This window comes from [Mycoplasma] gypis, from assembly GCF_016924775.1.
Classification (GTDB): Bacteria; Bacillota_I; Bacilli_A; order Mycoplasmatales; family Metamycoplasmataceae; genus Metamycoplasma; species Metamycoplasma gypis.
The window spans coordinates 1-113,703 of the sequence record NZ_JAFFTD010000004.1; the positions used below are offsets into that span (position 1 = coordinate 1).

The 113,703-nt window shown below is 28.2% G+C and carries 98 protein-coding genes and 1 pseudogene; 60 read left to right on the forward strand and 39 right to left on the reverse strand.

Annotated features, from left to right (window positions below; translation table 4 throughout):
- Window positions 1-229 precede the first annotated feature (229 nt).
- Genes yidC through rpmH form a run of 3 tightly spaced genes read right to left on the reverse strand, consistent with a single transcriptional unit; the run spans window position 230 to window position 2,648 of the window.
- On the reverse strand, window positions 230-2,173 hold the full coding sequence (yidC, locus tag JV175_RS04430; protein ID WP_205499472.1) for a membrane protein insertase YidC: 1,944 nt from the start codon (window positions 2,171-2,173) through the stop codon (window positions 230-232).
- Window positions 2,157-2,489 (reverse strand): ribonuclease P protein component, encoded by a 333-nt coding sequence (gene rnpA, locus JV175_RS02965; RefSeq protein WP_205499474.1) that lies wholly within the window; start codon window positions 2,487-2,489, stop codon window positions 2,157-2,159. Before rnpA ends, yidC begins: the two co-directional genes overlap by 17 nt.
- A 12-nt stretch (window positions 2,490-2,501) precedes the next feature.
- Window positions 2,502-2,648: a 50S ribosomal protein L34 gene (gene rpmH, locus JV175_RS02970; protein WP_205499482.1), complete on the reverse strand. Its 147-nt coding sequence runs from the start codon at window positions 2,646-2,648 to the stop codon at window positions 2,502-2,504.
- Between the two features lie 303 nt (window positions 2,649-2,951).
- Between rpmH and dnaA the strand changes: the two genes are divergently transcribed.
- From dnaA to JV175_RS03000, 6 genes are all read left to right on the forward strand, one after another.
- Window positions 2,952-4,340 carry a chromosomal replication initiator protein DnaA gene (gene dnaA, locus JV175_RS02975; protein WP_205499484.1) on the forward strand — a complete coding sequence of 463 codons (1,389 nt, stop codon included), beginning with the start codon at window positions 2,952-2,954 and terminating at the stop codon, window positions 4,338-4,340.
- A gap of 9 nt (window positions 4,341-4,349) precedes the next feature.
- Entirely contained in the window at window positions 4,350-5,483 is a 1,134-nt protein-coding gene (locus tag JV175_RS02980; protein WP_205499486.1) for a DNA polymerase III subunit beta family protein, read from the forward strand.
- Entirely contained in the window at window positions 5,483-5,704 is a 222-nt protein-coding gene (locus JV175_RS03950; RefSeq protein WP_205499488.1) for an RNA-binding S4 domain-containing protein, read from the forward strand. The genes JV175_RS02980 and JV175_RS03950 overlap by 1 nt, the downstream gene beginning before the upstream one ends.
- Before the next feature lie 54 nt (window positions 5,705-5,758).
- A complete protein-coding gene (locus JV175_RS02990; RefSeq protein ID WP_205499490.1) occupies window positions 5,759-6,046 on the forward strand; it encodes an Imm15 family immunity protein in 288 nt (95 codons plus the stop codon).
- Between the two features lie 99 nt (window positions 6,047-6,145).
- A complete protein-coding gene (locus tag JV175_RS02995; protein ID WP_205499492.1) occupies window positions 6,146-7,090 on the forward strand; it encodes an ABC transporter permease subunit in 945 nt (314 codons plus the stop codon).
- The gene (locus JV175_RS03000) at window positions 7,083-8,252 is read left to right on the forward strand and encodes an ABC transporter permease subunit (protein ID WP_205499494.1); all 1,170 of its coding nucleotides are present in this window, start codon (window positions 7,083-7,085) and stop codon (window positions 8,250-8,252) included. The genes JV175_RS02995 and JV175_RS03000 overlap by 8 nt, the downstream gene beginning before the upstream one ends.
- Window positions 8,253-8,316: 64 nt before the next feature.
- On the opposite strand, the gene tpx is transcribed toward JV175_RS03000, so the two are convergent.
- The 4 genes from tpx to JV175_RS03020 form a co-directional block, all read right to left on the reverse strand.
- Entirely contained in the window at window positions 8,317-8,799 is a 483-nt protein-coding gene (tpx, locus tag JV175_RS03005) for a thiol peroxidase (protein WP_205499496.1), read from the reverse strand.
- Window positions 8,800-8,894: 95 nt separating this feature from the next.
- A complete protein-coding gene (locus tag JV175_RS03010; protein ID WP_205499498.1) occupies window positions 8,895-10,799 on the reverse strand; it encodes a hypothetical protein in 1,905 nt (634 codons plus the stop codon).
- Complete coding sequence (locus JV175_RS04490) at window positions 10,777-11,277, reverse strand: GA module-containing protein (protein ID WP_205499589.1); 501 nt, start codon at window positions 11,275-11,277, stop codon at window positions 10,777-10,779. Before JV175_RS04490 ends, JV175_RS03010 begins: the two co-directional genes overlap by 23 nt.
- Window positions 11,273-11,470 (reverse strand): hypothetical protein, encoded by a 198-nt coding sequence (locus JV175_RS03020; RefSeq protein ID WP_205499500.1) that lies wholly within the window; start codon window positions 11,468-11,470, stop codon window positions 11,273-11,275. Before JV175_RS03020 ends, JV175_RS04490 begins: the two co-directional genes overlap by 5 nt.
- A 254-nt stretch (window positions 11,471-11,724) precedes the next feature.
- On the opposite strand from JV175_RS03020, the gene JV175_RS03025 reads away from it, so the two are divergent.
- From JV175_RS03025 to JV175_RS03090, 14 genes are all read left to right on the forward strand, one after another.
- On the forward strand, window positions 11,725-17,049 hold the full coding sequence (locus tag JV175_RS03025; RefSeq protein WP_205499502.1) for a PDxFFG protein: 5,325 nt from the start codon (window positions 11,725-11,727) through the stop codon (window positions 17,047-17,049).
- 7 nt (window positions 17,050-17,056) lie between these two features.
- Complete coding sequence (locus JV175_RS04435; protein WP_205499504.1) at window positions 17,057-20,470, forward strand: ABC transporter substrate-binding protein; 3,414 nt, start codon at window positions 17,057-17,059, stop codon at window positions 20,468-20,470.
- A 3-nt stretch (window positions 20,471-20,473) separates the two neighbouring features.
- Window positions 20,474-21,529 (forward strand): ABC transporter permease, encoded by a 1,056-nt coding sequence (locus JV175_RS04440; protein ID WP_205499507.1) that lies wholly within the window; start codon window positions 20,474-20,476, stop codon window positions 21,527-21,529.
- Window positions 21,529-22,557 carry an ABC transporter permease gene (locus JV175_RS04445; protein WP_205499509.1) on the forward strand — a complete coding sequence of 343 codons (1,029 nt, stop codon included), beginning with the start codon at window positions 21,529-21,531 and terminating at the stop codon, window positions 22,555-22,557. Before JV175_RS04440 ends, JV175_RS04445 begins: the two co-directional genes overlap by 1 nt.
- A 7-nt stretch (window positions 22,558-22,564) precedes the next feature.
- Window positions 22,565-23,749, forward strand: a complete 1,185-nt coding sequence (locus JV175_RS03045) for an ABC transporter ATP-binding protein (RefSeq protein WP_205499510.1) — start codon at window positions 22,565-22,567, stop codon at window positions 23,747-23,749.
- Window positions 23,750-23,752: 3 nt separating this feature from the next.
- A complete protein-coding gene (locus tag JV175_RS03050; protein WP_205499511.1) occupies window positions 23,753-25,066 on the forward strand; it encodes an ABC transporter ATP-binding protein in 1,314 nt (437 codons plus the stop codon).
- Entirely contained in the window at window positions 25,066-26,280 is a 1,215-nt protein-coding gene (locus tag JV175_RS03055) for a variable surface lipoprotein (protein ID WP_205499512.1), read from the forward strand. The genes JV175_RS03050 and JV175_RS03055 overlap by 1 nt, the downstream gene beginning before the upstream one ends.
- Window positions 26,281-26,366: 86 nt before the next feature.
- Window positions 26,367-26,798 (forward strand): LSm family protein, encoded by a 432-nt coding sequence (locus tag JV175_RS03060; RefSeq protein WP_205499513.1) that lies wholly within the window; start codon window positions 26,367-26,369, stop codon window positions 26,796-26,798.
- 8 nt (window positions 26,799-26,806) lie between these two features.
- The gene (gene nusA, locus JV175_RS03960; RefSeq protein ID WP_205499514.1) at window positions 26,807-28,447 is read left to right on the forward strand and encodes a transcription termination factor NusA; all 1,641 of its coding nucleotides are present in this window, start codon (window positions 26,807-26,809) and stop codon (window positions 28,445-28,447) included.
- Window positions 28,448-28,450: 3 nt separating this feature from the next.
- Window positions 28,451-28,741, forward strand: a complete 291-nt coding sequence (locus JV175_RS03070) for a YlxR family protein (RefSeq protein WP_205499515.1) — start codon at window positions 28,451-28,453, stop codon at window positions 28,739-28,741.
- Window positions 28,708-30,519: a translation initiation factor IF-2 gene (gene infB / locus JV175_RS03075; RefSeq protein ID WP_205499516.1), complete on the forward strand. Its 1,812-nt coding sequence runs from the start codon at window positions 28,708-28,710 to the stop codon at window positions 30,517-30,519. The genes JV175_RS03070 and infB overlap by 34 nt, the downstream gene beginning before the upstream one ends.
- Entirely contained in the window at window positions 30,512-30,850 is a 339-nt protein-coding gene (gene rbfA, locus JV175_RS03080; protein WP_205499517.1) for a 30S ribosome-binding factor RbfA, read from the forward strand. The genes infB and rbfA overlap by 8 nt, the downstream gene beginning before the upstream one ends.
- Window positions 30,843-32,666 (forward strand): tRNA uridine-5-carboxymethylaminomethyl(34) synthesis enzyme MnmG, encoded by a 1,824-nt coding sequence (gene mnmG, locus JV175_RS03085; RefSeq protein ID WP_205499518.1) that lies wholly within the window; start codon window positions 30,843-30,845, stop codon window positions 32,664-32,666. The genes rbfA and mnmG overlap by 8 nt, the downstream gene beginning before the upstream one ends.
- A gap of 1 nt (window position 32,667) precedes the next feature.
- Window positions 32,668-33,102 carry a 23S rRNA (pseudouridine(1915)-N(3))-methyltransferase RlmH gene (locus tag JV175_RS03090; protein ID WP_205499519.1) on the forward strand — a complete coding sequence of 145 codons (435 nt, stop codon included), beginning with the start codon at window positions 32,668-32,670 and terminating at the stop codon, window positions 33,100-33,102.
- Window positions 33,103-33,172: 70 nt separating this feature from the next.
- On the opposite strand, the gene gpmI is transcribed toward JV175_RS03090, so the two are convergent.
- Together gpmI and JV175_RS03100 are read right to left on the reverse strand one after the other, a co-directional pair.
- Entirely contained in the window at window positions 33,173-34,693 is a 1,521-nt protein-coding gene (gene gpmI / locus JV175_RS03095) for a 2,3-bisphosphoglycerate-independent phosphoglycerate mutase (RefSeq protein ID WP_205499520.1), read from the reverse strand.
- An 84-nt stretch (window positions 34,694-34,777) separates the two neighbouring features.
- The gene (locus JV175_RS03100; RefSeq protein ID WP_205499521.1) at window positions 34,778-37,153 is read right to left on the reverse strand and encodes an OppA family ABC transporter substrate-binding lipoprotein; all 2,376 of its coding nucleotides are present in this window, start codon (window positions 37,151-37,153) and stop codon (window positions 34,778-34,780) included.
- 35 nt (window positions 37,154-37,188) lie between these two features.
- Between JV175_RS03100 and JV175_RS03105 the strand changes: the two genes are divergently transcribed.
- From JV175_RS03105 to JV175_RS04450, 4 genes are all read left to right on the forward strand, one after another.
- Window positions 37,189-37,992, forward strand: a complete 804-nt coding sequence (locus tag JV175_RS03105) for an alpha/beta fold hydrolase (RefSeq protein WP_205499522.1) — start codon at window positions 37,189-37,191, stop codon at window positions 37,990-37,992.
- Window positions 37,993-38,223: 231 nt separating this feature from the next.
- Window positions 38,224-39,519, forward strand: coding sequence for an ABC transporter thiamine pyrophosphate-binding lipoprotein p37/Cypl (gene cypl / locus JV175_RS03110; protein ID WP_205499523.1), 1,296 nt, complete (start codon window positions 38,224-38,226; stop codon window positions 39,517-39,519).
- Window positions 39,520-39,528: 9 nt separating this feature from the next.
- On the forward strand, window positions 39,529-40,278 hold the full coding sequence (locus JV175_RS03115; protein WP_240337677.1) for a phosphonate ABC transporter ATP-binding protein: 750 nt from the start codon (window positions 39,529-39,531) through the stop codon (window positions 40,276-40,278).
- Complete coding sequence (locus JV175_RS04450; protein WP_205499524.1) at window positions 40,271-42,016, forward strand: PhnE/PtxC family ABC transporter permease; 1,746 nt, start codon at window positions 40,271-40,273, stop codon at window positions 42,014-42,016. Before JV175_RS03115 ends, JV175_RS04450 begins: the two co-directional genes overlap by 8 nt.
- A 511-nt stretch (window positions 42,017-42,527) precedes the next feature.
- On the opposite strand, the gene JV175_RS03125 is transcribed toward JV175_RS04450, so the two are convergent.
- Window positions 42,528-42,836: a virulence protein gene (locus JV175_RS03125; RefSeq protein ID WP_205499525.1), complete on the reverse strand. Its 309-nt coding sequence runs from the start codon at window positions 42,834-42,836 to the stop codon at window positions 42,528-42,530.
- A gap of 79 nt (window positions 42,837-42,915) precedes the next feature.
- Window positions 42,916-44,412, reverse strand: coding sequence for an MATE family efflux transporter (locus JV175_RS03130; protein ID WP_205499526.1), 1,497 nt, complete (start codon window positions 44,410-44,412; stop codon window positions 42,916-42,918).
- A 92-nt stretch (window positions 44,413-44,504) separates the two neighbouring features.
- Between JV175_RS03130 and JV175_RS03135 the strand changes: the two genes are divergently transcribed.
- Both JV175_RS03135 and JV175_RS03140 read left to right on the forward strand, forming a co-directional pair.
- Window positions 44,505-45,314 carry a leucine-rich repeat domain-containing protein gene (locus tag JV175_RS03135; RefSeq protein WP_205499527.1) on the forward strand — a complete coding sequence of 270 codons (810 nt, stop codon included), beginning with the start codon at window positions 44,505-44,507 and terminating at the stop codon, window positions 45,312-45,314.
- 61 nt (window positions 45,315-45,375) lie between these two features.
- Complete coding sequence (locus tag JV175_RS03140; RefSeq protein ID WP_205499528.1) at window positions 45,376-46,350, forward strand: S66 family peptidase; 975 nt, start codon at window positions 45,376-45,378, stop codon at window positions 46,348-46,350.
- Between the two features lie 58 nt (window positions 46,351-46,408).
- On the opposite strand, the gene JV175_RS03145 is transcribed toward JV175_RS03140, so the two are convergent.
- Window positions 46,409-48,349, reverse strand: coding sequence for a ribonuclease J (locus JV175_RS03145; protein WP_205499529.1), 1,941 nt, complete (start codon window positions 48,347-48,349; stop codon window positions 46,409-46,411).
- A gap of 479 nt (window positions 48,350-48,828) precedes the next feature.
- Between JV175_RS03145 and JV175_RS03150 the strand changes: the two genes are divergently transcribed.
- Window positions 48,829-50,127, forward strand: coding sequence for a hemolysin family protein (locus JV175_RS03150; protein WP_205499530.1), 1,299 nt, complete (start codon window positions 48,829-48,831; stop codon window positions 50,125-50,127).
- Between the two features lie 178 nt (window positions 50,128-50,305).
- Here the strand turns inward: JV175_RS03150 and tig are convergent, their stop codons facing one another.
- The 3 genes from tig to JV175_RS03165 all read right to left on the reverse strand — a co-directional run bounded on the left by tig (window position 50,306) and on the right by JV175_RS03165 (window position 53,037).
- Window positions 50,306-51,730, reverse strand: a complete 1,425-nt coding sequence (gene tig / locus JV175_RS03155) for a trigger factor (RefSeq protein WP_205499531.1) — start codon at window positions 51,728-51,730, stop codon at window positions 50,306-50,308.
- Window positions 51,731-51,838: 108 nt separating this feature from the next.
- Complete coding sequence (locus JV175_RS03160; RefSeq protein WP_205499532.1) at window positions 51,839-52,543, reverse strand: hypothetical protein; 705 nt, start codon at window positions 52,541-52,543, stop codon at window positions 51,839-51,841.
- Window positions 52,544-52,602: 59 nt separating this feature from the next.
- Window positions 52,603-53,037, reverse strand: a complete 435-nt coding sequence (locus tag JV175_RS03165) for a TM2 domain-containing protein (protein ID WP_205499533.1) — start codon at window positions 53,035-53,037, stop codon at window positions 52,603-52,605.
- A 55-nt stretch (window positions 53,038-53,092) separates the two neighbouring features.
- Here JV175_RS03165 and eno point away from each other — a divergent pair, with 55 nt between their 5' ends.
- Window positions 53,093-54,460 carry a phosphopyruvate hydratase gene (eno, locus tag JV175_RS03170; RefSeq protein ID WP_205499534.1) on the forward strand — a complete coding sequence of 456 codons (1,368 nt, stop codon included), beginning with the start codon at window positions 53,093-53,095 and terminating at the stop codon, window positions 54,458-54,460.
- Between the two features lie 60 nt (window positions 54,461-54,520).
- Here eno and JV175_RS03175 read toward each other — a convergent pair whose 3' ends face one another.
- The 4 genes from JV175_RS03175 to cypl (JV175_RS03190) form a co-directional block, all read right to left on the reverse strand.
- Entirely contained in the window at window positions 54,521-54,913 is a 393-nt protein-coding gene (locus JV175_RS03175) for a large conductance mechanosensitive channel protein MscL (protein ID WP_205499535.1), read from the reverse strand.
- A gap of 115 nt (window positions 54,914-55,028) precedes the next feature.
- Window positions 55,029-55,592 carry a hypothetical protein gene (locus tag JV175_RS03180; protein WP_205499536.1) on the reverse strand — a complete coding sequence of 188 codons (564 nt, stop codon included), beginning with the start codon at window positions 55,590-55,592 and terminating at the stop codon, window positions 55,029-55,031.
- 25 nt (window positions 55,593-55,617) lie between these two features.
- Window positions 55,618-57,300, reverse strand: coding sequence for an ABC transporter permease subunit (locus JV175_RS03185; RefSeq protein WP_205499537.1), 1,683 nt, complete (start codon window positions 57,298-57,300; stop codon window positions 55,618-55,620).
- A complete protein-coding gene (cypl, locus tag JV175_RS03190; RefSeq protein WP_205499538.1) occupies window positions 57,287-58,450 on the reverse strand; it encodes an ABC transporter thiamine pyrophosphate-binding lipoprotein p37/Cypl in 1,164 nt (387 codons plus the stop codon). Before cypl (JV175_RS03190) ends, JV175_RS03185 begins: the two co-directional genes overlap by 14 nt.
- Before the next feature lie 67 nt (window positions 58,451-58,517).
- On the opposite strand from cypl (JV175_RS03190), the gene JV175_RS03195 reads away from it, so the two are divergent.
- The 7 genes from JV175_RS03195 (at window position 58,518) to JV175_RS03225 (ending at window position 63,715) form a co-directional block, all read left to right on the forward strand.
- Window positions 58,518-58,889, forward strand: coding sequence for a hypothetical protein (locus tag JV175_RS03195; RefSeq protein WP_205499539.1), 372 nt, complete (start codon window positions 58,518-58,520; stop codon window positions 58,887-58,889).
- A complete protein-coding gene (locus JV175_RS03200) occupies window positions 58,873-60,171 on the forward strand; it encodes a phosphoglucose isomerase-related protein (RefSeq protein WP_205499540.1) in 1,299 nt (432 codons plus the stop codon). Before JV175_RS03195 ends, JV175_RS03200 begins: the two co-directional genes overlap by 17 nt.
- Window positions 60,171-60,830 (forward strand): 5'-methylthioadenosine/S-adenosylhomocysteine nucleosidase family protein, encoded by a 660-nt coding sequence (locus JV175_RS03205; protein ID WP_205499541.1) that lies wholly within the window; start codon window positions 60,171-60,173, stop codon window positions 60,828-60,830. Before JV175_RS03200 ends, JV175_RS03205 begins: the two co-directional genes overlap by 1 nt.
- A gap of 100 nt (window positions 60,831-60,930) precedes the next feature.
- Complete coding sequence (gene lpdA / locus JV175_RS03210; RefSeq protein WP_205499542.1) at window positions 60,931-62,355, forward strand: dihydrolipoyl dehydrogenase; 1,425 nt, start codon at window positions 60,931-60,933, stop codon at window positions 62,353-62,355.
- A 477-nt stretch (window positions 62,356-62,832) separates the two neighbouring features.
- Window positions 62,833-63,135, forward strand: a complete 303-nt coding sequence (locus tag JV175_RS03215) for a hypothetical protein (RefSeq protein WP_205499543.1) — start codon at window positions 62,833-62,835, stop codon at window positions 63,133-63,135.
- Between the two features lie 163 nt (window positions 63,136-63,298).
- Window positions 63,299-63,487, forward strand: coding sequence for a hypothetical protein (locus JV175_RS03220; RefSeq protein ID WP_205499544.1), 189 nt, complete (start codon window positions 63,299-63,301; stop codon window positions 63,485-63,487).
- Window positions 63,488-63,520: 33 nt separating this feature from the next.
- Entirely contained in the window at window positions 63,521-63,715 is a 195-nt protein-coding gene (locus tag JV175_RS03225; protein ID WP_205499545.1) for a hypothetical protein, read from the forward strand.
- Between the two features lie 27 nt (window positions 63,716-63,742).
- Here JV175_RS03225 and JV175_RS03230 read toward each other — a convergent pair whose 3' ends face one another.
- The 6 genes and pseudogenes from JV175_RS03230 to pdhA all read right to left on the reverse strand — a co-directional run bounded on the left by JV175_RS03230 (window position 63,743) and on the right by pdhA (window position 67,722).
- Entirely contained in the window at window positions 63,743-63,925 is a 183-nt protein-coding gene (locus JV175_RS03230; protein WP_205499546.1) for a hypothetical protein, read from the reverse strand.
- A 325-nt stretch (window positions 63,926-64,250) separates the two neighbouring features.
- A pseudogene (locus JV175_RS03235) lies at window positions 64,251-64,478 on the reverse strand (biotin/lipoyl-containing protein); the annotation flags it as partial.
- Between the two features lie 2 nt (window positions 64,479-64,480).
- On the reverse strand, window positions 64,481-65,212 hold the full coding sequence (locus tag JV175_RS03240) for a 2-oxo acid dehydrogenase subunit E2 (protein WP_205499548.1): 732 nt from the start codon (window positions 65,210-65,212) through the stop codon (window positions 64,481-64,483).
- Window positions 65,212-65,427, reverse strand: a complete 216-nt coding sequence (locus JV175_RS03245; protein WP_240337678.1) for a hypothetical protein — start codon at window positions 65,425-65,427, stop codon at window positions 65,212-65,214. Before JV175_RS03245 ends, JV175_RS03240 begins: the two co-directional genes overlap by 1 nt.
- 162 nt (window positions 65,428-65,589) lie before the next feature.
- Window positions 65,590-66,588, reverse strand: coding sequence for an alpha-ketoacid dehydrogenase subunit beta (locus JV175_RS04210; RefSeq protein WP_205499549.1), 999 nt, complete (start codon window positions 66,586-66,588; stop codon window positions 65,590-65,592).
- Window positions 66,589-66,627: 39 nt separating this feature from the next.
- Window positions 66,628-67,722 (reverse strand): pyruvate dehydrogenase (acetyl-transferring) E1 component subunit alpha, encoded by a 1,095-nt coding sequence (pdhA, locus tag JV175_RS03255; RefSeq protein ID WP_205499550.1) that lies wholly within the window; start codon window positions 67,720-67,722, stop codon window positions 66,628-66,630.
- Window positions 67,723-68,343: 621 nt separating this feature from the next.
- Here pdhA and JV175_RS03260 point away from each other — a divergent pair.
- The 3 genes from JV175_RS03260 (at window position 68,344) to JV175_RS03270 (ending at window position 72,150) form a co-directional block, all read left to right on the forward strand.
- Window positions 68,344-69,315: a phosphate acyltransferase gene (locus JV175_RS03260; protein WP_205499551.1), complete on the forward strand. Its 972-nt coding sequence runs from the start codon at window positions 68,344-68,346 to the stop codon at window positions 69,313-69,315.
- Window positions 69,316-69,328: 13 nt separating this feature from the next.
- Window positions 69,329-70,513 (forward strand): acetate/propionate family kinase, encoded by a 1,185-nt coding sequence (locus JV175_RS03265; RefSeq protein ID WP_205499552.1) that lies wholly within the window; start codon window positions 69,329-69,331, stop codon window positions 70,511-70,513.
- A gap of 215 nt (window positions 70,514-70,728) precedes the next feature.
- Window positions 70,729-72,150 carry a phosphotransferase gene (locus JV175_RS03270; RefSeq protein WP_205499553.1) on the forward strand — a complete coding sequence of 474 codons (1,422 nt, stop codon included), beginning with the start codon at window positions 70,729-70,731 and terminating at the stop codon, window positions 72,148-72,150.
- Between the two features lie 113 nt (window positions 72,151-72,263).
- Here JV175_RS03270 and JV175_RS03275 read toward each other — a convergent pair whose 3' ends face one another.
- Window positions 72,264-72,581, reverse strand: a complete 318-nt coding sequence (locus JV175_RS03275; protein WP_205499554.1) for a carboxymuconolactone decarboxylase family protein — start codon at window positions 72,579-72,581, stop codon at window positions 72,264-72,266.
- 99 nt (window positions 72,582-72,680) lie between these two features.
- Here JV175_RS03275 and proS point away from each other — a divergent pair, with 99 nt between their 5' ends.
- The 4 genes from proS (at window position 72,681) to JV175_RS03295 (ending at window position 76,121) form a co-directional block, all read left to right on the forward strand.
- The gene (proS, locus tag JV175_RS04455) at window positions 72,681-74,120 is read left to right on the forward strand and encodes a proline--tRNA ligase (protein ID WP_205499555.1); all 1,440 of its coding nucleotides are present in this window, start codon (window positions 72,681-72,683) and stop codon (window positions 74,118-74,120) included.
- Window positions 74,121-74,229: 109 nt separating this feature from the next.
- Window positions 74,230-74,529, forward strand: a complete 300-nt coding sequence (locus JV175_RS03285) for a thioredoxin family protein (protein WP_205499556.1) — start codon at window positions 74,230-74,232, stop codon at window positions 74,527-74,529.
- A gap of 1 nt (window position 74,530) precedes the next feature.
- The gene (locus JV175_RS03290; protein WP_205499557.1) at window positions 74,531-75,319 is read left to right on the forward strand and encodes a Cof-type HAD-IIB family hydrolase; all 789 of its coding nucleotides are present in this window, start codon (window positions 74,531-74,533) and stop codon (window positions 75,317-75,319) included.
- Between the two features lie 76 nt (window positions 75,320-75,395).
- Window positions 75,396-76,121, forward strand: coding sequence for a hypothetical protein (locus JV175_RS03295; protein ID WP_205499558.1), 726 nt, complete (start codon window positions 75,396-75,398; stop codon window positions 76,119-76,121).
- 93 nt (window positions 76,122-76,214) lie between these two features.
- Here JV175_RS03295 and rpsD read toward each other — a convergent pair whose 3' ends face one another.
- On the reverse strand, window positions 76,215-76,814 hold the full coding sequence (gene rpsD, locus JV175_RS03300) for a 30S ribosomal protein S4 (RefSeq protein WP_205499559.1): 600 nt from the start codon (window positions 76,812-76,814) through the stop codon (window positions 76,215-76,217).
- A gap of 246 nt (window positions 76,815-77,060) precedes the next feature.
- Between rpsD and JV175_RS03305 the strand changes: the two genes are divergently transcribed.
- From JV175_RS03305 to plsY, 13 genes are all read left to right on the forward strand, one after another.
- Entirely contained in the window at window positions 77,061-78,719 is a 1,659-nt protein-coding gene (locus JV175_RS03305) for a hypothetical protein (protein ID WP_205499560.1), read from the forward strand.
- Window positions 78,719-79,861 carry a tRNA uracil 4-sulfurtransferase ThiI gene (thiI, locus tag JV175_RS03310; protein ID WP_205499561.1) on the forward strand — a complete coding sequence of 381 codons (1,143 nt, stop codon included), beginning with the start codon at window positions 78,719-78,721 and terminating at the stop codon, window positions 79,859-79,861. Before JV175_RS03305 ends, thiI begins: the two co-directional genes overlap by 1 nt.
- Before the next feature lie 3 nt (window positions 79,862-79,864).
- Window positions 79,865-82,843: a DNA polymerase III subunit alpha gene (gene dnaE / locus JV175_RS03315; RefSeq protein WP_205499562.1), complete on the forward strand. Its 2,979-nt coding sequence runs from the start codon at window positions 79,865-79,867 to the stop codon at window positions 82,841-82,843.
- Window positions 82,836-83,717 (forward strand): 5'-3' exonuclease, encoded by an 882-nt coding sequence (locus tag JV175_RS03320; protein ID WP_205499563.1) that lies wholly within the window; start codon window positions 82,836-82,838, stop codon window positions 83,715-83,717. Before dnaE ends, JV175_RS03320 begins: the two co-directional genes overlap by 8 nt.
- On the forward strand, window positions 83,717-84,268 hold the full coding sequence (gene coaE, locus JV175_RS03325; RefSeq protein WP_205499564.1) for a dephospho-CoA kinase: 552 nt from the start codon (window positions 83,717-83,719) through the stop codon (window positions 84,266-84,268). Before JV175_RS03320 ends, coaE begins: the two co-directional genes overlap by 1 nt.
- A gap of 34 nt (window positions 84,269-84,302) precedes the next feature.
- A complete protein-coding gene (locus tag JV175_RS03330) occupies window positions 84,303-85,232 on the forward strand; it encodes a DnaD domain protein (protein WP_205499565.1) in 930 nt (309 codons plus the stop codon).
- Window positions 85,225-86,205, forward strand: coding sequence for a hypothetical protein (locus JV175_RS03335; RefSeq protein ID WP_205499566.1), 981 nt, complete (start codon window positions 85,225-85,227; stop codon window positions 86,203-86,205). The genes JV175_RS03330 and JV175_RS03335 overlap by 8 nt, the downstream gene beginning before the upstream one ends.
- Window positions 86,206-86,276: 71 nt before the next feature.
- A complete protein-coding gene (gene gap, locus JV175_RS03340) occupies window positions 86,277-87,281 on the forward strand; it encodes a type I glyceraldehyde-3-phosphate dehydrogenase (protein ID WP_205499567.1) in 1,005 nt (334 codons plus the stop codon).
- Window positions 87,282-87,440: 159 nt separating this feature from the next.
- Window positions 87,441-89,093, forward strand: coding sequence for a ribonuclease J (locus tag JV175_RS04460; RefSeq protein WP_205499568.1), 1,653 nt, complete (start codon window positions 87,441-87,443; stop codon window positions 89,091-89,093).
- A 321-nt stretch (window positions 89,094-89,414) separates the two neighbouring features.
- The gene (locus tag JV175_RS03350; RefSeq protein WP_205499569.1) at window positions 89,415-90,476 is read left to right on the forward strand and encodes a hypothetical protein; all 1,062 of its coding nucleotides are present in this window, start codon (window positions 89,415-89,417) and stop codon (window positions 90,474-90,476) included.
- Between the two features lie 18 nt (window positions 90,477-90,494).
- A complete protein-coding gene (locus tag JV175_RS03355) occupies window positions 90,495-92,348 on the forward strand; it encodes a hypothetical protein (RefSeq protein WP_205499570.1) in 1,854 nt (617 codons plus the stop codon).
- Window positions 92,349-92,378: 30 nt separating this feature from the next.
- A complete protein-coding gene (locus JV175_RS03360; protein WP_205499571.1) occupies window positions 92,379-93,038 on the forward strand; it encodes a LemA family protein in 660 nt (219 codons plus the stop codon).
- Between the two features lie 65 nt (window positions 93,039-93,103).
- Window positions 93,104-93,778 carry a glycerol-3-phosphate 1-O-acyltransferase PlsY gene (gene plsY / locus JV175_RS03365; RefSeq protein WP_205499572.1) on the forward strand — a complete coding sequence of 225 codons (675 nt, stop codon included), beginning with the start codon at window positions 93,104-93,106 and terminating at the stop codon, window positions 93,776-93,778.
- Window positions 93,779-93,844: 66 nt separating this feature from the next.
- On the opposite strand, the gene JV175_RS03370 is transcribed toward plsY, so the two are convergent.
- The 3 genes from JV175_RS03370 to leuS are packed head-to-tail and all read right to left on the reverse strand — an operon-like array spanning window position 93,845 to window position 98,313.
- Complete coding sequence (locus JV175_RS03370; protein WP_205499573.1) at window positions 93,845-94,525, reverse strand: hypothetical protein; 681 nt, start codon at window positions 94,523-94,525, stop codon at window positions 93,845-93,847.
- 5 nt (window positions 94,526-94,530) lie between these two features.
- Window positions 94,531-95,886, reverse strand: a complete 1,356-nt coding sequence (locus JV175_RS03375) for a M17 family metallopeptidase (RefSeq protein WP_205499574.1) — start codon at window positions 95,884-95,886, stop codon at window positions 94,531-94,533.
- A gap of 15 nt (window positions 95,887-95,901) precedes the next feature.
- A complete protein-coding gene (leuS, locus tag JV175_RS03380; protein ID WP_205499592.1) occupies window positions 95,902-98,313 on the reverse strand; it encodes a leucine--tRNA ligase in 2,412 nt (803 codons plus the stop codon).
- A gap of 182 nt (window positions 98,314-98,495) precedes the next feature.
- Between leuS and nrnA (JV175_RS04150) the strand changes: the two genes are divergently transcribed.
- Both nrnA (JV175_RS04150) and nrnA (JV175_RS04465) read left to right on the forward strand, forming a co-directional pair.
- Window positions 98,496-99,464, forward strand: coding sequence for a bifunctional oligoribonuclease/PAP phosphatase NrnA (nrnA, locus tag JV175_RS04150; RefSeq protein ID WP_205499575.1), 969 nt, complete (start codon window positions 98,496-98,498; stop codon window positions 99,462-99,464).
- Entirely contained in the window at window positions 99,457-100,452 is a 996-nt protein-coding gene (gene nrnA, locus JV175_RS04465; RefSeq protein WP_205499576.1) for a bifunctional oligoribonuclease/PAP phosphatase NrnA, read from the forward strand. The genes nrnA (JV175_RS04150) and nrnA (JV175_RS04465) overlap by 8 nt, the downstream gene beginning before the upstream one ends.
- 905 nt (window positions 100,453-101,357) lie before the next feature.
- Here nrnA (JV175_RS04465) and JV175_RS03395 read toward each other — a convergent pair.
- From JV175_RS03395 to JV175_RS04160, 4 genes are all read right to left on the reverse strand, one after another.
- A complete protein-coding gene (locus tag JV175_RS03395) occupies window positions 101,358-102,344 on the reverse strand; it encodes a 2-hydroxyacid dehydrogenase (RefSeq protein ID WP_205499577.1) in 987 nt (328 codons plus the stop codon).
- A gap of 10 nt (window positions 102,345-102,354) precedes the next feature.
- On the reverse strand, window positions 102,355-103,476 hold the full coding sequence (locus JV175_RS03400) for an AEC family transporter (protein WP_205499578.1): 1,122 nt from the start codon (window positions 103,474-103,476) through the stop codon (window positions 102,355-102,357).
- Between the two features lie 187 nt (window positions 103,477-103,663).
- On the reverse strand, window positions 103,664-104,518 hold the full coding sequence (locus tag JV175_RS03405; RefSeq protein WP_205499579.1) for an ABC transporter permease: 855 nt from the start codon (window positions 104,516-104,518) through the stop codon (window positions 103,664-103,666).
- Window positions 104,511-105,449 (reverse strand): ABC transporter ATP-binding protein, encoded by a 939-nt coding sequence (locus JV175_RS04160; RefSeq protein WP_205499580.1) that lies wholly within the window; start codon window positions 105,447-105,449, stop codon window positions 104,511-104,513. The genes JV175_RS03405 and JV175_RS04160 overlap by 8 nt, the downstream gene beginning before the upstream one ends.
- Before the next feature lie 287 nt (window positions 105,450-105,736).
- On the opposite strand from JV175_RS04160, the gene tuf reads away from it, so the two are divergent.
- Window positions 105,737-106,924, forward strand: coding sequence for an elongation factor Tu (gene tuf, locus JV175_RS03415; RefSeq protein ID WP_205499581.1), 1,188 nt, complete (start codon window positions 105,737-105,739; stop codon window positions 106,922-106,924).
- Window positions 106,925-107,016: 92 nt separating this feature from the next.
- Here tuf and JV175_RS03420 read toward each other — a convergent pair whose 3' ends face one another.
- Both JV175_RS03420 and JV175_RS03425 read right to left on the reverse strand, forming a co-directional pair.
- Window positions 107,017-107,343 (reverse strand): hypothetical protein, encoded by a 327-nt coding sequence (locus tag JV175_RS03420; protein WP_205499582.1) that lies wholly within the window; start codon window positions 107,341-107,343, stop codon window positions 107,017-107,019.
- A 9-nt stretch (window positions 107,344-107,352) separates the two neighbouring features.
- Entirely contained in the window at window positions 107,353-108,156 is an 804-nt protein-coding gene (locus JV175_RS03425) for a hypothetical protein (protein WP_205499583.1), read from the reverse strand.
- 58 nt (window positions 108,157-108,214) lie between these two features.
- Here JV175_RS03425 and JV175_RS03430 point away from each other — a divergent pair, with 58 nt between their 5' ends.
- Entirely contained in the window at window positions 108,215-108,694 is a 480-nt protein-coding gene (locus JV175_RS03430) for a hypothetical protein (RefSeq protein ID WP_205499584.1), read from the forward strand.
- A gap of 23 nt (window positions 108,695-108,717) precedes the next feature.
- On the opposite strand, the gene JV175_RS03435 is transcribed toward JV175_RS03430, so the two are convergent.
- From JV175_RS03435 to gyrB, 3 genes are read right to left on the reverse strand one after another with little or no spacing between them, the layout of a single operon-like run.
- A complete protein-coding gene (locus tag JV175_RS03435; RefSeq protein ID WP_205499585.1) occupies window positions 108,718-110,166 on the reverse strand; it encodes a hypothetical protein in 1,449 nt (482 codons plus the stop codon).
- Window positions 110,144-110,902, reverse strand: a complete 759-nt coding sequence (locus JV175_RS03440) for a phosphotransferase (protein WP_205499586.1) — start codon at window positions 110,900-110,902, stop codon at window positions 110,144-110,146. The genes JV175_RS03435 and JV175_RS03440 overlap by 23 nt, the downstream gene beginning before the upstream one ends.
- A 7-nt stretch (window positions 110,903-110,909) precedes the next feature.
- Entirely contained in the window at window positions 110,910-112,856 is a 1,947-nt protein-coding gene (gene gyrB / locus JV175_RS03445; RefSeq protein WP_205499587.1) for a DNA topoisomerase (ATP-hydrolyzing) subunit B, read from the reverse strand.
- A 226-nt stretch (window positions 112,857-113,082) separates the two neighbouring features.
- Here gyrB and JV175_RS03450 point away from each other — a divergent pair, with 226 nt between their 5' ends.
- On the forward strand, window positions 113,083-113,244 hold the full coding sequence (locus tag JV175_RS03450; RefSeq protein ID WP_205499588.1) for a hypothetical protein: 162 nt from the start codon (window positions 113,083-113,085) through the stop codon (window positions 113,242-113,244).
- Window positions 113,245-113,703 lie beyond the last annotated feature (459 nt).

A 113,703-nucleotide genomic window follows, 5' to 3' on the forward strand; every position in this document is an offset into this window, starting at 1 on the left:
GACTTAATAGAAAAATTTATGATAAGTTTTCCAAATATAACAGAGCAACGAAAAATTGGTTCATTATTCCAAAAACTAGACAGACTGATTCAACTCTATGAATTAAAACAACAAAAGCAAGAAGCAATCAAAAAAGCTTTACTTGAAAAAATGTTTATTTAGATGCGCACAAGTGCATTTTTTTTATTGCAAGGGATAATAAAAAACTCGCAATACAGCGAGTTGATTATTATAATTTTGGAAGAATTTTTTTCTTGTAGAAATCGGTTCTTTCAATTTTTCAAATAGCAAGGGTTTGACAAATTTGTCATATTCCTGTGAAAATTCAATAGATTTGAAGACCAGCTTGGAATATAACTCCGAATCCAACGAAAACAACCATCATAATATTTTGCATTCTATTTGATTTTTTGAATGCTTCACGTTCATACACGTTTGTTCTTAACTTATCTTTCTTTCTATTTAAAATTCTTGGAAGCAGTTGTGAGAATAATTGTACAACTAAAGAAATTAGAATAACCGGTAGATATCCTCATTCTTTTCCATAGACTAAGTTTCTTCATGAAGTTGCAGACATATCTAAACCTAAGAAGAATGTTGATTTAATGTCAGGAGAAGCTTGAATAACCCTAAACATAACAAGTAAGATAGGCAGAGTAATTAATGTACTTAACATCGCTGTATAAGGGTTAGCGTGATTTTTCTTGTACATTTCTTGAATTTCTGCTCTTTTTCTTTGTTCCATTTGTTTATCACCTTTATAAGGTGCGTATTTAGCTTCAATTTTCGCTTTCTTAGAGTTAAGTTCTTGTTGTTTTGCTGACGCAAATAAACTTTTATAAGAAAGAAGAATTGTTATTAGACGAGTAATGATAATTGTAATAATAATTGCGATAATGAAAGCTCAGCCACCTAGTGAATTCATTGCAATCATTAACCCAATTAAAATTTTGTAAATTGGTCATACGAATAAACCATAGAATGGTCCGAATTCTCAGAATTCAGCTCATGTTGAAATAGGACGGTGAGCTTCTTGATAGTAATTTGCCATTGCATTAGCAACGTTAACTGATTCATTATATGTTGATACATTTGAGAATTCAATAACGTTTGCATTATTGGCATCTTTTTGATTTGTTACTAAATAAAATCCAGTTAATATATTTCCGTAATATTGGCGTTCTTCTGCTTTAATTAAAGAAATTTTTTCAATAACAGAAATTAGGTTAGCATCAAGTTTTTGATTTTCAAGGTTTTTAAGATTTAGAATAAATCCATTAAGAATATCTAAATCACTTCCACTAGAAACTGTTGAGTTTTGAGTAATATAGTCTCAGTAAGTTTTGTTTTCAGAATTTTTATTAACAACTTCTTTTCCTGTTGTTAGTTTAAATTGTGTAGCTCCTTCTTCAGCTAAAGCTTGATAGAAGTCACGAGCGAATTTAAGACTTAAATTTCCAGCTTGAGAAACATAGTCGGGAAGAACGTTGTAAATAATATTTGAAATACCAACATTTTTATTTACTGTGATTTCTTTATTTTCCCCTGATGTATTTTCATCTTCAACAGTAACTTTTTCTGTTTTGTAAAGTATAGTTGGATAGTAAATGTTTGTTCATTTATTTACATTTTCGTAACTTTTGACAGCACCTTCTCCGTTTTTATCACCTTTTGCCATTAATAGGTAATTGTTGTCTTTGTGATATACAACACCATTAATAGTTTGTTTTTCGTTGTTTACTAATTGGAAACCAAGAGTTTGTGAACGGTATTGTTCATAATTTCCACCGTTTTTATCAACTTGATTTCTAATTTCATTCAGTTCTTCTGGTGATTCTTTTCAAACGTATGGGTTAATTTTTGCGAAATCAGAATTGTTTACTAATTCAAAAGTATTTTTTACATTGTTGTATTTTAAAACACTAACTTGTGGTGACACTTTGTCTTTTGAACCATACATTTCAAAACCAGTACCAATTGTAACTGGTGAACGTAAAGAAAATGACTGAACACAACCTACCAATCCTGTTCCGATAACAAAAACAATAATTGCAATTTTTAATCATTTTCAGAATTTTTTTAGTTTTTGTTTTCAAGATTTAGTTGGGGTTTGGTCATTTTTGTTTTGTGGGCTGAAAAAGTCGTAATGTTTTGATCTATTTTTGTAAGACATTACGAATCCTTTCATAAAGTTTTTTTATTTCCAATTCTTTCTTTGCAAAATCAATTAAAAAGAAATCCTTGCGAACAATAATGATTGTTCTTGCCTTAATATCTAAAAAATCATTTTTTCTGATAATGTGACGAATTTGGTTTTTAAATTTATTTCTTGTACAAGCATTTGCAAAGGCTTTTGGAATTGAGATTCCAACTTGAAAGCTATCGTGAGGTTCGTAATAGATGATTACATACTTAGAAACGAACTGTTTCCGATGGCTAATAATATTTTGGAATTCTCAGTTTTTCTTAACAACATTTTTTTTATTCATTGTTAAATTGGATTATTTTTCGTCTGATACAGTTAATTTGTGTCTTCCTTTTGCTCTTCTAGCTGCTAAAACTTTTCTACCGTTTTTTGTTTGCATACGAGCACGGAATCCGTGAACTTTAACGTGTTTACGTTTTTTAGGTTGATATGTTCTTTTCATTATTGCTCCTTTTTAAGATACATTTTTAAATAAATTGTTCAAGCTGATTTAATTAAAAATATGCAATAATATTTTACCAAAACAAACACCAAATTTATATAAAAATGTTTTATAGCATTATTATAAATAATGAGTTATAGACAAGTTATTTACATTCGATAATTGTCTATAACTTAAAAAAGTACTTATAATGAGTATTTTTTCTGTTTAAAAAATGTCAATAAAATGTAAATAATTCCAACATTTATTGTTCTTTTTTTCTTAATAATTCTTAATAAAAAAATATTTAAATATAATTTATTCATGAGTTCAGAAACATCCCAAAAAATTAATAAAAAAATTGATCTTGAAAATCAGACAAAGTTGATGCAAAAAGAATTTGCCAATTCAGGTTTTAGTGAAGAAAACGCATTTTTATACAATAGTTTTCTTCGTAATCTGCAAATTATTGAAATTGTCGAAGATACTTACTGTTTATTGACAACTGATAAAGAACTTGAAGAATTAGAAAAACCTGAAAATAAATCATATATTCGTAGGGTTTTGGCTGAAATTGCTCAAAAACCAGTTCAAGTAATTTTTCAAACTAGTCCTGATGTCAAACCTTTTATTGAAAAAATTCAACCCAAGAAGCAAACTAAAGAAATTGTTTCTAACATTAACTCTTCATTAACACTAGACAAATATACAACTGGTGAATTTAATAAAAACGCAATGTTAGGAGCGATGTCTGTTATTAATAACAATACTAGTCAAGCAATATTTTCACCATTATTTATTCATGCACCTTCTGGATTTGGAAAAACTCATTTACTTCATGCGATCGGAAATGAATTAATCAAAAAAGGACAAAGCTGCTTCTATATAAACCCTGATTTTTTTACAAGAGATTTAGTTGTTCATTTACAAAATAAAAATCAAGATGGAATCAATGAAATTATTGATAAATGTTCAAAATATGACTGTTTAATGTTTGATGATGTACAACAATTTAGAAGTCGTGAGTCAACATTAAATGTGTTATTTAACATTATTAATAATCATATTTCTAATAAAAAACAAATTATTATTTGTGCCGACAAAACACCTGAAGAATTGGGTGGATTTGAAGAAAGATTTATTACAAGATTTTCAGGCGGAATAACATTTGCCATTACTCAACCTCAGACTGAAGATATTATTAAAATTTTTAAATTTAAGATTTTAGCTGCAGGAATGGATCCGAATGTATTTGATGAAGAAAGTTATAAATTTTTAGCAAGAAACTTTTCTAATTCAATTCGTTCAATTGAAGGGGCAGTAAACAAGATTAATTTATTTAGAATAAACGACAAAGATTTTAGGTTTGATTTAAGCTATTTAAAATTTATTTTTAATGCCAGTGAACAGATTGCAGAAACAATTTCACCAGATAAGGTAATTGACTCCGTTTGCAAATATTACAAAGTAGATAGAAAAGATATTATTGGTAAAAACCGTTCTAAAGAAATTGTTGTCGCGCGAAGAATAGCAATTTGAATCATTAGAAATTCCTTTGATATGTCTTATGCAGCCATAGGAAAGAAATTTGGTGGTCAAAGTCACAGTAACATAATTAACAGCGTTGAAGAAATAGATAAAGAAATAAAAATTAATACATCAATTAAGATGGCTATTACAAAAATTAAAGAAAATATTAAGAAAATTAACTAAGGAGAAATAATGCATATTAAAGTTTCAAAATTCCAATTGGATAAAGTTATTGATCGTGTATCAAGAATTTATGAACCAAATCCTTATCAACCACAATACAAAGGATTGTACGTTGAAGCAACAGATTCAAAAATAATTTTTACTCTTTCCAACGAAAGATTAAGCATTCAACATACATTAATTTCAAGCGGAAAAGATTTAGAAAATTTTGATTCAGAAAGTTGCCAAATTTTGGTTGGGGGTTTTGCATTAATACCCTTGCCTTTATTCAGAAATATTATCAAAAGTATGAATGGACCAATTGAATTAATTAAAAAGGGAACTCTGTTAATTATTAAAAATGATCAAGATAAATTTGAAATGAATTTAATGGATGAAAGTTTTGGTACTTTAGACTTTAGATTATTAGGAGACAAAATTAATTTAAACATCAATAATTTAAAAACAATTTATAATAATGTTGCATTTGCTGCAGACGTCCACAACGAAACAAACGAACTTGCTTTTCGTTTAATTAATATAAAAGCGCAAAATGGAAAAATGACTGCTATCGCAACAAACTCATATCGTCTAGCTACTGAAACATTAGATATTGAATCAGATGCAGAATTTTCATTCTTAATCAGTCCTAAAAACCTCAAAGAACTTTTAAGTTTTGACATTAAAGGTGATGTTGATTTCGTTGTTAATGATTCAAGAATCAGTATCGTTTGAGACGATTCAGTAATCTATTCTTTAATTTATAAAATGGATTATAAAGACACTTCAAAAGTTATTCCAAAATCTTTTGACAGTGTACTAGTAATTGAAAAAAGAGTACTTGCTAATTTATTAAATAAAACTAAGGTCTTTCACGCTGATAGAAGTAACAGAATAAGATTGACAATTAAAGATGGTATTTTAACTTTAGCGACAAAAGAAACTGAAGTTGGTAGAGCTGAAGCAACAACAAATGAATTTACTTATAATGAAGAAAAATTAGATATGTTTATTGTTAACCGTTATTTAACTGATGCAATTAATGTTTTTGACGGCGAATTAAACATTTTATTCGCGGACAATAACCGTAGAATTGTCGTAATTTCTCCAAATTACAAAAATAACGTTCAAGTATTAACACCACAGAAAGGGCACGTTGATTAATGTTAGTAGAAATAATTGGTGAAAGTATTAAACTATCACAACTTTTAAAAAAAATGCACGTAATTGAAACAGGGGGAAGAGCTAAATATTTTATTGAAGTTCACGAAGTAACAATTAACGGTGAAAAAGCTTTTAGTCGTAACCAAAAGGTTAAACCAGGCGACATTCTTTGAATTGATGACAGAATCTATAAAATTGTTCAAAAGCAAGAACAAGAATAAAAATTTTTGTTAATGGTTTAAAATTTTATTATATTAATCTTTGAAAGGTGTATTATGTCAAAACAACACTCAAACTTAAAAACATTTAAATTAATATCGACAATTATTTTTATTATTTTATTAATTATAGGAATTGTTTTAATGGTATTGGGAACAGAGATAAGGGATGCAAATCAAGTTGAAACAAAACAATATTTAATTTGAGTTGGACTTGCTTTCATTTTAGGAGCGATTTTATATGGAGTTATTTCAATAGCCATTTTATTCAAAAAAAGCTACAAAGAAGTATTGGTTGAAACCCTAAACAATGAACACGTTTTTATTCAAAAAACAAAAAAATAATTTTTAAAAATTCCCTTTTGGGAATTTTATTTTTTGTTTTTTTAGTCTATAAAACACAAACCGGTTTATTTTTAATATAATTTTTAAATTAAGGAGAATATGAAATTGGCAAAAAATATCATTATTAATATATTTTTATTTTTTACAAGTTTTGTACTTGTTTACTTTTTGCTTAATTTTTTATTAAACAAACAGATTGAAAACAATGTTATTGTTAGCAGTAAAATTGACTCAAACCTTTTTTTGAGATTCGGACACTATATTAGGGATATTTTTAATGGTTCTTTTGGTCAAATATATAACGAAAACTTATTAAGCGTTCACAAATCTATTCCTTCACTTTTCTTCAATTATTTTGGTTTAACTTTCGGAATTAGTACGATCACATATTTATTTTCTTTAGTTTTTGGAAGTGTGCTTTCAGTAATTTATACTGAAAGTAATAGAAAACTTTTTCAAAGAATCATCTTTTTACTGGTTATTTTCATAAGTTCAGTACCTTTAATAATTTTATTAATTGTTTTATTAATATTTTCATCCTCTATAGGTTATCCAAGTCAATATTTAAATATTGCAAATAATCAAGCCCTTTCATTAATTGTTCCAGTATTTGTTTTCTTTTTTGCGACATTTGGATTTGTATTTTTTAAAACTACAAAAATAACCCAAGAAGTAAAAGCTAATGATTGATTTTTATTATCTAAAACACTTGGAATGTCAAAAAAAGAATTATTCCTAAAAAATGTTTTCAAAAACTTATTTTTAGAAAACATTAAGTGATTAGTACCATTTTTTGTTTTATTAATGACGATTTCGATTGTTGTTGAAAGAATCTTTTCAATACCTGGTCAGAGTGAATATATTTCTTTTGCATACAATAATGCAGAAAATGACATGTTAATGTTTTATGTAACATTTAGTTTATTAATTATTTTTGGATTAAATATTATTTTTAGCATCATTTGCAATTGAATCGAACCAAATAAGGAACAAAATAAAAACACACATCTAATCTTCAGAAAGAAGGTGATGTGACATGAATAGTTTTAAATTTTCAAAAAACAAAAAAATAAATAGCAACATCATTAGTAATAAAACATCTTCTTTAAAGAGATTTTGAAAAGACTTTTCAAGTAAAAAAGTTAATATTCTTGTAGCCATTTTACTTTTGCTTTTCATTGTTTTAGCTATTATTTTTAGTGTATTTTCAAGTTTTTCGCCAACAAAACCTGTTAATGAAAACACATTTTTATTAAATGATCTACCACCTTATAATTTCGGAATAATAACAAGAAACTTTTCACGCGGTTCGCAGCTAAACTTCATTTATGAAATCGCTAACAAAGAACTTTTAAGAGCTTCGGAACTTGGACAACAACCTGTGTTTGTAATTTTAAAAGATTCTTCAAAGCAGATTGATTCAGCTCTTAAAACTGTTAATACCGATATAGTAACATTAACCTATAATGCATATGATTTACTGAAAGCTATTCAACTGAATGCTAGCGAAGCTTTCAATATAAACACTCACTTTATTTTGGGTACAAATCAAAATGGAGTTGACATATGAACAAGAATCTGAAGTTCCACAATAAAGACAGTGATATTCGTTTTATTGGCGTTGATGATAAATATTTTTAGTGGATTTTTACTAGGTTCAATTACTCAAATGTATAAAACCAAAGGAGCAAGTTTTGTCATAAATTCGCTAGCTTCTTTAATTAATTCAATACCAGAAATTATCTGAATTTTTATAATTTGTGGATTTTGAAATACTTCATGAGTAGCGGTGTTTATTGCTTTTTGTTTAATAGGTTGAGTACCGTTCTTTAATTTAGTTCAAAGAATGACACAACAATTGAAAAATTCAGATTTATTTTTAGTCTTATTATCAATTGGTAAAAATAAATTTCAGATTATTTACAGTGACTTATTTAAAATATCATTGCCAAGAATTTTTATTGAAACAATTGAAAAATTCAGTAGCTACATTTTAATTATTTCATCACTTGCATTTCTAGATTTTGTTAAAAATTCTAATTCTGACTTGTTGAGTAATTTAATAAAAGAAAGTATCCAAATGATTTCAATAAATAATTTATATTTAGTGCTTTTAATTATTAACATTTCAATTATTAGCTTCGGTTTTAAATATTTAAGCAATGCTTTTGCTTCAACATATCAAAAACAAAACATTATTAATTAAAGCGGAACATGTCTGCTTTTTTTATTAAAGGAGTATAAAAAAGCAGGATAATTCCCTGCTTATATTAATTAAAGTGTTTTAAAACTTCTTCATAATTTGGTTCTGATGCAACTTCTTGACAATATTCAACATGTTCAATTTTATTATTTTCATCAAGAACAAAAACTGCTCTTGTTAATAAACCAAGTTCTTCAATTTTGGTTCCTGTTTTTAATCCAAAATCATTGTATTTAAATTCGCTCAATGTTACAACTTTTTGATTATTTTTTGCTTGGCATCAACGTCCAAAAGCGAATGGCAAGTCATAAGAAATAACAATTACAGGATAGTCTTTGTTTTTAAATTCGTTCATGAATCTTGTAGTTTCCATTTCACAAACACCAGTGTCGATTGAAGGAATTGAAAAGACAAGTTTTTTACCTTTCACGTTATCTAATTCAAAGTCACTTAAGTCTAAATTAACTGCTTTGAAGTTTGGAAAAAGATCACCTTTTTTTAGTTCATTACCTAAAAGAGTAACGGGATTTCCCTTAAAATTTACTTTCATTTTTCTCCTTTGTTTTTTATTATTAAATAATAAACAAAAATTATCTTTTTTATTAAAAAAACACTGATTTTTATTTTTTCAGTGTTTTTTAAATATTAATTTCAAGTGTTCTTTAGAACTTCAAATTGTCTTTCTCTTATAGCCATATAACTTACAACATATCTTGGTGTTTGGAATTTACTTTCAATAGGAATTCCAGCTTCAACAGTTTTGTTGTAAAACTCATCATATAGTTTAGCAAGTTTTGCTGAAGATTTTCTTTGTGCATGGCTGTTTCATCCTTTAGACAATTTTTTAAATTCGTTAAACTGTTCTTCTACTTTAACCTTTAATTGTTCTAATTCTTCATGTCCTGCAAGGCTAGGATATTTTGTAATACGTTTTTCCATTCAAATTGCATAAATTATTGAAGCATTTCTTGTAATTGATTGTTCAACTTTAATGGTTTTACCTCTGTCTTGTGCTTGTGCGTTGTCTGCATTGACAATTGATTCTTTAATTCTGTCAATTTGAGTTGTTATATTTTCAATTTTCTTAATCATTGAATCTTGATTATTTTTGCTTGAGTAAAGTACTGAATTAGGATCATTAATTAGAATTTGAGCTTGATTGATAAAGTTTTGAATTTTATAGTTTTGTTCATTAATATCGTTTCACTCTGGTTTAGCTCAAATTTTATCTTGAGCTAAAGCTGTGTATAAGTTTAAATCAAGGAATAAACTTTTAGCATTTTTAATTTTTTCAACAAGAAGATTTGAAATAATATTTCTTGCTTCAGCTAATTTTTTGGTTATTTCTGCATTTTTTGTTTTAGCTTCTTCGTAAGTCATTTCACCCGATTGTACTTTGTTTTGAATTTCTTCTTTTATTGCTTTGGCTTCAGCAATTAAATTCATTGACTTTTCAATTTCAGCTTTATCTTCACCAGAAACTTTAAGTTTTTGAATTTCTTCTTCTGGCATTTCTACATTCATTGTTGAATTAGGTTTTGAGTAGCCATCAAGAATTTCTTTTTTAGTTTTTTCAATGTTATATTGTTTTACTTGTTGTTCAAGCGAATTGTATCTTTCGATGAATTGTTGTTCTTGTGGTTTAATTGTTTTTCAATCATTTAATTTTTTAGTTTCTTTGCTTAAAGTTTCAAGTTGTGATTTTAGGTTATTTCATTCAGCAGAAGTATCGTTACCTTGTTTTTTAATTAAATTTTCTACTTTTTGTTGAATATCTTTCATGTGTGATAAGAAGAAAACATTTAAAGTTCTGTTTAGTCTTGAGTATCCACTTCTAAATGAAAGAAGTAAAGAATTCAATTGTTTAAATGGTTTGTTTTCTAAATCTACAGCCATATCTACAAGAGACTGTTGACTTGTCTTTAATTTATTTATTGATTCATTATTTACATCAGAAATTTGTTGAAGCATTTCTTCTGATTGTTGTTTTTGTTGTTTAATATTTTCAATAAACAATTTTTTCAATTCTGAATCTAAATCAAAAAGCGATTCTAATTGTTTTTCGTATTTTTGTTCTAATTCTTCAACGGTGTTTAAGGTGCTAGCATCTAAAACAATTGAATTTAAAATACTTTCATTGTAGTTATCTCTTTCGTATTTATTTTTTGATTCAACTTTTTTATAGTTTGATTTTAGTTCAATTAACAAGTTGTTAATTTGTTCAATTTTAGTTATTAAATCAATTTTTTTATCTTGTTCTAATGTAACGATGATATTTTGAAGCTCTAAATATTTAGATTGTAATTTTATTACAATGTTTTCAATGTAATCTTCTGCAAGAATGTTAATTGAGTCATTATTTAATTCTTTTAAAGCTTTGACACTTTCAGGTGCATCGTTTTCTAAAGCATTTAATTTTTTATTATTATTTTTTATTTGATTTACTATCAATGCTTTAACTTGTTCTTTTAAAACAATCATTTTTGAAGTTTCAACTAAAGCCTTATCAATTGTTGTATCAACAGCGTTAAATTTTGTGTCCGAATTCATCAATTTGATTTTGTGTTAAACTGGTTTTATTTGAATTTTCATAAGTGCTTATCAAAGTATTAGCTAATTGGTGACTTAGAAAAACACCTTGAGTGATTTCATTTTTGTTTTGTGTTTTAATTTTAGAAATTTTAGTTTTTAAAAGTGTAACAACTTTATCTAATTGACTGATTTTTTGTTGTTTTTCTTTTTGCTCAGCTTCTTTTTCTGATGCTGCTTTTTTATCAGCTAAAGCCTTTGAATCATCTTGTTTTGCTTTTTCAACAAGAGAATTAATTCCTTGTAAATCTTTTGTTGTGTTAAGTAATTGTTTGTATGTTTCTTTTTGTTCTGCTGTTAAATTTTCTAAAGCGTTAATTTTTTGTAATGCATTTTCTTTTTGTGCAATAACAGCATTAATGGCGTTGATAGCTTGATTTGCTGCATTTAAAATGCTATCGATAGATTCTTTTGATTTAGCGTTTCGAATTTGATTAATAAAGTCATTTTTTTTGTTCTTGACTTAATTTTGCAAAGCTTTGCGAATTTAATTGTGTAATTACTTCTTCTTTTTTATTTTCAAGTGTATTTTCTTCAGTTTTTGGTTGATTACATTGAGCTGCAAAAAATGGCACTATTGCCAATACAGAAATGAACGATAAAACTGATTTACGTATTTTATTTTTAGTCATTTTACTATATCCTTCCCTTAAAAAAACTTATCTACAATTGTACCACAATGCAAAAAAATAACTAATATTTACCTATTTTTTCTACTATTTTGTGCAAAAAAAATCAAAATAACCAATTTTTTAGACAAAAAATACAATCTTGATATTTTTTGGGTCATTTTTTAGCTGTTTTCACACGTTTACTCGCCACTGAAAATTGCGTTTTATGTTATAATTTTTATTATTTTATGAAACTTTAAAAATAAGGAGAAAAAATGGCATTAAAACTAAGAACAAAAGTTCTAATTACACTAGGAATTCTTGCTGCTGTAACCGGTGCAACAATCGGTTCGATGTTTGGTTACGCTGCTAACTCAGATGAAGTGAAAGGAAAAGTAGCTCCTACTGATTCGAAAGCTTTTTCAAATCGTTACCAAGACATTTACGATGAAGAAGGTAATTTAAAACCTGTTATTGCAATTACTGATCCTTTAAAATCAAGTGAAGTAGCTTCATATGACGAAAAAGACGGACAAGTATATTTCTGATGAAATAGTGACAAAAACCGCAAAATGGATTTTGATACATTTTTTAAAGAATATTATGCAAAGTATAAAGAATCTTTTATCTTCAAAGTAACTTACGGTTCATTTAACTTTTTTGATGAGTATGTTTTAGCTGTTAAACCAAAACAATTTGTGGAATTTACTAAGTGATTTATTACTAATGTCTCATGAGGTCCAGATTTATTAACTCTGGATAGTTTTAGACTTGTACCAGGTGTAGAACAAAATGGTAACTCGATTACTCTTGGATCTCACTCAACATTACACAAAGAAGAAAGTGAAATTAAATTCTTCCCTGATGCGTTCTTTGGTTCAATGCCTATTTATTCAACATTAGGGGGACCTGGAAACTCTTCTGATTCATTAACATATTCATTATTTAGAGATTTTGAAGACAAAAAAACAGTAGATTTATTCTTAAAAAATATTCCTACTGCTTCAGCAATTATGAATAGCAACATTTTAGGTAAAAATAATCAACCCCTAGAATCTTATTCAACAATTGCTTTACCTTCAAAACTTATTGGAAAAGACATTCTTTTACTTGATGAACAAAAATCAACCTATGGTGCTTTAAGCTCTACATCACAAAAAGTTATTGTTCTTCCTGCAAATACTACTGAAGAAGAATTTAATTCAAAATATTTAAATATATTCAGAACAAAAATAAAATGATTTGAAGGTAAAACTTTCAACGATTTCAAAAAAGCTAAAATTGAAGAAGTATCAATCGAAAATATTAATAATTCCGTGAAAGTTTTATGACTTGGTGGTCATACCGAAGATAAAAAAGAATTTTCGATTTCATTTAACCAAGAAATTTATGATGAAAACAATACTATTGCTTTAGATTTATTTACCAAAATATCAAATGAATTTAAGAGCTTTTTAGATTTTTATAATTTTGACCAATATATTTCAAAAGACATTTATGTAGTAACAAAAGAAAATAAAAACAGATTCTACGGTTCACTTTTAGAAGCTTTAAATTCTGATAAAAAATTAAAAACTTCTGATGTACGCAAATTTAATGTTAAAAACATGACAGTTGAGAAAAAAGAAGCTCCAATTTTTGTTGTAGAACTTCAAAATGAGAAAGAAACCAAAAAACTTGTATTTACAAGAAGTTTATTTGGAGAAGAAGAACAGGAATTTAATAGTTTAAAAAGAGCTCTGGGTTATAAAGGTTCAATTGATCCTGTAACAATTAACATTACCCCTGTAGATGTCAATGCTCGTGATGAAAACGGAAACAAATTACCTGATCTAGATGCGAGAAGATATCAAATTTACAACGAAGCTTACCCAGGGTTATTAAAACAAATTACCGACAAGTATCCACACCTTCTTAAAGAAAAAATTGGGCCACACATTGAAAAGACAATCAATGATGAAGGATTTTACGAATATAAACTAGTTGAAGGAAAATATAAAACTTTAACTGATACTGATAGAATTGGACTACCACTTTTACTAGGAGCATTGGTAGACGGGTTTAAAGGAATTTCTACTGATTTCTTAAATTATGTAGCTGCCCACGAATATGGACACCATCTAACACTTGAGAGAACCCAAGCGATTGACGATTCTAAAAATGCTGTTGTTGTCGGTGCTTTAAACCCACGTTCAGGAACTTCTGAAACATCATTTTACTCAGCTGTTGCGCTTCGTAACTATTTAGAAGCAAGAACAAATCTTGATTTTATTAGAGTAAATGCTTTTGGAGAACCTTCTGACACAGGTACATTCTTAAAATTTATCTTCTTGAACAAAGATGGTTCAACACCAAAAGATGAAAACGGAAATGTTATTTACGAATCAGAAGATGACGTTTGGGGTAAAGCTAATAAAAACTCTAGTGCAAAAGATGTTTTATCAAATGGAAAACGTCGTTTCTTACAAGACTGAGAAGGAATGCAAAAAGCAGCTAAACTTCGTGGTGTAGAAGTTAGAGATTTATTTTTAGCAAACTCTTTTGATCAGCATTCAGGAACACTTAACCCATTCATTCAAGGGAATTCAAAAGTATTTAGTGTTGAAAACGGAAACCTTTCAAACTTGGCTGAAGTTACTCCAAAAATGATTTTAGACAACGTTAGAGACGGTTTAGGGCAACGAATTAAATTCAATATTGAAGCAAATGGAAATGCTACAATTAAAGTTTTTGAGTCACATACAGATTCTGAAGGCAAACTAGTTATTGATCAAATCAACATTTTTGATAAAAACGGATTACCAGTAATTAACGCACCTTTAAATACTCCACTTTCTGACAAAGACGTTCAATATTTAAGAGCACAAGAAAAAATAATCCAAGATAGTATTATTGAACTTGTAGATAGAAATTATTATGATTCTGGATGAAATAATCGAAGTTCATTCATTGGTGGTCAAGCAAATGCAACAGTTACTTCTCTATTGCAACCAGGATTTTCTGACGATTTTATTGAAGCTTTAAAAACCAATAAAGATCCAATTAACTCTTTACCTTCTCTAAACGAACCAGGTTCAAGAGTTTTACAAAACCCTGATGACCCTAACTCTGCAATTTCAAGAAAATCTTGAAAAAAAATCGGTTTAGCTGGTGATATTCAAGCTGAATTAAGACTTTTACAAAGACAAATTCAATACACTATTCAAGAAGCTAATGATCGTGAAGAATACAGATTCCCATACTTTTCAAATCAAGGAAAAGTTTTAGCGTTTAATGACGAAAACGGAAGTAACGAATACTTCTTCCCATATGTTGAAAACTCAGCCTTCTTAAAAGAAATGTACAATGGTTCAAATCAACTATCTCAACAAATGCAAGAGGTCGCAAGAAACATTCATGCAGCAGTTCCTTATGGAAAGGTACAACAATCATTAGCGTTTGCATTATTACGTTATACAGGTATTTTTAATAATGCACAAAACAATGCTAGATATCCAATTTTAGGTTTTGTTTCAAAACCAAACCCAAATACTGGAGAAAGATTGATTTCACGTGGAACAAATGCAACACTAACAACTGCTTCAATTTTGAACAACATTGAAGGAATAGCAATTGACACAAGATCATCTGGGTATGCAACTCAAGATTCAAAATTTTATGATGCTTTTTCACAAAGTTTAACAATGTTAGAAGTTAGAGACAGTGTTGGAACAAGATATACAGTGCCAACATTTAACAACCTAAAAAGCTTATTTGAATTTAGTTCAATCGACTATTCACAAGCTCAATATGTTGTTAATGCTGACAAAACATGAACATGAAATTGAAACATATCTTATGTAGAAACTAAATTTGATTTAGATAAATTCAAAAAATCATTACTTGAAAATGAAACAAATCGTGATGATATTAATACAATAACTGCTTTAAAACAAAATTTAGCTAACGAAATTATGAAAAGATTTAGAAATTCAAATCTATTTATGGCGGCTAAAAACTTCAATCCAGCAACAGAATTACTTAAAAATGGTGCAATCCTTTCAAAAGATTATGGAATGGATATATTATCACCACAATTTAAAGATAGTTATATTGAAAATGATGATTTAAAAACAGAAATGATTGCAAAAGACCCATCTGCCTTATTATTTAGTTTACTTGACTTACAAAATATGTTTGCTAAAAAAATAACTGAAGAAGTTGGGACACAATATGTCGCAAACTTAGACGCACAAGATATGAATATTCTCTTAGGGCAAGTCCTTTACTTTAAAGACTGGGGAAACACAAATGGTTATTTATCAGATGTTTACTATGGATTATTTAGTTCAGGTAAACCAAGTGATGATGTAATTAACTATATTCTTTCAAGAATTGAACCACAAACAGCTGATAAATTTACTGACTATATCTATAGTATTGCTGAAACATTAACACGTGATTTCGTGCAAACAACATATGTTCCAAGCACTAAAGACTTTGGTGATTTACCAAATTACATGACAAATGTAAATGAAGCAACAACAGGATTAGATTATGTTGTTGACGCTACTTCTGTAGACTGAATTAAGTCAACATTATTAGATTTAAATAGTTTAAATAAAGCTGTTGTGGATTCAATAAACGTTGCCTTTAAGATTGCTTATGAAAAAGAAAAAGCAGTAATTTATCAAAAATATCAAGATGAAGTCGATGTTTTACAAGAAGCAATTAAGAAAACTAAAGAACAAAGTGATAGAGAACCAAATAACAGACAATATCAGTTAAATTACTTTAATGCCGTTTCAAACCTTCAAAATTTCCTTGCAAAAAGAAGTAAAGAATATGATGAAGCTAAAGCTAAAATCTTCCCTAATGGAAAAGAATTTAGAGTAAGACAATTCAATTCAAACCAAAATATTTCTAGTTCATATTTTGGAAAATTCATAACTAAAAATAATGGATATTTTAAAGATCGTTGACAAAAAGAAAAAATTGGAATGCAATTATACAACGATGATAGAAGCGCTGTTCAAGACGAAACAATAAGAATTAAAGACTTAAATGACAACAAAATTACTTCAAGACCAAAAGCGTTCTTTATGTCACAAATTAAAAACTTTGGAGTTGGACAAAGAACAGTTTCAGGAATTTTTAGAAATAAAACATTTGATGCCGTTGCTTTATACGGATATATTCCTACTGAATTAGCTACAAAAGCAAAATTCTTACAATTTACTGATGTAAAAACAGGTGAAAAAGAATTTGTTTCAATCAATATTGCAAAAACAAACAATATTTTCTACCTTGAAAGACAAGGAGATGCTTCTTCAAAAGTAACACTAGAAGATTTAGGTTACACATCATGATTAAGTGATTATGCTTTAATGGCTAAATATAGAAATACTTTATTGAAACCAAAACATTCATATTATGTTGAATTTGCCGACAATACCAAAAAAGCAATTCAAGATGTTTCAATGCAAGGTTTTGATTTCCTTGCTGAAAATGGAAAATCAAGAGACCAATCACCAATTGCATTGGTTGCAGAAAAGAAAGATAATAAATTAACAGGAAAAACAATTCTTGCTATTGATTATCAATTTAACATCACAGGATAGGAGAAAAATGAACAAAAAAAGATTTTGAAACCTACTTTTGCTTAGTCCAATCGTTTCATTGGTAGCAGCAGTGCCTTTTATTGCCGCTGCTTGTGGCCACGATGGTGACAAAGGTGAAATTAGTCGTTCTTATGATTTAGGTTTAACTAGCGAACCTATTAACAACCTAAACTATGTAAGATATAAATCATTAGATAAAATTCTTCCTTCATTAGTTGATGCATTTGTTAAAGAAGGTCCTTCAAAAGAATTAAAAGCCAGCGCTGTCCATACTAACAAATTCAGTATGTCAGTTATGAAACAAACAAATACTGAAGAACCAAGTTCTAATTTTGATGACACTTACAAATTAATTAAAGAAAAATTAAGAGCTGAAGAAGGATACGGTGAAGTAAGTAGTGGATTCTGACCACTAGATGAATATCAAACACTTGGTGCTTTAGGAAGACCATCAATTGGTTCTGACGTTACTAAATCAGCATCAATTTATGCATTTAGAAATCCAAAAAATACTAATAACTATATGGCGATAACAGGGTTTGTTAATGAAAAAACAAATCAATGAAGCAATGGTGATTACATCAGTGCGCAAGATCTTAGAGATTATTTAGAATATGTACTTGATTTAAATACAGGTTCACAAAAACTAAATAATGTTGAAAAATTTGGAATTCGTGGGATTCAAGAATTTTTAGATGCCCAAAGAGATTACGCGAAAAAATTCAATAAAAACTACAAAAATCCTTGAGGACGTAGAAGTTATGTCGACTCAGAATGAGTAACAGAAAACGGGAAACCACGTAAATTACAAAATTATGATGAATATTCTTGAGACTCACAAGTTTATGATGCAAATAATAAACCTTTAGATACTAAAGAAGTTGAAGCTATTAAAAACGCAGCATTAAAATTTGGATTCTACACAGGACAAGTATTTTTAGATTTTACAAACGCAGAAGTTTCAGAATTTAAAAAATTACCAGAAAACTTTGGGATTAATTGATTAGGTAATGAAGAAGGTGTTGTAGAATCAGTAAGCACTGGTATTGTTACTGAACAATGACAAAAATTTTCAAAAGAAATTGAAAAAAGTACTCAAAAAGTTAATTCTTTATTATCAGGTAATGTAACTGAAGATGTTAAAGAATTTTTAAATCGTGTAAAATCATTAATTTCATCATCAAGATCATACGATAAATTAAATTATCTAAATGAGCTTTTAAATAAATTTGAAACAAAGCAAAAAAGTTCTTCAAGCAAAGATCTAAAAAACTTTATTTCAGAAGAAGAAAATAAATTTAGATCAAAAGAATTCCTTAACTTAGAACAAACTGTTTATTCAAAACAAACAAAATATAAATTAGGAAGAAATAGACAAAGAATTCCTTACCACCCAATTGAAAAAAATAATATTATTGATAAATATTACAAAGTTAATTTAGTAAAAAATCCTTTTGTAAATCCTTATCAATTCTTTAAAGATCAAGTAGAAGGTGAAATTAAAACATTAGCATATGATGAAAATAGTTTCACAATGATATTTGATGAAAATAAAACACCAAACTTAATTTTCTTATTAAACCACGTCTTCCCTGGATTATTCCCAGTAAATAGACAATATATTGAAACAGTTGCCGGTGGAATTGATAAGTATGGATCAGATCCTAAAAAATTCTTAACAACAGGTCCTTTTGTTATTGCTGATAATGATATTGTTTTAGGTCCACAAGGACACATAACCTTAACAAAAAATAAAGATTACTATGATGCAGAAAATACAATTTCTAACACAATTAAGATTCTATTTTCTACTGATAAAACAATTAATGCAACATTATTTGAAGATGGTTTTGTATCACAAGCATACATACCAGCCAATAAAATTAATGGATATTGATCAAATAAAGAATATAAAGAATATTTAAATAAAAATAATGGGTATGGAACAATCGCGTTTGGATTTAACTTAGATAATGAAACAAATGCACAGAGCTGATTGCAAGATCAAGATCTAAGAAATGCAATTTATTATGCAATTGACCGTGAAAAAGTTCTTAAATCAGTTGGTTGAGACTTTTCATTCCCAGTTAATACATGAACAGCTTTTGGAAGTTACAAAACATACGACGGAAAAAACATTGAATTATTCTTTGATGGTAAAAAAACAAAAGCGAAAAACGGAAAAGAATTTGATATTCAAAACTATGACTATTTTGTTCACCTTTCAAAATCATATAAATTTGAAAAAACAAATCGTCGTGATATAACATTTGATCCAGAAACTGCACAATTTTACATTGAAAGATTTAAACAAAAACATCCAGATGTAAAACAAATTAATTTAACATTTTTAAATAACTCAACTGATGAGCAAAAGAAAGCTGGTCAATACTTAAGAGAAATTTTAAGACGTTATTCAGATGGATTTATTAATGTAGAAATTAAGAGTTTACCGGAAAACACATTTGCTTCATTTATTGAAGAGGGTAAATACGACATTATTTATCAAAACTATGATAGATTTGGTGGAAATTCGCCAAGTGACTATGTTCAAGTATTCTTTAAACCGGATGAAATTGACTCATTATCACAAAGAACAATTGCATTCAAAAACAATCCAACTGGGTCATTTACATACGCTGACTATATTTCTAATTATGTTTTAGAAGCATTGCAACAACAAAATCCACAAGCAACTAAAGAATACTTTATTGCTCCTTATCAAGATGTTATTAATAAACTAATTGAAAAGGTTGCAAAAGAAAATAATGAAGATTTACAAAAATTAATCGATTCAAATTCAAGTTCAGAAAAATCAGATTTTGTCAAAAAATACACAGACACAATTTTTAATGAAATTCCTGCACAGAATTTAGAAGGCAAAAATCCATATACAAAATTATTTGTTGAGCACCAAATTGAATATTACTTAACAAATAACGTTAATATTAAGGTTTCAAGAAGAAATAAACTATTCAACATATACGTAAGACAAATGTTTAGTAATGTTGAAATTGAACAAATGACTGCATCTGTTGTTGAAAGAATGTTTGCTGAAAAAGGAATTGAAACTGACAAAAAACATCTATATTGAGAAAAGTTTATTGATTTATCTTATCAAAAACCAGAAGAAGGAATATCTGAATATAGTTCAAGATTAGATGCTTTCTTCTCAGGAAACTTTACAAATGAAGACCTAAAAAATGGTTGACATAGCGAAGAACAAATTTTTGATTTTATTGCACTATTAGAAAAGGTCATTCGTGACGCTGCTCCAGTAATTTCTTTAATGGAAGTTGATACTAACTGAGAAATTACAAAAGTAGGTGGAGTAAGTTCACTATTTAGATTTAACCTACAATACGCATACGACATGACAAGACCACCAAAATCAGATTTACCAAGAAAAAGGGAGGGTTAGGCTTTGAAAAAAGAAAAATATTCTTACAACGGAAAAAATTATGTTGTAAACAAAAACATTGTTCAGTTTTCAAATAAAAGAACTACAAAGTTAACTTTTTGACAAAAGTTATTAGCCGTAGATTCACCAGCGTTAAAGATTCTTTGAAAAATTCTAAAAATAATGATTGAATTTTTAGTAATCTCATGAATCGTTATTACAATAACCTTCTTCCTAATTAATTTAGTGCCAGGTTCAAATCAATTAACAGCAGGGTTAGATGAAGCACAAAGAAAAGCTGTTGAAGCTAAATATGGTCTAGACTTACCATTAATTAAACGTTATTTAAATTATCTTGCCAACTTACTAAGGGGTGATTTTGGAATTTCATTATCGTTATTCCCGTCACAGGAAATTAACTCGTTTATTTGAATTCGTTTCTATAAATCATTCTTAGTTGGAATTTTCTCAGTTTTATTAACAATTGGAATCGGAATTCCTTTAGGAATCTGAGTTGGAAAAAACCCAGGAAAATTAATTGATAACGTTTCAACATTCTTTGTTTCAGTATTTTCTTCAGTACCTTCAATCATTTTTGCATTGATTTTGGTGTTTATCGGAAGAGAAATCGGTATCCCATATATTTTTGATCAAAAAGATTTTGCAACTTACATTTTACCTGGTCTTGCACTTTCACTAGGAAGCATTATTGTTTATATTAAATATATAAGAACTGAACTTAATCGTGAGCTAAACTCAGTGCATGCAAAATTTGCTTATTTAAAAGGTCTTTCTAAATCGCAATTTGTTTGAAAACATGCTTTAAAACCATCACTTTTCCCAATTGCAACATTTTTCCCAGCCGTTATTTTCGGTTCATTCATTGGAAGTATTTTCATTGAACAAATCTTCTTTATTTCTGGTTCTGGGGCAACACTATTACAAGCAATTCAAACAAAAGACTATAACGTTATCTTATTCTTAATTGTTATGTTCTCGCTATTAACAATTCTTTCTTATGCAACACGTGATATGCTTTATGAAGCTATTGATCCTCGTATTAGAAGAAGGGGAAAATAATGGGTAAATTTAAACAATATTTAAATAATAAGATTGCAAAAATGCGTTCAAACCAAGAATTAGGTGAATCAAACCAAGCAACTGTTCAAGATGCACCAATTTCCTTTTTACAACCAATTAATCATAAAAAATGAAAAATGATTGGTGAAGCCTTTGATTATCAAAGTGATATTCACATGGGTTCACAAGCAAAGATTTTTAAAGAGTTTGTTTATCGTTTTTCTAAAAACTTTGGTGGAGTAGTAGGATTCTTGATTCTATTTATACTTATTATTCTTGCCTTAGTTATTCCATTCTTTACTCTTGATCCTAATTTTCAAGACACAAACAACCGTTTCTTAACATTTAATACAACTGATTCAAACGGTGTTTATCACTTTTTTGGAACTGATGATTTAGGTCGTGATTTATGAGCAAGATTATGACACGGACTAAGATATTCATTAGCCCTTGCCTTCATGGTTACATTATTAGAAGTTATCATCGGTGTTTCAATTGGAATCATGATGGGTCAATTTGATGTTTTTGATAAATTTATGACATTCTTTATCAAGATTATTTCAGTAGTTCCAACAATTTTAATTCTTATTTTAATGACCGTTGTTGTAAGTCCAAGTTTTTGAGTAATTGTGTTCTCACTTTCTCTGACTGGATGAACAGGGATGGCTAACCAAATTCGTGCTCAAGTAAAAAGAGCGAAATATTTTGAATGAGTATCAGCTTCAAAAGTACTGGGTACACCAACATGAAAAATTCTTAAAAACTATGTTCCAGTTATTTTACCAATTTTAATTACTCAATTAGTATTCACAATTCCAGGAGTTATTCTTGCTGAAACATCACTTGCATTCATTGGGCTTTCAATTGATGACATTTCAACTCTTGGAAACTTAATTTCAGAAGGGCAAAAAAACTTCCCAAGTTACTTAAGATATGTTTTTGTTCCTTCATCAATCTTGATTTTAATTACAACCAGTGTTCAATTGATTGGTTCAAGTGTTCAAGAAGCTTTAAGAAGACAAAGATAGGAGATTTATGAAAAAGATTCAATTTAAAGAAAAAATGCAAAATTGAAAAATTAAATCACTATTTAAACACAACACTCAAAAATCTTTTGATTGAGATGAATTTTTCAAGAATACAGAATATATTGAATTAAAAGATGGTGAAAAATTAAAAGTTGCTGCTGAAATTAAGGATATAAATCTTTCATTTACAAACCCAGCGGTACCAGGACAAAAAAATAAAGTTCTACGGAACCCAAGTTTAAAAATTTATGAAGGAAAAGTTCACGCTATTATTGGTGAATCAGGATCTGGTAAAAGTGTTATCACATCACTTTTATATGGTTTAACTGGAGATAACGCCGTTATTGATAGCGGTGAAGTAAAGCTTTACAATAATAATGTTGAACATTTTAGCTTTAGAGATTGAGAAAGAAGTCACTACCGTGGTAGAGTTGTTTCAGCTGTTTTCCAAAACCCAATGTCAACACTAAATCCGACAATGAAAGTTGGAAAACAAATTATGGAAGGAATGCTCCTAAACAAGATCGTTAAAAATCGTAAAGAAGCTTGAGACAGAGCAATAGAATTCCTAAAATTAACAAAAATTAATGATCCAGAAGCAGTTATGAATCTATATCCACATGAAATGAGTGGGGGGATGATTCAAAGGGTTGTTATTGCTGCGATTGTTGCTTTAGAACCTAAAATTTTAGTCATGGATGAACCAACTACTGCCCTAGACCCAACTGTTCAAGCCTTAGTTTTAGATGTTATTAAAGAACTACAACAAAAACTAAAATTATCAATTGTTTTCATCACACACGACATTGGTGTTGTTGCTTTTTCGATTGCGGATTACATTTCAATTATGTATGCAGGACAAATCATTGAAGAAGGAAAAACAAGAGAAATTCTTAAAAATCCACAACACCCATATACATGAGGATTAATCATGAGTATGCCCGATGTTAATAAAGGTTCAAGATTATCAACAATTCGTGGTTCAGTACCTTCGAACTTAAACAAAATTGTTGGAGATGCATTTGCAATCCGTAATGATTATGCTTTGGATATTGATTTTGTTGAAGAACCTAATTTCTACTGAGTAAGTGAAACACATCGTGTTAAATCAGCGCTTTTAGATGAAAGAGCACCCGAATATCAACCACCTGCATTAATTCAAAAACTATGAAAGGAATTCAAAGAAAATTAATTTATGAAGAAGTTTTATACAGAAACACACCGTAAATGACTTTTTAAAAAAGAAGACCACATAAGATTTGATGTTGATGGTTTGGATGCAATGCTTGAAAACAATGAAAACAAAGAACTTTTAGCAACATTAAGACATGTTGATATTACTTATGGTTCAGGTTCAAAAGCATTTAAAGCAGTTAAAGATTTAAATTTAAACATTTATAAAGGTGAAGTTTTAGGACTAGTTGGTGAGTCTGGTTCTGGAAAAAGTACAATTGGTAAAGCTGTTGTAGGACTGATTCCACACAGCTTTGGTGAAATTAAATTATTAGATAAAACACTACCTAAAAAAATGACTAGGGGTTTTAAAGTTGGAAAAGCTTTAAAAGAATATAAAGAAATTGAAAAATTCATGGTTAACAAAGTTCAAATGATTTTTCAAGATCCAGCTAACTCGCTTAACCCACACGTAAACGTTGAAGAAGTTGTTTCAGAAGGTTTAAATAATACGAAAAATTCAAAAATTATTTATCAAAACGCAGTTGATTCAGAAACTCTTGCAGTAGTATTTGAAAAAATAAATAATACTAAAAAATATGATAAGGAATTACTAGCAAAATTAAATAAAGACATTAAATTACCGCCAGAAGAAGCGTTTCAAATTCTTTATGAAGATTTTGCTAAACAATTACTAGCAGATAATGAACAAGAAGCCTTAGAAGCTTTAAAAACACGAAAAAATGAAAGATTAGAAGCTGATAAAAAGACTGAAAAAGAAGCTAAGAAAATTCTTGTTAAAGAAATTTTAAAAAGTGTTGGATTAGATGAATCTGTCCTACGCCGTTATCCACTTGAATTTTCTGGTGGACAACAACAACGGATTGGTATTTCTCGTTCAGTAGTTTTACGTCCAACACTATTGGTTGCTGATGAACCTATTTCAGCATTAGACGTTTCTATTCAAGCTCAAGTTGTTAATATTTTTAACGACTTAAAAGAAAAATATGACTTAACAATTTTATTTATCGCCCATGACTTGCGGATGGTTGAATATATTTCAGACCGTATCGTTGTTATGAATAAAGGTGTTTTATTAGAAATTGGTAAGACTGAAGAAATTATGAATAATTCAAAACACCCTTATACTAGATCATTATTAGAAGCTGTGCCTTCTATTGATTCAAAACAAGGAAGTTTGATAGGTTATGTATATGATTCCAATATGCATGATTATTCAGAAACAAATCAACCAGAATGAATCAAGGTAAATGATAACCATTTTGTTCTGGCGACAAAAGAAGAATTTCAGAGATGAAATAAAGGAGAAAAATAATGAAAAAATTTTTATTAGGACTTTCAGTATTAAGTACAACTGTTGCTACTGTTCCCTTTATAGCAGCAGCTTGTGACAACGATAATAAAGAAGCAAAAAAAGATTTAGATGTGTTTTCTGATTCATTTAACGCATCAGCAACAGTTAATTCAAAAAATACTGCTGAAGAATATTTAGAATCAATTAACGAAGAAAGTGATTTTGGACTTCCTGAAAGTAAAGATAATATTGAATTTACACTTCTAAGCATAGAAAAACACCCAGAAAGTAATTCAGCTATAATTCACTACAAACTTTCAATTAGACTAGATAACAAAAAAGTTGTTGAAAAAGAATATTCAAAAACTATTAAAGGATTTAAAAAAGGTTATTGAAACGTATTGCAATTAACAAACCCAGAAATGATTGTAAAATATATGGGTTCAAGAGGATGATGACCAATTTTCAAAGACGCTGACAATAACAATATTTATGTTAAAGCTACTGTAAAAAAAGAAAATATTGTAGAAAATGTTTTACAATTAAAAGAAAATGCTTTAGCAGAAAATCAAGTTTTAGCAAATCCAGACACACCTTTAAACGAAGATGGAACAGTAAATAATCAATTAAAATATCAAGTAAAAGGTGATTTATTAGTTGTAAGTTATAAAGTTGTTGAAAATAATCAAGCAATTGATAAAGTATTCACAACAGAAGTTGAAGTGCCAGGCTTATACCAATCAATTGTTTCTAATTATTCATTAAGATCAAGTGTTTATGCAAAATCAATATTAGACACCGATGATAGCTTTTTATCAGCAAGATTTCATCCAAGAAGAGATTCAACAAGATTAGCAGCAAAATTTGTTGAACCAAGACAAGAACTTATCTTAACATCGGAACAACAAACAATGTTATATAAATTTAGAGCATTAAAAGAAGAAGCAATCAAAAAACTATATTCTCCTGATACACAACCAATACCAGGTGAAGGTAGAAAACGTATTCGTGCTTCATTATTGAGCGGAAGTATGACACAATGAATTTTTGCTTCAAGATTAATGGCAACATTAGATTACTTTACATATAATGGTATCTTAACTCAAGAATCATACGACTGATTATACTCATTTAATGATTCTGAAAACACTTTAACAGGTGTTCCTTCTAAAAAACCAGCTTCTTTTGAAAGATCATTTGAAGCCGTTAAAGCAATTACAAACGCAAATGCTTAAAAGTGTTATAATTAAAAAGCCTTAAAAGTTAAAGAAAACGGGCGACCACCAAGGTGGTTGCTCTTTTTACATAAATAAGGAGTAATATGGACTTAGTAACCAAAATCAAAGAAAACTTTTCAACAGAAATTTCAAAAATATACTGAGAAAAAAATGAAGATGGTAAATTTTTAAAAATTGAATTGAAAAGCCACGATTTCGAATTCATCACAGAGATAAGCCAAAAAATTAACACAATTGTGGATTTATATGATGAAGGTGAGTTTTGTTTAGATATTTATTCAAGTGGGATTGATTTAAATCTTACAAAAGCTGATTTAAGTGAATATATTGAACAAAAAATTGCCTTGAAATTATCAAAACCATATAAAGATGAATATGAAATTGTTATTAAATTATTGGAAATAAAAGAAAACGGACTTTTTGGAATTAAAAACAATAAAGGGAGAATGCAAAAAATATTGGTTCTCGACACAGATATTTTAGAAATTCAAAAAGTTATCGATATTAAAAAATAGGAGAACTCATGTCAAATAATTTTTATTCAAAACTATCTGACTTATCAAATTTAAAAGGTATCTCATCGGAAGATATTAAAGAAATGATTAAAGATTCAATCATTAAAATTTTTCAAAAGAATTTTGATGAAGATGCTGAAGAAAATTTAGAATTCATTTTTAATGAAGACAATAATGAATTCAGATTAATTAACCATGCAAAATTTAATGAAGATGCTGAAGAAAATTTAGAATTCATTTTTAATGAAGACAATAATGAATTCAGATTAATTAACCATGCAAAATTAGTTATCGAAGATCCGCTACCTAAAAAACAAGGTGAAGAAGATAATTACGAAGCAAGTATTGAAATTCCACTTTCTGAAGCTAGAGAAATAAATCCTGATGCAGAAATTGATGATATTGTAAGTCAAGAAGTTGATTTTGAAAGATTTTCAGGAAAAACATACACACAAATGCGTTCACTTTTCTTGCAAAATATTCGTGAATACGAAAAAAGAAAAGTCTTTTCAAAATATTCTGAAATGTTGGGAGCAATTGTTAAAGCTAAACTTGAAGTAAAAACCCCAAGAGCTTATTTATTTGTTTTAGAAGATGGCGCAGAAGCTTATATGCCAAAAAATGCAGCTAATTTAAGAAATATTCCAACAGGAACAATTTTAGATGTTGTTATTAGCGAAGTTAAAGAAGAATCTAAAGGAGCACAAGTTATTGTTTCAAGCTCTGAAAAAATTCTTTTAGAAAAAGCTTTACGTGATGAAATTCCTGAATTAGAACAAGGATTAATCGAAATTGTTGATATTGCTCGTCAATATGGAACAAGAGTAAAAATTTCAGTAAAAACATCTGATGAATATGTTGACACAATTGATCCAGTAGGAACAATGATTGGTCAAGATGGTTTAAGAATTCAAAAAATTGAAGCCAAATTAAAAGGTGAAAAAATTGAAGTTCTTGCTTGAAATCCAGATATTAAAAAATACATTATGAACGCTTTAACACCTGCAAGAGTTATTGATGTAATTGAAAAATATACAGAAAATGAAAATTCAAAATCATTCGATGTTATTGTTCCAGATCGTCAACACACATTAGCAATTGGTAAAAAAGGTATTAATGTTGTTTTAGCAGTTGAATTAACAAACGCAAAAATCAATGTCTTATCACAAACAGAAGCAATGGAAAAAGGTATTGAACTGAAATGAGAAGGTAATATTACTAAAGAAGAAATTCAAAAATTGGATGAAGGACAAAAATTACGTAAAAGTCCAAAAGCAAAATTACCTAAAAAACCATCAAAGAAAATTGAAGACATCAATATTGATGGAATCTTGGCTTCAGAAATTGCTGAATTTCAGTCAGAAATGAATAATTTTGACACAGAAGCTTTTGAAAAAGGATTTTTTGAAATGTCAAATGAACCACTATTTAGTGATGAAGATTTCAAAAAATATGTTGACGAAGTTGAAAATGCTGATGATGCAAAATTAGCTGAAGTTGAAACTCAAAAAGACGAAGATCCATACTCAAGAATTAAAAAAGAGGATTACGAAAAAATCACTCAAACCAAAATGAAAGATTTCAAAGCAGATAAGGATCTTGTTGGCGATTTAGATGACATCGAATGAGATGATTCTGATTGAGAATAAACTGTGAAAAAAGATAATATTTTAAGAAAAAATTTTATTGATGGAAAAATTTATTCAGCCAATAAGATGATTCGATTTGCTAGATTAAAAAATGGGATGATTGTTTTTGATCCCTTACAAAACCAGGGTGGCAGAGGAGCTTATTGTTTAGATAGCGAAGAACACATTGAAAAATGTTTTCAAAAAAAACTACTTAGTCGAGCGTTCAAAACAAATGTTAATCAAGAAATACACAATAAATTAGAAAAAGAGGTGCTAGAATGGCTAAAAAACAGAAAAGAAAATCAAATTTAGAAGACATCAAAACACATTTAGAAAATTCTGAAACTAAATTAGAAGATGGAATTTTCCGTTTTACAGGACCTATGTCTGTTGCGGACTTTGCACAAGCAATTAAAGTAAAACCAAATGATATTATTATTGGTTTCTTTAAAAAAGGAATTGCAAAAACATTAAATACAGCATTAACAGAAGAAGAAATAGCAGAACTATGTTTAGAATACAATTATGACTTTGTTAAAAGTGAAAATATCAATGCTCAAAATGTTGTAGATTCTTTAAAAATAAATGTTGATGAAAAATATTTATCAAAAAGACCACCTGTTGTTACTGTTATGGGACATGTTGACCATGGTAAAACAACACTTATTGATAGAATTAGAAAATCAAATGTTATTGATACAGAATTTGGGGGTATAACTCAACATACCGGAGCTTATCAAGTTGAGTATAATAAAGAATTAATTACTTTCTTGGATACACCAGGCCACGAAGCATTTACTGAAATGCGTTCACGTGGTGCAAAAGTAACTGATATTGTTGTTCTTGTTGTAGCTGCCGATGATGGTGTAAAACCTCAAACAAAAGAAGCAATTGCTCACTCAAAAGCCGCAAATGTTCCAATTATTGTTTTTGTTAATAAAATGGATAAACCACATGCTGATGTTGAAAAAGTTAAATCACAACTTTCTGAAAATGACATTATTTGTGAAGAATGAGGTGGAGATGTTCAATTTGTTTATGGTTCAGCTTTAAAAGACCAAGGAATTGATAAATTATTTGAAGCAATCTTTTTACAAGCGGAATTACTTGATTTAAAAGCTGACTTCAACCGTGAAGCAATTGGAACAATCGTTGAATCTCGTCTTGACAAAGGTAAAGGAGTTGTTGCGACTCTAATTATTGAAAATGGTACCTTATTAACTCGTGACTTTATTGTTGCTGGTTCTCAATATGGGAAAATTCGTTCATTAACTGATACAGAAGGAAACCCAATTGAAAAAGCAACACCAGGAAGCCCTTGCGTAATTACTGGGCTAAATAAAAACCCACAATCTGGAGATAAATTTGTGGGAATTAGTGATGAAAAATACGCTAAAAAATTAGCTGAAGAAAAGAAATTCTTAGATAAACAAAAAGAATTAAATGAAAAAAATATTTTAATTAATAATGAAGGTGATTTAAAAGTTATTAATTTAATCATCAAAACAGATGTTCAAGGAACTGCTGAAGCGGTTAAAAATACTGTTGCAAAATTAGCAAATGACGAAGCTATTGTTAATGTTATTCAAGCATCAACTGGTGATATTTCTAAAGCCGATGTTTCGCTTGCTTCAACATGCGACGCAGTTATTTATGGTTTCAATGTAAAAATTGATGAATCAGTTAAATCATTTGCAGAGCAAAAAAATGTTTCTTTCAAACAACATAATGTTATTTACAAAATTGTTGATGAACTAAACGCTCGTCTAAAAGGTCTAAAAGAACCGGTCTATGAAGAAGTATTTTTAGGTGAAGCACAAGTGCTACAAATCTTTTACTATTCAAAGGTTGGAAACATTGCTGGATCTAAAGTAATGAGTGGAAAAGTTAAAGCAAATGCTAAAGTAGAAGTTATTAGAAAAGGTAAAGTAATTTACAAAGGTGTAATAGATTCTTTAAAAAGAGAAAAAAATGACGTCAAAATCGTCGAAAATGGCTTTGATTTTGGAACACATATCAAAGACTTTGATAATATTATAGTAGATGATACATTAAAATTTTATGAGGATGTTTTAGTAGAAGATGAATAATATTAACCACGAAAGAAAAGCATCTTTACTATATCAATTAGTAAGTAGTGCTTTATATGAATTAAAAGACTTCGATGTAACCAATGTTGCAGTTAATGAAGTGGTATTATCAAACGATGACCAACACGCAAAAGTGTTTGTAACAATTTTTAAGGATCGTGAAAGATACTTTGAAAAATTGAAAGCAATGACACCATTTATTCGTAGTGTTGTAGCAAAAAGCTGAAAATATTACAAAGTTCCAGAATTAGTGTTTTCAATTGATACTGTAGAACCAAAAGCGCAAAGAATCGAAAAAATTCTTTCAGAAATCAAAAAAGAAAATGAATAAAACTTTTGATGCCATCGTAATTGGTGGGGGTCATGCAGGAATTGAAGCAACTTATGCTCTTGCAAAAAGAAATCTAAATGTAGCCTTAATTACCTTAGATAAAACTAAATTAGCTATGATGCCATGCAACCCATCAATTGGTGGATCAGCAAAAGGTATTATTACCCGAGAAATCGATGCCCTTGGAGGAATGCAAGGGTATTTTGCTGATTTGGCCATGATTCAAATTAAATTACTAAATACTTCAAAAGGACCTGCTGTTTGAAGTTTGAGAGCACAAATTGATAAAGATAAATACTGTCAAATTATTTTAGAGGATATTTTAAAACAACCCAACATTACGTTAATCGAGGATGTTGTTACTGATTTAATCGTTGACAAAAATAATATATTAAAAGGGGTTGTAACTCAAGATAATGGAAACATCAGTGCAAATGCTGCTGTTATGACTACTGGTGTATATATGAACAGTCGTATTTTGCAAGGTTCAGATGTTAAACAATCAGGACCTGACGGGCAAAAGACAGATGTTAATTTGAGTAAAAATCTTGCTAAGTACGGTTTTAATTTACAACGTTTAAAAACCGGAACACCCTGTCGTATCTACACAGACTCAATTGACTTTAGTCAAGTTGAAGAAGAACAACTAGAAGAAAATGAACTTTCATTTTCAAGCTGAAGTGGCAAAAAACTAGATAAACAAACATCTTGTTGATTAACTCACACAACTGCTGAGACAAAGAAAATTGTTGAAGAAAATCTTGATAAATCAAGTATGTATTCAGGTTTAATTGAAGGTCGTGGCCCACGTTATTGTCCTTCTTTTGAAGATAAAATCGTACGTTTCCCTGATAAAATAGGACACCACATTTTCTTTGAACCTGAAACAAGTCGTGGGGATATTATGTATATCAATGGCCTTTCTACTTCAATGCCAGTTGATGTACAAGATCGTATGATTAGAACAATTCCTGGGTTACAGAATTCACGTGTGCAAAAGTATGGTTATGCAATTGAATATGATGCAATTAATCCACTTAATTTAAAACGCAATCTTGAAACTAAATTAATTTCAGGTTTTTTCAGTGCTGGACAACCTAATGGAACCAGTGGTTATGAAGAAGCAGCTGCACAAGGTTTAATTGCTGGAATTAATGCTGCAAACTACTTACAAAACACTGAACCTCTTTACTTGGATCGAAGCGATTCATATATTGGCGTTTTAGTGGATGACTTAGTTACTAAAGGTACAGCTGAGCCTTATAGAATGCTAACCTCACGTGCTGAGTATCGTTTACTATTGCGTAATGACAATGTGGACAAACGTTTAGGTACTTATGCTTATAAAAATAAAATGATAAGTGAACAAAGATATCAAGAAATCTGTGCTAAATATCAAAAAATTGAAGATAAAATTGAAGAATTAAGAAATACATTCGTAAGTTCGATATCAGAATTAGGTAAAAAATATAATGTGGAAAATGGAATAAGTTTCTTAAAACTTATTGCTCGTCCTGAAGTAAATCCACAAGATGTTGTTGGTGATTTTGAGTATTCAAATGAATTAGCAATAAACGTTAGACTGCATGGGTATATTGAAAAACAACAAACTCAAGCAAATAAAATGAAACGTTTAGAAGAATTAAAAATTCCTGAAGATATTGATTATTTTAAAGTGGATAATCTAGCTTATGAAGCTAAAGAAAAACTTTCAAAAATTCGTCCAACAACAATTGGACAAGCTTCAAGAATTAGTGGAATTAATCCAGCCGATATTCAAATGCTAATGTTTCACATGAATCAAAAATACAAATAAAATGAAACTAAACTTAATTTGTGTTGGTTCATTAACAGCTAATTATCAAAAACTTTATGATGAATATGTAAAAAAGTTGAAATTTTTTGTTGATGTTAATTTAATTGAAGTTAAAGAACAAAAAGAATCTAATATCGATATAAAAATAAAAAAAGAAACAAAGCTTATTTTAGAAAAGATTCCCAAAAACTCGAAAGTTATTTATTTTAGTTTACAAGGTAAACAATTTAGCTCAGAAGAATTTTCAAAAATTGTTTCACAAACTGATAATATAACATTTATCATTGGCGGCTCTAATGGAGTTATAGAAGAAGAATTTGATAATAAAATTTGTTTTTCTAAAATGACATTTCCGCACCAATTATTTAGAGTAATGGCAATTGAACAAATCTACCGAGGTTTTGCGATTGCTAACAATATAAAATATCATAAATAGTCAAAAAAACAAAAATAATATAAAAACCAGAAAGTTTAAACTTTTCTGGTTTTTTGAATTGCTTTTTAAATTAATTATTTTTTGACTTAATTAATAAACTTTTTCCTGTCATTTCTTTAGGTTGATCAATATTTAAATATTCTAAAATAGTTGGTGCAACATCGCAAAGCGAACCATTTCCAAGTTTAATATTTTTATCAGTTGATATTAACATAACTGGTGAAGTTGTGTGTTTTGTTGCAGGTTTATTGTCACTATCTTCAGTCAATTCAGCATTTCCGTGATCTGCGGTAATAAATCATGTCACATTTGTATTATTCTCAACATATTCTAAAATTCTTTTAAATTGTGAATCTAAAATTTCAACAGCTTTAATTGTTGCCTGTAAATTTCCTGTGTGTCCCACCATATCAGGGTTTGCGTAGTTCATAATTACTACATCATTTTTTTCAATGTTTAAAAGTAACTGATCAGTAATTTCTTTAGCTGACATTTGCGGGGCATCAGCATAAGATTCAACTTTAAGTGAATCAACAAGAATACGTTGTTCATTTTTGTATTCTTTATCCACTCCACCATCAAAGAAGAAAGTAACGTGTGCATATTTTTGTGTTTCAGCAAGTCTTAGTTGGTGTAAATTATTTGCTTCAAACACCTCACCTAAAGGATTATTAACTTTCATTTCTTCAAAAGCCACATTTGTTTTCAATCCTTCATATTTCATCATTGATACAAATTTATCAATGTGAACAGATTTTGAAGGTTTTTGTGTGTATAAGTCACTTCCTATGAAGAAGTGTGTTAATTGTCTTGCTCTATCTGGTCTAAAATTGAAAAAAATAATTGAGTCATTATCTTTGATGAATGTTCCATTTTCATTAATAGCGGGAACAAAAAATTCATCATAAATATTTTGTTCGTATTGTGATTGTATGTATTGATTAACATCAGTGTACTTATTTTCTGAATTTCCCAAAAGGGCTTCATAAGCTAGCTCAACCCTATCAAACATTTTATCTCTATCCATTGCATAAAAACGTCCTGAAACACTCGAAATTGGATATTGAAAATCTTTTGATATTTTTTCTAAAGTTTTTAAAGAATTGGAAATAGACTGAGGTTTTGTGTCTCTTCCATCTCCAAAAATATGTACTGACACATTTTTTAACTGATTTGCATGACACATTTTTAAAATTTCAAAAAGATGAGTATCTAGAGAGTGAACGCCTCCATCACTTAACATTCCCATAACATGAAGAGTTGTTTGTTTACTTTTTACATTATTAATTGCATCTAATAAAACTGCGTTATTCTTGAAATTATTATCTTCGATATCTTTATTAATTAATGAAAGTCCTGTATATACAATTCTACCTGCACCAATATTTAAGTGCCCTACTTCACTGTTTCCAATTTGCCCTTCAGGAAGACCTACAAATTTTCCTGAAGCTTGAATAATTGAATTTGGATATTCATTAAATAAACAATCAAATGTTGGATGTTTAGCAAGTGCAAAACCATTTCCTTGAGTTTCTTTTCTTAAACCTAAACCATCGATAATAGTTAGTATAATTTTTTGTTTTTTGTCCATGTTTTAATTATATTAAACACAAACAAAAGTTCAAAATATTTAAAAAATTAAAAATAAAAATGTACTCAAATGAGCACACGATTATTATTTAATTATTTTCAAATCTTGAATATAATCTAAATCTAAAAATTGAGCAGGTTTGAAAATAAACTTTTGAATTATTTCTTTTTGATAACTATTTAATGAAACGAAATTGTCAAAACTCATTGTGTACGAAAAAATATTATTAATTTCATTTATTAAATTAAGAATTTCAAAAGTATTATGAGAATTTGCAAAATTTTGAATTGACTTATTAAGAATGTTTTTAAAGATATTTTTATTAAAATTAAATTTATTAAAATATTGTTCGATGTTTTTTAAATCATTCTTTTTAATTTCATTTAAAACATTTTCTAAATTAATGTTCTGTGTATTGAAATCATTTTTTAAAAAATTAATAAATTTTTGAATTTCTAAAAAAGCATTAATTTTTGAGGCTGAATTTAAGATAAAAATACTTTCAAAATTATTAACTGTTAAAAATGTTTGTAAAAAATTAGTGGTATTTGGAAGCTGTAAATTGAAATTATTTTCTTTATAAATTGATTTATTATTTGAAATCCAAAAATTGTAATCAGAATTATTCTCAATAAAAATAAATTTGGGGTTTAGTCTTGTGTCAGCTTCCGAAAACACATTTTTAATTTTTTGACTAAGTAATTTTATAAGTTCTATATTTTTGTTATTACGTAAGTCTAACGGGATTGTTCACACAATATTATTCTTTTTATTCAACATATTTTCATCTAAGAAACGTGTTAAATGAGACTTGATGTTTTCAAAATCATAAGAATATAAAGATTTTTGAATGTTTATAATATTGTTTAAATTTTCAGTTTTTTCTTCATTGTTATAGCTGGTTGAATTATTAATTTTAAATCCGTGTTTGTCTAGAATAATTTGCTTATTAATTAACTGATAACCATCGTAAATACTTTTATAATTACTTGAATCTACATTGTTAGAATCTATTAAAGCATTAACTGGTATTTGTGAAAAATATAATTTTTGATTATTCAAATTAGAATAAACAGCTTGATTAACTAAATTATTTATGTAACTTCTAAAAATAAAAACTTTTTCATTTAAGATGTTGCTTATTTTCACATCTGATTGTTCATTATTTTTTAATCCAAAATTTAATCACATAAATTCATCGTTAAATTCTGTATTATTCGAATTAATTAAAAAGTTTTGAATGAAGGAACTTTGGTTTTTATACATTTTTAAATTTTTAAAATAACTTATTTTATATTTATCTCATTTGTTGAGAATTTCTTGTTTTTGCAAGGCATTAAGATTTTCAAAAACAAGTAAAGAATTTGTATTTTGTTTAAATGCATTATAGTCTTGAATTTGGAAAGTATCTGATTGTAATGGCAATAATTTAAATTTAAAAATTACTGTTTTAAAAACATCATCTTTATTTGTGTAAAGATTATTTTCTTTCATTTCTAACTCATCAATATTGTTTTTGGTGATTATGTAGTAAGAAGAAAATAACATATTTTGAGTTTGTTTGTAGTAATCAAAAAAGTTTTGTTCTAAAGAATTACTATTAAAAAGAAAACTAGGAATAGCATCAGAATATTCACCAATAATAAAGAAATTAACAAATCAGTTTTGAAGATTTTGTGAAGAATTTGTGATATCAAATTCTAAATAATCCTGATTAATAAATTCTAAGTTGTCAAAAGAAGCTGTTGAAATATTGTTTGAACTTAATAAAGTAAAAACATTATTGTTATTAAAATTTGCATTTATATTTTTTTTAATTCCCAATGCGTTTTTGTGCTTTTCAAAAAATTCTTTATCTTTAAGTAAGTTTTTTAGTATTCCAAATTTAAAATCTTTTAAAGAAACAGCAAAACCAGTATTTTTTTGCTTAAAATCTACCCACTGTGATTTATTTTCGTTGACATTAATTTTTATTTTTTTTGCATTTTTTAGTGCAATTTTAAAATTATCACTATTTATTGAATGATTGTCACTTGATGTAACAAATTGAGTTAATTCATTTTTTGAGAAGCTTTGATTATTATCTCAATTATCATTATCAAAAATGTCAGTCTGATATTTTGTGCCATTTAGTCATGTTATTTCAACACTTTTTACATATTCTAATTTAAATCTAACCAAACCAGGAGTTTGAACCTCATTATTTATAAAGTCAATTTTAGCTTCGCTTAAAGACTCTACTCTGAATAATTTAGAAGCGGTTGCTAAACGAACTTGTTTATTGACTGAATCAGATTTTAGATACGAAAAATCTTCTAAAGAATTTGCATAATTAAAATTACGGACAAAAGTGTCGTGTGCCGGTAAAAAATCATTTTTGTTGCAGCTTGCTGCTATACAAGGAAGTGAAAACATTGTTACCAATGGAGCACTTAAAAATATCATTTTTTTTAAATTCATCTTTATAATTATACTTTAGTTAAAAAGGAGTAAACATGCAAAAAACAATATCATTATTAAATGAAGAAATAAATTATTTTATTGAAAATGAAAATGACACAACAAAACCATTTGTTTTATTCATTCATGGATTTGGCGATTCTTTAAATATTATGCGCCCAATAGAACGACAAGAAAATCGTAATTTCAATATAGTATCTCTTGATATGCCTGGTTGCGGTCGTTCAACTTGAAACCAACAAATTACACTAGAACATTATCAAGAAATTGCTTTAGAGTTTGTAAATAAGGTTTTAAAAGATAAAACATTTTATGTTGTTGGACATTCGTTAGGTGCAATAAGCACACTATATGTTTTAAAAAATACACATGCTAAAAAAGGTCTTCTTGTTGCTCCAGCCCACTATGTATCAACAATGCCAAAATTTATTTTTGGAAAAAAATATTTAATTCCCGAAAATGAACAAAACGCCTTAGAATCATATATGCTTCTTAGTTATAAAAACATTGAAACCATGAAAAGAAGTGCGTCAACATATGCAAAACTAGTCTTAGACCCAAATACTAAGCGAAAAGAAAAATTTGGATTCATGGTCAATGAACAAATGCTTAATCCTAATTACATCATTCCTAAATATTGAGATTTATATAGTTCAGTAAATAATTACGAAATTGCTAGTGGTGATCAAGATCATTACACAAATATTCACGAAGTTTTACTTGTTGGATATCAAAACAACAAAAAGGTGCATGTTTTAAAAGATACAGGTCATTCAGCTTTCTTTGATTCAGGTGATGAAATCAACGAAATAATTATTAATATGATTAAAAATAATTAATTCCTTGCCTTGCAAGGTTTTTATTTTTATAAACTTTGTGTGTTTTTGATAATTTAGCGAGCAAGTTTTTATGAAAAAAGCAAAGAGTTTTTGTATATAATTTATATAAATAAAACAGGGGTGCCGAAAGGCTGAGAATATACCTAAGCTGATCATGGTAATTCATGCGTAGCGTTGTTAAATATATATTCTTATCTCTACTGTTAACAAAAAACAAGGAGATTTTTTAATATGAAAATTAATAAAAAAACACTAAAAACATTTTTATTCTCTTCAGTATCATTGCTGGCTTTACCATTTGTTGCTGCTCAATGTGATGTTGAGCAAGAACACTCAGACACTAAATCACAAAGTCCTAGTGCAGATGAAATTAGAAAAAATTGAGATACAAATATAAATATTCGTTATTCATGAGCGAATGATGGTTGAAAAGATAAAGAACCTGAATTTTTAGATTTACTAAAAAGTCGTTTCAAAGAGTTAAAGGATCAAAATGAGTTAACTAAAGATTTGCCTGATGTTAATTTTAGCCTTAACTCACTTGGAGACAGCGATGCAGTTGTTGATATTTTAAAATCAAATAATACTGATTACGATGTCGTATTTACAAACTTTTTAAATATTTCAGAAGAAATTAAAAATCAATCTGATTTTAGCAATTTTAAATTACCTTTTATAGTTTCTACTCAAACTTTAAAATTTAATTGAACTGGTGAAAAAAATAATGAAGTTTATACAAATGGTCTTGAAAATGATCCATTACGTCAAATAGCAAATCGAGAAAATGAAAAACAACTTGCAACTGAACAATTTGGAGAGTACCCAACTTGAAATTCTAAGGATCCAAAATATAAATGAGATGGTTCCAAATATGAAGCATTTTATAAAGAACCGCAAGACGTTACTTTATTTTATCGTGGCGCAATTTTAATTTCAGGTACTGATGAAGAAAGAAATGAAATTATTAAAGCATGAGATTCGAAAGATTTTGATAAATTTATTTCTTTTGGACTTGCAATAGGTTCTACAACAAGTGGTGGAAAATATAAGTATCCAATTGGTCTTCTTTCGAAACATTTCAATAAACCTATTAATGAAATTAAAGAATTTTTCAGTGATAAAATAAAACAACAATCAATAAAAGTTATTCAAAAGGGAGCCAAAACCGCTTTAGGACACAATGGAATACATATTGCTTTTGATGATGAAGGTTCATTTAACTGAACAGAAAGAAAAAATGGTTTATTTTCACCAGACAATTTCCCAAATGAAAAAATAAGAGTATTGACTGTAACAAACCCAGCACCATATGATGTTGCTTTTGGTAGAATCGGCTTAAATGCAACTGAAGGTACACTTATTGCGCAAGCTCTTGCATCATTGTCGCTAACAGAAAATACATTTGGTATATATACAGGTTATAATAAATTTATTTCTGGTTCAAAAGAACTTTTAAAAGATATACTTGATGTACAACAATATACAGAAAATAATATTGGAGCCAAACCAAAATTATTAAATGATTAAGGCAAAATAATGAAATCTGTCGAATTTAAAAATGTTACTTTAAAATATCCAAAAACTGATCAAACAATTTTAGATAATATTTCTTTTGCAATTGAACCTGGTCAAATGATCGCAATTGTTGGGCCTTCTGGAATTGGTAAAAGTACATTATTTAAATCTATAGTAAAAAATATCATTCCGATTGAAGGACAAATTCTTTTAAATGAAAAAAGCATTAAAGAATTACCCGAAAAAGACTGAAGAAGACTTATCAATGAAATTGGTTTTTTATCGCAAAAACCTAATTTAATAATCACCGAAAGTGTTTATAAAAACATTACTCATTCAGTGAGTCAATATGAAAACAAATTTTATAAGTTGTTTTCATATTTAACTGTTCGACAACGTGAAGAAATTTTTAAGACTCTTGATGAATTAGATATTTTAGATAAAGCGTTTTTCCGAGTAAGTGATCTAAGTGGAGGTCAACAACAAAGAGTTGAAATTGCAAAGTTGTTAATTAAAAAATCACAAATAATTTTGGCTGATGAGCCAACTTCTAATTTGGATAATTCTACTTCAAAAGATGTTTTAGAATTACTGCAAAAAATCAAACAAAATCAACATAGTACAATTATTGTTAACATTCACGATTTAAGTTTAGTTCATAAATATTTTGATAAGGTTTTAGCTTTAAACAACAAACAAATTTTATTTTTTGAAAACACTAAAGATGTATCTCTAGACAAATTGCAAGAAGCGGTTAAAATTCATGAATAAAATTACAAATCTTTTTTATTATCAATATGAATCTTCAAAAAATAAAACAACTAAAAAAATCCGGCCTTTTTGAAAACATTTATTTTTAATTGCTTTAATTGCCTTAATAATATACATATTCACTTTGAACAATTATTCGTTAAATAGTGAGTATGGTTTTGATATATTCAAAACAAACATAAAGCGACTTTTCCAATTTTCCAATGTAAGTACTGAATCAGGACACGGAAACTTAATTCATAAAACATTATCGCTTTTATTTCAAACCCTTACATTCGCTTTAACAGGTTCTTTTTTAGGGTTTTTATTCGCAATTATTACTTCGTCGCTAACATGTAAAAACTATACTAATAAATTTTGATCTTTTATTAGTCGTAATTTAATTTTATTACTGAGAAGTGTTCCAGAATTAGTCTTTATCACAGTGTTTTCTACTGTGTTTTACTCAGGATTAGCTTTAATAATGATTTTCATGTGATTTTCATGATTATGGCTTCATAAATATTTTATTGAGTCAATTGATAATTTAGACACAAGACATTATTACATTTCTCTTAGCCAAGGTAATTCTAAATTTAAAGCATTTACAAAGGAAGTTTTACCTAGATTGCTTAATCGTTTTATTAGTTTATTCTTGTACTCTTTTGAGTCAAATATGCGTTGAGCTTCATTGCTAGCAACACTGGGCGCTCCAGGTATTGGTATTTTGATTAAATATGGTGGTAGCACAAGTCGTCATTTTTCAGAATTGGGTATTCCCCTAGCAGTACTTTTACTGGTTATAATCACTTTAGAACTTATTAATATTTTAATGAATAAATACGTTTTTGAGTTTAATTCTAAGACACTAAAAACATATGATTATAAAAAGCTCGCTAAGACAATTGACTGAAGATTTTGAATAAAAATTCTATTATTTATATTCGTTGTTATTGTTAGTTTTTATACAATTTTTACAACAACATTTAAAACTTTTCCATCAGAATATATTAATAGCTTTTTTAAAGAGATTTTTAACCCCAATTGAAAAGTTTTTGATTTAAATTCTTCATTGATTAGTAAAAACCCAATCTTAATGCTTATACAAGCTTTGTTTATGTCTGTGTTTATTCTCGTTTTAAGTTTTGGAATCGTATTATTAATAATTCCTTTTGCAAACAAAAAAACCAGTAATATTTTTGTAGTTTTTATTGTAAGAATTTTAAACTCAGTAATAAGATTGATACCAGTTATCGTATTATTTTATATTTTTAGTCCAGTATTTAATAGCTATGGATCACTAATTTTAATAATACTAGCAATTCATTCATCATCTTCAATTACTAAGCAATTATCAGAAATAATCGATTCGGTAGATGAAGAAGTGATAACTAATTTGAAAATGCAGGGTTGGAGTCGTTTTAGAATATATATTCGTTATATTTTACCAACAATAAAACTTGATTTAATTTCATATGCTGTGTTTTATTTTGAAATGGCTTTTAGAAATGTCATTACTTATAGTGCTGTTATTGGACAGGATTTTAATTTGGGTTATAACATGTATAACTTTTTACAGCCAAAATCAAATAACATTGGAAATGCCGCTGCTTATTTTTGGATAATTACACTAACAATTTTTTCAATCAATATTCTGAGTGAAAAAATTGTTGATAAATATGTAAAAAATAAAAAACCCAATTTTAAAACAATTATTTACACAAATCAATACTTTAAAGCTTTAATTACAAGAAAATAAAAATTCAAAAAACAAGACTAAGATATAAAAAGTTGACACTAAATCGTCAACTTTTTATATGGAGGAGAAATTATCATAAGAAACTTCAAAAAAATATTGAATTAAGAAAAGATATTTACCAATTTTTCGGTTCATCATGTAAATGACACAAATTTTATCTACATAAATAAAGAACAATGTGCACAAGTTATTATTATTTTTGTGGAAAAAATAATGTATCTAATAATTTAGAAGAAGCTTATAAAAATTTCTCTTCAAACCCAAGAATAGTTCCTAAACAAACAACAGTTACATTTTTTGGGATATTTGCGTTTTTTAAACTATTTTTTACAGCTAATAGCTTGCTCAATATTTCTTTTATAAACACATTTCTGCTTCTTTAATATTAAACATTATTGTAATTTTTATTTTATCTTTAACATCCTTATTAGGATTGTTGGATCTAAGACAAAAACATCTAATTAACATACAAAAATCCGGTTTATTGCCGGACTTTTTTTGTTGCTCAATTTTATTTCATTGGAACTGAAGGATTTCATTCATCCTTCATTAATTCAGTAAAATCACTCAAATCATCCATTTTAAAAACATTAAAACTAATTAAAGATTTTTTAAATCAGTCTATTCTTTTTAAACTTCGGATGGCTCTGTACATATTAGCTAAATTATTTAAACTTCTTGAGTAGTAAAAACTATTTGATAATCAGTGGAACCCATAACGACGCAGTATTGATCTTATTTCTTCATAACCATCGTGGTAGTTTTCACCATATTCTGCGATTAATGTTTTTTTATCCAAGTAAAAAACCATACCGTACATTATAACCTCCTTATCGCATGAAAAAAGCCCAAAGGGGCTGCCATTTTTCATAAATCTAACATTTATATTTTAAATCAAATTAGAATTTTTTTATGTATTTATGTCATGTTTTATTGTTTCAACGATTCATATATATAATCGAACGCATTAAAGGATCGATAATTAAACTTAAGAAAACAACTGAAAAACAAGCCATTGCACTTAAGGTTCCAGCTCCTTTTTTAAAACCTAAGTCAACAATCATGAATACAACTGATACTTGCACAGCAAGCATTGTAAAGATTGAAATGATGATTGGGACTCAAATATCATTTGCGCTTCACAAGGCTCTTAAAATTGTTAAATTCGCTGTATCTAGAACAATTTTTAAGGTTGTTAAGAAAACTATTAAGTAACCAATATTAACAATTGTTTTATTATCAATTTTAAAAAGCATTAGGAAGGGATGAGTCAGCGCTATTAAGATAATTCCCGATAATGAAGAAAAATAAATTCCTACCATAAATAATTGTCATCCGAGATTAAAGGCTCTTTCACGGTTATTTTTTCCAATTTCAACTCCAACTAAAACATTTGTCACGGCACCAATTGCAGTATTAAATGCTGAAGAAAATGAACTAAGAATTAAGATTGCACGATATAAACCAATATACTCATCACCCAGTCCTCCTCGACTAATAGCACTAGATATTAAGAATTGGGAAATAGTTCAAACTCCAAATTCTAGGGCAATCGGTGTACCTAGTGCAATTGTTTCAATCCCATATTTGAGTTTAAAACAATCTTTAAATTTGGTTGGATATTTTCTAAAAATATATTTTCAACAGAAAAACAAGTTAATAGTTAGTTGAATAATTGCTCCTAGAGTATAGTCAATTGCGGAAATCATCATTGTATCAGTATCTTTTTTAGCTCCAAAAAGAACAGAATATATAAAAACAACAGCAAAAACATTACCAAGGATAGCACCAATTACTGCAATATTGTTCTTTTTAATTGATTGTAAAGCGGATGCAAAAACTTGAGCTATAGAGTAAAAGAACAATCATGTCAGCATATATTGAAGATACTCAGTTGCAAATGAAAGTTCGCTTTCTTGTAGAATTACACCTCCGGGTCCGAAGATTTTTTTGCTTTCTACAGCACCCATTGCTTTAAGTAAAATCTTTGCTAAAAAGTACATTAAAAGAAAAAATATTGTTGAAATAATTAAGTTTACATAAACACCAGTTCAAATAACTTTGGGTAATTCCTTTTCTTTACCCTGCCCAATAATATTTGAACAAATTATGAGCACTCCCCCAGAAACAAGTGTAGGGATAAAAGCAATAAGGTTATAAACTAAAATGACTTTTGCAATCGCATAAAAATAAGCGCCGACTTCTTGTCCTGTTTCAGTGTGATAAATAATCTTATATCAATTAATACTCAATGAACCAACTAATGTTGCAATAACATTAATTAAAACTTGAATAAATATTGGGATAGTTAATTTCATGATCATTTTAAAATCTTTTGGTTTAAAAAATTCTGATCAAGAATCAATTTCCATTCTTCTTTTTAATTTTGCAAGCATAATAAAAATTTTAATATAAACAACAATATAAACAACAAAAATAAATCTATAAATAAATATTATTTATGTGTTATTTTGATAGAATTAAAAATATGAAAAGAAAATTAATTTTATTTGGTTCAACACTTCTTCCTGTTGCTTTAGCAACTTCATTGGTAGCTGGTGCTTGTGACCAACAAAAAACAGTAAATAACTCATTTTTAAAATCAGTTTTAGCAACAAAAGAAGGAGAAGTAAGTCCTTATAACAAAGCAACTAAAACACTAGATTTAAGTAACTCTAAAATTACTGAAATACCTGATAATGGTTTTTCATTTATAGCACTTTCAACTTATACTAATGCAGAACTATATGATCCTGTTACAAAAAAACTTGTTATTGATAATGTTATTCTAAGTAACAAAATCAAAAAAATTGGAAAAAACGCATTCTACAATTCAGGGATCAAAACAATTACAATTCCAAGTGATTCAGTATTGGAATCAATTGGTGATGGAGCGTTTACTTTAAACGATTTACACACAGTTGTTTTACCTAACTCTCTAAAAGTTATAGGGCAATATGCTTTTAGTCAAAACAAATTAGAAAGTGTTACAGTTGGTGAATCATTAAATGTTTTAGAAACTGGTGTTTTTTCAAATAATAATTTAGAATCTTTTGATTTTAAAAACATTAAAGTTGTTCATGATTATGCTTTAGGTGAATTTAAAGGAGCAAGCTTAACACTTCCTGGAACAGTTAGTGATTTTCAAATTAATACTTTTGATTATCCACAATCAAAAGGTAAATACACAAATAAAGTTCAATTAACTGTTGAAAATGCTGCCTTAAGACAAGCTTTAACACTTTCGCTTCAAGAAGCTCAAAATTCTAAACAAGAACATAACATTGAATTAGCATAATAATTTTTAAAACTGCTTCGGCAGTTTTTTGTATAATTTTTTACAAGTAGAAAGGACAACAATGTTTAAATTACAAAAAGGAGATGAAGTCAGAGTCATTGCTCCCGCAAAAAGTTTAAAATTTATTGGAGAGGTCAACACAAATATAGCAATCAAAGCGCTTGAAGATCTAGGATTAAAGGTAACTTTTGGTAAAAATGTGATGAATACCGAAAGAAGATTGTCAGCATCTATTAGTGATAGAGTTAGTGATATTCATGATGCTTATAAAGATAAAAATGTTAAGATGATTTTTACTGTTATTGGGGGATTTAATTCAAATCAATTACTTCCTTATTTAGACTGAGATTTAATTAAAAATAATCCCAAACCACTTTGCGGATATAGTGATATAACTTCACTCTTAATAGCCTTAAAGACAAAGACAAACAGCCTAAATTTTTATGGACCACATTTTAGTAGTTTTGCAATGATTCATAATTCTGCATTTATTAAAAATGAATTTAAAAAAATGGTTTTAAGCGATGAAGATGTTTTTGAAATGGGAATTAGCGAAAAATGAAGTGATGACACTTGATTCATTAATCAAGAAAAACGAGATTTTGTCAAAAATAGTGGTGGATGAATTATTAATGAGGGTCAAGGAACAGGAAAATTATTTGGTGGTAATCTTTCAACAATTATGTTAATTAAAGGGACAGAATACTGACCTCAAATAACAGAAGATACAATTTTATTTATTGAGTGTGTTTCGTTATTTGGGTATGATGAATTTGAAAGAAATCTTGTTTCATTAATTCAGAGTCCTTTCTTTAAATATGTTAAAGGTTTAATGATAGGGAGAACGCAAAAAGATTCAGAAATTTCTCAAGATGACATTTTTGAAATTATTCGTTCAAAGAAAGAATTGGAAAACATTCCTGTTGTTGCTAATTTAGACTTTGGACACACAATGCCCATAACAATTATTCCATACGGCAAAGAAGCAACAATTTCAGCACAAAATAATAATTTAAAAATAATAATTAAAAAATAATTAAAAACCGCAAACGCGGTTTTTTTTTATCTTCCTTTATAAAAAAAACAAACCTCTACTATGAGCTTTGTGTGGTTTGTGTTTCTTCTTTTTTAGATGTTTTGTTTTTATTATTAGAAGAATTTTTAGGTTTTGAATTTTTAGGCGCTGTTTTTCTTCTTTTTGGTTGTGTATTTGTATTAGTTTCTTTGTTTTCAACTTTATTTTTAGTTACAACATTTTCTTTTTTATCATTTATTTTTTTAACGTGTCTTTTTGTTTTTTTAGCCTTTTGTGTAGCAGCATCAACTTTGTCAGCTTTTTGCTCTTTTTTATTCATAATCTTTTTAGTGCTATCAACCATTAAAATTGTTGGTATTACAACGACATTACGACGTTTTTCTTTGTAGAAGAAAGGTTCTAAACGGTCTTTAATTAATTGTTTTAATTCTGGAACAGTTCATTCTTCTTTATTTCTTATTGTATAAAGAATAGCACTGTGAACCAATCTCTTAGTTTCTTCTAAAAGTTCAGTTGAATTTTTAACATAAAAAGCACCACGGCTAACGATTCTTGGTCTTCCTAAAATAATATTTTTTTCTTTGTTAATAGCAATAATAACATGAACGAAACCATTTGAAGCAAGCTCCATTCTTTCTTTTAAAATTGATGTATTAACTTTTGAAACAACTTCACCATCAATGAATACAGGGCCTGTATAAATTCTTTCATCAGATAGTCTTAATTCGTGATTAACAAGTTCAAAAACTTCTCCTAATTTAGCGATAACAACATTTTCTTGCGGTACGCCACATTCGGTAGCTGTATGCCCATGAACAACACTCATTCTGTATTCACCGTGATAAGGCATAAAATATTTTGGTTTAGTTATTTTGAAAATTGTTTTATGTTCATCTTTGTAAGCGTGTCCTGATGTATGTAAGTAACCGTCAGTACCATTTTCTTTGATAATTGCTCCTAATTTGTAAAGACGGTTAACTAAAAGTTCAATTCTTGATCTATTTCCGGGTATAGGTGATGAAGAAAAAATAATAACATCACCATGTTTAATGGTTACCTGTGGATGTTTTGAATAACTCATTTTAGCTAATCCAGCCATTTCTTCACCTTGAGAACCAGTTGTTAAAATTAGTAATTCATTTTCATCGTATTTAGAAATGTGTTTTTTATCAATGAAAATTTCGTCAGGTGCATCGATGTATCCAAGACGACGCCCGATTTGTATTCCTTGTACCATTGAACGCCCAAAGGCCACAACCTTTTTATTCATTTTTGCGCCTAATTCAATAATTGCTTTAATTCTTGTTAGATTTGAAGCAAAAGCAGTAATAATTATTTTTTTCTTGGCGTTTTTCATGTGGGTCTCAATATCTTTTAAAATATCTTTTTCGGAAGGTGAGTGATTTGGACGCATAGCGTTTGTTGAATCACTAAGAAGAATATCTAAACCTTCTTGACCAATCTTTTCTAATTTTGAAAAATCAGTTAAATTACCAATTGGTGTGTAATCAAACCGGAAATCGCCTGTACACATTATTGAACCGTTTGGGGTTGTTATTCTAATTCCAAAGGCATCAGGAATTGAGTGTTGAGCTGTTCAAACATCGACAACAACATCATCAAAAACGAAGCGTGAGTCTCTTTCTAATTCGATAAATTCAACGTTTACTTTTATTTTTAAATCTGTAAATTTTAATTTTAGATATTGAATAGCAATTCTTGGTGCAAAAATTCTTTTTACATCTACTTGTTGTACTAAATAAGGTACACCACCAATGTGGTCTTCGTGTCCATGGGTAATAAATAAACCTTGAACTTTTTCTTGGTTTTCGTTTAAGTATGTGTAATCTGGAATTGAACCCTTAATTCCAGTTGTGAATGAATCATGAAATTTGATTCCTGAATCCAAAATGAAAATTTTGTTATTGTGTTCGATCGCTAATGTGGACTTACCAATTTCCTGCATTCCACCTAGTCCTCATATTTTTGTGGGTGTCATAAAAACTCCTATATTTATTTAAATTATTAATTTGTCATGTAAGAAAAAATATTATTTTTATTATAACAAATTAAAGAATAAAAAAATATCTAAAAAACGATTTAATCTAGCTTTTTTGTAATTTAAACATTTTTAAAATTTTCTTTTTTAGAAATTATTTATTGTCTAGATTTTTATCTTGCAAAGACCTAAATACTCAGTTTTAACACATTAATATATAAAAAAATACATTATGTTAAAAACATTAAAAAATTACAACATGATTCAAAAAAATAAACATAAAATATTAAAAGTATCAATGCTTTTTCAAAAAACCAGTAAGAAAAATTTCAAATAAGAAAAAAAACACAGGTTAGTTAAACTATGCTTTTTTATTATTTTTAAGTATTTATATAGGGTCTATTTGCAAAACTTTTAATATTTTGTAAATGTTTTTGATAAAATTTTATTATTAATTTAAATATAAAAAAAGGAAAAAAATGTCAGAAGGTTCCCAGAGTTTAATTACTAATTTAGATTTAAACAGTAGTGTGCAAAATAATGCATTTCCTGATACAGTAGTTCAAATTATTTTATTTACTGTATTATTAATTTTATTGATATTATCAGCGATAATATCTGGTTCAGAAACTGCCTATACATCATTAAGTTTGGCAAAAATAAATAATTTAGTTGAAAAAAAAGTTAGAGGAGCAAAATTGATTCTCAAACATCACTCAAGATTCAATCAAACCTTGAGTACTATTTTACTTTTTAATAATATGGTAAACATTGCTTCTTCAACTTTAACGGCATATATTTTAGGGATTTGGTTAAGCAACAACAGCAATATTATTCCAATTATTTCAACATTGGTATTAACTCCTGTGCTTGTTATTTTTGGAGAGATATTACCTAAAATAGTTGCTAAAAATCATCCAATTGGTTATCTTAGAATTTTTGTTTATTTTATTCATTTTCTTTATATTATTTCTTATCCATTCACATTTTTTATATCTAAAATTGGTAAAAAAGTTTTAGTTACAAACTCAGAAGAAGAATTAAAATCAATTATTGATATAGCTAGTGATGAAGGTGTTCTTGAAACAAATGAATCTATGCTTACTCAAAAAGCTCTTGATTTAGATTCTACAAAAGTTTCAAGCCACTACATTCGTTTAAATGAAGTTATTACAATTAAGGCAAGTGCTTCTATTAATCAGGCTTTAGAAATATTTGATGAATATCAATATTCAAGATTGCCAATCGTAAAAAACAATGAATTAATTGGAATCGTTCACTTAAAAGATATTTTTAATAAAAAAACAGGAAAAGTTATTAATTATCTAAAAACAGTTCCAAATATTTCAATGAACATTTCATTATCTAGTGCACTGGAAAAAATGCGTCTTAATCGTGCTCAAATGGCATTTGTTACAAAAAATAATTCTTCAAATAAAGTACTCGGAATAATAACTATTGAAGATATTTTAGAAGAACTTGTAGGTGAAATTTACGATGAATATGATGATGAAGAAGATGTTTTCGAAATATCACTTCAACGTTCAAGAGCTAAATCATCAATAAATCTAAAAACATTATTTAAACAACTTGAAATTGATACGGAAAATATTAGCGAAGAAGAATTACAATTGAGTTTAGAAAAATGATTAGAACAGAAATTGGGGCATAATCTACACAAAAATGATCGTTTTGAATGAGATGAATATGTTTCATTTAAAGTTTTAGAAACAAAAAAAGGGAAATTACCCGCAATAATTGAAGTTAATATTTTATAAAACGCAAATCAACTGTTTTCTCAGTTCTGCGTTTTTTATTTTTTTCTTTGTCAAATGGTAAAAAAAGATAATTTAGTTATATAAAATAATTGAAATTTAAAATTACACATTTTTAGATTAAACGGCACAAAAAAACAACAACACAGTGTTGTTGTTTTAATATTAATTAGTTTGAAAATTATTTTTCTGATTCTTTTTTAGCTTTTGTTGTTTTTTTAGCTGGAGTTTTTGTTGCTTTTTCTTTAGCTTCTGATGATTCTTTTTTAGCTTTTGTTGTTTTTTTAGCAACTACTTCTTCGTCTTCAAAAACTGTTTTGTAATTTTTTGGATCGTTGTATTCAGCTAATTTAGCAATAATTTTTTTATTGATTAAAGGTAATTGAATTTGTTCTTTTGAAACTAATTTTTTAATTTCTTCAGCAGGCATGTTGTATAGTTTTGCGAATAATTCGTATTCTTTATCGTAATCGCTTTCTTCAACTGTAATGTTTTCTGCTTTAGCTACTGCTGTATATGTGAATGATACTTTAAGGTTTTTAACAACTTCTTCGTGGATTTCTTGTGCTAATTTTTCTTTTGTTGATTTAATAGCATCTATGTATTGTTCAACTGTAGCACCTTGTTGTTTTAATGAAGCTTCAAAACGTTTGTAGTATTCGTTCATTTCTTTTCTTACGATTTGTTGTGGTAATGGATATTCTGAAACAGCAACAATTTTATCCATGATGTCTCTTGCAAATTTATCTTTAGCTTGTTGAACTTTTTCACGATGTGTTAAATCTTTTAAGTATACTTTTAGTTCATCTAAGTTTGTGATGTTTGGCATTGATAATGATTTAATGAATTCTTCATTTAATTCAGGAAGATCTGGTCTTTTAACTTTGTTAATTTTTACTTTAAATGTAGCTTCTTTTCCACGTAAAGCTTCCATGTGATATTCTGCTGGGAAAGCAACGTTGAATTGACCTTCATCACCCTTTTTAAATTGTTTTAGTGAATCTTCAAATCCTGGGATAAATTGATTTGAACCAATAACGATGTCGAAACCTTGAGCTTCTCCACCATCAAATGCTTCACCATCAACAAATCCTTTAAAATCAAAGTTAACACTGTCACCATCTTTAATTTGATCTTCAACTTCAATACTTAGAGCGTGACGTGATAACATTTTTTGAATTTGAGCATCAATATCTTTATCTGTTACTTTAATTGAGTCTAATTTAACTCCTAAATCTTTGTATTCACCTAATTTAACTTCTGGTAAAACTGGGTATGAATATTCTAAAACAAGTTCATCAGCATCAGCCTTAACAATGTTTCATTCTGGAGCATCAATAACAAAATCTTTTTCAGTTATTTTTTCAGCTGCTAATTTTGCTAACTCGTTAACCATAACTTGTACAGCTTTAGCTTGTACTTGTCCGTCTGAAATGTATTTTTCAGCTTCCGAAGCAGGAACTTTCCCTTTTCTAAATCCTTTAACCTCTAAGTTAGCAAGCAAGTTTTTACGCGCTTTATCTTGTTCTTCTTTTCATTGTTTTGAATCAGCTGTAACTGTTACTAATAATTCAGATTTCTTTTTATCTAATTTTCTTTTAATCATATGTGTAAAACTCCTTTTTAATTTATAAAAATAGATAATAATATTATATATTAAAAATATTAATTTAGCACTTAAAGTGTTAAAGTGTTAAAAAAAGAGCATAAGCTCTTATTTTTTAAAAAATTCATAAAAGTCTAATTCGCTTTGATTTAAATCATCGACTGATTTTTTTCCCAATAAACATCAAGTAACATTCAAAACAAGACCTTGAAAGTTTTTTGTTTTTTCAAGGATAATATTGATTCAGTTTTCCACTAAAAATGTAGTAAAAACTTGGATTGCAATTTTTCCAGCACTTGGATCTTTTTCAAATTCTTCATTAATAACTTTTTTGATTGCAATAATATCTTTGTTTGACTCAAGATTGATTGTTTTTGATGGGTTAAAAGAAACACCTTTAAAAGTATAGTTGTAGTCAATATTTTTTTCATTTAGCATATTGTAGAATAAAACGGCCATTGATTGATGATTTTCATATAAATTAAAAAACTCTTGAATATCTTGTGCATGTTTGTCGATATCATCTTTTAGTTTTAACTGATTGAAAAAAATCATAAACCCATAATCCATTTGATCAGTTTTTAGAACTGAAAGGATTTGTTGTGTTGTTAATGAGGTTTTAAAATCAGGATGTATTAAACAATTACGAATAATATCGTGTTCTATTTCTCTTAATTCGGGGCGGTATCCAAAAATTTCAATATCACCAGCTGTTTGTTTTAATTTAAATAATGCTGCAATAGGATCTGAATCAATGTTTTCTTCAACAAATTGAATAATTTCTTTATATTTTTTTTCGTTTTTGTATGTCATATCTTAATTATATTTTTCTTTTTTTAAAAAAAGTCTCAATTTAGTCTCAATTTTTCCCATTATTCTTCTGATTTATTTTCATTTTCAGAAGAATTTTCACCAAATGAAGCAAGATAAGATTCTAAAAGATTTTTATCAGATGCAGGAGTTAATTTTTTACCTTCAACATCTTTTAAATTTCCATTAAAGCAGCGAATAATGTCAATTGAAGAAATTAATAATGCTCCCACAAGATAAAGAACTGAAATAACAATTCCTAAAATTGAACCTAAAACACTAACTCCTTCAGGTTTTACACTAACAAGTACGATCATAGCAATTAAGTTAATAACAGCAATGACACCAAAAAAAAGTCATGCAAAGCCAGTTTTTTTGTAGCCTAAGTAGAAAGAAGGAACACCTAATCCCTTAAAAATACTTAGTATTAGAAAAGTGTTAACATCACGTTTTGAAATATTTTGGTAAACTTCTAATATTTCTTCTTTTTTATACATATAACTCCTTAATGAATATATTATATAATTAAGAATACGCAAAGAAAGGAAAGAAATGTCAAAAATTGTCAACATACACGCAAGAGAAGTTCTTGATAGCCGTGGTAATCCAACTGTTGAAGTTGTGGTTGAATCTGAAAAAGGGTTCAAAGCAAGTGCTAAAGTACCTTCAGGAGCTTCAACAGGATCACGTGAAGCATTAGAATTACGTGACAAAGGAACAGAATTTGAAAACAATTGATTTGGTGGAAAAGGGGTAATGAGTGCAGTTAATAATGTAAATAATAAAATTGCAAAAGTATTAATTGGACAAGAAGTTACAAACCAAAGATTAATCGATAAAAAAATGTTAGATTTAGATGGAACTGAATTTAAATCTAACTTAGGAGCAAATGCAACCTTAGCGGTTTCTATTGCTGTAGCTAAATTAGCAGCACAAGAAAAAAACTTACCACTATACCGTTACTTAGGTGGAGTTAACTCACATAAACTTCCCCTACCGATGTTAAATGTTATTAATGGTGGTGAACATGCTTCAAATACTATCGATTTTCAAGAATTTATGATTATGCCAGTTGGAGCTAAAACCTTCCGTCAAGCTCTACAAATGGCAAACTTTGTATTCCATACATTAGCAAAACTATTAAAAAAAGCTGGACACGGAGTACAAGTTGGTGATGAAGGGGGATTTGCTCCTAATCTTCATACACATGAAGAAGCACTAGATTTCTTAGTTGGTGCTATTAAAGAAGCAGGATTTGAACCTGGTTTAGAAGGTCCTAAAGCAATAGCAATCGCAATGGATTGTGCTGCAAGTGAACTATATAATGAAGAAAAACAAAAATATGTTTTCAAAAAATTCCAAAAAGCAGTTGAAAACAAAATGAGTGGTTTTGAAAAATTTGCAGATCAAAAATCAGAATTTAGTAGTGATGAGTTAATCGATTACTATGAAAAATTAATTAATAAATATCCAATTATTTCAATTGAAGATTCACACTCAGAAAAAGACTGAGCAGGATTTGAAAAAATGGTTGCAAAATTTGGGAATAGACTACAAATTGTTGGTGATGATTTAGTTGTAACAAACCCAACATTTATTAAAAAAGCAATTCAAAACAACTCAATTAATGCCGTTTTAATTAAAATGAATCAAATTGGAACTATTTCAGAAACAATTGATGCAATTGAAATGGCCAATAAAGCATCTATGACTGCTGTTGTAAGTCATAGATCGGGTGAAACAGAAGACACAACTCTTGCTGATTTAGCTGTAGCATTCAATACTTGCCAAATTAAAACAGGATCATTATCAAGAACAGATCGGATTGCAAAATACAACCGTTTATTAGAAATTGAAGAAGAACTAGGTGAAGTTGCTGAATTCAAAGGAAAAGAATCATTCTTCAATCTTTATAAATAAAAAAATAAATTAAAAATCAGTCAAAAGACTGATTTTTTTTACTCCTTGTTAAAAATAACCTTATTTATTAGAATTTAATTTTTTTAATTCTGCTAAGATTAATTCTTCTGTTGTAGGAACAGGTGCTACTGGTGCTGGTTTAGGTTTTTTAGAATCTCTGTAGTTTTTAATTAAGTAAACAATTAAAAGTCCAAAGAAAATAAATCCTGTAACAATTAAGAAATTGATTAAAGCTCCAATGAATTTTCCATATAAAATTGCACCGTGTTTCATGTCGCTAAGATCTTTCATTTTATCTCCAACGGCATTTACGATAGCTCCCATGATAATATCGTTTGCTAAAGATGCTACTAAAGCTCCAAATACTGTACCAAGTAGTAGCCCGATAGCTAACATAAACATGTTTCCTTTTGCAACAACTTTCTTAGCGTCGTTTCATGATTTTTTAAACATGTTTAAAATTATACCACAATACAAAAATATAAAAAAAACAAAGTAAATAATTAAAAATTAGTTTTTTTTACAAAAATAATCACAATAATAAAAAAACACTGTTTAAAACAGTGAATTATATTTCCATGCTTGGGAAATCATTTGGAGTATTTGTTTTGTTTATTGAATTTTTAATTAATCAAAATTTTTCAATTTGTTTCATTGTTTGAAAAGAAAAGACAATAGCAACAATTCATACGATTCCTATAAATAAACCCAAAATAAATAATATTTTTGTATATGAAGCCTTTTTACTTGCTTCGTCAATTGAACTAAATAAGAAGAAATTTGTTTGATCTCCTGAAGACATTAAAATCATTTGTTCTTTTTCTAGTTGTTTATTAATTTCATTTAAGGTTTTACTAATAAAAACAACAAAGACAATGCTTAAAATAAACGAAATTATTATTATAGCAGATATAAATGAGGTGAAACTTATCACAGCTTTAGGTGTGCTATCTTTAAAATTATAACTAGCACCCTCATTGCTAACTTCTATTTTATCAACACCATTAACAAAATTTGCAATAATTACGCTATAACCAATGATTGTTGTAATAAATACAACAACAAAAAAGATAATATAACCTATTGTTCAATTTTTAAGTTTAGTTTTTAAATCTAAAAGTGTTTTTTCCATACCATTTCCTATTTTTTAATATTCATTAATAATTAAAATTATAAGATTTTTTTCAGAAAATTTGTGTTCTTTTATTCGAATTAAGGCGTGTTCTTGCATATATGGACACAAAATTTATAACTATAATTATGAACATTGAAATTCAAATGTATGGTGTCAAATCATAAAATGAACTATTTTCGTGGTGAGTCATGTAATAACCAAGCATTGAAGAACCAACGAAACCATAGTTTATAAAATTACGTACATGTTTTTCAATTTCGAAAAAAAGAAGAGTAATGAAAGGGATTTTAATCTTAGGCAAAATGTAATTATTAAAAATTTTTCAGTTTGAATTGGATTGTCTTTTAAGTGTTATTATGCTTTGTGTTTTAATCTTTTGAATATTTTCGTTTAGTTGTTTAGTTAAAACCAGTGATGAGTGTCAAGCAAAAATAAAGATAAAACCAGAAACTTCGTTTTTAAATACAATGTTAAAAACGTAAAATAAAGTTAAAGAAGGAATCACTCTGATAAAAGTCATTAAAATTCTTGTTACAACTCATCAATATTTAGAATTTGTTTTACTATTTGAAATTAAAAGATTGAAATAAGTAAAGACAATTGTAAAAAAGATTGAAATATAAATTAAACAAATTAACTCTAAAAGAATATAAAAAATATTTTTATTTTGACTAACAACTCCTCAGTTAGGATTGAATAATGGCTTAAACAGCTCATTGTTAGAAGTGTTTCGAAATTCAGGATTAGGAATTTTAACTAATAATCAAATAACAAAAATAAAGAAAATAATTCAAAGAAATATTTTTACAATAAAATATATTTTCTTTTTAACAACTGAATCTGAATTGCAAATCTTTGTGCTTAATTTAATTTTATTGGTGATAATATATAAAATTCACTCATTTGCAACGGTAAAAACAACAAAAAACATTAATGGAATAAGTAGTTGGTGCATATTAAAAATACTATTGCTTCCGTGATTTAGTAATTCACCAATACCTGAAATACCAAGGTAACCAAACACAGCTGTTCAACGCATATTTGTTTCAAATGAATACAAAGCATAAATAATAATATTATTAGAAATTTTAGGAATTATAAAACGAACAAAGACAAAAAATTTATTTTGATTTTGTCGCAACATTTTTTTTCAATATGTATTATCGAGATTTTCAATTGTTTCAGAGATAAATTTATGTAATCACAGTCACGTAAATCAACTGATTAATAATACTGAAGCAAGTTGCTTTTCGAATGAATTTACAAAAATGTAGATATAAAGTCATTCAGGGAAAGCACGAAAGAAAGTTAAAAGTATTTTAATAAAGAAAGATCAATACTTAGAATTGCTTTTATTATTTGAAATTGAAGCAGTAAAAATTGCAATTAATAATCCAAGTACTGTACCTAAAAAAGTAACTTTTATTGTTATTCACAAATATTTAATACTCAATATTCACAAGTTTTCATTAAGTAAGTCAGATGAAGAATAAGGACTAAAAAGATTTTTAATATTTTCTCATAAAACATTAAAACCAAAAGTATTAACACCAAAAGCACTAAATCATAAAGCAAAAATTAAAATAAAAAACAAAATTAAAAAAACCAACCTTTTTGTTCAAGGTTTATATTTTTTAGCAATAAGTTGATTATTTTTTGTTATTGTTCATGATCAAAAATTTGATTTTATATTAGTTTGTTCCATTAATTGCTTTTAAGTAAAAATCCTTTATTTCTTTTTCTTTTCCAATACTATCTTGATATCCATTAACACCAATTAAATATCCAAAGTCATCTTTTTGACTCATCATCACTGAAACAAGTAATTTAAGTTGATCTTTAGAAAGTGAATTATTTGCTATCAAGATATTAAATGAAATTGGGTCTGTCATTGTTAAAATTTCAGCTCTTTCACCATTAGGTCTTGAGAATAATTTTGAATTTCTATCTGAATGGTGATATGCATATTCGCCTTCTTCACCAAGGAAAATATGTTGTTTAAAGTTAAACATGTCTTTTGCGCTTTGACCTTTAACATAGGAAGCAAAAAGATCATTATTCTTTTCTTTTTCTTGTGCAAAAGAAGTAAATTTATTATCCACTTTGTTAAAATGTTTTTTAAACAAAATTTCAGGATAAACATATTTTGAGTTCGAATTAGAGTTTGAAGCAGTAACAATTCCGAAACTTTTGAATGTTTTTCAGTCTTTTTGTTGTCAAGCTTGTTTAATTTTTGAAATAGTATCATCGTCTCCAGCGATAAAAATTGCTCCACGATAATAATTTACTTGACGTGTTTTGTCATAAAAAGTATTGTATATTCCATATTTATATTGATATTCATCATCGCTTCATTGACTGAAAGGTTTTTTAGAAAAATCAATATTAATATCATTAACCATTTGTGCAAACGCTTCATCATCTTCGCCATAAAAAAGAGGAGTGTTATCATGCTTAGGAGCAAAAGTAGTTGTTTGTGCAACAGTTTGGATTTTGTCGATATTTAACTGACTTTGGTTAGCTTTTTGCATTAAAAAGACTGAAGTTGAAAAACCAATTTGAGCACGGTTTGCATAAACTGAATCAAAAACCGCACGATTATCTGAATTAAGAGAAGGTTTTATTTTTATATCTGGAGTATCCTTTAATTTTTCATTCTTTTGTTTAAGTTTATTGTACTCATTTTCAATGTTTTTAAAGAATGTAATCTTATTGATATCAAACCCCTTTTTTCAAGGAGTAGGCATAACCATATTAATTTCTTGTACTTGTTCATGTTGACATTGAGCAGCAACAAAAGGAATACAAGCTAAACTAAGTCCGATTGAAGGCAATAAAAGGGTTTTTAGTCTCATTTTTTCTCCTAAAATGCATTTTTTATCTTTATTTCTATCATTATTGTTTTTAAATTATAATTTAATAATGAGTAAATTAGAAAGGACTTTTATGCATATTTTTTCATCGGGTGAAATAATCGAGTGTAAGGTTGTAAGGATTTATCGTTCTTTTATTTTGTGTGAAACAAAAAGACGACAAATATGCAAACTAAATTTAAAAGATGTAAGCGATTTTTATATTCAAGATTTAAATGACATTTTTTGTGTCGGAGATTTTATTGATGTGCAAGTTTTAAATTATGATGTTGAGAAAAAAACTTACATTGTATCTTTTAAAAATATTCATCCACGCTATTTAAGAAATCCTTTTGAATTTAAATTTCAAAGTGATGCAAAATCATTTGAAAAACTTTTAAGTTTTTGTACAGGAGAATTAAAAAATGAACGAAAAAATTAAGTTAAATATTAAGAATGCTTTAAAAGATTCAATCTATTTGAATTATCGTGACATTGTTAAAGATATTAATTATAAAATCCAAAACAGAACTTGTGAAGGACAAGAATTTTTACCATTTTTAGATTTACAAGAAACAGCTAATAAATCGCATGATATTAAATATATCCAAAAATGATCAAAAGAACTTCAAAAAGACGTTGAAATTTTAGTTGTTATTGCTCCATATGGATTATGTTTACAATCTAAAGCAGCCATTGATTTTTATTTTGGTTCAGCATCTTATAACAATAATAAGAATATGGAAATTATCTATGTGGATCATATTCTTAGTGGTCGTGAATGCGAAATGATTACTGAGTATTTGGAAAATCGCCGTTTTGCAATTAATGTAATTTCTAAAAATGGAAATGATATTGAAGTTTTAGCCAACTTTAAAATTTTAAGAGCAATTCTTGAACAAAAACTCGGTTCAAAAAATGCATCTAATTATGTTTTTATAACAACAAATGCAAATCGTGGAAAATTAAATCAAATTGCCCAACAAAAAAATTATCGTATGTTTGTATTTTTAGATAGCATTGTAGAAGCTTATTCTTCACTTACAGCAGTAGGTTTATTTCCAATGGCTTGTGCAGGAATAGATATTGAAAAGGTATTAAAGGGAGCAAAAAAAGCATCAGAAATTTATTTAAAAGATGAGTTGTCAATTAATCATGCTTACTGTTATGCAGTTGCAAGATTTTCATTACAAAAAAATGGACTAAATCATGAAATATTTGTAAATTATGATGAAAGCACTGATTCACTTTCAAAATGATGACAATATATTTTTTCCGAATCTGATGGGAAACAAAAACGTTCTCTATATTTGGATACTGCTTCATTTTCAAAAGAAATCTCAACAAGATTACAATTTGTCCAAGATGGGTTTAACAATATTTTTCAAACTTTTATTTTTGTGGATAAACCATCGACAGACTTTATTGCCAATATTGTTGACGACGAATTAGAAGGATTGAGTTCGTTGGGAAGCACAACACAATATCAATTACAAAAAATGTCATACGATTCTATCGTTAAGACAAATCACAAAATTGGAAAGATTAGAAATATTGAAATTTTAGTGGAGGATGATCGCGAAGAGACTATTGGACACTGAATAGTATTTTTCCAAAATGCAAGTTTAATGAGCGCATTTCTACACGGATTAAATCCATTCCATAATAATTCTTATGATATTTATGATGCTCAAGTTTTAGACTATTTAAAAGGTAATGAATAATGCTTTTTGTCTTTGCTGAACTGCAAGAATGCCAAAACATACTGAAAATTTCTAATATTAAAGAAAGAATTATTTTGAACAAAGTTCAAGAAATTTACATTTGTGAATACGATAATGTACATTTCTTTATTGGAATAAGTGGAGTTGGAAAAGTGAATGCAGCAACTTTTTTAACTTATTTTCTTTCACATTATGAAGTAACAGATATTTTTAATATAGGAACTTCAGGTGCTCTTAATGGGCAATACAAGATTGGAGATATAGTTTCTGTAACTAAAGGAATTTATTGAGACGTAGATCTTAGTGTATTACCAGGTTATAAAAAAGGTCAACTACCAGGTTTAAATGATTACTTTTATGCGTTGAAAAAACCAGAAATTAACACTGATTTTAGTGATGCTAAAATTATTTGTGGAGATTCCTTTGCAACACTTTCAGCGCTTGAAAAAAATGAGTTTAAAGCTGATTTAGTCGATATGGAATCTGTTGCATTATTGCAAACTTTAGAACTTTTAAAAAAAGAAGTGGGATTTTATATCTTTAAGGTTATTTCTGATAATTTATTAAAAAAGAGCAATCAAGAAGATTATTCAGCAAGCACAAACTTATGTGCAGAAAGAATTGAACAGCTGTTTATAAAACTAATAAAAAACCAATAATAAGCATGTTTTCGTGCTTATTTTTTATATTTTTAGCTATGAAAAGTTATATAATTAATAACATATTATTTATGTTAAACAAATTAGTTAAAGGAGAAAAATGAGTACAAAATACAATGGACCAGTTGATGCTGAGTACGATTTAATCGTTATCGGTGCAGGTCCTGGTGGATATCTAGCGGCAGAAGAAGCTGGAAAACATGGATTAAAAACACTTATTGTTGAAAGACAATACTGAGGTGGAGTTTGTTTAAACGTTGGATGTATTCCAACTAAAGCATTACTACACGCAACAGAAGAATACAATAAAGTTGTTAAAAATTCACTAGCTTCATTAGGGGTAAACATTGATTTAAGTTCAGTTAAATTAGACTGAGAAAAAATGAATGCTCAAAAAACTGCTACAGTTAATAAATTAACTTCAGGTGTTAAAATGTTAATGAAAGGTAGCAAAGTTGATGCTATTGAAGCAGAAGCTGAATTTGTAGGAAGTCACGAAGTTAAAGTTGACGGAAAAGTATACCGTGGAAAATACATGATTTACGGTATGGGTTCACACTCAAGAAGACTTTCATTGCCAGGATTTGAAGAAGGATATAAATCAGGTAAAGTTGTTACTTCAACAGGATTAATTAACTTCAACAGAGTTCCTGAAAGCCTAGTTATTATCGGTGGAGGAGTTATTGGTGTTGAATTTGCGCAAGTATTTTCAGCAGTTGGTACAAAAGTAACAATTATTCAAAACTTAGATAGAATTCTATTCAATTTAGACAAAGATGTTACTGATGAAGTTACAAAACGTCTAAAAATGAACGGTGTTGAATTCTTATTCAACTCAACAACTAAAGCTCTAGAAGGAGATGAAGTTGTTTATGAACAAGATGGACAAGAATTAAGAGTTAAAGCCGATGTTGTTCTAAGCGCTATCGGACGTGTTCCAAACACAATGAAATTAGAAGCAACAGGCGTTGAATTAGGACAAAGACAAGAAATTAAAGTTAACTCAAAATGCGAAACAAACGTTGAAAATGTTTATGCAATCGGAGACATTACAAACCAAAATATGTTAGCTCACGTTGCTTACAAACATGCAGTTATCGCAGTTTATGACATCTTAAGAAAAGAAGGAAAAGTTGAATTAGATATTCACTACAATCCTTTAACAGTTCCAGGATGTATTTACACAGATCCAGAAGTTGCATCAGTAGGATTAACTGAAAATGCTGCTAAAGACAAAGGATTAAACTATATGGCAGCTAAATACAGCTTCGGATTCGTTGGAAAAGCTATTGCTGCACACCGTGACTATGGATTTGCAAAACTAATCGTTAATAAAGAAGATGGTAAATTATTAGGTGCTGAATTAGTTGGAGCTAACTCAACAGACATGATTTCAGAAATTGCTATGGCAATGGATCACAACATGACTGTATTCGACGTTGCAAACGTAATTCACCCACACCCAACATTCTCAGAAATTATTTGAGAAACAGCTCGTCAAGCAGTTCACAAATTAGGAAAATAATTGAATATAAAAAGGTGCTCGTGCACCTTTTTTATTTATAAAGATTGATTTAATAATCAGTAATAATATGTATTTAAAACACACTTTTACTCATTTTTGAGGTTTTTTAATTATTGTAGTTATCATATCTTAACTGAACCGAGCAGCAGCTTTAACATAAATTAAGCATTAGTGCAAGAACTGTTTTATTACTGCAAAAATTGCTTAAGGAATTGGGCAATTATATTAAACTTTCTCACGGAAATTTAGGTAATAAAAATTCTTTAAAATATGATAAAAAGATTTTTTTGGGCATAATGAATCTTTATAAAGAAAATAATAAACGAATATTTGAAAATAAAGACCCTACTTTTCAAAAAATGTCACTTTCAATTTTTAAAAAATTTTGCATAAAAGAAGAGTATGTGAATATTCCTTATACTACTTTATTAAAAATATTTGTTGAAATGGGCTTTTTTAACTCTTTTTTTAAAAAGAATGCGAAGAATTGCAAAAAGAAACCTGAACAAACAAGAAAATAAAGAATTGGACGAACAAATTATTAAATATTTTGAAAGTATAGATAAAAACATTAAAATCCAAAAGAAAAGAATCGAAAGAAGTTGTGAAGGTTTGAATACTAGAGATTTTAGTCAAATAATTGAGGTTGATGCTTTTTTTGACAGTTTCTTTGGACCTAAAAAAGCGTGATTTATCACGCCGTGAACAGTCTTACAGGCACTATTTTGAGTGTGTTTGTCAGCAATGATGAAATCGCACAAGGCTATCTTACGTTACTAAAAAACCTTTTCTAATCTGTCTGATTATTCCAATTAATTTATTCAGATAAAAGAAGAATGTTTTTTGGCAAAAAAACACCATAACACATCTTTCTGAGGTTTTGAAAGAAAGAGGTGTTCAAGTCATTTCTTTTTCTAATCACACTCACAAACCGAGTGTTGAAATGTCTTTTTTAACTGTTCAAATGTTTTATCCATCACTTTTTAAACCTTGAAACATTAATTCTATCGAAGACTTTAACAAAAGAAGAGATGAAATAATTCAAGAATATAATTCTTACTACGGAAAGAACTGAAAAACAAAAATCAATGTTTTTAGACAAATTGAACCAAAATTTATCATAAAGGGTTAAGAATTTCAAGCTTAAATTCCAGGTAATAAACAATTGAATCAATTAGAAGTTTTCGTTATTTATACTGATCTAGATATAAGCAACAAATATGCATTCAATGTTTTGAAAATCATTAATAAGTCTCATAGCATAAACAAATTACTTTTTGAAAAATTAGCAAAAAGAAAAGCCTCACTAAGTGAAGCTAAGTATAATGATTTGTTTATTTTTATAAGTGAGTTAAAGTAAATGACCAAATTCTTCGATAAAATTTAATTATACAAAGGTTTTTGTTCAATAACTTTGAGAAACTATTAAATCGTACTTTTTAAAAAAACTCATCATTGATTTTTTTAGCATTTCTTCAGCTAGTGCTAAATATTTTTGTATATTTTTTTCTAATGATCTTATTACAAAATCCTTTAAGTATTTTTCAAATGATTCTTTTGTTGTAATCACATTAAATAACAACGGAACAAGAATGTAGCTGTCTTCTAAAACATCGAGATTAAATTTAAATAATTCTCTTGCTTCGACATTTGCAATTTCTTATAAATTATCTTTTTTTTGTTTATTCTTTTGAAAATTTTGAAATTACTGTTAAACAGTGTTGGTTTAGATAAAATATCAAAAAAACGTTAATTATAATGATTTTTACCATGAATTTATTATTTTTTATAGTTTGTGTATATAAATTTATATCTTGAATAATTAACTTTATTTAAAATACAAAAAAAGTTGGCAATAAGCCAACTTATATAATCGAAAAAAGTTTTTATTATTGTTCGATGTAGAAAATTTCTTCTCCAACAGTAATTTCTTGTCCTGCTGAGATTAGAACTTTAGCGATTTTTCCTGTAACTGGTGCAGGAATTTCAGCTGTCATTTTATCTGTTTCTACTGAGAATAGGTTGTCACCTTCTTTAACCATATCTCCTTCCTTAACGAAAACTTCAGATACTGTTCCTTCGTGTAATCCTTCTCCGATATCTGTAAATTGCATTTTAAACATAATTATAATTCTCCTAATACTTCTGGTTTTTCTAATAATTCTTTAACTCTTCAGTTAAATCTTCCCATATCTCCACCATCTACTCAACGGTGATCAGCTGCGATTGTTAAGAATAATGATTTACCTTTAGAAATTTCTTTATTTCTAACAATAACATCATCAATAATAGCCCCTGTTGCTAAGATAGCAATTTCAGGGTAGTTCATGATAGGTGTTCCATATAGAGCACCAACTGTTCCTACGTTTGTAATTGTAAAGCAAGCACCTTGCATATCTGACATTTTTAATTTTCTATCTCTAGCTAACCCTGCTAAACGAATAATTTCGTTTTGAATTTCAACGATGCTTAGTTTTTCAGCGTTTTTAATGACTGGAACAACTAGTCCGAAAGGTGTATCAACAGCAATACCAATGTTTAATTCACCTGGGAATTTAACAACTCCATTTTCTTCATCAATTTTAGCTGAAAACATTCTTTCTTCTGATAAAGCGATTGTAACAGCTTTAACAATAAATGATAAGAAAGTTAGTTTTGTTCCTGTGCGTTGTGCAACTTCATCTTTAACAGCTGCACGGTAGTTTCATAAGTCTGTAGCATCAACTTTAGTTACTAGTGAACTATATGCCACATGGTCCATTGCATTTTTTAAGTTTTTAGCAATAGCTTTACGGATAGGAGCTAATTTTTCTTCTTTAGCTTCTAAAGGTTGTACTTTAACAATTTCTTGGCTCATTATTTTTGTTCTTCTTTCTTTTGTTTTCTTTCTAAAATAGCTCTTTCACGTGGTGTAAGTTCTGCATTTGCAGAGCAAGCACTTTTTTCGCATTTTTTAGTTTTTTTAGATGCGAATTGTGAAAAATCTAATAGGTCATTTGAAACAGATAGTTGCCCAACAACTGCTGGAGCTCCTTCTTCTTCAACTGCAGGTTTTTTTATGTCTTCTGCCATAATAAAGCCTCCTTTTTGATTTTTGATTTCTTTAATTTTAAACCATCATCAAGTTTATCTCAATGATAAATAATATATATGTAATATTATAAAGCAAAAGAAAAAACCCAACAAAAAAAGTTGGATTTTTTTATAAAAAATAGGTATTTATTAGATTTTTTATTAAGCTTCTAATAATTCTTGAATTTTGTCAGCAATTTTTTCTTTATCAACCATGAATTGTGGTTCTAGAGCTGGTAAAGGAATTGTAACGTCTGGTCCAGCTAGACGAACTGGTTTGTATGTTAAGTAGTCAAATGCTTCTTGAGTTACACGTGTAACAACTTCTGAAGCAACTGAGAATGATTGAACAGATTCTGAAACAACAAGTAGTTTTCCTGTTTTCTTAACTGATTCAACGATTGTTTTTGTGTCTAATGGTTTTAAAGTTCTTAAGTCGATTAATTCAACTGAAGCTTCAACACCCTTTTCACGTAGTTCTTTAAGAGCAGCAACTGTTTCGTGAACCATGTGTCCGTATGTTACAACTGTTAAGTCTTCACCTGGAATAACAACGTTAGCTTTTCCAATTTCAACTTTGTAGTATCCTGCTGGAATTTCTTGTTTGAATGCACGGTAGTCACGTTTGTGTTCTAAGAATACAACTGGATCTGGGTGTTCGATTGCAGCAATCATTAGTCCTTTTGTATCATATGGTGTAGATGGCATAACTACTGTTAGACCTGGGATGTGTGAGTAGATAGCTTCGATTGATTCTGAGTGGTGTTCTAGAGCTTTAACTCCTCCTCCACAAGGCATTCTGAATACGGCTGGTACATGGTATTTTCCACGTGTTCTGTTTCTCATACGAGCAGCATTTGTACAGATTTGTGCTAATGCGTAGAATGAGAATCCTGAGAATTGCATTTCAACAACTGGTTTTAGACCTGCAATAGCAGCTCCAATAGCTGATCCAGCGATAGCTGATTCTGAAATTGGTGAGTCTCAAACTCTATCTTCACCAAAAGCTTTTTGTAGACCTTCTGTAGCACGGAAAACTCCACCTTCAAATCCTGAGTCTTCTCCGTATAATACAACTGATTTATCTTTTTCCATCATTACATGTAGGGCGTCATTTAAAGCACCAATGTTATTAACTGAAATTAATTTTTTGTCTTCCATAATTTAACCTTTTAAAATATTTAAACAATTGTTAAACAATTATTTAGCGTATTTTTTCCCTTCTTCTTTTTGTTGTAATAATTCTTCAGGTAATTCAGCGTATGTGTGTTTGAAGATATCTTCGTATCCTTCTTTTGATAGGTCTGCTGTTGATTCTTCGTAAGCTGCTTTAGCTTCTGCTAATGCATCGTCTCACATTTTTTCTTTTTCTTCAGCTGTTAAATAACCATTGTCGAATAGGTATTTTTCAATACGGTGCATTGGTTCTCATTTTTCGTGTTCTTTTTCTTCTTCTGCTGAACGGTAGATACGTGGGTTATCTGATGTTGTATGTTGTCCTTGACGTCATGTAACGAATTCAACTAATGCTGGTCCGTTTCCTTGTCTGATGTATTCAGCAACTTCTTTAGCAACTTCGTATGAAGCTAGTAAATCGTTTCCATCAACACGTAGACCTGGCATTCCGTATGAAAATGCTCTTTGTGATAGTGTGTCAACGATGTAGCTGTTTCTTTCAGGAACTGAAATAGCTCATTGGTTGTTTGCGATTGAGAAGAACACTGGTAGGTGACGAACAGCTGCTAAGTTTAGCCCTTCGTGGAATTCACCTTCGTTTGTTCCACCATTTCCGATTGTAGTGAATGCAATCACATCTTTTTTACCTTGTTGTTTTAGTGCGTAAGCAACTCCGGCTGCCATTGAGATTTGTGATGCAATAACAACTTGCATTGGTAATGAATTAACATCGTCAGCGAAACGTGAACCTTGTTCTGTTCCTCTTCAGTAGTTAAACATATCTTTCATTTTTACACCGTGTGATAATAATGTTGCTAAAACACGGTAGTGAGGAACGAATCAGTCTGATTTTTTCATAACAGCACCTAATGCTGATAAGAAAGCTTCTTCTCCTAAGTTTGGAGCAAATGTTCCTAAACGTCCTGTTTTTTGTAATTGTAATGCATAAGTATCTCATTGACGAGATTTAACCATGAAATTATACATTGATAATAATTCTTCTTTAGAAGCTGATGGTTTGTAGCTTTTATCGATTAAGTTTCCATCGATGTCTAATAGACGAATCATTTCGTTTTTATCTGACATAACTTTGCCAGCTTTAATATATTTGAAACTCATTTACTTTTCCTTTCATTTCTTTTGCAAATAATGCAATTAAATTATAAAATAAAAAAAATAAAAAAAATTTTTATTCTTGAAAAAATACAAAAAATTGTTAATAAATACAAAAAACTTATTTTTTTGGTACTTACACAATAAAAATAGCGAAATATAATAATTATAAAAAATATATAGATTTGATATATAACGTAATAATGAAATTTAAGAAAAAAATTAAAATTTACAAATTCAATAAAAAACCGTTATATTTTTCATTTTTGCAAAATTTTGATAATCGTTTGTTTTTTTGATTCAAAATATATTCTAAATTCATTATTTGGATGTTAATGTGGATAATATTATTACAATTAACTTTAAAAATATTAGCAATTTTGATTTTTTAGCATTGAGGGCAATGCTTTTTTAGTTCATTTATTCTCTTTAGTCTAACTCTTCCTATTTAATATAATAGAATATTTAAACAAACATATATTTATATAAAAAGCTCTAAAAATTAACTATTAGTGTTTTATTAATTAACAAAAATAACCAAAAAGATAAAAAAAATCATTTTTGTCTTAAAATTTTATTATTAATAAATTTATTACTAATTTTAAAAAATCTATTCGGAGGAGAAAAATGTCAAAATTTAGTGAATACATTAACTCTCTAATCAAAGCAAAAGCTGCTGAAAAAGTTTTAAGCGTGCTTTTCATTGACGGAGATGACCAAAGAGCCAGAGAAGCGGCTAAATATTTAAAAGAAAATAACTTAGCAAAACCAGTTATGTTATTAGAAAACGAAAGCCAAGTAGTTAATGATGGTTTAGAAAATATCATCATGACACAAGTTGAAGATCAAATTGAAAAATATGCTCAAGAACTTGTTGTTATCCGTAAAGGTAAAGAAGATTTAGAAACATGTCGTAAAAATCTTCACACACGTCCTTTCTTCGGAGCAATGATGATTAGAACAAAAGATATCGATTCAGCAGTTGGTGGATTAATCTACTCAACAGCAGATATCTTAAGAGCATCATTCAAATGTATCGGAGCAAAACCAGGAATTAAAACAATTTCATCAGTTATTGTTATGCATAAAGATGATGAAAGATTCATTTTTACAGATCCTTCAACAGTTGAAAAACCAACAGCTGAACAACTTGTTGATATTGCTAAAAATGCTCAAGACTTTGCAAGAACAATGCAAATGAATGATTTAGCAGGTTTCTTAACATATTCAACAAACGGATCAGGAAAAGGTGAAAACCCTGAATTAGTTCGTTCAGCAGTTAAAATGGCTTTAGAAGCTGGAGTTAATATGATTCCAGGGGAAATGCAATTTGATGCTGCATATGATTTAGGTGTAAGAGAACACAAATTTAAAGGTGCGCCATTAGACCCATTAGGAATCTTTGTATTCCCTAACTTAGAAAGCTGTAACATTGGATGCAAAATTGCACAACGTTTAGGAAAATATGGAGCTGTTGGAGCAATCATCCAAGGAGTTAATGGAGCTATTAATGACTTTAGCCGTGGAGCTACAGTTCAAGACGTTATTGATGTTACATCAATTACAGTATTAAAAGGATACGAATTTTTAAACAAATAGTAAAAGGTGGATAATGAAAAAAATCTTAGTTGTTAACGCAGGATCATCTTCATTAAAATGAGCATTTTATTCACAAGCAAAATTAGAATTAGTTGCTAGTGGATTATGTGAAAGAATTACAATCGAAGGTGGAAATATTATTACAAAATTCAACGGATCTAAATTTGAAGACAAAGTTGAATTACCAAATCACGAAATTGCTGTAGAAAACTTATTAAAAATCTGAGTAAGATACGGAATTATCAAATCATTAGATGAAGTTGTGGCTATTGGGTTTAGAACACCTCTTTCAGGTCACAAATACTTAACACCAGTATTCTATGATGAAGATGTTAAGAAAAGTATTGAAGAAGCTGCTAAGTTTATTCCTTTACATGCTCCTGCAACACTTTCAGCAGTTTCAGCATTTGAACACAAATTACCAAACGTTAAAAAAATTATTTGTCAAGATACAGCATTCCACGTAACTATTCCAAAAATTAACTCAACATTCGCAATTAATCAAGAATGAGCAGAAAAATACCACATTTACAAATTTGGTTACCATGGATTAAGTCATGACTATATTAATGACAAAATGAAAAAAGTTTTAGGTAAAAGCAAAAACAATATCGTTATTGCTCACTTAGGATCAGGTTCATCAGTTTGTGCCGTTAAAGATTCTAAATCATTAGATATCTCAGTTGGGTTTAGTTCTTTAGATGGATTAATGATGGGAACAAGATGTGGAGCAGTTGATCCCGGAATTAACGATTACCTAGTAAGAGTTGAAGGACACGACATTGATGAAGTATTCAACATGATGGTTAAACAATCAGGACTTTTAGGAGTTAGTGGAATTTCAAACGATATCCGTGACTTACATGCTGTTTCTGATACAAACCCAAAAGCAAAATTTGCAGTTGATCTATTTTGTTCAAAAGTTGTTGACTATATCGCTCAATATATTAACAAAATCGGTAAACCAATCGATGCCATTGTATTTACAGCTGGAATTGGTGAAAACGATGAAATCGTTAGAGATGAAGTAATTAAAGGTCTAAAATATTTCGGAGTTAAACTTTCAGAAAAAGCAAACTTAGAAAAATATGACGATTACAAAGTAATTTCATCAAAAGCATCAACAATACCAGTATATAAAATGAGAACAAACGAAGAATTAGTTATTGCTCGTTATGTTAAAGATATGGTTAAATAATAATTAAAAATGCAACCTTAATTACTCAAATAGTAATTGAGGTTTTTTTATATAACTTATTTAAATATTTGACAAGAAAAGAGTAGATGTTTTTCACTTTATATTAAGATTAAAAAATAAAGTTTCAAAAACCAACTTGATTTGACAATTTATAAACAAAAAAATTATTTTGTGAGTTTTTTGGTGTTTTTGTTTTTAGTATGTAAAATAAGACTATGAAAAATTTATACGACATTTTACCTGAGTATCAACAAATGATTGATGAAATGGTTAAAAAAAACTTATTATCAGATATTGAATTTGTGTACAAAGGATTTCATAATTACACATTCAAAGCAAGATATAAAGGTAATAAATTTGTACAACTAAGAGTACCTTCTTCAAAATTAGTAGATCATGATACAGAAGAAAAGTATTATTTACAAGACCCAGATTGTTTATTCTACAAAAAAGGTTTATTAATAAGAAAATGATTTGAAGGTAAAACACTTGAAACAGTTCCATTAACTGAAGAAATTCAAAAGATGGTTATTAAAGAATTAAAACAATTTCATAAACAAAAACTTGATGTAAATCAGATTAATTGAAATAAATACGACATTTCAGATCCTAAATTTCTAAGAATTATTGAAAAAATCCAAGATAAAAGAAATGTTGTGATTCATGGTGATTTAGCTTTAAAAAACATTTTAATAAATGATAAAAAACAAGTAAAACTTCTAGATCTAGAATGAGTAAGAAAAGCACATGTTGGTTTTGATGTTTTATCATTGTATCAAATCGGATTTGACAAAAAACTGCTAAAAAAAGAGTTTCGTCTAACTGAAAAAGAATTTGAAGATCTTGAATATGTTACTGATTTATTTCGTGAATATTCATACAAAAACACTTATTGTGATTTTTTAAAAAATTCTTCAGGACTGAAAAAAATCGAAACAGGGTTTACAAACGAATCTTTTGTTTTCAATGATAAATTCATTCAGCAAAAAAATTACACAGGATTTAATCATTTAAATGATGAAAAGATTTTTAATAATCATGACTTTGCAATAAACACATTATATGAAGATGAATATTTATTGGTAAAAGATTTTGTTCATAGTCGTGTAATTAATATTGAAAATGAACAGACACTGGAATTAATTGCTCGGACACTTAAAAATTTCCATAATTCAGATATCGAAGTTGCTGACAATAATATTTTGCAAAGAATTGAACACCTATTCTTTGAATACAAATTTCATCCAATTCTAAATGACTTAAGTGAAGAATTAAAAACTAAAATTATTGAAAACTTTAAAGATTTAAAACCAGAAGTTGTTTCACACAATGACCTAAATATTACAAATATTCTTTTAACTAAAGATAATAAGATCAAATTTATTGATCTAGAATATGTATGTAAAAATTCTAAATACTTTGATATTGCATATTTAATGTCTAATTTAAATTTTGATGATGCACAAGAAAAACAATTTATAGAAATGTATGATAGCATCGTTGATTTTAATGAATATTATCGAATTAAATGTTTGGTAAACTTTTATACTTTATTGTGATCACTAGATATTAACGATGATTGGGATTTAAGCTTAAATATAGATAATATAAAGAAATATTCTTCATATCTAAAATAATATTTTCCAAATCTAAAATAGCATTATAGTGCTATTTTTTTATTACTTTTTAAAGATTAAAAATACACAAAAAGATAATAAAAAAAATACCCTTAAGGCATTTTTTGATATTTTTATTTTAATTCTTCTAGAATGTCCATAACATCATTAATAATTGTCATGTAGATTGGTCCACCACCAAATCCTACAGCTGTCATTGCTGCTTCAAGAATTTGTTCTTTTGTAGCACCTTCTTTGTATGCTTTAGGAATGTGTGCTCTCATACATGGTTTACATCTTTTTGAAGTTGCTAAAGCAACAGCTGCTAATTCTTTAGTTTTAGCATCTAGATGATTTGAAGAGTATAAAACTTTTGATAAATTACCGAAAGCTTGAACGAATTCAGGGTGAGATTTTAAAAGTTTTTCATAGTTAGTTAATTTTTTTTCCACATTAGCCTCCTTATGGGTTTTGATTGTTATAAATGATAAATAATATATAATTTTATTATTACTTATAACACAAAAATTGTACATTGTAAAAGGAATTTTATGTCAAAAAAAATCGAAAAAATTACTCCATTAAAAGAAGATTTCTCTCGTTGATATCTTGATGTCATTAAAAATGGTGATCTAATTGCTTATGGTCAAGCACGTGGATCAATTATTTTTAAACCGCTTTCATATGGAATTTGAGAAAATATTCAAAAAAACCTTGATTACGAATTTAAAAAATTGGGAGTAAAAAACGTTTATTTCCCATTATTAATACCTGAAAGTTTAATTAATCGTGAAAAAGAACATGTTGAAGGGTTTAATCCAGAGCTCGCTACAGTAACTCAAGTTGGTGGAAAAAAATTAGCTGAAAACTACTATATTCGTCCTACAAGCGAAGTTCTATTTAATGAATTTTTCAAAAATGAAGTTGAAAGTTACAATGATTTACCATTAGTTTATAATCAATGAGCCAACGTTATTAGATGAGAAAAAACAACTAATCCTTTTTTAAGAACTACAGAATTCTTATGACAAGAAGGACACACAATTCACGATGATGCTTTAGAAGCAAGAAAACTAACAAGATTAATGCTAAGAACCTATGCTAAATTCTTGAAAAACTTTTTAGCTATACCTGTTATTCAAGGCAAAAAAACACCACGTGAAAAATTTAGTGGTGCTTGTTCAACATATACAATTGAAGCAATGATGAAAGATGGTCGTGCACTTCAAGCTGGTACAAGTCACTATCTTGCACAAAACTTTACTAAACCATTTAACATTACTTTCAAAAATTCAAATAATGAAAGAGAATATGCATATGGAACAAGTTGAGGAGTAACAACAAGATTAATTGGTGCTTTAATTATGGCTCATGGTGATGATCGTGGAATTATTATTCCTCCTAAAGTAGCGCCTGTTCAAATTGATATTTTAGAAATTTTTGGACACAAAGACCCAGAAGTTAAAAAATTCGCAAAAGAAGTAAAACAATTATTGGAAAAAAACTTCCGTGTTAGCTTGGATTCAAGCGATAAAGGGCCAGGATTTAAAGCGGCTAATAGCGAAATTCATGGAACTCCATTAAGAATTGAGATTGGATCAAATGAAGCTAAACAAAGAACTCTTACTGTTGTCAGAAGAGATACTTTAGAAAAAATTACTTTTAATTTTGGGCGTGAAGTAAAAAGGGAATTCAAAAAACTTTTTGATAGCATTCACAAAAACTTATATGATTCAGCATATGAAAGAATGATAAATAATATCGTTGTTTGTGATGATTTTGAAGACTTTAAACAAAAAATTAACGAAGGTAAATGAGTATTAATGCCTTTCTGCGGTGATGAAAATGCTGAAGCATGAATTCAAGAACAAACAGGTGCAACAGCTCGTTGTATTCCTTTTGTTGATCCAATTAAAACTAACAAAAAATCAAAATGTGTTATCAGTGGTACTGAAACAAAACGTAATGTTATCTTTGCAAAAGCATACTAAAAAACGAAAAAGTACAAAAAAGCGCGTTTTTTTAAGTAAAAATGCACTTTTTTTATTTTTTAAATGTATTATAATATAGATATCAAGTAACAAAATAAGGAGGCTTACAATGATTAAAAACGTAAAAAGCGCAGAAGACTTAGATTTTTCAAATGGGAAAAGCTTAGTTGTTTTCTCAGCAACATGATGTGGAATGTGTGTGATGTTCGCACCAGAAGTGGAAAAATTCGAAAAAGCACACCCAGAAGTAACAGTATACAGAGTTGACGTTGATGAAAACCGTCAATTAGCTAGAGAATACTCAGTAACTTCAATCCCTTCATACTTCGTTTACGATAACGGAACACAAGTAAGAAACGGAGTTGGATTTACAACAGCTTCACAATTAGAAAAAATTTTAGGTGTTTAGTATGCAAATAAAACCAAAAGCTCTATTTTTTGATTTAGATGGTACATTAGTAGATAAAAAACCGTATATTAGTGCTGAAAATAAACAAGCAATTATTGAATTAAATAAAAATATTCCTTGTTTTATTTCGACAGGAAGAGGATTTAGTAAAAATCTTGTAAATTTAACTAATGAATTAGGTTTAGACTACGGTATTGCTCAAAATGGTGCAATTATTTTTGATAAAACTGGTAACATAATTAAAAAATATACCCTTAAGGAAAATACTGTAAAAAATATTTGTGAATATTTAGCAAAACGTAAAGTTCCTTTTATTTTGAATTCATCCAGAACAATTTATTGCAATAGTACTATTTCAAAAATGTTCCCATTATTTAAAAATGAATATATTATTTCTTCACCAAGCAAAATTCAAAATTATAGTGATGTTACTAAAATTTTAATTTTTTCATTTTCAAAAAGAAAATTACAAAAAATTCAGTCAGAACTTTTAGAGTTAGAAATAAATATTAATGTTTTAATGACAGGGAATAACAAAGCACTAGAAATTAATGATAAAAATGCAAGTAAAGGTAATGCTAATGCTTTCATTTGTTCATTAAAAAATATTGATCCAATGAAAACATATCATATTGGTGACAGTATGAACGATTCTACTGCAGTTTATTATCAAGGTGGAGTTATTGCGATGAAAAATGCTTCGCAAGAATTAAAAAATATGGCGATATATGTTGGTTTTAATTACAAAAAGTCAGGAGTTGCAAGAACTCTTGACAAAATCCTAAAATAAATTTCATTCTAAGAATAATAAGTGTAACCTCAAAAAGGTTACTCTTTTTATTTTTTTAGCCTATTTTTAAGAAAAATTGTTTTTTGGGCGTATATTAAGAGAAGAAAGGTTAAAGAAATTATTACCTGCAGTTTTAGTATCTACACCATTGGTGGCTTTTTCATGTGTTACAACCAAAATAATTGATTTAACAGATGATAAAATCCCCACTCACTCTCAAATGTTTAAAATCGACAAGTATGCTGATTTTATAAATCCATACCAAGCTAATTTCCGAAACATTCAAACTCGGTTAATTACAGATACAGAAGAATTGGAATATTACTTTACAGATATATTTTGATATTATTTAAAAGATCCTGAAAAATGAATGAAAGAATTTAATAATCTGAATAAATTTGATGCTGATTTTTTAAAAAAATATGACATATTGATTGATTTTGCTAACAAAAGATACCCAAATTATATGAAAGATATTACAGGTATTTATATAAAGGATGATATTGTATACGGATATTTTGATACAATATCTATCTTTAGCTATAAATTTGATACAACAGATATTAAAGAATATGATGACAAAAGACAATTTGTATATCTAATAGTACCCAAATTAAAATCTACATGTTCAAATCATAAAATTATTTTATTGGATGGTACCGGAACAAAAGACACAGAAATGTATAGATCAGATTTATTTGCAACAGCAAAATGATTAAAAAGTCATACACCTAAAGAAACTATAAAGTTTAGAGATAATGATTATAAGGATAACCCTATTAAAACAATTAACTATTTTTAAGTTTTTATAAGAATGTAACAAATGTTATGTTCTTATTTTTTTATAAAAAACAAAATAAAAAACATTCCAATAATGGAATGTTTTGAAAAAGAATTAACGGTTGTAGAACTCAACGATTAATGATTCATTGATTTCTTGGTTTAATTCTGAACGTTCTGGTAATCTTGTAAATGTTGCGCTAAATGCTTCTCTTTTAATTCATTCGGCAACTGCTCTATCATTCATAGCTGCTAAGATTTCTGAGTTGTTTCTTGATTTTTCTTTTAATTCAATAACTGATCCAACTGAAACTAACATTGAAGGAATGTCAGCTTTGTGTCCATCCATTGTAAAGTGTCCGTGATTTACTAATTGACGAGCTTGTCTTCTTGTTTTAGCAAATCCTGCACGGTAAACAACGTTGTCTAATCTTGATTCTAAAGTTTGTAGGAAGTTTGTACCTGTAACCCCAGCTTTTTTAGAAGCTTTTTTGAATGTGTTTGCAAATTGTCTTTCATTTACACCATAGATGTAACGAACTTTTTGTTTTTCGTATAAGTGTAGTCCATAGTCTGTTAATTTAACACGTTTTTGTCCGTGTTGACCAGGAGCGTATGTACGTCCTTTTCCTTTTGCAAATTCTTTACCGTTTTCTAATAAAGAAATTCCATAACGACGTGATTTTTTAAAAATTGAACCTCTGAAACGAGACATAATATATTCCTTTCTTGCAAGGACATGTAAAACTCTTTGTATTTTTTTTGTTTTTAATGATTTCGGTGTACAGCTTTCTTACTTTCAAATCTGGTTGAATTCAAAAAAACATATAAATGTTTTACTGCTGTGTCATTGCTTTATATATTGTATATCATTTTAGCTAAAAATCAATTAATAATAATATATGTTGTAAAATTTATAGTAATGTTTTATGTATTAATTTTTGTATTAGTTATTATTTTTATGCTACTGCTTTTTTCAGTGGTTATTTTTATTTACAACTATTTTAAAACATATGCATTGGAATCAATAATTAAAAAAAGAAACATTATTGAAAAAAAATTTCAAGAAATATCATCAATAAGCGAAAAATTAGAACTATTTTCAAAAAGCTCACAAAACTATCAAAAGATATTTGAAACATTTTTAGAAATGTTTTCTCAAATTGAGCAAAAGAAAAACACAATAAACTTTAAGACTGACAAATTAAGATATACCATTGCTTATAACTTTAAAAAAATTCTAAAAGTAAGAATTAAAAATTTCTGAAAAATTTATCAAGATATTAAAGAAATAAAAAAAGAAATCCGTGTTACTAATAAAATTATTAAAAAGATTCTTAAATTCAGTAATAAACACACAGAAAAACCTGATGTGATATTATCTCATTATCAAAAACATGTTTACTTTTTTAATGAATTAAAAGGCACTTTTGATAATGAAAGAAAACGTTATGAATTTTTTGCTGATGAAATTCGGAAAAATGTTAAAGAATGAGTAGAATCTGTGTCATATTTTAGTAATGATTCACATTTAAATGATGTTCAAAAACAAAACAACATTAAGTTGTTTACACTTAACAAAATAATTTTAAAAATTGCAATAACAATGTCTCGAGGTGTAAATTCTTTAGACTTCGTTCTTAAAAAATTTGAAACATTTTTCGTAACACAAAATACAAAAATTTCGAAAAAGGCTTCCCTTTACAAAAACGTTATTATCGAACAAAATTTAAAAGAATTGTTTTTTGAAATTAAACAAAATATTAACGAAATAAAAAAACTTTTTGAATTAAATAATTATTATGAAAACCGGGTAAAGATTGATAATCTTATTTCAAAAACATTTGAAAAAATGATTAACATTACAAACATATTTAAAAAAGAAGAATCAGCTTTCTATTATTTTGAAAATTTTAATTTAATAAAATTTGATTTAGAAAGTAAGATTATTACTTTAAATAATAGAATATTCCAATTAGAAAAAGATTGAAAAATATATCAAAATACTGCAAGTAATAAAGCGAAGAAAATGTTTGATAATCTTAAAAATTTAACTAAGAAAAATTATTTTAACGAACTTAAGAGCATTGAAATAAATAATGATTTTAGTTATACACATAAATTAAACACATTAAACACATTAATTAAAAATATGTCTTCATCATTTTTGCTTATTAAAAAAATCAATGAAGAATTAAACCCACTAAATAAATTATTTGATAAATTTCAAAGTTTGGAAAAAACTCTTTTTGATATCAAATACAACGTTTCAATTTTTGATATTATCATCAGTCCAAATGAAGAAAAGTTTATTGAAAAAATATTTATACTTAGAAATATTATCGTGAAAAATATTAACACGCAAAATTTTAAATATGAAGAACTTAACGAAAAATTAAATGATTTAGAATTATTAATCGAAATTTTAAAAAATACCGTTGGAATTAAGATTGATGCAAATAAAACATATCGTGTGTCGTCGCAATATTTTAATTCATATCGTCTTAAAGAACCTAAATTATCAGCAGTATTAGAACATATGCAATATGAAAATAATTCAGCTAATTATGTAAAAACATTAAGACTTTTAAAAGAATATATAGAAACAGGAGAAAACTAATGAACAAAAAAATCTTATTAAGATACGGAGAACTCACACTAAAAGGGAAAAATCGTGATACATTTATTAAAAAATTACATGACAATTTAGCACAAAAAATGACTGGTGAAGTTATAACCACTTTTGACCGTGGATATCTTGAATATAGCGAAGAAAATATTGAAAATTTAAAATATATTTTTGGTCTTTCGAGTTATTCAATAATTTATGAAGTTCAAGCAGAGATGGAAGCTATTGAAAATCAAATTTTAGAACTAATAAAAGATAAAGAATTTAAAACATTTCGTGTTGACACAAAAAGATCAAACAAAAATTTCCCATTAACTTCATCAGAAATGAATCAAAAAATGGGTGGTTTTATCTTATCTAAATTTGAAAATAAACAAGTAATTATGAAAAATCCTGATCTTGTTGTTTATTTAGAAATTAGAAACGACAAATGTTTTGTATTTACTGACGTTATTTATACAAGAGGTGGAATGCCTGTTGGAATTACTGGTAAAACATTGCATTTGATTAGTGGGGGAATAGACTCACCAGTAGCTGCTAATCTAATGCAAAAAAGAGGTTTAGTTGTTGATTATTTAAACTTCATTACTCCACCACATACTGATGATATGACAACTAAAAAAATTGAAGACATTGTTAAACTACTAACAAAATACCAAACGAAATCAACATTATTCCAAGTTAACTATACAAAAATTATGAATTATCTAGCTTTAACAAGTTCACAAAGATACAAAATAACATTAATGCGCAGAAGTTTTTATCGTATTGCACAAAAACTTGCTGAAAAATATCACTATCTAGCCTTATCAAATGGTGAAAATATTGCACAAGTTGCTTCACAAACACTAGAAAGCATTAACGTTATTCAACAGGTTACAAATTTACCAATTTTTAGACCTGTACTTTGTTATGATAAGATAGAAACAATTCGTATTGCAGAAGAAATTGGAACACTAGAAATTTCTAATGTTAAAGCTTGTGAAACATGTGAATTATTTGCTCCTAAAGATCCAGTCACAAAACCAAAATTAGACGATGTTATGAAAGCCGAGTTTGATTTACAACGTCTTTTAGAACTAGAACAAGAAGCTGTTGACAATGTCCAAATCTTTAAATTTGAAAATAAATAATTTATGAAACTAATTAATTTACATACCAATACAACATTTTCTTTTCTAGAATCCACTATTGAACTTGATAACTTACTCAATTGAGCACAAAAAAACTCAATTGAGTATTTAACAATTACTGAACATAATAACATGTTAAGTTATGCTTCTTTTTGTATAAAAGCTAGAGCAAAAAATATTAAAACAATTTATGGTATTGACATCGATGCTTATCATGATGATACTGACTTTAGAGTAATTTTATTAGCTAAAAATAACTCAGGTTTAAAAGAAATTTTTAAGTTAAATTTTAAACAATTTCAAGGTGACAAAATTGAATTTAGTCAGCTTGAAAATATTCCGGATATTGTTTTAATTGATCATCCAACTAAAGGGTATTTTAAAAAATATAAAAAATTTTTGAGCAATGCAAGTAATTTTTATGTTGGTATTGATTTGAGAACTTATGAAGACAAGAATTTAAATCTTGATGAAGCCAACTTTTTATTAGTTAATGAAAATAGAATTTTTGATATTCTAGAAAACAAAACATTAGACACTTTAAATTGAATTAAAACACAACAAACAGTTAAAAACTTCAATACTTCAATAATGTCTGATATTGAGACCGATGATCCTAAATTAATTCAATTAATTGATAAAACCAACAATCTAGCTAAACAGTTAGTTATTAATATTGAACAATCTAAATTTAAAATGCCTGTCTATCCAAATCCTGATAATATCAGTAGTGTTGAGTATTTAAAAAAGATTGTTCTTGAAAACATTAATTGAAAACTAAAACATATAACCCATAATCGTGAAGAATATATTCAAAGAGTTAAATATGAACTTAACGTTATAACAAGCTTAGGATTTGAAGATTATTTTTTAATTATTTGAGACTTTATTAAATGAGCTAAGAAAAATAATATTTCAACAGGTCCGGGAAGAGGGTCAGCAGCTGGTTCTTTAATTTCATATTTAATGGATATTACTCAAATAGATCCAATTGAATATGGATTACTTTTTGAAAGATTTTTGAACCCAAAACGGGTAACAATGCCAGATATTGATATTGACATTCAAGATGATAAAAGACATTTAATGATTGAATATCTAACTGAAAAATATGGTATTGAAAACGTTGCTACTATTGTAACATTTTCAACATTAGGTACTAAATCAGCAATGCGCGATGCTGCAAGAAGTTTTGAAATTCCTAATCCAGTAATTGACTCACTTGCCAAGAAAATTCCAAACAATGTAGAAAACCTTGAAGAAGCTTATGAAAAAAGTTTTTCTTTTAAAAATGAACTATTAAAATATAGCAATCACGAAACAGGAAACAACGATTTAATGGAAGCTTTTAATGAAGCTTGTCAAATTCAAGGTTTCTATCGTCAAAGTGGGACACATGCCGCTGGTATCGTTATAAGCCAAAACAAAATTATTGACAAAGTGCCAGTTATGATAAACTCAGTGAATCACTTACAAACTCAGTTATCAATGGATTATCTTGAAACCTTTGGATTATTAAAAATCGATATATTAGGTTTAAGAACATTAACAATAATTAATGAGATATTAAGTGAGGTTTGAAAAATCAAACCAGATTTTGATATTGAAAAAATTCCTTTAAACGATAAAAAAACTTTTGATTTATTAACTATGGCAAAAACAGCTGGAATTTTCCAATTAGAAAGCCCTGGAATGCGTAGTACTCTTCTAAAAGTTAAAGTTAGCGATCTAAATGATATTGTTGCCATTATTTCTCTTTTTAGACCAGGAACAATGGAACATATTTCAACATATGCAAAAAGAAAAAACAAACAAGAATCAATTCCAGTGGTGAATGAAGTCTTTGATGAGGTTACTAAAGATACTTATGGAATTATGGTTTACCAAGAACAAATTTTAAAATTAGTACAAAGAATTTCAAAAATGGACTATGCTGAAGCTGATTTATTAAGAAGAGCAATTAGTAAGAAAAAAATTGAAGAATTTGAAAAATTTAAAGTGGTGTTTGTACAAAAAGCAATTGCTAATGGTTATGATGAAGAATTTGCATTAGGTGTTTTTGAAAATATTGAAAAATTTGCTGGTTATGGATTTAATAAATCACATGCAGTATCTTATGCATTGATAACATATCGCATGGCATATTTAAAGGCTCATTATCCACTGCAATTTTACTCAGCGATTATTTCATCAAGTATTAATTCATTGGAAACTTTAAATAAATACTGTCTTGAAGCTCAAGAATTAGGAATTGAAATTTTTTCTCCATCACTTAACGATAGTATGGATATTTCAGTGATTAAAAACAATAAAATTTATTTACCTTTCGGTATGGTTAAAGGGCTAGGTAAAGTTACTGAATCACAAATCATTAATGAAAAACAAAAAAATGGGCCTTATAAAAATCTTTTAGAAGCAATATTGAGATTAAAATCAGCTGGCTTAGGAGATGAAAAAATTAAGATGTTAGTCAATGCAAGTATTCTAAGAGAATTTGATACACAAACAAACATCATTAAAAACCTTGAAAATTCAACAGAATTTAAGTTCGAAATACTTAATGCTTTTGATTCAAAAACAAAGACAATTTACTGAGATAAAGTCAACTGAAATGTGCAAACCCATAAATTTCTTCAAGATTTTGATCAAGAGTCAATTAATGAAATAAATTATTTAGGTCGTTGTTACAATATTTCAAAAACTAAAAAATATGAAAGTCCTAACAACCGTTTAATCGATATTCATGAAGGTACACAGCACCGGATTGCAGTTTATGTTAATGAAACTAAAAATCGAATATCAAAAACTAACAAACAATTCATTATTGTGACTTTAAGTGACTCAAGTGCAACAATTGATTGTTTTGTTTGAGACTCAACTTCAGATATTAAAGATTATGCTGGCAAAATGATTTGAGTTGACATATTAAAAACTCAACGTGGTGATTGAAAAATCAGCAATTGAAAGGAAATTAATGAATAATCAAAAAATTCTCATTATTGACGGAACTTATTTAGTTTTTAAATCATATTACGGTACTTTATATTCGAATCAAAAGCTAGAAACTTCAACAGGAATGAAAACTAATGCCATAGTTGGGTTCTTTAATACGTTTTTTAAATTATTAAGAAATTATTCTCCTGATAGTGTCTACTTTTGTTTTGATGCAAATGCAAAAACTTTTCGTCACGACATGTATCAAGATTATAAAGCTCAGCGCGCAAAGGCACCGGAAGATTTTTATATTCAATTAGTACAAATAAAAGATTTACTACAACTACTTAATATTCCAATGCTTGAAAAACCAGGCTACGAAGCTGATGATATTGTTGCTACTTTGACTAAAAAATTTCAAGATGATAATTATGTATTGCTTTTTTCAGCTGATCAAGATTTAAATCAATTGATTAATAACCGAGTAGCAATTTTAAAACCAAAGAATAAAAATCTTTTTGTTCTTAATCAAAATAATTTTTATGAAGTATATGGTTTCCATCCTCACAATGTTGTTGACATTAAAGCGTTAATGGGAGATGCTTCTGATAACTTTAAAGGCATTAAAGGTGTTGGACCTAAAACAGCAATTAAATTAATTGAAGAATTTGGTTCTTTAGAATCAATTTTTAATAACTTTGAAAAATTAGACAAAAAATATCAACAAAAATTTCTTGAATATAAGGAAGAAGTGCTGAGAAATAAATATTTAGCACAACTTAGATACGATGTTCCTTTAAATCAGGAAGACTATCTTAACAAGAAGTTAAATATTATTATTGGTTCAAAAGCAGAAAAGATGCTTGAAGAACTAGAATTAAAACAAATAAAATCAAAATTAAAAGAGTTTGAGGCGAACTAATGATAGCGATTATTGGAAAAAGTGGTGTTGGAAAAACAACCCTTTTGAACATTTTAGAAGCAAGGGGTTTTAAAACTTTCATTGCAGATAATTACGTAAAAAATATATATAAAAAAGGAAGTATAGGTTATAAAAAAATACAAGAAATTTTAGGTGACCAATACGTAAATGAGTACGAAGTAGATAAAAAAGCACTGCGTGATAGTATTATTCAGGATTATAACTTTGTGGATAAATTGGAAAAAATTATTTATCCAATTATTGAAGATCATTTAAAAAATCACCATTATGATTTTGCTGAAGTGCCTAACATTTATACTTCTAATGGTAATTTTGTGCCACTTTTTAACAAAATTATAAGAATTGAAACAAGCGAAAAAATTCGTCTAAAAAATTTAAAAAAGAGAAATGTAAATAACTTAGAAAAAAATGTAATTGATACATTAAATAAGGGCTTTTTTAATGACAAAGTTGTCAATATTTGGTGTACAAAAGTGACAACAAAAAAATTTTTAAAAAAAATATTTGAAATTTTCTTCACTGCTTCTTAAAATATTAACATCAAAAAAACGTTAAGGGGTCGGTATGAACTATAGTAGTTTTTATATAGAAAAAAATATTGTTATTGATAATTCTGATTTTAAAAATGTAAGAACTCTATATTCTCCGATTATCGGTGCTACAGCATCAAGTTTATTTTTTGCTCTTTTGGATGAATATGATTTAAATATTAATGACAAAAGATATAAATATAAAATATCTGATTTTATTAACACTTTAAATATCAATCAAAATGATTTTAATTTAGCAAAAGAAAAACTTGAAGCTGTTGGCTTAATCCAATATTATGAAGCCGATTTGTATGATGCTGGCTTAATTCAAATTAAAAAACCAATGGATATTAAAAACTTTTCACAAAGTTTACTAAGTAAACATTTGATTGAAAAAATTGGTGAAGAAAGATATAACAAAATTCAACACAGAAGCGATTTTTACCAATTTGACAAATCACAATATAAAAATCTTTCAAAAAATTTCTTTGATATTTTTGAAGAAAGCAATATTAGCACCAGCGAGTTAAATCGTATTAATTACGAAAATACAGTTAATATGACAGTTACTAGTATTGAAGAATTGATTAAAATTGCAACACCAACTGATTACTGTGAATCGTTAACAAACCGTTCAATTTCGCCTTCACAACTAAAAATGATTAATGATTTACTAAGTATGGGATTTAATAACTATTCAATTAATTTATTTATTAATTTTTCATGACAAAAAAATAATCAAATTGTTGTTGCCTATATTGAAAAAATTGCAATGGATTATAAAATGAGAAAAATTACAAATCCAGAAGCTATTAAACGTGAACTTGAATCTTCATTGTCAATTAAGAAGACATTAAATGAAGGATTAGGTGGTTTTTCAACAACAACACCGGAATTTAAAATAAAGACAGAAGAACCTGAAGATATTTTCAAAAAATACGGAATAGAGGACTGAGATGTCTAATTTTGAAGTGGATAGTGATTTACAACTGGAAAAATTAATTGCAAATCCTGAAAAAACCATTAAAAGAAACGAAGTAAAAAGCCGCATTCTTGCCTCAGAAGATGTGCAAGAAGTTGTTTCAACCTTAAACTTAACAGATGATCAAATTAATAGCGGATTGCATTTATTACTTAAATACAAAAATTTTATTGAAATAAACAAAACTAAACCAAAATGAAAATTATTTATTAATGGTTCAGGTTTTTTAGATATCGATTGAAGTGGAGATAGTTGATATATTAAACAAAAAGCCTTGTCATGTTATTGATTAACAAGCATTAATTCATTAGACAAAGATTTAGAAGAAACTTTTTCTTTTGATGATAAAGTGTCGAAACACAATCGTGAATTAATAAAAAAAGATGCTATTATGGTTTTAGAATGAGATCAACAAGGGGGAGATTCAAAAAACGGTCTGTTGGCTCAAATTCATAAAGAAATTAAAACTGAAGCAATTATTTCTAACTACTTCTTCTATACAAATGAAGTTTTTAAAGTTTCATCTTATTTTAAATTTTTATCAATTCAATTAACCTCAAGAGGTGAATCAGTAGCAATCATTGATTACAATATTTTAGGTTCATTCCTTTTAAATAATCAATATTCTCAAAACAACAATGATGTTATTAGACTTTTAATAGAAGTTGATAATCTATTTTTTATTGATTTTGGTGGTAGTCTGAAACCAGATTGATATATTCAAAATTACATTATAAACATTTTACAAAATCGTCTTCGTTTTAGAAAGAGAACTCTAATTTCATCAAGTTCTAATTTATATAGTCACTATAGTTCACAACTAATTTTTTCAAGAAATGAACAAGACAATATAAATAATAAAAAAATTGAAGGTAATGTTCGCAAAATTCTTCGTGACAATTACAATTTTGTCAAAATATTTTCGACCAAGAAAAATAATGTTCCACAAAAATAGCACTTTTTTTTGAGGCTATTTTTTTATATAATTTAATATACATTTTATTTTAAAAAAAGAAGGAGATCAAAATGAACAAAAAAAGAATTGCTATCAATGGTTTTGGTAGAATTGGAAGATTAGTTTTTCGTGAAATTTTCAATGATGATAATTTAGAAGTTGTTGCAATCAATGACTTAACAGATGCAGCGACTCTAGCACATTTATTAAAATATGATACAGCTCACCGTAGCTTTAAACACGATATTAAATCAGAAGGAAATAATTTAATTATTGATGGAAAAGTTATTCCTATCTTTGCAGAAAAAGATCCTGCACAATTACCATGAAAAGATTTAAATATCGATATTGTTGTTGAAGGAACAGGACGTTTCGTTTCTGAAGAAGGTTCTTCACTACATCTACAAGCTGGAGCTAAAAAAGTTTTAATTACAGCACCTGCTAAAGGTTCAAATAACATTAAAACAATCGTTTACTCAGTAAACCACAATATTCTAAATGCTGATGATATTATAGTTTCAGCAGGTTCATGTACAACAAACTGTTTAGCACCAGTGGCTAACATCTTAAACGAAAAATTTGGAATTGTTAAAGGTTTCATGACAACAGTTCACGCTTACACAGCTGATCAGAATATTCAAGATGGTCCACACAGAGATTTAAGAAGAGCTCGTGCTGCAGCTCAAAACATGGTTCCTACAACAACAGGAGCAGCAAAGGCAATCGGAAAAGTTATTCCAGAATTAAAAGGAAAACTTGATGGTTCAGCTTTAAGAGTTCCAACAATTACTGGATCAATCGTTGATTTAACACTAGAACTTGAAAAACAACCAACCATTGAAGAAATTAACGAAGCAATCAAAAACAACGCTTCTGATTCATTACTTTACTGTGAAGATGAAATTGTTTCAAGCGATATTATTGGAACAACATATGGTTCAGTATTCGACTCAAAACTAACTGCTGTTGTTGAGGTTGATGGTAAAAAACTATACAAAGTATTTTCATGATATGACAACGAACAAAGCTTCGTTTCGCAATATGTAAGAACTTTAAAACACATGGCAAATTTATAATCAAAATAGGGCAGTAGTCCCTATTTTTTATTTTGTTTTAAAAAAAATGGTTTTCTTGATGTTTTTTAGTCTTTTAAAGCAAGTTTAATATAAAATATTAATATCATTTATTTAATGAAATACTTAAATTATTCAAATTAATAATAAAAAAGGAGCCTTATGTCAAAAATTAATTTTTTTGCTCTTGGTGGACAAGACGAAAATGGTAAAAACTGTTACGTTTTAGAAATTGAGTCAAAAATTTTTATCATTAACGCCGGAACCAAAGTTCCAATCAATAGCCACAATGGAATTGATACATTAATTGCTGATTTTGAATACTTAGAAAAACATAAAAACAATATCAAAGGTGTTTTTATTACTGACGTTCACAATGAATCCTTTAGTGCCTTACCTTGACTTTTAATGAAAATTAAAGGTTTAAAAATTTATACTTCAACTTTTAATAAATTTGTTGTTTTAGAAAGAATTTCAAAATATAACATTGAACATAATGAGTATGAAGTTATTGCAACTAATAAACCCTTCAATATTGGAAAAGTTTTAATTACTCCTCTTTCATTAGCAGGTGCTCTTCCTGGTATTTTAGGATTTAACTTTAACTACAATCAAGGAAATATTTTATTTTTAACTAATTTCGTAGTTGGAAATTTAGGGCCTTATGGTCAAACAAATCTGCAAAAAATAAGACATCAAATTGGTGAAGATGAAGTAAAAATGTTGATTATGGAGGTTTCAGGTAAATCAAACTCACCTGGAAAAACATTTGAAAAACTATGAGTTTCAAGTCAAATTGAATATAAATTTTCAGAAGCTAAACCAGACGAAAGAATTATTGTGGGAATCTATGATGAAGATATGATAACAGCTCATGAAATTCTTCTTCTTGCTCAAAAATATAATCGTCCTGTTATTACATATGGACGTACATATTCACAGCTAATTAGTTTGGTTCAAAAAATGCATCCAAAATTAACCTTCCCAAAAATTATTGATTATCGTAATGCAAATACAGTTGATAATGCTGTCATTTTAGTAACTGGAGCAATTGAAAGATTACATAATCGTTTCCTAAGAATTGCTTCTGACAATGATGTGTATTTGAAATTGAAAACATCAGACACCGTTATTATGATTGCACCGCCTGTAAATGGATTAGAAGTAAATTACGCAGTAACATTAGATGAAATTGCCAGAACCTGTTCTAACTTAATTGAATTAAGTTCATCAGAATATTATTCATGTAACCCGGCAAAACAAGATTTAATTGATGTCGCTAAATTTTTCAAACCCAAATATTACATTCCAATTCAAGGGTTATATCGTTACTTTGCGTTAGCGAGTTCAGAAATTTCAAAACACACTTCAATTAATCAAAATAATTGTTTAATTTTAAACAATGGTAAAGTAGCGCAATTTACTGATTGAGAATTAACAAGTCAAAAACACATGATTAGACACTGTGGTGATGTAATAATTGATGGTTTTGGTATTGGAGATATTTCACACGAAGTAATTAAAGAGAGAGAAACACTTGCAAGAGACGGAGTTATTGCGATTGCTTCATTAATTGATTACAAAACAAAAATGCCAATGGGTGATTTAAATATAACAAGTTACGGAATTGTTTCAAAAGAAAATAAGGCAATGATTTATGAAATTATTGAAAAATTATTTACTAAGGAATTCCAAGAGGCTGAAACAATCAGTTTAAAAGATATCCAAGAAAAATTACGTCGTTCAATAAGAAAGAAAATTTTTAAAGCATTGTACAAAGAACCTCTTGTGGTGGTGACTTTATATGAAATCTAACAAATTATTTCAAAAAATTAATAGTATTAAAAAACAAACTTTAGCAAAACAAAACAAAAATGCTTATCGTTTTTGAAAAGATGAAAAAGTATTGCTTTCTTTTGCTTTATTGATTTTAATTACATTTTTCATATTTTCATTTTTATCAGTACCTTTTTTAACAACCATTCATACTTACACAATCGGAGCAGTCTTCGGTATGTTTTCAACATTATTCTATTTAACTGGAATAATGTTTTGTTTAAAAAGATGATTAAAGTTAAAAGACAATTATATTCTTAAAGGTGTCTTCCACTTTTCAATGTGAAGATTTATTGTTCTATGTTTTGCAATTATTATTATGGGTACTTCAATTTATGTGTTCAAGGTGTCTTCCACTTTTCAATGTGAAGATTTATTGTTCTATGTTTTGCAATTATTATTATGGGTACTTCAATTTATGTGTTCTCTCATAATAACGCCGTTAGTGATGTATTAAAAAAACCAGGTAATCACTTTAAATTAGTATTTCAAGAATTTTTCAACCAATATTCAAATACTGAAGTAAAAGCACTGCCTAACCAGTATTCAATAGGATTAATAGGTGCTTTTTATATGGCAGTAACAGCAAGTATTGGTAGTTCTGTTTTAAGCATTTTAATTGGAGTATTTGCCTTACTTTTTGCTATTGTTGCTTTCTTTATTTCTCAAAATGCTTTTGATAAAATTTCATGAAGCAAAGCTAAACGTCAAAAAGCTAAATCTGTTCATAATGTTACAAATTATGCAAAAAAACCAACATACAAAAAAACTAAACAAGTTGTTCCAATAATTGAAAATAATAAACCAGTGGGAAGTGTTGAAATTCAAAAACCAGTTGTTAATGGTGTTATTAAACGTAATTTTGATGATCAAGATGAACTTTCAGACATTAATTCGAAAGAAAATTTAAATATTGAAAAAATTGAAAAAGCTGAGATTACTAAAGAAATAAGTTCAGAAATGGAAACTGAAGAAAATGTAATCATCTCCGATAGTCCTTTTGACACAAAAGAATTTGATGTCTTAGATATCGTTTCAATCGAACCGGAAAAAGAAAAAGAATCGGAACTTGAAAATACATTTAATGAAGAGTTTTATTATGAACCGCAGCCACAAAAGAGTCAAGAAGATAATATTGAAGCAAAATCAGATGAATTAGCTGATTTTGATGAATATGAAAATGAAAAGAGTCAAGAAACATTTACACCAGAACCAAACGAGTCGACAACAACTATCGAACAGGAAAATACAAAAAACAATTTTTATTATTCTCCTTCTCAAAAAGATTCTTCAGAATCACATACAGAAACTAAGAAACGTTATGTATTAGTAGATGATGAAGAAGATTTAGGGTTAGATTAATAAAAAAGAGGTTAAGACATGAATAAAACAGTAACTACAATCGATGATGTATTTTCTGATCCAATTAGTCAATTTTATGAAAAAGCAATTAAACGTTCGCAAGAATTGTTTAAAATCTTTATTCAAGATCGTTTAAAACAATATAACGAAAACATCGAAAATGAAGCCATAGTAGCAAACAAAAATATACAAAATCTTTATGTAGAAATATCTAAACTTAAAAAACATTTAAAAATTAGTTTAAGAACTTTCTGAAATGGAGTAATCATATTTTTCTGTTTTCTTATTATTGGACTTGCATTTTTAAAGCTTTATTTTAATAATAAAAAAATAATCAATGATTTTGAAAGACAAAAAAATAACTTATTAAGTCAGATTAATGAAATAACAGTAAAGAAAAATGCGAAATTATCCCATGCATTCAATAACTTCAGTCTTTCTGATATTCGTCGTTATGTTTTAAAAGAAATGGGTATTTCGCGTGTTAATGACTATGATTTTACTGATGTCAATATATCAGTTATCAAGGATGCTCGCAACCCCATTTTTATAGAATGTATTGATAAATACGATATTAGAAATAATTATTTTTATGATATTTCGTATCGTAAATTAACTTATGAACCAATTTCATATACAGGTGCAAAAGTTTTTGCTTATTCATATGATGGAAAAAAATATACAAAAACTGTTACAGCAACATATGAACATATTAGTCCTTTTTTAAGAAAACGTTCACTTTTTCTATATCCAACTAATTACTTACCAGAATTAAGATTTCGTGCACGTCTCCCTATTGACGAAAAAACATTTAAACACAAAGTTAAGAAAAATGATTTTCTTTTAGAAAACACCAATTTTTATAAATATTACAATTTAGATTTTAATGATAAGATTCCATTCATGAATTTCTTTCAGTTGATTACTCAAAATAATTATGTTAAATGAGCTGAATATGCACAGCCCAAAAATATTTTTAATTGAGTTTTTGAAAAAAAACAAAACGGTTTTTTGATTTTTAATGATTCAATTGCAATTAAAAACTCATATCAGGCGCAAAATGATACATTGCAAAAATGAATTAATGAAGAATATTCAGACGCTAAGACAATTAGTAAGCATATTTGAAATGAATTTTATCCACATATTGAAACTCTTTTAGCTAATTTAACATTCATTTTTTTAAACAAATATTTAGCATCTGAAAAATACACTAAACCCGGTGAAAGATTTCAATATCAATATCAAGATGATGGTGTATATCAAGGAGAATTTCAATCATGAGATAGCAACATCTTATTGAATGTTAAAATCCACTCAAATAATTACTTCCAAATGGTAACAAAGAAACCAGCTATTGATTTTGTTCACGAAATTAAACAGTCATTTAGTGTTGGTGATGCTTTCATTTATAACATCATTTCAAATAACTGATGAGCAAAAGAAGAGGTTAAATTAGTAACTCAATATGATCCTGATGTGGGTAATGTTGTTATTCCGGTTAAATATATTAATTACATAAAATATAATGAAGCAAAAAATTTAATATTTAAGCCAAGCGCTAAATTAAAACCAAATCAGTTAATAAGATCTTTAATCTTAAGTGCAAAAAAACCAATTTCTACAGGTTTTGAACAAGATAGTGCAATTGAAAACATCGTTAGAAATAACAAAATTTATTATAATTACGAAATTTCAAGTGATTTTGAAGGGCTAAACGAAAAACTAGAATTTGTTGATTCATTTAATAAAAGATTTGCGAAATATATTCAATTTTATACAGTCGAAATTGATCAAAATGGAATGTATATTTTCATTAGCGAACCTAATAAAATTCCAAATGAAATAAAAACACAAATGGCACTTTTTTAAAAAGGGTTAAAATATTAAAAGGAGAAAAATATGTTATTTGATACAAGAAACGAACAAACAGATGTAACAATAAATGTGGACAATACTCAACAAAAAGCAAAAGCTTCAGGTCTACAAAAAGCAATGTTTTACGGAATGATGATAATTGCAACAATACCAACATTTGGTGCAATTTGAATTATTCCCATTAAAATAAAAAATAGATTTAATGAAATGCAAGTTAAAGTTCAAGAAGCAAGTTCAGGAATTCAAGCTGCACAAGCAAAACGTCGTGCTGCCTTAACAAAAGTTATGGATGCAGTTAAGGGTTACAAAAATCACGAAAGCGATGTTTTAAAAACAGTTACTCAATATCGTGCAAAAATCGATTCAATTAATAAAAATACTGATATTCAAACAACTCAAAATATCTTAGATAGTGTTAGCGCCGGATTACAATTAACTTTTGAACAATATCCAGATTTAAAAGCAGACCGTATGTATATGCAATTTAGTAATGAAGCTATTTTACAAGAAGATGAAATTTATGCAGCACGTCGTTTATACAACAAACACGTAACTGAATTTAATCAAAAACTTTATACATTTCCAAAAATAGTAATTGCAGACCGTATGCAACTATATAACTTACCTTTCTTTACAGCAACAGAATTAGAAAGAGCTGATGTTGATACATCATCAATTATTTAATAAAAAGCAAAAGCGCATTGCGCTTTTTTTATGTAATTTTGCGCTTTTTGTATAAAATTTAAACTATGACAATTACTGTAGAAGATTTATGAATTAACATTTTTGTTTTATTAGCAGGTTATATTATAGGATCTGTAAGTGGTTCTTTAATTCTTGCCAAAATAACAGGCAAAGAAGATATTCGCAATAAAGGTTCAAAAAACGCAGGATCTACTAACGCCTTAAGAGTATACGGCAAAAAATTTGGAATGCTTACCTTTGCATTTGATGTCTTAAAATCACTTGTCCCAGTCTATATTGCGTTTGGGTTTAAATATTTAGGCGGAGTTGCCGAAAGCATTATTCCACTTCTTGCTGGTTTAGGAGCACTCATAGGTCATATTTTCCCTATATTTTTTAAATTTAAAGGTGGAAAAGGTGCAGCTTGTTTTCTAGGGATGGTAATAAGTTTAAATGTTATTTTATTATTAGTTGGAATTATCATCTTTGTGTCAATAGTTTGATATACAAAATATGTATCACTGGGATCATTAATTGCACCATTTATCTTAGCTTGTCTTAGTTTTATTTATTGAATTGCAGCAGGACCACTTGGTTTTATCGGTTGAGGTTTAAATGACTATTGATGATTAGCAAACGGAGTAATTATGCTAATAGGTGATTTATTCGTTATTGTAATGCATCGTAGCAATATTCACCGTTTAATTGAACACAAAGAAAACAAATTAAAACTAAAATAAAAATAGCCCTTTAAAAGGCTATAAAGTGACAAAAAAACATTGGAATAAAAACCAATGTTTTTTTTATTAATTATCTTTTTTAATGGCAATATATTCATTAGTTGTGTATGCTAAGTTTTTGTGGTTAGGCATTAAACCGTAAACAGCAAAAACTGATGTTAAAGCAAGGAAAATTCACATTGCAAAGAACACTAAATAAGAATAAACAACTTTTGATTTTCATACATCGTAAGCACTTGTATATTGACTATCTTTTAAGACATCGGCAAGATAGTTATTGTTCTCAAAAATATTTTCTTCTCAGAAAAATAAGAAAACAATCATTGCAATTAAGAAAGCGAAAGCAATAATTCCTAAAATTCACATTCTTTTGTATAAAGAATTGGTTTTAAGAATGTAGTTTTTAGCTTCAAGAATTTCTTTATCACCTTTAGACACAAATAATAAATTTAAAGATTTCAAAGCTTTCATTTTAATTTGACGTTGTTTTAAATATCAATAATTAGTTACATATAATGTGATTGGAGCAACAATAAAACCGGTCACAAATAAACTAATTAAGATTGGATACATACGTATGAAATATACTGAAAATACACGATTTTGAGTATCACTGTTGTCATAGTTTGCACTAAATTCATTGATTTGAATTGAATTGAAAACAGCACTAATAATTAAAGCCACTAAACACAAGACGCTAAATATTAAAACAGAAACATTAATTTTTCTTAATGAAGAAAATTTCATATTAATTAAATATTTTTAGATAATTCGAATAATGTTTTAATAGCAACACCTTGTGGAACTTCAGCTAGTTCATTTGTTCCGGCAATGTCAAAGTGCATAAAATCAGCTTCTTCTGCAAATTCTTTTAAGAACATAGCAGCTGAACAAGAACCGGCGTTTCCTGATAAATCAGTATTTTTTAAATCTGCAACTTCTGATCTACGAATGTTTTTAGCGTAATCTTCATGAAGTGGCATTCTTCACATTAATTCATTTTGAATTTTTGCCGATTTTTCAATAGCACTTCAGTCTTTGTTATTTGTTGCTCAAACTCCTGTATATGTAGTTCCAAGTCCAACAAGAATTGCACCTGTTAAAGTTGCAACTGTTGCAACTTTAGTTGCTTTTAAGTTTCTAATTGCGTATGTCATACCATCTGCAAGAACTAAACGTCCTTCAGCATCGGTGTTATTAATTTCGACTGTTTTTCCGTTCATTGATGTTCAAACTGAATCAGGTAATGAAGCATCTCCATTGATACGGTTATCAGTTAAAGGTAAAACAGCAACAACATTAGCTTTTGGTTTAAATTCCGCAATAAGTTTCATTGCAGCAGCACAAGCAGCACTACCTGACATATCGTATTTCATTCCTAACATATATCTTGAAGGTTTTAATGAATATCCTCCTGAGTCGAAAGTAATTCCTTTACCAACTAATGCTAGTCTTTCGTTTGATTCAGGATTTCCGTTGTATTCAACAACTACTAGACGTGGTTCGTAAACACTTCCACGGTTAACGCTTAGTAGTAATCCCATTTTTTGTTCTTCAATTTCTTTTTTATTTAAAACAGTAACTTTTAGATTTGAATATTTTGAAAGTTCTTTTTGATATTCATTTGCTAAATATTCAGAGTTAGCAACGTTTGGAATCATTTGTTGAAGATTTCTTGCAAAATAAACAGCTTCAGAATATTTTAAAGCTTCATCATATGCTTCTTGTAAATCACGTTTTGTAAATAAATATAAATCTTTTGTATCTTCAGATTTTTTAGTTTTTAAATTGTAAATTGGTTTGTTATTGAATTCGTAAGCTTCAACAAAAGCTTTAATAACTTCTGAACCACTTACTTTATTTGTTGAAAAACTCATAACATCAATTTGATATTCTCTTTTTAAATTAGCTGTGAACATTTTTGCAAAAGCAACAACTGTTTCAACGCTGTAGTTTTCTTTTTTTCCTAAGTAAACAAAACTAGTTTTTTTATTAAATAAATCAGTAATTGTGTTTTCTTTTTTTAGCACTTCTTCAGGAAGTGAATTATCTTCAAAAACAGCTTTTAATAATAATGCACTGTTTTTTTCATTAATTAATTTTGTCATAATTTCTCCTTAAAATTATTTACATATAAAGTTTAGTATAGCACTTTCCTTATATATAACTTTGATTATTTGTTTATTTTCTAAATGTTTTTTAACACTTTCGATATTTTTAGCATTTTCTATTACTTCATCAGCACTTCAGTCTTTCTTAATACCAATTTCTCCTCGAACTTTTCCATTAACTTGAACACCAATGTAAGTAATTTTTTCAAGAATTTTTTCTGTGTTAGCAACAGGTCATTTTTGATCTTTTATTTGTGCGAATCCAAGAGTTTCAAGTAGTTCTTCGCTGATGTGAGGTGCAAAAGGACTAAGTAGAATTAAAAAGGTTTTTAAAATGCAAAAATCATGAATTTGCTCTACTTTTGCAAGCGAGTTAATGAATACCATCATTTTTGATATTGCAATATTGAACTTAAGCTTTTCAATATTGTCAGTAATTTCATTAATTAAGATATTGATTTCAGATTCAATTTCTTGATTAACTTCTTTAGAAATACCATTGCCAAATACACGAAGTACTTGAGTATTAACTCTTTCTAATCATTTTCTGATTCCATTAATTGAATCTTCACTTCAAGCCTTTGTATCAGTTAACGGACCCATAAACATTTCATACACTCTAAGTGTGTCAGCTCCAAGGCTTTCGACAATATCATCAGGATTAATAACATTTCCTAATGATTTAGACATTTTCTGCCCGTCAGTTCCTAGAATCATTCCCTGGTTTACAAGTTTAAAGAAAGGTTCTTCAGTAGGAACTACACCGATATTAAATAAGAAACGGTGTCAGAAGCGAGCATATAACAAGTGCAATGTTGCGTGTTCCTGACCACCAATATATAAATCAACGGGTAGTCATTTTTTAAATCTTTGCATTGCTTCAGGTGAATCTAATTTTTCATATGAACCATCAGCATTTTTAAGAATATAAGCTAAGAAATATCAACTTGATCCAGCTCATTGTGGCATTGTATTTGTGTCGTGACGATACTTTTTGCCATCAATTTCAACATATAATCAATCTTTTAAATTAGCTAGTGGACTTTCTCCGGTTCCTGAAGGTTTAATATTTGTTGTTTTAGGCAGCACAACAATATCATCCACAAGTTTGATATTACCTTCTTCGTCAAAAAGAACAGGGAAAGGTTCACCTCAGTATCTTTGTCTTGAAAAAATTCAATCTCTTAGACGATATTTTGTTTTGATACTTCCTAAATTATTAGCTACTAAATATTCATTGATTTTAGCTTTGGCTTCTTCATTTTTTAAGCCATTTAAGAATTCAGAGTTTATGTGTACACCATCACCAGCAAAAGCTTGATTTTCAATATTGCCTTCAATAACTTGATTTAGTGGTAATTGATATTTTTTAGCAAATTCAAAATCTCTTTGATCGTGCGCGGGCACAGCCATAACTGCTCCAGTTCCATAACTATTTAATACATAGTCAGCAACATAGACAGGAAGTTTTTTACCATTTACAGGGTTAATAACATATAAACCAGTAAATGCCCCATTTTTTGAACGACTTTCGTTGCTTCTTTCAATTGAAGAAAGTTTTGTGGTTTCTTCAATTAATTTTTCGACTTCTTTTTTGTGTTCTTCAGTAGTCATTTCAAGAATATTTTCATATTCTGGAGCAACACAAACATAACTTACGCCAAAGATTGTATCGGCACGTGTTGTAAAAACATTTAGATATTGATCTAAGTTAGAAAACTTAAATTTAATTTCAGTACCAACACTCTTACCAATTCAATTTCTTTGTAATGATTTTAGAGAATCAGTTCAATCTAAATTTTCCAACCCTTGTAGTAGTTCTTCAGCATAATCAGTAATTTTTAAAACTCATTGACGCATTGGTTTTTTAACAACAGGAAATTCACCGCGTTCTGAAACCATTTGACCATTTTTTTCTAAAATTTCTTCATTTGCTAAAACAGTACCAAGCCCTTCACATCAGTTAACATCGACATTTTCAATGCTTGCTAACCCTTTTTCATAAAGTTTTTTGAAGATTCATTGAGTTTGAACATAGTATTTTGGATCAGTGGTATTAATTTCTTTGTCAAAATCATAGCTAAAACCAAGCATTTTTACTTGTCGACGGAAATTGTTAATGTTCTTTTCTGTAAAAATTTCTGGGTCATTTCCGGTTTTTAATGCGTATTGTTCAGCAGGTAAACCAAAAGCATCTCATCCGATTGGGTGTAAAACATCATAACCATTTAAACGTTTATAACGCGAAATAATATCGGTAGCTGTATATCCTTCTGGGTGTCCAACGTGTAAACCAGCACCTGATGGGTACGGAAACATATCAAGAATGTAGGCTTTTTTATCTGAATTATTAGTTGTTTTAAAAGCTTGAGTTTCATCTCATATTTTTTGTCATTTTTTTTCAATTTCTTTGTGGTTATACATACTGTTTTTTTCCATTCCTATTGATTTAGTTGAATATTTTTATTCTTGCCAATATTTTTTTTAAAATATCATTTTTAAAGCTCAATAATCAAATATTTTTTGCTTTTATATGATATATTTAATATAAATAATTATATATTAGATTTTACTTACAAATAATTAAAAAAACAATAAGGAGAAACATGGCTAAAAATACTTACAAAGAAGCCGTTAAAGCAATTGAAGAAGCGCAGAATATCTTCATTTTTCACCACATCAGACCTGATGGGGACTGTTTAGGATCACAATTTGGACTAAAAGAATTGATTAAATTAAATTATCCAGACAAAAATGTTTACGCCATTGGAGATACAATTGGATTATTTCCATTCATGAATTTTGTTCACGATAAAATCGAAGACATTCCTGAAGAACATTTTCAAAATTCATTAGGAGTTGTTGTTGATGCTAACTCATCAAATCGTATTCAAGATGTTAACTTAATTTTAGAAAAACGTTTTACAAAAACATTAAGAATTGATCATCATCCAGTTAATCCCGATATTGATTATGATTACACATGAGAAGATAATGAATATGCAGCAAGTGGAGAACAAATTGCTTATATTGCGATGAAAGCTAAATGAAAACTTAATAAAAAAGCTGCACAATGTTGTTATTTAGCAATCAATACAGATAGTGGAAGATTCCAATTTGAAAGCGTTGTAAAAAGAACTTTTGATGTTACAAGCTATTTACACAATGCAAAAGATTTCCGTGTATATGATGTTAACTTACCTTTATCACGTCGTGAAGAACAAAAAGTTCGTTTTATGGCTTATGTTTTATTAAATTACCGTGCTGAAGATCAAGTTCTTTGATTCCATGTAACTAAAAAAATTCAAAAGAAATTCAAACTTGATGAAAACCAAGCAAACGATGTCAATATCCTAGCAAATATTGGGGATTGTAAAATTTGGGTATTCTTCATTGATCAAGCTGATGGAAGTATTCGGGTAAGAATTAGATCAAATGGAATTTGAATCAATCACATTGCCGCTAACTGACGTGGTGGCGGACACGAATGTGCTTCGGGCGCTAATGTTAGAAACAAACATGAAATGAAAAAATTACTTAACGATTTAAAGGAAGAAATAAAAAAATATGCTTAATAAAGAAGAAAAAATCCAAGTTTTCAAAGAAATAGAAAATAAAATTCAAAAAGCTGAAAACATTGTTATTTTTCACCACATCAGACCAGATGGAGACTGTTTAGGATCACAATTTGGTTTTAAAGAATTAATTAAAGCTAATTTCCCAGATAAAAAAGTGTATACAATTGGTGACCCTAAAGGATTATTCCCTTATTTAAATCTTGATTTTGAGGAACTAAAAAAAGAAAAATTACCAAACAGTTTAGCAATCATTGTTGATGCAAACTTTAAAGAAAGAATTGAGTGCCGTGAATACTTAGATAATAATTACTTTGATGAAGTTATTAGAATTGATCACCACCCAAACGATGATGACTTAAATGCTTCATTGGTTTGAGTAGAAAAAGAATCACCAGCAGCAGCTCAACAAGTTGCTGAAATAGCAATTTGACTAAATTGAAAAATTACTCCAAGAGCAGCAACAATGTTATTCTTAGGAATTTATACAGACAGTGTTAGATTAACAACCAATTTAACTAACGAAAGAACCATGTCAATTGTTTCGAAACTTTGAGATGCTGGTTGTCAAAAAGATTTAATCTTCGAAAACATGGCAAAAAAATCATTAAGTGATATTAGAATTGATGCCTTTATTCAATCAAACATGAAAATTGAAGATAAAGTTGTAAGTTTTTACTTCGATTTAGAACAACAACGTAAATTAGGAATTACAGATCCTTTAAAAGCAAATCGTCCCTATACTCTTGCAAACATTGATGATAATAAAATTTGAGTATTCTTTACTCAAGAATCAGACGATCCAACTCACATTCGTTGCGAATTTCGTTCGAATGGAGCATGTGTAAGAAACGTTGCTCTTAAATGAGGCGGTGGTGGACATCATAGAGCAAGTGGCGCAGTCTTAAATGATGAAAAATTAATAAATTCAGTAATTGAAGATTGTAAAAAAGAAGTTTTAAATTTAAAAGACTACGATAATTTATAGTTTTATAGCACAGTATTACTGTGCTTTTTTATTTCTTTTAAAACCTAAATTTTGCTTTTTTGCAAAAAATTATTAGACAAAAAATTCTTTAACTTATTTTTTATAACTTTTTTGTAAAATGTGTGTATTAACAAAAGAAAATATAAAGTGATAAAAATAATAAGTAAAAAGGAATAAAAAGAAGTAACAATAATAAAATAAAAATTAATTCAGAAATGTAAAAAGCAATTATTGATTTTAAAGCTATTAGTAACCCCCCTTTTTTTAAAGACAAATATTTAACGTTAAAGATGAAGAACATTTTTTTAGAATTTGTTTTTTCTTTTCCATTGGCTGTAAAATACAAACCAAAATAAGTGAGTTTAAACACTATGCTTTGAAAAGATATTAACTTAATCTTCAAAGGAATGGATTTGATGATAATGTAATTTATACTCTTTACAACAATCGTATAAAGCAATCAATAATTCGTTGTATTAAAGAAATTGATAAAAATATAGATATTGAAAATGTTATTTTTATGTACATAACCCTGAACTAAAAAAGTCTTATAAAATTTATTTTTAAAAAATGAAATTATAGAAATTTGAACAAGCAAAACGCTTTGAAGTTATGTTTCAAATAACAAACAATATTTTAAGGAATTAAAAAGTGTAATATAAAGATCTTTTAAATGTATTCAAGTTGAAAAAGTCTTGATAATGATTCATTTAAAAAGAATGGACTAGTAGCATCAATTGCTGGTTATTTAATAGCGGTAAAAGAGTAAAAATATGCTTTATAAAAAGTTGCTAAAAAATCCGAAAAAGAGTTCGAAGAATATTAAAAAAGACGATGTTAAAAAAGTTTATTATAGTGAAAAAAATAATAAAAAAGCGGGGTAACCCGCTTTTTTATTCACTTTACTAAATTTTGTTTTTACAGTCGCATGTTTCGCATAGTTCTTTTAAATTATTGTAAGTGATTTCAACCATGTTAGCAACAGCTTCATCTGTATAACTTCCGATGTGTGGTGTTACTAAAACTCTTGGGTATAAATCTAATAATTGTTTGAATGTGTCATCTTCAATTTCGTTTAGTTTTTTCCCTAGGTATGTTTTTTCGTTTCAGAAAACGTCAATACCAATTCCTCTTAATTTGTTTGATTTAACAGCTTCTAGCAATGCTTCTTGGTCTTGAATTTGTCCACGTGATGCGTTAATTAAGATTGCTCCATCTTTCATTTTAGAAATTAATTCTTTGTTAATGAATTTGTCGTTTTGACCTTTGATGTAAGGCATGTGGAATACAACGATGTCACTTTTTGCTAATAGTTCATCAAGTGAAACGTATTCAAGAATTTCTTTTGCATTTTCATTTGGATATGGATCATAACCTAAAACTTTAGCATTCATTCCTGCAAACATTTTTGCTGTTGTGAATCCAATTTTCCCAGTTCCAACGATTCCTACTACTGAGTTTTTTTGTTCTTGTGAAAATCCAAAACTATCAAAAGTAAAATCATAGTTTTTAGCTTTGTAGCTAAAGTGTGCAATGTTTCTTGATAGACTTAAAGCCATTGTAAAAGCAACTTCAGAAATTGCTGATGGTGAGTAGCTTGGCACTCTTGCCATTTGAATTCCTAAATCATGTCCTTTATTTACATCCATGTGATCAAAACCAGCTGTTCTAGTTAGAACATATTTAATGTTGTAAGATTTAATTTTTTCTAAAACGTTAGTGTTAACTTTATCGCTTGCACGACAGATAACAGCATCAAAACCTTTTGTAATTTCAACGTTATCTTCGTTTAGTGCTTCGCTTTTTAATGTTAATTCGTAATTAAAATCTTTGTTTAATCTTTCGAAAATTGGAGCTTCAACTTCTCTAACTCCAAAACAAATAACTTTCATCTTTTACCTCTTAAATAAATGCAGCTTGTGAAGCAACGATTCAAAGTGGCATCATAACAACTGCAAGTAATGTTGTAAGTGCTGAACATTTTGCAGCATATTCTTCATTAACTTTAAATTGCATTGCATAAGCAATAACAACAGTAGCAGGTGGAACAGCAGCAAAGATTACCATTGATGCTGAAATAGCTTTGTTTACTAATCCAGCGTGGTTTAATCCAAACATTACTAAAAATACTAATAATGGAATTAAGATAAGTTTTTGAACAGCAAAAATTCAAACTCATTTATCTTTAACAGCTGAAGATAGTTTTGTACCTGCAAGTGTCATTCCGATTGATAATCAAACAAGTGGTGATGCAAGACCTTTTAGATATGTTAAAGGTTTGAAAATGTAAGGCATTGTTACACTAAATTCAAATCATCCTTTATTACCACTTGTAAAGTTTTTATCAAATGATGATGCTCCTGGAATTAATTGAGTTAGTCATAGAACTAAACCAATGAATGTAGCGATAACAATAGGGTTAAGGAATGCTGTTTTTAATGATTTTTTAATGTTTTGTTTGTCCATTTTTAGGCCAGACATAATCATAAAACAGTATGAATATAAGAAAATACGGTAAGGTATTGTTCAGATATTAGCGGCGATGACTCCACCGTCTTTTTCATATAATGAACTAATGATTGGAAGTCCGAAGAATGTTACTGATCCAAAAATTAGCATCATTCACATAACTAAAGCTTTAGATTCAACAGCTGTTCCACCGTTTTCTAGTTTTTTACCTAGAATTTTTGGTATAAATTGTGGAACGAATTTTATTCAAAGTTTAGAAATAATTAATAGAACTATATAGAAAGCGAACGACACTCCTAAAATAATTCCTTGTTGCTTTAGATCATTTAATGAAATTGATTTCATGAAACCAGTTATAGCTAATGCTGGTAAAGCAACTTTAAGAACTACAGAGTTTAAAACTGCTTTTCACTCAGTTTTAAACACGTGAAGTTTTACTAATGCATAACCTAATGCAATAATAAAAATTGTTGATATTATGGCACCTCACATACCGGTATTGCTTAAAGTACTAATTAAAGCACCTTTAACAGTAACGGGTTGGGTACTATCCATTTGTGTTATAAACAATTTATTGCCTTTCTAATGAAAAATTTATTATTTTTGATTAATAAATAAGTAAAAAAAATTACTCGTTTAATATTATATATTTAATTAAATAAACATAAAAAAATTAGTGATTTTTGATGTTATCATAAGTTTTTGCACAAAAAAAACAACCATTTTGGTTGCTTTCTAGCGTTTATCTTGTTGCGTAAAATTTATTTCTTGAAAAGAATGTTAATAAAATTACTACTAGTGTTGCTGCTGCAGCATATACGAAGCAAACTCACCAATCAATATTTTGTCCAAATAAATGAATGAATGTTGTATCGTGAATATTAGGCAATTCTGTTAAACCTACTAACTTAAATAAGTTTGCAATTTGTGTCATTGGTAATATTGAAAATAATTCACCAATTCAGCTTGGAATTTTTGAAAGGTCAACAAAAGCTCCAATGATGAAACCTGATAAAACACTTAAACCAGCAGAAATAGCACTAAAAGCTCCTGTGTTTCTTACTCTTCTTAATAAAAATGACATAAATGAAGAGTTAACAATTGAACCAAATAAAATAAGTCCTAAAAAAGAGAAAAATTTATCAGCTGTTAATCACAATGTGTTGTTAACTCATAAAGTTTTATTAACTGCAAGAATAATAATGCAAACGATAAAGATAACAAGAGTTAAAACAAAATTTAGAAGAACGTTAAAGATTAAATAACTAAAACGTACTGTTGATGTTTTTACTGGTGTAATGTAAATATCATTAAGAATTTTTCTTTCAACGTCATTAACCATAACTCCACTTAAAGTAATTGAGTTGGTTAAAACTGTGGTTGATAAAACTCCAACAATCATTAAAATATCAGCATAGTGATTTTTTAAATCTTCTGAAAGATTATTGGGCAATGAACGGATAAAAATATTTCTTGCAAAAAGAAGAAAAATAGCGATCGCGAAAAAAGGTGACATAAATGTAAAAAACATTCTTTTCGGATCTTTTAAAAAACAAAGAATATTTCTTTTTGTTAGTTGTAAAATTTGACTAATCATTTTGGATATTCCCTTCTGTAACGTTTAAAAACACCTCATCCATTGTTCCCTTATAAAATTCATAATCTTCGATAAACTCAATATTTTCTTTTAAAAATTGAGAACCTTTTTCAAAATTTTCAAATTCAAAAGTAAGTTTGTTATCAATATTTTTTGAGTCTTGATGTCTAGCTTTTCAATCTTCATTCGCTTTATAAACAATAAGTTTAGTTTTTGAATATATAGATTTTAATTGAGCCGGTGTTCCGTGTTCTAGAATTTCACCTGATTTAATAATAATTACACGGTCGCAATTATCCGCTTCTTCCATGTAATGAGTGGTTAACATAATTGTTAAATTTCTTTGTTTTTGAATTTGATTTAAAATTTTTCAAACCAGTTTTCTTGAGTTTGGATCTAAGCCTGTTGTGGGTTCGTCAAGAAATAGAATTGATGGTTTATGTACCAAAGCTCTTGCAATATCTACACGACGTTTTTGTCCCCCTGACAATTTTGCGTAAGGTCTGTTGCGAATTTCTTCAAGTTGAAATTCTTTAATAATGTCTTCAACAACATCTTTTACAGTAGTGTCTTTGAAAAAACCTTTATATAATGAAGCGCGAACCATTAAGTTTTCATAAACTGACAAAATTGGGTCCATGATTGATTCTTGAAAAACAATTCCAACTTCATTACGTATTTTGGTTATATCTTTATCAATATTTTGACCTGAGATTAGAACGGTTCCAGAATCTCTTTTTAGTAGGCCTAAAATAATGTTTAATGTTGTTGTTTTTCCAGCTCCGTTAAGACCTAAAAAACCAAATAACTCACCTTTTTTTATACTAAAAGAAATCCCCTTCAAAGCTTGGTTTTTTTTGAAAGTTTTTACAAGATTTTCAATGTATACAACATCATCTTCACTAGGTGTATTGTTTTGTTTTGGTACCACTTTTACTCCTTTTTTTATAATACTTATAATTAATTAATTATATATCAATTAGTCTTATAATAGTTATTTATGATTTAAAATCAACAAAAAGCTCTATAAAAAATGGAATTAAAACAGATTTTATTTTTTTGATTTTTTTGGTAAAATATTTAATATAAACTTAACGTATTTTGGACAGGATATAGGTGAAAGACTATACTTAGGTGGTTTAACGCGTTAAATTAAATAAAATAGTTTTAAAAAATACAATAAACATAAAATATTGATATTTCAGAAAGGAAATACAAATGGCAAAATTAGATTTTGATCGTTCAAAAGCTCACGTTAACATTGGTACAATCGGACACGTTGACCACGGTAAAACAACATTAACAGCTGCTATTGCAACAGTTTTATCTAAAAAAGGTCTATCAGAAGCTCGTGATTATGCTTCTATCGATAATGCACCAGAAGAAAAAGAACGTGGAATTACAATTAACACAGCTCACATCGAATACAACACAGAAAAACGTCACTATGCACACGTTGACTGTCCAGGTCACGCTGACTACGTTAAAAACATGATTACTGGAGCTGCACAAATGGATGGAGCTATCTTAGTAGTTGCTGCTACAGATGGTGCTATGCCTCAAACACGTGAACACATCCTACTTTCAAAACAAGTTGGAGTTCCAAAAATGGTTGTTTTCTTAAATAAAGTTGACATGCTAGAAGGTGAAGAAGAAATCATCGACTTAGTTGAAATGGATATTCGTGACCTACTATCATCATACGAATTTGATGGAGATAACACACCAGTTATCCGTGGATCTGCTCTTAAAGCTCTTCAAGGAGATGCTAAATATGAAGAAGCAATCATGGAATTAATGAATGCAGTTGATGCTTGAATCGACGAACCTCCAAGAGAAACTGACAAACCATTCTTAATGGCTGTTGAAGACGTTTTCACAATTACAGGACGTGGAACAGTTGCAACAGGTAGAGTTGAACGTGGACAACTTCAATTAAACGAAGAAGTTGAAATCGTTGGACTAAAACCAACTAAAAAAACAGTTGTTACAGGAATCGAAATGTTCCGTAAAAACCTTAAAGAAGCTATGGCAGGGGACAACGCTGGGTTATTACTACGTGGAGTTGACCGTGATGACGTACAACGTGGACAAGTTTTAGCAAAACCTAAAACAATTATTCCACATACAGAATTCAAAGCTGCTATCTATGCTCTTAAAAAAGAAGAAGGGGGACGTCACACACCATTCTTCGAACACTACAAACCACAATTCTACTTCCGTACAACAGACGTTACAGGTGGAATTAAATTCACAGATGGACGTGAAATGGTTGTTCCAGGAGAAAACGTTGACTTAGTTGTTACACTAATCGCTCCTATCGCTGTAGAAAATGGAACAAAATTCTCAATTCGTGAAGGTGGAAGAACAGTTGGAGCTGGAACAGTTACAGAAGTTCTAAAATAATAATTCACAAAAAAGACATTCCTTTATGGAATGTTTTTTTTATATTAATTTGGAAAAAAAAGAAAATAAAAAACCTGCAAGATGCTGGTTTTTTAGTCTTCATCAACAATTTCAAATAATTCGTATGGTAGATTAGCGCTTTTATCTTGTGCTTTAATAATTTGGAAGATTCTATTATTGGCTTTAAATGTTCCTGCACTACCTTTTTCAGTCGAGGTTTTAATGTTTAAAATAATAAGAGCGTTTTGAGAATTATTTTTTGAAGTTGGAAAAAGATTGTCAATCATTCAACCAAACTCAGAATTATTATTTTGATACTCAGATTTTTGCATTTGTCTTCCGGCAAAATCATTTGCAAATTCTTGGCTTCCAAACACATCTTCTCATGCTTTTAAAGCTTCATTTTTGTCAATATTCATATTAACTCCTTATTTTTGTAGTTCTAAAATATTATTAAATAGTAAGTGTTCGATTTCAAAAGTTTGAGGATTATAAATAACTTTGATTTTAAATTTAAATGCTGAAATTTTTAAATCTCTCAATGCTTGATTTGTTTCCATTTTTTCTAAATCTTTAAGAGATTTGAAGTAATCAACTTCACTAAATTGTGAAAATTGTTGGTATAAAACATTTTTACTTTCATTTTTGAAGACGTATGTTGAATCAAAAGCGAAGTGATCAACAGAATTAACGAATTTATTAAAAGTATCAATTTTTGAATTATCGCTGCTGTATGTTTTAATAAAGTCAGTTAAATCATACTCAAATTCTCATTCATTGTTTATCTCTGATGCAGTAAAACTTTTTGTATTTGTATCAAAAGATATTTCATTTTGAAGGTTTTCATATGTTTTTATTTCTCAATCCCCAAAATCTTGTCTTAATTGTGAACCGATTAAAAAGTCCTTAAAACTAAATTTTATTGATGGTTTTGAAAACCCAGCTTTTTGTGAATCGATTGGTTTAGAAATTTTTGCAAGATTAATTAAATCAAAACCCCTTGACTGAATTTTTACAACGTCTTGTTCTTCTTGAATTTGTAAGTCTTTATCTTGGAAAGTATCTGAAGAAGCATCAAGATAATTTGCAAAAACCTCTTTTTTGTCTGGTTTAACTTGTGTAGCTTTTAGAGCAATTGGAATAACAATAATTCCAGCAAAACATAAACCAAGCCCAATAAACATTAATCACGACAGGAAATTTTTATTTTTTGTCTTATTATTTTTTTTCATAGAATAAATTATATATTAATTACTATATATATTAAACTTATTATATAAGGGTACGAAGATGAAAAAATATTTTTTACTGTGTTCTACTGTTTGTAGCTTTTTACCGGTTTTCTTAGTCGCTACTGCGTGTCATGATGTTAAAAAACCAGAGAGTACTAAGATTGACTTATCTAATGAAGTTATTGATTCAATTTGATCACAATTTTCAACTAAAAAAACAGCTTATACAAAAGACATTTCTCGAGAAAAATTTTATAATCTTTTAAAAGAAAAATTAAACTATTTCGAAGAACAAAATGATCCGCAGCCGCTAAGAAAAGCTTTTGAAAACGAAGAAATTCAAAAATATTATCTTGTAAATTTACCCAAAATGGATATTAAAAATCATCGTTTAGTTTTTATTCTAAATAATCTTAATCCTAAAAAAAATTATATTGTTATTCAAGGTTTGATTGTGCACAACAAGATTAATACAAACGCTTCTTTTCATGGTATAAGCATTGATTCAAGCCGCTATTTTTTCATAAAGTTTGATTAAAAAGTCAGCAAGCGCTGACTTTTTTATTCTTGATTATTGAGACTGAAAATAAGGTCTTTAATTCGTTTTTGGTTGATACGTGATTGGAATTCATCATCTAGTTTTAGTTTGTTGGTTAGATAAGCTAAAAATTGTACAACGATACGATATTTAATGAAATCCTTTGGACATTTTTTATCATATGTTTTTCAAAAGATATTTTCTTGTTCTGGATTTCAACCCATGTTTTCAAAAAGAGTAGCAATATCTAGGTAAGGATCGCCTTTTGATGCCATATCTCATTGAGTGATAAAAACACTTTGGTTCTTAGAAAAGAAGATATTGTCTAATGAAAGAGAGTTGTGACAATTTGAAGAAAAATCAAATTGTGCAATTCATTTTTTAATATTGTTAATGAACACTGAGTCAAAATCATTTTTGATTGCTTCATTACCAATTCTTTGAATATATTTATTCATTTTATTAATGATTATTGAAGGTGGAAAATCTACTTTTGATGAGTGTAATATTTTAATTGCTCTTGCAATAGAACGAATTTTACGCTCAGTAATAAATGTTGTTGAATTTGATTCCATTCAACGTCAAATAATAATTTTGTCATCTTCAAAAACACATACAGGAACGAAGTAAAAATAGTTAAGTTTTTCAGTGCTTAAGCGATTACTAAAACCATCCTTTACCTTTTGAACAATAAAGCTTGATTGATAATTATATGTCTTAGTTTGGAAAGGTTGTAAAGAACGAGAAATTTTGGGTAAGGGTGTGTCTAAATGTGAATAAAATTGTTCGAATGCAGCTTTTTCAAAAGCCTTTACTACATAAACAAAATCATCAAATTCTTCATCACTTAAATTAAACTCATCACATAAAAAATCTTTAGAGATTCCTAAATTAATATGCATCATTACAACATCGACTGCAGGATGGTTGTAAAAACATTTATCATAATCAATGACTTTAACTCTTCCTAGACTATTAACAATAATATTTGAACGCTTTAAATTATTGTGTGAAAAAACTAAATCTTCATTACTGTATTTTTTTAAAATAAGATCATATTTAGGGTCATTAATTTTGAATTCATATCAATTAAAAGACGGAACTTTCAATTTCATTTTATGAATTTCTTTAACACGATATATTAAATTCTTAGTAATGGTTTTGTTGATTTTAATTTTTGTTAAATCCTGACCATCGTGTCATTGTTTAATTAAAAAACCATCTTTATAGAAAAGATAATCTTTAAAAACACTTGCAAGTTTTTCTTCAAAAATTCCGCTATTGTCGTCTGATTTTGGTATTCTTACTTGTACTCATTTGTCACGGTATTTTGCTTTATATGTTTTATTGCGATATCCTTCGTAAAAAAAATGTAAATCAGTGATATTTTCACTGATAACAGGACCAAAAACTTTGGTTAATTCTTCTTGAATTAATCTTGTTTCATTTTTATTCAACTTGTCTTGTAGCAACTTTAACCTCCTCAAGCTTATCAAAATATGCTTGCACACGATTTATGTATAAACTATCATCAAAAGGTTTTACAGGATGTTTGTTGATTCAAAGAATGATTAAAGCATTGACTAAAATTTTATGAATAAAGACATAGTAAGGTTCAAAATCATCACCATATCCTTCGTATAATCATTGTTCTTGCTCTGGAGTTAAGTTTTGTGATTCTATAAAATAAGCAAGATCAAAGTGGACATCACCCATACTTGCATATTCCCAATCAGCAATGAAAATATTTTTGTTTTCATCTTCAATGAAATTAAATAGTCATAAATCATTGTGACATGGAGCGGAATTATCAATATTTTTTAAAAATAAATTGATTTTTTTAAAATATTTATCTAAAACTTCAATCTTTCTTCCGTTTTCTTTGACCATTTGACGGTAAACTTTAAATCTTCTTGCCAGATTATTAGCAGGAAAGTTAAGGCGAGAGTTATGAATTTCAATAAGTTGTTTACCAATTTTAACAAGAGTTGATTTATCAAGTGCTGGTTGTTTACCTTTAATGAATTCGGTTACTAATTCTTTTTCATTATCTTCGTAAACTTTTGGGCTAAAAGTAAATTTGTTTAAGATTTTATAATCAATCTTGTGATTAAATTCATCATATCGTTTTTCTTTAATAAAATAGTTTTTTTCATCATCAAAAAAGGTTTTATTTGTAAAACCTTGATTGGGAATTAATTTTTTCATTTATTTTCTAGAAATCGATATTTGATGCATATTTAGCATTTTCTTGAACAAATTCACGACGAGGTTCAACTTCTTCACCCATAAGTGTTGTAAAGACTGTATCAGCAGCTGCTACATCTTCAATTTGAACTTGTAGCATGCGACGATTTTCAGGATTCATTGTTGTTTCTCAAAGTTGTTCAGGATCCATTTCCCCTAGCCCTTTGTAACGTTGAATTGAAACCTTTGACTTGTCGATTGAAGCAAGAATTTCTTCTTTTTGTTTATCGTTGTAAGCGTAATGAACGCTCTTTCCATAACTGATTTTGTATAAAGGAGGTTGAGCAAGATAAACAAAACCATATTCAATTAAAGGACGCATGTAACGATAGAAGAACGTTAGAAGTAAAGTTGTAATGTGAGCACCATCGACGTCGGCGTCAGTCATGATAACAATTTTATGATATCTTAATTTGTTGATATTAAATTCTTCTCTAATTCCGGTTCCAAGAGCGTGAATTAAAGTTCCAATTTCTTTATTTTCTAAGACGTTTCTGATTCCATTTTTTTCAGCATTAATAACTTTTCCACGTAAAGGTAAGATAGCTTGAATGGCACGATCACGACCCATTTTAGCACTACCACCAGCTGAGTTCCCTTCGACAATAAATAATTCAGTTAATTCAGCATTTTTTGTTGAACAATCTGCTAATTTACCAGGAAGATTTCCAAATTCATGTCCATCTTTTTTACGACTAGCTTCACTAGCTGCTTTAGCTGCCAAACGAGCTTGTTGTGAGCGGATACATTTTTCAACAATTTGTTTGGCGATTGCAGGGTTTTCAGCCATGAATCTTTCAAGAGTATCACTTAAAACTTTATTTGTCGCAATACGAGCATCTTTATTTTCTAGTTTACCTTTAGTTTGACCTTCAAAAATAGGATCAGCGTGTTTAATTGAAATAATTGCAATTAAACCTTCACGAATATCTTCTTTTGAAATTCTTTCTTTATCGTTTTTGAACATTTTATTTTCTTCACCATAGTGATTGAACACACGTGTTAAACAATCGTTGAATCCTTGTTCGTGTGTTCCACCTTCATTGGTAGAAATATTATTAGCGTATGAAACAATACTGCTTGAGTACCCTTCGTTGTATTGCATAGCAACTTCAACACTTACTTCACTTGCATCCTCACCAGAACGCGAATCTTTAAAACTTCCTTCAGCATAAATTACTTCAGTGTTAATGATTTTTTTACCTTTTGAAAGTTCATTAACATAATCAACAATTCCACCTTCAAAACAATATTCTTTACTTACGTTTTTAATATTGTCATTAATAACAATTTTTAAACCTTTATTTAAGTAAGCTGTTTGTTTTGCATGGTCATTAATGATTGAAAAACTAAAGTCATTAGGCTCCATAATTGTAAAATCAGGTTTAAATTTAACTCTTGTACCATTATGTTGCCCCTTAGCTTCAGCGATAACTTTTAGTTCATCGACTTTTTGGCCACCATTAATAAATTTTTGATAATAGACTTTTTCATTTTTGGTTACTCAAACTTCAAATTCTTCACTTAGTGCATTAACAACACTGGCTCCAACTCCGTGTAGCCCACCACTAACTTTATATGTATCTGAGTTAAATTTTCCCCCTGCGTGAAGAACGGTGAATACTGTTTCAACAACACTTAAACCAGTACCTGGGTGTGTATCAACAGGAATTCCTCGACCATTATCAATTATTTCAACAAAATTATCTGGATACAGATTAATTGTTATTGTGTCACAAAAACCTGCTAATGCTTCATCGACAGAGTTATCCAGAATTTCTCAGATCATGTGGTGTAAACCTTTGAAACCAATACTTCCGATATACATTCCAGGTCTTTTTCTAACTGGATCTAAACCCTTTAGTACTTCAATACTACTTGCGTTATATTCTTTTAGATTTTGATTATTTTCCATATTACTACCTTTCAAAAGAATAATCTTTATATATAAATTTTACCTTAATTTTTAATAAATAATATTTATTAAAGCATATTGAGAAAAGAAGAGAAAAAATCAGAAAAATATAGTAAAAAATCATTAAAATTCAGTCATTTTTCATTAAAATCAGACATTTGTTTTTAATATTAGCCCCCATTATTCTATAAAAAACATTATAATTTTATTGTTAAAAGGAAAATTAATGAGTAATAACACTAGATTAAAAATAATTAACTCACATTTATTTCAAAATGTAAAATCACATTTTGATTCTTTTGATAATTTTGATTTTAAATTCACTAATATTAGAAGTTTAAACGCATGACAAAAAATAGCTGCTAATATATATATATATATATATTAGATGCCAAACAATAAGCAATCTTCGTGATCATGAAAACTACAGATTTGTAGTATCTAGAAACACAAAAAACGGTTACTTAGAAAGTACTGAATTAGTATTCCTAAATACTGATGAAGATACTCAAGACTCTAATTTTTCTTCAAATGGTTCACACAATAATATAAAAAATAAGAATGTTCCTAAAATAAGATTTAGAGAGTATAAAGAAAATTGAAAAAATGATAATTTTTCCAACATTTTTGATTTTATTTCCGATAAAGGGTATCCGGAGTTACAAATTTTATCCACCTTTAAAAGAGATGGAATGATTCCAAGAAATTTAGATATTCACACTAGTGAAATAACAATTAAAAACTATAAAAAAATTGAAAAAGGTGATTTTGTTAATCACTTATCTTCATATCAATACGGTTTTTCATATTCAGATTTTGTAGGTATAACATCGCCTGCTTATGATAT